The 112,239-nt window shown below is 58.7% G+C and carries 115 protein-coding genes and 2 tRNA genes (1 of these 117 cut by a window edge); 87 read left to right on the forward strand and 30 right to left on the reverse strand.

What is annotated here, in order from left to right; genetic code table 11:
* The first annotated feature begins 78 nt into the window (after window positions 1-78).
* A tRNA-Arg gene (locus FHW75_RS14305) sits at window positions 79-155 on the forward strand.
* Window positions 156-552: 397 nt separating this feature from the next.
* Entirely contained in the window at window positions 553-1,995 is a 1,443-nt protein-coding gene (gene mgtE, locus FHW75_RS14310; RefSeq protein WP_016711838.1) for a magnesium transporter, read from the forward strand.
* A gap of 133 nt (window positions 1,996-2,128) precedes the next feature.
* Here mgtE and FHW75_RS14315 read toward each other — a convergent pair whose 3' ends face one another.
* Window positions 2,129-2,455, reverse strand: a complete 327-nt coding sequence (locus FHW75_RS14315) for an Arc family DNA-binding protein (RefSeq protein WP_003254499.1) — start codon at window positions 2,453-2,455, stop codon at window positions 2,129-2,131.
* 345 nt (window positions 2,456-2,800) lie between these two features.
* Here FHW75_RS14315 and phnN point away from each other — a divergent pair, with 345 nt between their 5' ends.
* Window positions 2,801-3,394, forward strand: a complete 594-nt coding sequence (phnN, locus tag FHW75_RS14320) for a phosphonate metabolism protein/1,5-bisphosphokinase (PRPP-forming) PhnN (protein ID WP_019099590.1) — start codon at window positions 2,801-2,803, stop codon at window positions 3,392-3,394.
* Window positions 3,395-3,798: 404 nt separating this feature from the next.
* Window positions 3,799-3,870, forward strand: a tRNA-Arg gene (locus tag FHW75_RS14325).
* A 271-nt stretch (window positions 3,871-4,141) separates the two neighbouring features.
* Here FHW75_RS14325 and FHW75_RS14330 read toward each other — a convergent pair.
* Window positions 4,142-4,831: a helix-turn-helix domain-containing protein gene (locus FHW75_RS14330; RefSeq protein ID WP_183673911.1), complete on the reverse strand. Its 690-nt coding sequence runs from the start codon at window positions 4,829-4,831 to the stop codon at window positions 4,142-4,144.
* 308 nt (window positions 4,832-5,139) lie between these two features.
* Here FHW75_RS14330 and FHW75_RS14335 point away from each other — a divergent pair, with 308 nt between their 5' ends.
* From FHW75_RS14335 to FHW75_RS14345, 3 genes are read left to right on the forward strand one after another with little or no spacing between them, the layout of a single operon-like run.
* Window positions 5,140-5,784 (forward strand): hypothetical protein, encoded by a 645-nt coding sequence (locus FHW75_RS14335; RefSeq protein ID WP_260308776.1) that lies wholly within the window; start codon window positions 5,140-5,142, stop codon window positions 5,782-5,784.
* The gene (locus tag FHW75_RS14340) at window positions 5,777-6,643 is read left to right on the forward strand and encodes an ImmA/IrrE family metallo-endopeptidase (protein WP_183673915.1); all 867 of its coding nucleotides are present in this window, start codon (window positions 5,777-5,779) and stop codon (window positions 6,641-6,643) included. Before FHW75_RS14335 ends, FHW75_RS14340 begins: the two co-directional genes overlap by 8 nt.
* Window positions 6,636-7,712, forward strand: coding sequence for a beta family protein (locus FHW75_RS14345; protein ID WP_183673917.1), 1,077 nt, complete (start codon window positions 6,636-6,638; stop codon window positions 7,710-7,712). Before FHW75_RS14340 ends, FHW75_RS14345 begins: the two co-directional genes overlap by 8 nt.
* On the opposite strand, the gene FHW75_RS14350 is transcribed toward FHW75_RS14345, so the two are convergent.
* The gene (locus FHW75_RS14350; protein WP_183673919.1) at window positions 7,671-8,258 is read right to left on the reverse strand and encodes a sce7726 family protein; all 588 of its coding nucleotides are present in this window, start codon (window positions 8,256-8,258) and stop codon (window positions 7,671-7,673) included. The two genes, FHW75_RS14345 and FHW75_RS14350, sit on opposite strands and share 42 nt — an antisense overlap.
* A gap of 193 nt (window positions 8,259-8,451) precedes the next feature.
* On the opposite strand from FHW75_RS14350, the gene FHW75_RS14355 reads away from it, so the two are divergent.
* Window positions 8,452-8,664 (forward strand): hypothetical protein, encoded by a 213-nt coding sequence (locus FHW75_RS14355; protein ID WP_183673921.1) that lies wholly within the window; start codon window positions 8,452-8,454, stop codon window positions 8,662-8,664.
* Between the two features lie 60 nt (window positions 8,665-8,724).
* Here the strand turns inward: FHW75_RS14355 and FHW75_RS14360 are convergent, their stop codons facing one another.
* Window positions 8,725-9,186, reverse strand: coding sequence for a helix-turn-helix domain-containing protein (locus FHW75_RS14360; protein ID WP_183673922.1), 462 nt, complete (start codon window positions 9,184-9,186; stop codon window positions 8,725-8,727).
* Between the two features lie 145 nt (window positions 9,187-9,331).
* Here FHW75_RS14360 and FHW75_RS26830 point away from each other — a divergent pair, with 145 nt between their 5' ends.
* From FHW75_RS26830 to FHW75_RS14380, 5 genes are all read left to right on the forward strand, one after another.
* A complete protein-coding gene (locus FHW75_RS26830) occupies window positions 9,332-9,730 on the forward strand; it encodes a DUF6957 family protein (RefSeq protein ID WP_311649795.1) in 399 nt (132 codons plus the stop codon).
* Window positions 9,731-9,772: 42 nt separating this feature from the next.
* Window positions 9,773-10,243, forward strand: a complete 471-nt coding sequence (locus FHW75_RS14365; protein WP_183673924.1) for a hypothetical protein — start codon at window positions 9,773-9,775, stop codon at window positions 10,241-10,243.
* 2 nt (window positions 10,244-10,245) lie between these two features.
* Window positions 10,246-10,629 carry a hypothetical protein gene (locus tag FHW75_RS14370; protein WP_183673926.1) on the forward strand — a complete coding sequence of 128 codons (384 nt, stop codon included), beginning with the start codon at window positions 10,246-10,248 and terminating at the stop codon, window positions 10,627-10,629.
* Between the two features lie 80 nt (window positions 10,630-10,709).
* On the forward strand, window positions 10,710-11,276 hold the full coding sequence (locus tag FHW75_RS14375; RefSeq protein WP_183673928.1) for a hypothetical protein: 567 nt from the start codon (window positions 10,710-10,712) through the stop codon (window positions 11,274-11,276).
* A gap of 343 nt (window positions 11,277-11,619) precedes the next feature.
* Complete coding sequence (locus tag FHW75_RS14380; protein ID WP_003256619.1) at window positions 11,620-11,985, forward strand: histone-like nucleoid-structuring protein, MvaT/MvaU family; 366 nt, start codon at window positions 11,620-11,622, stop codon at window positions 11,983-11,985.
* A 169-nt stretch (window positions 11,986-12,154) separates the two neighbouring features.
* On the opposite strand, the gene FHW75_RS14385 is transcribed toward FHW75_RS14380, so the two are convergent.
* Window positions 12,155-13,159: a DMT family transporter gene (locus tag FHW75_RS14385; protein ID WP_311649799.1), complete on the reverse strand. Its 1,005-nt coding sequence runs from the start codon at window positions 13,157-13,159 to the stop codon at window positions 12,155-12,157.
* A gap of 1 nt (window position 13,160) precedes the next feature.
* Here FHW75_RS14385 and FHW75_RS14390 point away from each other — a divergent pair, with 1 nt between their 5' ends.
* On the forward strand, window positions 13,161-14,060 hold the full coding sequence (locus FHW75_RS14390) for a LysR substrate-binding domain-containing protein (protein ID WP_017516869.1): 900 nt from the start codon (window positions 13,161-13,163) through the stop codon (window positions 14,058-14,060).
* 325 nt (window positions 14,061-14,385) lie between these two features.
* Here FHW75_RS14390 and FHW75_RS14395 read toward each other — a convergent pair whose 3' ends face one another.
* Window positions 14,386-15,609: a multidrug effflux MFS transporter gene (locus tag FHW75_RS14395; protein WP_221212526.1), complete on the reverse strand. Its 1,224-nt coding sequence runs from the start codon at window positions 15,607-15,609 to the stop codon at window positions 14,386-14,388.
* Window positions 15,610-15,827: 218 nt separating this feature from the next.
* On the opposite strand from FHW75_RS14395, the gene FHW75_RS14400 reads away from it, so the two are divergent.
* From FHW75_RS14400 to FHW75_RS14420, 5 genes are all read left to right on the forward strand, one after another.
* Entirely contained in the window at window positions 15,828-16,385 is a 558-nt protein-coding gene (locus FHW75_RS14400) for a PaaI family thioesterase (protein WP_260308778.1), read from the forward strand.
* Between the two features lie 166 nt (window positions 16,386-16,551).
* Complete coding sequence (locus tag FHW75_RS14405; protein WP_003256624.1) at window positions 16,552-17,538, forward strand: aldo/keto reductase; 987 nt, start codon at window positions 16,552-16,554, stop codon at window positions 17,536-17,538.
* Between the two features lie 104 nt (window positions 17,539-17,642).
* Window positions 17,643-18,104, forward strand: a complete 462-nt coding sequence (locus tag FHW75_RS14410) for a MarR family winged helix-turn-helix transcriptional regulator (RefSeq protein WP_183673930.1) — start codon at window positions 17,643-17,645, stop codon at window positions 18,102-18,104.
* Between the two features lie 66 nt (window positions 18,105-18,170).
* Window positions 18,171-18,479: a hypothetical protein gene (locus FHW75_RS14415; RefSeq protein WP_183673932.1), complete on the forward strand. Its 309-nt coding sequence runs from the start codon at window positions 18,171-18,173 to the stop codon at window positions 18,477-18,479.
* The gene (locus tag FHW75_RS14420) at window positions 18,443-18,724 is read left to right on the forward strand and encodes an aryl-sulfate sulfotransferase (RefSeq protein ID WP_260308779.1); all 282 of its coding nucleotides are present in this window, start codon (window positions 18,443-18,445) and stop codon (window positions 18,722-18,724) included. The genes FHW75_RS14415 and FHW75_RS14420 overlap by 37 nt, the downstream gene beginning before the upstream one ends.
* 52 nt (window positions 18,725-18,776) lie before the next feature.
* Here the strand turns inward: FHW75_RS14420 and FHW75_RS14425 are convergent, their stop codons facing one another.
* Window positions 18,777-19,394 (reverse strand): histidine phosphatase family protein, encoded by a 618-nt coding sequence (locus FHW75_RS14425; protein ID WP_183673934.1) that lies wholly within the window; start codon window positions 19,392-19,394, stop codon window positions 18,777-18,779.
* 87 nt (window positions 19,395-19,481) lie between these two features.
* Between FHW75_RS14425 and FHW75_RS14430 the strand changes: the two genes are divergently transcribed.
* On the forward strand, window positions 19,482-19,691 hold the full coding sequence (locus FHW75_RS14430) for a hypothetical protein (RefSeq protein WP_183673936.1): 210 nt from the start codon (window positions 19,482-19,484) through the stop codon (window positions 19,689-19,691).
* 26 nt (window positions 19,692-19,717) lie between these two features.
* Here the strand turns inward: FHW75_RS14430 and FHW75_RS14435 are convergent, their stop codons facing one another.
* Window positions 19,718-20,185, reverse strand: a complete 468-nt coding sequence (locus FHW75_RS14435) for a GNAT family N-acetyltransferase (RefSeq protein WP_183673938.1) — start codon at window positions 20,183-20,185, stop codon at window positions 19,718-19,720.
* A gap of 139 nt (window positions 20,186-20,324) precedes the next feature.
* On the opposite strand from FHW75_RS14435, the gene FHW75_RS14440 reads away from it, so the two are divergent.
* The gene (locus FHW75_RS14440; RefSeq protein WP_183673940.1) at window positions 20,325-20,627 is read left to right on the forward strand and encodes a nucleotidyltransferase family protein; all 303 of its coding nucleotides are present in this window, start codon (window positions 20,325-20,327) and stop codon (window positions 20,625-20,627) included.
* Here the strand turns inward: FHW75_RS14440 and FHW75_RS14445 are convergent.
* The 4 genes from FHW75_RS14445 to FHW75_RS14460 all read right to left on the reverse strand — a co-directional run bounded on the left by FHW75_RS14445 (window position 20,617) and on the right by FHW75_RS14460 (window position 22,996).
* Window positions 20,617-21,066 (reverse strand): 3'-5' exoribonuclease, encoded by a 450-nt coding sequence (locus FHW75_RS14445; protein ID WP_183673942.1) that lies wholly within the window; start codon window positions 21,064-21,066, stop codon window positions 20,617-20,619. The two genes, FHW75_RS14440 and FHW75_RS14445, sit on opposite strands and share 11 nt — an antisense overlap.
* A gap of 174 nt (window positions 21,067-21,240) precedes the next feature.
* Window positions 21,241-22,038 (reverse strand): carboxymuconolactone decarboxylase family protein, encoded by a 798-nt coding sequence (locus tag FHW75_RS14450; RefSeq protein ID WP_183673944.1) that lies wholly within the window; start codon window positions 22,036-22,038, stop codon window positions 21,241-21,243.
* Window positions 22,007-22,519 carry a cupin domain-containing protein gene (locus FHW75_RS14455; protein ID WP_183673946.1) on the reverse strand — a complete coding sequence of 171 codons (513 nt, stop codon included), beginning with the start codon at window positions 22,517-22,519 and terminating at the stop codon, window positions 22,007-22,009. Before FHW75_RS14455 ends, FHW75_RS14450 begins: the two co-directional genes overlap by 32 nt.
* 33 nt (window positions 22,520-22,552) lie before the next feature.
* Window positions 22,553-22,996, reverse strand: a complete 444-nt coding sequence (locus FHW75_RS14460; protein ID WP_016501708.1) for a cupin domain-containing protein — start codon at window positions 22,994-22,996, stop codon at window positions 22,553-22,555.
* 103 nt (window positions 22,997-23,099) lie between these two features.
* On the opposite strand from FHW75_RS14460, the gene FHW75_RS14465 reads away from it, so the two are divergent.
* The gene (locus tag FHW75_RS14465; protein WP_183674054.1) at window positions 23,100-23,990 is read left to right on the forward strand and encodes a LysR family transcriptional regulator; all 891 of its coding nucleotides are present in this window, start codon (window positions 23,100-23,102) and stop codon (window positions 23,988-23,990) included.
* Between the two features lie 33 nt (window positions 23,991-24,023).
* Here the strand turns inward: FHW75_RS14465 and FHW75_RS14470 are convergent, their stop codons facing one another.
* Entirely contained in the window at window positions 24,024-24,365 is a 342-nt protein-coding gene (locus FHW75_RS14470) for a cyclophilin-like fold protein (protein WP_183673948.1), read from the reverse strand.
* 245 nt (window positions 24,366-24,610) lie between these two features.
* Window positions 24,611-25,558 carry an AraC family transcriptional regulator gene (locus FHW75_RS14475; protein WP_033694625.1) on the reverse strand — a complete coding sequence of 316 codons (948 nt, stop codon included), beginning with the start codon at window positions 25,556-25,558 and terminating at the stop codon, window positions 24,611-24,613.
* A 223-nt stretch (window positions 25,559-25,781) separates the two neighbouring features.
* Between FHW75_RS14475 and FHW75_RS14480 the strand changes: the two genes are divergently transcribed.
* The 3 genes from FHW75_RS14480 (at window position 25,782) to FHW75_RS14490 (ending at window position 28,388) form a co-directional block, all read left to right on the forward strand.
* Window positions 25,782-26,810, forward strand: a complete 1,029-nt coding sequence (locus FHW75_RS14480; RefSeq protein WP_183673950.1) for an alpha/beta hydrolase — start codon at window positions 25,782-25,784, stop codon at window positions 26,808-26,810.
* 82 nt (window positions 26,811-26,892) lie between these two features.
* Complete coding sequence (locus FHW75_RS14485) at window positions 26,893-28,068, forward strand: MFS transporter (protein ID WP_183673952.1); 1,176 nt, start codon at window positions 26,893-26,895, stop codon at window positions 28,066-28,068.
* 110 nt (window positions 28,069-28,178) lie between these two features.
* Window positions 28,179-28,388, forward strand: coding sequence for a hypothetical protein (locus tag FHW75_RS14490; RefSeq protein WP_183673936.1), 210 nt, complete (start codon window positions 28,179-28,181; stop codon window positions 28,386-28,388).
* 26 nt (window positions 28,389-28,414) lie between these two features.
* Here the strand turns inward: FHW75_RS14490 and FHW75_RS14495 are convergent, their stop codons facing one another.
* Window positions 28,415-28,882 carry a GNAT family N-acetyltransferase gene (locus FHW75_RS14495; protein ID WP_183673954.1) on the reverse strand — a complete coding sequence of 156 codons (468 nt, stop codon included), beginning with the start codon at window positions 28,880-28,882 and terminating at the stop codon, window positions 28,415-28,417.
* Between the two features lie 465 nt (window positions 28,883-29,347).
* Here FHW75_RS14495 and FHW75_RS14500 point away from each other — a divergent pair, with 465 nt between their 5' ends.
* The 4 genes from FHW75_RS14500 (at window position 29,348) to FHW75_RS14515 (ending at window position 32,106) form a co-directional block, all read left to right on the forward strand.
* Window positions 29,348-29,926, forward strand: a complete 579-nt coding sequence (locus tag FHW75_RS14500) for a TetR family transcriptional regulator (protein WP_183674056.1) — start codon at window positions 29,348-29,350, stop codon at window positions 29,924-29,926.
* A gap of 54 nt (window positions 29,927-29,980) precedes the next feature.
* Entirely contained in the window at window positions 29,981-30,457 is a 477-nt protein-coding gene (locus FHW75_RS14505; protein WP_183673956.1) for a nuclear transport factor 2 family protein, read from the forward strand.
* 196 nt (window positions 30,458-30,653) lie between these two features.
* Complete coding sequence (locus tag FHW75_RS14510) at window positions 30,654-31,130, forward strand: nuclear transport factor 2 family protein (protein WP_183673958.1); 477 nt, start codon at window positions 30,654-30,656, stop codon at window positions 31,128-31,130.
* A 256-nt stretch (window positions 31,131-31,386) separates the two neighbouring features.
* On the forward strand, window positions 31,387-32,106 hold the full coding sequence (locus tag FHW75_RS14515) for a type 1 glutamine amidotransferase (protein WP_183673960.1): 720 nt from the start codon (window positions 31,387-31,389) through the stop codon (window positions 32,104-32,106).
* Window positions 32,107-32,509: 403 nt separating this feature from the next.
* On the opposite strand, the gene cynR is transcribed toward FHW75_RS14515, so the two are convergent.
* Window positions 32,510-33,397, reverse strand: a complete 888-nt coding sequence (cynR, locus tag FHW75_RS14520; protein ID WP_183673962.1) for a transcriptional regulator CynR — start codon at window positions 33,395-33,397, stop codon at window positions 32,510-32,512.
* Between the two features lie 109 nt (window positions 33,398-33,506).
* Between cynR and FHW75_RS14525 the strand changes: the two genes are divergently transcribed.
* From FHW75_RS14525 to FHW75_RS14545, 5 genes are all read left to right on the forward strand, one after another.
* Window positions 33,507-34,166 carry a carbonic anhydrase gene (locus tag FHW75_RS14525; protein WP_183673964.1) on the forward strand — a complete coding sequence of 220 codons (660 nt, stop codon included), beginning with the start codon at window positions 33,507-33,509 and terminating at the stop codon, window positions 34,164-34,166.
* Between the two features lie 39 nt (window positions 34,167-34,205).
* Window positions 34,206-34,676, forward strand: coding sequence for a cyanase (gene cynS, locus FHW75_RS14530; RefSeq protein ID WP_183673966.1), 471 nt, complete (start codon window positions 34,206-34,208; stop codon window positions 34,674-34,676).
* A 112-nt stretch (window positions 34,677-34,788) separates the two neighbouring features.
* Window positions 34,789-35,046 (forward strand): DUF2790 domain-containing protein, encoded by a 258-nt coding sequence (locus tag FHW75_RS14535; RefSeq protein WP_183673968.1) that lies wholly within the window; start codon window positions 34,789-34,791, stop codon window positions 35,044-35,046.
* A 45-nt stretch (window positions 35,047-35,091) separates the two neighbouring features.
* Window positions 35,092-36,108 (forward strand): alpha/beta hydrolase, encoded by a 1,017-nt coding sequence (locus FHW75_RS14540; RefSeq protein WP_183673971.1) that lies wholly within the window; start codon window positions 35,092-35,094, stop codon window positions 36,106-36,108.
* A 65-nt stretch (window positions 36,109-36,173) separates the two neighbouring features.
* A complete protein-coding gene (locus FHW75_RS14545) occupies window positions 36,174-36,371 on the forward strand; it encodes a nucleotidyltransferase family protein (protein ID WP_260308780.1) in 198 nt (65 codons plus the stop codon).
* Between the two features lie 95 nt (window positions 36,372-36,466).
* Here FHW75_RS14545 and FHW75_RS14550 read toward each other — a convergent pair whose 3' ends face one another.
* Window positions 36,467-36,916 carry a 3'-5' exoribonuclease gene (locus tag FHW75_RS14550; protein ID WP_183673973.1) on the reverse strand — a complete coding sequence of 150 codons (450 nt, stop codon included), beginning with the start codon at window positions 36,914-36,916 and terminating at the stop codon, window positions 36,467-36,469.
* Between the two features lie 17 nt (window positions 36,917-36,933).
* Between FHW75_RS14550 and FHW75_RS14555 the strand changes: the two genes are divergently transcribed.
* From FHW75_RS14555 to FHW75_RS14565, 3 genes are read left to right on the forward strand one after another with little or no spacing between them, the layout of a single operon-like run.
* The gene (locus tag FHW75_RS14555; RefSeq protein ID WP_183673974.1) at window positions 36,934-37,299 is read left to right on the forward strand and encodes a hypothetical protein; all 366 of its coding nucleotides are present in this window, start codon (window positions 36,934-36,936) and stop codon (window positions 37,297-37,299) included.
* 27 nt (window positions 37,300-37,326) lie between these two features.
* Complete coding sequence (locus FHW75_RS14560) at window positions 37,327-37,728, forward strand: hypothetical protein (protein WP_183673976.1); 402 nt, start codon at window positions 37,327-37,329, stop codon at window positions 37,726-37,728.
* Window positions 37,725-37,934 (forward strand): hypothetical protein, encoded by a 210-nt coding sequence (locus FHW75_RS14565; RefSeq protein WP_009681400.1) that lies wholly within the window; start codon window positions 37,725-37,727, stop codon window positions 37,932-37,934. The genes FHW75_RS14560 and FHW75_RS14565 overlap by 4 nt, the downstream gene beginning before the upstream one ends.
* Window positions 37,935-38,206: 272 nt before the next feature.
* Here the strand turns inward: FHW75_RS14565 and FHW75_RS14570 are convergent, their stop codons facing one another.
* Entirely contained in the window at window positions 38,207-38,341 is a 135-nt protein-coding gene (locus FHW75_RS14570) for a type II toxin-antitoxin system prevent-host-death family antitoxin (protein ID WP_183673978.1), read from the reverse strand.
* A 699-nt stretch (window positions 38,342-39,040) separates the two neighbouring features.
* Between FHW75_RS14570 and FHW75_RS14575 the strand changes: the two genes are divergently transcribed.
* Genes FHW75_RS14575 through FHW75_RS14585 form a run of 3 tightly spaced genes read left to right on the forward strand, consistent with a single transcriptional unit; the run spans window position 39,041 to window position 44,258 of the window.
* A complete protein-coding gene (locus FHW75_RS14575; RefSeq protein ID WP_183673980.1) occupies window positions 39,041-40,366 on the forward strand; it encodes a site-specific integrase in 1,326 nt (441 codons plus the stop codon).
* Complete coding sequence (locus FHW75_RS14580) at window positions 40,363-43,605, forward strand: hypothetical protein (RefSeq protein ID WP_183673982.1); 3,243 nt, start codon at window positions 40,363-40,365, stop codon at window positions 43,603-43,605. The genes FHW75_RS14575 and FHW75_RS14580 overlap by 4 nt, the downstream gene beginning before the upstream one ends.
* A complete protein-coding gene (locus tag FHW75_RS14585; protein ID WP_183673984.1) occupies window positions 43,602-44,258 on the forward strand; it encodes a hypothetical protein in 657 nt (218 codons plus the stop codon). Before FHW75_RS14580 ends, FHW75_RS14585 begins: the two co-directional genes overlap by 4 nt.
* Window positions 44,259-44,839: 581 nt before the next feature.
* On the opposite strand, the gene FHW75_RS14590 is transcribed toward FHW75_RS14585, so the two are convergent.
* The 3 genes from FHW75_RS14590 to FHW75_RS14600 all read right to left on the reverse strand — a co-directional run bounded on the left by FHW75_RS14590 (window position 44,840) and on the right by FHW75_RS14600 (window position 47,491).
* Entirely contained in the window at window positions 44,840-46,228 is a 1,389-nt protein-coding gene (locus FHW75_RS14590; RefSeq protein WP_025753865.1) for an amino acid permease, read from the reverse strand.
* Window positions 46,229-46,433: 205 nt separating this feature from the next.
* The gene (locus FHW75_RS14595; RefSeq protein ID WP_016711836.1) at window positions 46,434-46,760 is read right to left on the reverse strand and encodes an AzlD domain-containing protein; all 327 of its coding nucleotides are present in this window, start codon (window positions 46,758-46,760) and stop codon (window positions 46,434-46,436) included.
* Window positions 46,757-47,491: an AzlC family ABC transporter permease gene (locus FHW75_RS14600; RefSeq protein ID WP_159266546.1), complete on the reverse strand. Its 735-nt coding sequence runs from the start codon at window positions 47,489-47,491 to the stop codon at window positions 46,757-46,759. The genes FHW75_RS14595 and FHW75_RS14600 overlap by 4 nt, the downstream gene beginning before the upstream one ends.
* A gap of 118 nt (window positions 47,492-47,609) precedes the next feature.
* Here FHW75_RS14600 and FHW75_RS14605 point away from each other — a divergent pair, with 118 nt between their 5' ends.
* Window positions 47,610-48,488, forward strand: a complete 879-nt coding sequence (locus FHW75_RS14605) for a LysR family transcriptional regulator (protein WP_016711834.1) — start codon at window positions 47,610-47,612, stop codon at window positions 48,486-48,488.
* A gap of 52 nt (window positions 48,489-48,540) precedes the next feature.
* Here FHW75_RS14605 and FHW75_RS14610 read toward each other — a convergent pair whose 3' ends face one another.
* Window positions 48,541-49,068 (reverse strand): hypothetical protein, encoded by a 528-nt coding sequence (locus FHW75_RS14610; protein WP_183673986.1) that lies wholly within the window; start codon window positions 49,066-49,068, stop codon window positions 48,541-48,543.
* Between the two features lie 215 nt (window positions 49,069-49,283).
* On the opposite strand from FHW75_RS14610, the gene FHW75_RS14615 reads away from it, so the two are divergent.
* Window positions 49,284-50,282 (forward strand): sensor domain-containing diguanylate cyclase, encoded by a 999-nt coding sequence (locus tag FHW75_RS14615; protein ID WP_183673988.1) that lies wholly within the window; start codon window positions 49,284-49,286, stop codon window positions 50,280-50,282.
* Between the two features lie 82 nt (window positions 50,283-50,364).
* On the opposite strand, the gene lpdA is transcribed toward FHW75_RS14615, so the two are convergent.
* From lpdA to FHW75_RS14635, 4 genes are read right to left on the reverse strand one after another with little or no spacing between them, the layout of a single operon-like run.
* Window positions 50,365-51,744, reverse strand: a complete 1,380-nt coding sequence (gene lpdA, locus FHW75_RS14620; RefSeq protein ID WP_027609417.1) for a dihydrolipoyl dehydrogenase — start codon at window positions 51,742-51,744, stop codon at window positions 50,365-50,367.
* A 2-nt stretch (window positions 51,745-51,746) separates the two neighbouring features.
* On the reverse strand, window positions 51,747-53,018 hold the full coding sequence (locus tag FHW75_RS14625) for a dihydrolipoamide acetyltransferase family protein (RefSeq protein ID WP_027615311.1): 1,272 nt from the start codon (window positions 53,016-53,018) through the stop codon (window positions 51,747-51,749).
* Complete coding sequence (locus tag FHW75_RS14630) at window positions 53,019-54,077, reverse strand: alpha-ketoacid dehydrogenase subunit beta (protein WP_012273542.1); 1,059 nt, start codon at window positions 54,075-54,077, stop codon at window positions 53,019-53,021.
* Between the two features lies 1 nt (window position 54,078).
* Complete coding sequence (locus FHW75_RS14635; RefSeq protein ID WP_019099583.1) at window positions 54,079-55,311, reverse strand: 3-methyl-2-oxobutanoate dehydrogenase (2-methylpropanoyl-transferring) subunit alpha; 1,233 nt, start codon at window positions 55,309-55,311, stop codon at window positions 54,079-54,081.
* A 198-nt stretch (window positions 55,312-55,509) separates the two neighbouring features.
* Here FHW75_RS14635 and bkdR point away from each other — a divergent pair, with 198 nt between their 5' ends.
* The 3 genes from bkdR to FHW75_RS14650 all read left to right on the forward strand — a co-directional run bounded on the left by bkdR (window position 55,510) and on the right by FHW75_RS14650 (window position 58,877).
* A complete protein-coding gene (gene bkdR / locus FHW75_RS14640) occupies window positions 55,510-55,995 on the forward strand; it encodes a Bkd operon transcriptional regulator BkdR (RefSeq protein WP_012273540.1) in 486 nt (161 codons plus the stop codon).
* A 171-nt stretch (window positions 55,996-56,166) separates the two neighbouring features.
* Entirely contained in the window at window positions 56,167-57,408 is a 1,242-nt protein-coding gene (locus FHW75_RS14645) for a glutamine synthetase family protein (protein WP_176431006.1), read from the forward strand.
* Between the two features lie 128 nt (window positions 57,409-57,536).
* Window positions 57,537-58,877 carry an MFS transporter gene (locus tag FHW75_RS14650; protein WP_025753858.1) on the forward strand — a complete coding sequence of 447 codons (1,341 nt, stop codon included), beginning with the start codon at window positions 57,537-57,539 and terminating at the stop codon, window positions 58,875-58,877.
* Window positions 58,878-58,967: 90 nt separating this feature from the next.
* Here the strand turns inward: FHW75_RS14650 and FHW75_RS14655 are convergent, their stop codons facing one another.
* The 4 genes from FHW75_RS14655 to flgA form a co-directional block, all read right to left on the reverse strand.
* A complete protein-coding gene (locus tag FHW75_RS14655; RefSeq protein WP_025753857.1) occupies window positions 58,968-59,711 on the reverse strand; it encodes a flagellar brake protein in 744 nt (247 codons plus the stop codon).
* Between the two features lie 80 nt (window positions 59,712-59,791).
* The gene (locus FHW75_RS14660; protein WP_183673990.1) at window positions 59,792-60,259 is read right to left on the reverse strand and encodes a flagella synthesis protein FlgN; all 468 of its coding nucleotides are present in this window, start codon (window positions 60,257-60,259) and stop codon (window positions 59,792-59,794) included.
* Between the two features lie 49 nt (window positions 60,260-60,308).
* Window positions 60,309-60,623, reverse strand: coding sequence for a flagellar biosynthesis anti-sigma factor FlgM (gene flgM, locus FHW75_RS14665; RefSeq protein ID WP_027609419.1), 315 nt, complete (start codon window positions 60,621-60,623; stop codon window positions 60,309-60,311).
* A 164-nt stretch (window positions 60,624-60,787) separates the two neighbouring features.
* The gene (flgA, locus tag FHW75_RS14670; RefSeq protein ID WP_019099579.1) at window positions 60,788-61,540 is read right to left on the reverse strand and encodes a flagellar basal body P-ring formation chaperone FlgA; all 753 of its coding nucleotides are present in this window, start codon (window positions 61,538-61,540) and stop codon (window positions 60,788-60,790) included.
* Window positions 61,541-61,617: 77 nt separating this feature from the next.
* Between flgA and FHW75_RS14675 the strand changes: the two genes are divergently transcribed.
* From FHW75_RS14675 to FHW75_RS14880, 42 genes are all read left to right on the forward strand, one after another.
* Window positions 61,618-62,547, forward strand: coding sequence for a chemotaxis protein CheV (locus FHW75_RS14675; RefSeq protein WP_010955104.1), 930 nt, complete (start codon window positions 61,618-61,620; stop codon window positions 62,545-62,547).
* Between the two features lie 51 nt (window positions 62,548-62,598).
* Window positions 62,599-63,426 carry a protein-glutamate O-methyltransferase CheR gene (gene cheR / locus FHW75_RS14680; protein WP_004575768.1) on the forward strand — a complete coding sequence of 276 codons (828 nt, stop codon included), beginning with the start codon at window positions 62,599-62,601 and terminating at the stop codon, window positions 63,424-63,426.
* Window positions 63,427-63,731: 305 nt separating this feature from the next.
* Window positions 63,732-64,142, forward strand: a complete 411-nt coding sequence (flgB, locus tag FHW75_RS14685; protein ID WP_016711821.1) for a flagellar basal body rod protein FlgB — start codon at window positions 63,732-63,734, stop codon at window positions 64,140-64,142.
* A gap of 2 nt (window positions 64,143-64,144) precedes the next feature.
* Window positions 64,145-64,588, forward strand: a complete 444-nt coding sequence (flgC, locus tag FHW75_RS14690) for a flagellar basal body rod protein FlgC (protein WP_027609421.1) — start codon at window positions 64,145-64,147, stop codon at window positions 64,586-64,588.
* A 15-nt stretch (window positions 64,589-64,603) separates the two neighbouring features.
* A complete protein-coding gene (flgD, locus tag FHW75_RS14695) occupies window positions 64,604-65,308 on the forward strand; it encodes a flagellar hook assembly protein FlgD (RefSeq protein WP_016711819.1) in 705 nt (234 codons plus the stop codon).
* A 31-nt stretch (window positions 65,309-65,339) separates the two neighbouring features.
* Entirely contained in the window at window positions 65,340-67,094 is a 1,755-nt protein-coding gene (locus tag FHW75_RS14700; RefSeq protein ID WP_027609422.1) for a flagellar hook-basal body complex protein, read from the forward strand.
* Window positions 67,095-67,166: 72 nt separating this feature from the next.
* A complete protein-coding gene (locus FHW75_RS14705) occupies window positions 67,167-67,355 on the forward strand; it encodes a hypothetical protein (protein WP_016711817.1) in 189 nt (62 codons plus the stop codon).
* Window positions 67,356-67,560: 205 nt separating this feature from the next.
* Entirely contained in the window at window positions 67,561-68,301 is a 741-nt protein-coding gene (locus FHW75_RS14710) for a flagellar basal body rod protein FlgF (RefSeq protein ID WP_027609423.1), read from the forward strand.
* A 48-nt stretch (window positions 68,302-68,349) separates the two neighbouring features.
* Window positions 68,350-69,135 (forward strand): flagellar basal-body rod protein FlgG, encoded by a 786-nt coding sequence (gene flgG / locus FHW75_RS14715; protein ID WP_012051601.1) that lies wholly within the window; start codon window positions 68,350-68,352, stop codon window positions 69,133-69,135.
* Window positions 69,136-69,171: 36 nt separating this feature from the next.
* On the forward strand, window positions 69,172-69,867 hold the full coding sequence (gene flgH / locus FHW75_RS14720) for a flagellar basal body L-ring protein FlgH (protein ID WP_016711815.1): 696 nt from the start codon (window positions 69,172-69,174) through the stop codon (window positions 69,865-69,867).
* Between the two features lie 12 nt (window positions 69,868-69,879).
* A complete protein-coding gene (locus FHW75_RS14725; protein ID WP_027609424.1) occupies window positions 69,880-70,989 on the forward strand; it encodes a flagellar basal body P-ring protein FlgI in 1,110 nt (369 codons plus the stop codon).
* An 11-nt stretch (window positions 70,990-71,000) separates the two neighbouring features.
* Window positions 71,001-72,155 (forward strand): flagellar assembly peptidoglycan hydrolase FlgJ, encoded by a 1,155-nt coding sequence (gene flgJ, locus FHW75_RS14730; RefSeq protein ID WP_027615310.1) that lies wholly within the window; start codon window positions 71,001-71,003, stop codon window positions 72,153-72,155.
* A gap of 12 nt (window positions 72,156-72,167) precedes the next feature.
* A complete protein-coding gene (gene flgK / locus FHW75_RS14735) occupies window positions 72,168-74,198 on the forward strand; it encodes a flagellar hook-associated protein FlgK (protein ID WP_027615309.1) in 2,031 nt (676 codons plus the stop codon).
* Between the two features lie 12 nt (window positions 74,199-74,210).
* Window positions 74,211-75,776, forward strand: a complete 1,566-nt coding sequence (locus FHW75_RS14740; RefSeq protein WP_027615308.1) for a flagellar hook-associated protein 3 — start codon at window positions 74,211-74,213, stop codon at window positions 75,774-75,776.
* 139 nt (window positions 75,777-75,915) lie between these two features.
* The gene (locus FHW75_RS14745; RefSeq protein ID WP_183673992.1) at window positions 75,916-79,494 is read left to right on the forward strand and encodes a glycosyltransferase; all 3,579 of its coding nucleotides are present in this window, start codon (window positions 75,916-75,918) and stop codon (window positions 79,492-79,494) included.
* Between the two features lie 52 nt (window positions 79,495-79,546).
* A complete protein-coding gene (locus tag FHW75_RS14750) occupies window positions 79,547-82,264 on the forward strand; it encodes a glycosyltransferase (protein ID WP_183673994.1) in 2,718 nt (905 codons plus the stop codon).
* 247 nt (window positions 82,265-82,511) lie between these two features.
* Window positions 82,512-83,282: a glucose-1-phosphate cytidylyltransferase gene (gene rfbF, locus FHW75_RS14755; protein ID WP_016711808.1), complete on the forward strand. Its 771-nt coding sequence runs from the start codon at window positions 82,512-82,514 to the stop codon at window positions 83,280-83,282.
* Window positions 83,264-84,340 carry a CDP-glucose 4,6-dehydratase gene (rfbG, locus tag FHW75_RS14760; RefSeq protein WP_197739513.1) on the forward strand — a complete coding sequence of 359 codons (1,077 nt, stop codon included), beginning with the start codon at window positions 83,264-83,266 and terminating at the stop codon, window positions 84,338-84,340. The genes rfbF and rfbG overlap by 19 nt, the downstream gene beginning before the upstream one ends.
* On the forward strand, window positions 84,333-85,655 hold the full coding sequence (gene rfbH, locus FHW75_RS14765) for a lipopolysaccharide biosynthesis protein RfbH (RefSeq protein ID WP_027615304.1): 1,323 nt from the start codon (window positions 84,333-84,335) through the stop codon (window positions 85,653-85,655). Before rfbG ends, rfbH begins: the two co-directional genes overlap by 8 nt.
* A 91-nt stretch (window positions 85,656-85,746) precedes the next feature.
* A complete protein-coding gene (locus FHW75_RS14770; RefSeq protein ID WP_027615303.1) occupies window positions 85,747-89,235 on the forward strand; it encodes a glycosyltransferase in 3,489 nt (1,162 codons plus the stop codon).
* A gap of 151 nt (window positions 89,236-89,386) precedes the next feature.
* A complete protein-coding gene (locus FHW75_RS14775) occupies window positions 89,387-90,496 on the forward strand; it encodes an N-acetylneuraminate synthase family protein (RefSeq protein ID WP_012051613.1) in 1,110 nt (369 codons plus the stop codon).
* Between the two features lie 2 nt (window positions 90,497-90,498).
* On the forward strand, window positions 90,499-92,328 hold the full coding sequence (locus FHW75_RS14780; RefSeq protein WP_232238337.1) for a thiamine pyrophosphate-binding protein: 1,830 nt from the start codon (window positions 90,499-90,501) through the stop codon (window positions 92,326-92,328).
* Complete coding sequence (locus FHW75_RS14785; RefSeq protein WP_016711803.1) at window positions 92,328-93,458, forward strand: FkbM family methyltransferase; 1,131 nt, start codon at window positions 92,328-92,330, stop codon at window positions 93,456-93,458. The genes FHW75_RS14780 and FHW75_RS14785 overlap by 1 nt, the downstream gene beginning before the upstream one ends.
* Before the next feature lie 11 nt (window positions 93,459-93,469).
* Window positions 93,470-94,411, forward strand: a complete 942-nt coding sequence (locus tag FHW75_RS14790; protein WP_232238336.1) for an NAD(P)-dependent oxidoreductase — start codon at window positions 93,470-93,472, stop codon at window positions 94,409-94,411.
* A gap of 70 nt (window positions 94,412-94,481) precedes the next feature.
* Window positions 94,482-95,387 (forward strand): class I SAM-dependent methyltransferase, encoded by a 906-nt coding sequence (locus FHW75_RS14795; RefSeq protein WP_027615300.1) that lies wholly within the window; start codon window positions 94,482-94,484, stop codon window positions 95,385-95,387.
* A gap of 221 nt (window positions 95,388-95,608) precedes the next feature.
* Window positions 95,609-96,544: a ketoacyl-ACP synthase III gene (locus FHW75_RS14800; protein WP_016711800.1), complete on the forward strand. Its 936-nt coding sequence runs from the start codon at window positions 95,609-95,611 to the stop codon at window positions 96,542-96,544.
* A 252-nt stretch (window positions 96,545-96,796) separates the two neighbouring features.
* Window positions 96,797-97,648 (forward strand): flagellin domain-containing protein, encoded by an 852-nt coding sequence (locus FHW75_RS14805; protein ID WP_027615299.1) that lies wholly within the window; start codon window positions 96,797-96,799, stop codon window positions 97,646-97,648.
* A gap of 71 nt (window positions 97,649-97,719) precedes the next feature.
* Window positions 97,720-98,097 (forward strand): flagellar protein FlaG, encoded by a 378-nt coding sequence (locus FHW75_RS14810; protein ID WP_027615298.1) that lies wholly within the window; start codon window positions 97,720-97,722, stop codon window positions 98,095-98,097.
* Window positions 98,098-98,178: 81 nt separating this feature from the next.
* Window positions 98,179-99,591: a flagellar filament capping protein FliD gene (gene fliD / locus FHW75_RS14815; RefSeq protein WP_027615297.1), complete on the forward strand. Its 1,413-nt coding sequence runs from the start codon at window positions 98,179-98,181 to the stop codon at window positions 99,589-99,591.
* A gap of 137 nt (window positions 99,592-99,728) precedes the next feature.
* A complete protein-coding gene (gene fliS / locus FHW75_RS14820; RefSeq protein WP_016711797.1) occupies window positions 99,729-100,124 on the forward strand; it encodes a flagellar export chaperone FliS in 396 nt (131 codons plus the stop codon).
* A 14-nt stretch (window positions 100,125-100,138) separates the two neighbouring features.
* On the forward strand, window positions 100,139-100,435 hold the full coding sequence (locus tag FHW75_RS14825) for a hypothetical protein (RefSeq protein ID WP_016711796.1): 297 nt from the start codon (window positions 100,139-100,141) through the stop codon (window positions 100,433-100,435).
* A 167-nt stretch (window positions 100,436-100,602) separates the two neighbouring features.
* Window positions 100,603-102,078, forward strand: a complete 1,476-nt coding sequence (gene fleQ, locus FHW75_RS14830) for a transcriptional regulator FleQ (RefSeq protein WP_027609437.1) — start codon at window positions 100,603-100,605, stop codon at window positions 102,076-102,078.
* Window positions 102,079-102,219: 141 nt separating this feature from the next.
* A complete protein-coding gene (locus FHW75_RS14835; RefSeq protein ID WP_027615296.1) occupies window positions 102,220-103,437 on the forward strand; it encodes a PAS domain-containing sensor histidine kinase in 1,218 nt (405 codons plus the stop codon).
* Entirely contained in the window at window positions 103,437-104,792 is a 1,356-nt protein-coding gene (locus FHW75_RS14840) for a sigma-54 dependent transcriptional regulator (RefSeq protein ID WP_025753840.1), read from the forward strand. Before FHW75_RS14835 ends, FHW75_RS14840 begins: the two co-directional genes overlap by 1 nt.
* Before the next feature lie 132 nt (window positions 104,793-104,924).
* On the forward strand, window positions 104,925-105,257 hold the full coding sequence (fliE, locus tag FHW75_RS14845; RefSeq protein ID WP_019099657.1) for a flagellar hook-basal body complex protein FliE: 333 nt from the start codon (window positions 104,925-104,927) through the stop codon (window positions 105,255-105,257).
* Window positions 105,258-105,272: 15 nt separating this feature from the next.
* Window positions 105,273-107,051, forward strand: coding sequence for a flagellar basal-body MS-ring/collar protein FliF (gene fliF / locus FHW75_RS14850; RefSeq protein WP_019099658.1), 1,779 nt, complete (start codon window positions 105,273-105,275; stop codon window positions 107,049-107,051).
* Complete coding sequence (gene fliG, locus FHW75_RS14855) at window positions 107,044-108,063, forward strand: flagellar motor switch protein FliG (protein WP_003254434.1); 1,020 nt, start codon at window positions 107,044-107,046, stop codon at window positions 108,061-108,063. The genes fliF and fliG overlap by 8 nt, the downstream gene beginning before the upstream one ends.
* A gap of 161 nt (window positions 108,064-108,224) precedes the next feature.
* Window positions 108,225-109,004: a flagellar assembly protein FliH gene (gene fliH, locus FHW75_RS14860; protein WP_183673996.1), complete on the forward strand. Its 780-nt coding sequence runs from the start codon at window positions 108,225-108,227 to the stop codon at window positions 109,002-109,004.
* Complete coding sequence (fliI, locus tag FHW75_RS14865) at window positions 108,994-110,349, forward strand: flagellar protein export ATPase FliI (RefSeq protein WP_016711789.1); 1,356 nt, start codon at window positions 108,994-108,996, stop codon at window positions 110,347-110,349. The genes fliH and fliI overlap by 11 nt, the downstream gene beginning before the upstream one ends.
* Before the next feature lie 6 nt (window positions 110,350-110,355).
* A complete protein-coding gene (fliJ, locus tag FHW75_RS14870) occupies window positions 110,356-110,805 on the forward strand; it encodes a flagellar export protein FliJ (protein WP_019099661.1) in 450 nt (149 codons plus the stop codon).
* A 121-nt stretch (window positions 110,806-110,926) separates the two neighbouring features.
* Window positions 110,927-111,232 (forward strand): STAS domain-containing protein, encoded by a 306-nt coding sequence (locus tag FHW75_RS14875; RefSeq protein ID WP_016711787.1) that lies wholly within the window; start codon window positions 110,927-110,929, stop codon window positions 111,230-111,232.
* Window positions 111,233-111,240: 8 nt separating this feature from the next.
* A protein-coding gene (locus tag FHW75_RS14880) for a fused response regulator/phosphatase (protein WP_019099662.1) crosses the window boundary here: on the forward strand, window positions 111,241-112,239 show its 5' portion. It continues 693 nt past the right edge of the window; only the first 999 of its 1,692 coding nucleotides appear in the window; its start codon is at window positions 111,241-111,243; the stop codon falls past the right edge of the window.

Raw genomic sequence — 112,239 nt, forward strand, 5'->3', positions numbered from 1 at the left:
CGCCACTTTCTTGAAGTGGCTCTGCTTGCAAAGCTGTTTCAGTCAACCAGTGGTAACCTGGTCTAAAACTACCACCACGGACTCATAGCTCAGCTGGATAGAGTACTCGGCTACGAACCGAGCGGTCGCAGGTTCGAATCCTGCTGAGTCCGCCATACCCCATCAAGAAGCCCGCTCATTTGAGCGGGCTTTTTGTTTTTCTGCGCCAATGAATTGTTGGTGATGTCGATCTACGCTCTTCTGTAATGATTGTGGTGTAGCTTGGCGCCGCCGTGCGGCAACCAAAACAAATGTGCTTTCCCATCCACAACAACCGTCGCACTGATAGCTTCGAGCGTTGTCCCAGCTTTATCACGCAAACGATTGTTCTGGCCAAAAATTTAAGCGATCTGACAGCTTTAGCAGTGTATGATTGCGCCCGTCAGCCCCGCCGGGGCTTGTGGAAAACCACCATGGACTTACCCAGTAGTTACTCGCTAACACGATTCATACAGAAAGATCTGACCGATTGATTCTCCCGGCGTGCTCCGCTGCTGGGAGTGGAGTTCGCCTATGACTGAAGTAGAAGTAAAAAAAGCGCAAGAGAGCCTGCAGGATCGCCTGGCCCAGGTGGTCGAACTGCTGCAGCGCCAGCGTGTGGTCGAAGACCTGACTCACCGCCAGGAGGGCGCGCACAACGACCTGGTGGAAAACCTCGTCCACCGCCAGAACCTCGTCGAGCTGCAGCGTAAGCTCGATGACCTGCACCCCGCCGACATCGCCTATATCCTCGAAGCCTTGCCCCTGGAAGACCGCCTGACGGTCTGGCAGCTGGTGCGCTCGGACCGCGATGGCGACATCCTGCTGGAAGTATCCGACTCGGTTCGTCAATCGCTGATCGCTGACATGGACGATCACGAGCTGCTGGCCGCCGCCAAGGAAATGGACGCCGACGAGCTGGCCGACCTGGCCCCAGAGCTACCGCGCGACGTTATCCATGAGCTGATGGAAACCCTCGATGCCCAGCAACGCGAACGTGTGCGTTCGGCGCTGAGCTACGACGAGGAGCAGGTCGGTGCGCTGATGGACTTCGAGATGGTCACCATCCGCGAAGACGTCAGCCTAGAAGTGGTGCTGCGCTACCTGCGCCGCCTGAAAGAGCTGCCCAACCACACCGACAAACTGTTCGTGGTCGATTACGACGGCATCCTCAAGGGTGTGTTGCCCATCAAGCGCCTGCTGGTCAACGACCCGGAGAAGAAGGTGGCGGAGGTCATGGCGACCGACCCGGTATCCTTCCAGCCCGAGGAAGATGCCTATGATGCGGCGCAGGCTTTCGAGCGTTACGACCTGGTATCGGCACCTGTCGTAGACAAGGGCGAGCGCCTGATCGGCCGTTTGACCATTGACGAGATGGTCGACCTGATCCGTGAAGAGAGCGAGAGCGAAGTCCTCAACATGGCGGGTCTGCGTGAAGAGGAAGACATCTTCGCCTCGGTCTGGCGCTCGTTCCGCAACCGCTGGGCGTGGTTGGCGATCAATTTGATTACTGCGTTTCTCGCTTCGCGAGTGATCGGGGTGTTCGAGGGGTCGATCGAAAAGCTGGTGGCCCTGGCTGCGTTGATGCCCATCGTTGCGGGTATTGGTGGCAACTCGGGCAACCAGACCATCACCATGATTGTCCGCGCCATGGCACTGGACCAGGTATCGCCGGGCAATACCAGCCGCCTGATGCGCAAGGAACTGGCGGTGTCGCTGATCAACGGCCTGGTGTGGGGCGGAGTCATTGGTGCCGTGGCTTTCTGGTTGTACGGTAGCTGGTCGCTGGGCGTGGTGATGACTGCAGCGATGACCTTGAACCTGTTACTGGCGGCGCTGATGGGTGTGCTCATCCCGATGACATTGGCCCGCTTGGGGCGCGACCCGGCGATGGGCGCGAGTGTGATGATCACTGCCGTGACCGACAGTGGCGGCTTCTTCATCTTCCTTGGCCTGGCCACGTTGTTCCTTCTCTAAGCCCAAACACAATCCTTTGCAGGAGCGGCCTTGTGCCGCGAAAGGCCGCTCCTGCAGAGGGCTGCGTTTGCTTCAGATAGCCCCCATAAAAAAAGCCAGCTTACGCTGGCTTTTTTGTGCTCGCTTGCAGGCCTCAGGAGGCGTCGGCGGCCATTTCCACATCGTGAGCGATGAGGGCGACCAAGGCATTCTGCTGGCGGTGGGACAGTTGGCGGAAGCGCTGCAGCAACTCGCGCTCATGCAGGGACAGCTCAGGGCTGTCCAGGCGCATGCTCAGCTCGTCACCCAAAGCACCTTCCTGGATAAGGCTCTGCTCCAGGCGCGCGATGATTTCGGAGTTCATGCTGCGGTGATGGTTGCGCGCTACCTCGGCAATGCGCTCACGCATCCCGTCTGGCAGGCGGACGACGAACTTGTCAGCGGTGCGGCTCGAATAAATAGCCTGTTTCATTGGGCGCATATAAATTGACCGGAGTTTGGTTCAGGGGAAGCGGTTCTCAAATTGGCCGCACGGGGTGGAAATACGACCGTGGCGACGACAAAATGTTCAACCGTCAGTGAAAAATGGATGCTCATCTTGCCTCATGGTCGCCGTTTCCTTGGCGTCAATTCTGTGACAAATAGTGGGCCGGATAAAGGCTTTATGCCAGTACCAATTATCAGAAATGAGCACTGGTTTGAAAAGTTTTACATGCTCCGGCTTGCCTGACTGTCAGTCTTTTGCCGTCAAAAACTGGTAAAACACAGCAAAAGGACAGGAAAACCCCTAGAATGCGCCGGTTTCCCTCCATAGAGCATAGTGGCTATGCAACATGACGCAAGCGACCGCCGATCAGGGACAGGCCGGCTGATATTTCTGGTAGGACCGTCCGGTTCGGGAAAAGATTCCCTGATCGACGCTTCGCGTGAGCGGCTGGCAGCCGCCGGGGTAGAGGTTGCCCGTCGGGTCATTACCCGCTCGGCCGAAGCCAAGGGCGAAGCTGCCCAAGGGGTCACGGCGGAACAGTTTGAAACCTTGTGTGCGCAGGGGGCATTTGCCATGTGCTGGCGGGCCAATGGCCTGGGGTATGGCATTCCTCGGCAGGTGGATGAGTGGTTGGCGGCGGGCAAGGCGGTGCTGGTGAATGGCTCGCGGGCTTACCTGCCCGAAGCGCGTCAGCGTTACCCGGACATGTTGGCAGTGCTGGTCGAGGTCAGGCCGGAGGTGCTGCGCCAGCGCTTGCTGGCCCGGGGCCGCGAAAGCGTTGAGGAGGTTGAACAGCGGTTGGCGCGTAGTGCTCGTTTGCAGGTGTTGTCCGATCCTTCGGTGCATGTGCTGGACAACTCGACAAGCCTGGAGGCAGCGGTCGCGGCCCTGTTCGGGTTGCTTCGCGATGAAGGTGTGCTGCCGCCGGTGTAGCAGTGCCAGAAAAGGATTACGCGAAAAAGCCAGGTAGAGGCATGACAAACGCCAGCATGCTGGTTAACATGCTGGCCGTCCCGCTGTGCAGCGCTCGCTGCCGGTGCTTGCGTCTCAGTAGCTCAATTGGATAGAGCATCCCCCTCCTAAGGGGAAGGTTGCAGGTTCTTATCAGGACAATGTTTTACTGCACAAAGGGAATGGCCTGGATTGCAGGGGAGTCCGCTACGGACTCTAGGGCTGACAGCGTCGGAGCGCTCATGGCTCCACTGCAGAAGTAAAGGTCAAGCTAGCAGCCCTGCCTCTTTGGATTAGAGGATTGAAAAGGTGGGCAGCGAAGGGAGGGTGGAGTGATGGGTACCTTTCCTAAGTCCTTGGTTTTACGTAAGATAGCAATGCTTGGTGTCTCCTTAGTTTAACGGATAGAACAAGCCCCTCCTAAGGGCTAGATGCTGGTTCGATTCCAGCAGGGGACGCATCATCTCAAGCACTGAGCGCCCTGACTCATGCTTGTAGCTGAACGCTTGGTGCAGCCAAGCACCATTTTTGAATTCGCCGCGAGGCATAGCATGAAAGCCACCATAGGGTGGCTTTTTTGTTGATGGGTTTTTAATCAGGTTGTTCCACGCTGGCGGTGATCGGTGTGGATCGCCAGTGGGCCATTCCTATCCGGCAAAATAACGAAAGTTGCCCTGGCAACCCTTAACTGTTTAAACAGGCATCGTTGCAGGTGGCTGAAATTAGGCGTTACCAGAAGCTGATTTTTCTTGGCAGGGCGATCTCATCTGGCGCTTCCCCTTCACTGAACCCCACTATGTAAAGCACCTGCCCCATAAGCTGCAGTTCTTGTTGAGGTTGAGAGGTTTTCTGTAGGACTTGCAGAGTCGCATAACGGAGCGTGACGCCTTGATCGCCCAGGCGCGTCAGAAGATTCTGAAGTTCCTCAAAGACCTGTAGGAGTGACGTGCTTGTGTAGAGCTCCGCGCAGTCGCGGTACTCACGTACATAGTCCGTCAATTCTGCGAAAATTACGACCTGCTCTCGGGAAAGCTCAAACGCCGGCTCGATGTAGTCGCCTACACTCTCGGCGGCAAGCTTCGCCAAGAACCTGCCAGACTCGACCTTCAGAGCTTTGCTCGTGATGTACTTCTTCTCGAACTGTTCACGGGCCGCCTGCAGTTGCTCGTCTGTAGGGATGGCCATAGGCTTGGTGAAGGCGTCGATGTCCTTGAAATCGAACGCCACAGCCAAGGCCCGCAGGGTATGCAGGCTTGCTCCAGAGCCTGCCTCAATGCGCTGGATGGTTCGCTCGGTAGTGTGAGCAAGCTGTGCCAGGGTGCCCTGAGACCATTGGCGAAGCTCGCGGATATGCTTGATCACTAGACCCAGTTCGCTCTTGCTCAATACGCGTTTTTCAGCTGTGTCGAAGATGCTCATACCGTGTCTCCTGCCGCTTGGCTGATGTGATGAGCCGAGTATGAAGAAGCGCGGATTGAGGCGACACGACACGCACCCGACAGTGTGCTTTCCGACAGAACCAGCCCAGCCGAAAAAGGCAATATGCGGCAGGCCAATTTGCCCCCAAATATAGCGTCTAGAATGGTGCCCAATGGAATCTTGACGCCATGAGGCGAGCGTTGAGGCCAGTGATCATTGGTGGCATTATCTGGCCATCAGTACGGAGAGGGATTTCCACATGACATTCGGACTAGCCGAGTGCTGCGCCTTGAGCGATGGGCGCGGTGATGAGTGAGCCAACGCTGAAGTGCCGTCACACGGGGCAGGACGTGCCGTACCAGATCCACCAGGGTCTGGCACCCATGTACGTGTTCCAGCTGAACGAACAGTGGGATGCCGAGAAGCGCCAGATTCTGAGGCAGCTGATGGCGGATGTCCCTGCTGCCGCTAATGACCCCAACGTGCTTTTCGATCAATTGCCGGCGTATGGCCTGACGGATTTCCATTGGAGCTGGCTCGATAAGGCGTTCGCCTTCCGTAGCGATGACTACCACTGGTTCTTCCTGAGTGCCCAAAGGCGGATCCAGGCGACCTGCGTCATCTACCATCCCAAGGAAAGCCGCCTGGATGGGGAGCGCATTTTCTACATCGACTACGTCGCGTCCGCCTACTGGAACCGGGATCGACCGAAATATGTGAAGCAGTTCGGCAACGTTAGTCGGATCCTGATCGCCCATGCCTCCCACTTCGCCATCAACCAGCTGGGCTACCGTCCAGGCTTCTGCTTGCACTCGCTACCGACAGCGGAAGGGTATTACCGCTACCTCGGCATGATTGAGTACGACGCTGATGCCGACAAAGAGAACCTGCGCTACTTCGAAGCGCCTCCTGATATAGCGGGTAAGCTGGCAGGGGAGGCTCAGCATGTCTGACTCTCCAGAAGGGCTACCAGGCGACTTCGAGGTTTATCCGTCCTCGCGGGATGCTGCGGTTGAGTTTACGGCGGCGCTGTCCAGCTTGAAGAAAGCGCTGAAGCCGGCAGATGCCAAGGCGCATGCGCGGCCTGGTGAGGCGTATGACGACTTCATCATTCGGCTCGCCCTCAACGCGACCAACAACAAGGCCGTGCTCTATCGCAAGAATGACTCGGCGGAAGAGACCAAGATCCAGGCCTGGTTGTCCCTGATCAACGAGAAGTCCAAGTTCGCCGTGCTGAGCCGGAGGATGCCTGATTTCCAGGGGCTGAGCGCTCAACACCTCCGGCAGATCGCGCTCCTGAGCCTCAAGCCTGAAAACATCACCACCCTGGTGGATGTTCTGGCTGAGTCCTATGGCGTGCTTCTGGTGGTGGAGCCGGGTTTCAAGTCGATGAAAATGGATGGGTGTACCTTCAAGTTGTCGCAGGGGACGCCCGTTGTTGGCATAGCGCTTCGATACAACCGCTACGATAACTTCTGGTTCACGCTTATGCATGAGCTTGCCCATATCCACATGCATTACGACTATCTCGATAATCCGATCCTGGATGACCTTGAGGAAGACAACGACTCTGATCGCGAAGTCGAGGCGAACATCATTGCCAAAGATAGCCTGGTCTCTCGGCAATACTGGCGGACGGCTTGGAATGTCAGGGCCAACAAGAAACAACTTTTGGATATTTGCGCTAAGGCTGAAGTGCATCCGTCCATCATGGCGGGGATGATTCGTCACCAAGCCAAGAACTACAAGCTTTACCCTGAATTGCATCACTCTATGGACGTTAAAAGCGCTTTCGGGTTTGCCAATGATTAAATATGTTCCTTTTCTGAAGCTTAAGCAGAATGAGATCCAAAGCGTAGGAGTGTTGGACGGAGGCATTCGCGATCAAATCGCTCCGATGTACGACATTCCCCGAACGCAGAAAGTGATGGATGAAGCTGAGGTCATTGACCGCTTGAGGATTGCAGATAAAGAACTAGGCAATGCTCGTGGGAAGGACATAGATTACAAGTTTTTCGTCGACAATTTCGACGTCGATGACAGTGTTGATCTGGGGGGTGTCCCGCAGTACCGGGCTGTGCTGACAATGCTGTCGGATTATCGAGTTATGCCCGTTCTGGCCTTTGATCGGCACCCGGATCATAACGTTGCGGCGCTTGATTTCGTGAAGTCGCGACCTGGCACTGATGTCGGCATCCGCCTCCAGATGATCGACATCGAAAGCTACAACCTCACGAAGAGCAATCTTCAGGCGCTTTGGGCGGACTTGGCGGTCGCCAAACCTGACAATGTCATCCTTCTGATCGACCTGCGTATCATCGAAGACCCAGCCGATTCCAAGAAGAAAGTGGAAAGGTTTGTAGCCAGCTTCCAGGGTGACTTCCCAGGTGCCAAGGTGGTTGTCTCGGGGTCAGTAGTGCCTGCATCTATCGCAGGGCTAGTCGCGACAAACTCCAAAGCCCATATCCCTCGGGAGGAGTACAGGCTGTGGCGTGCTCTGAACGCTACCCCTGCCTTCAAGGGAGTCTTGTTTGGAGACTATGGAGTGGTCAGCCCAGAGTATTCGGACTTCGAGATGGAGCCCGAGTATATTAGTAGTCGAGCAGCGCCGAAGGTTTTCTACACCTATGGCGATAGCTTCTTCATTGCACGTGGGCGACGTTTCAAAACTCACAAGTTCACACAGTATTTCGATATTTCTGATGTGCTTGTGGATGAGCCATTCTTTAGACTAATTACGCCGCACTATTCATTTGGCGAGCAGTACATTCATGATCGAAGCTATAAGGCTCCGGTACGGTCGAAAAAGACAGGTAACCCAGGAACTTGGATTAAAAGCTCAACCGCCGCTCACATCACTTTCGTGGTTAACAACATTTGAGCGCCTTTCGATGAGGGCGCCTTGGATTCCTGCCAGGGCGTCGTCACGGCTCAACTGATAGCTGATTTGCTCAGCAATATCGTCACGATTGAAAGACTTTTTGAAGATCACTTCAGGGTGTGCGGTCGCAATGGCCGTCAACTCTGCTTTCCAAAGCATGAGAAGGGCATCTTTCTTGGAGAACATTGGATTGGTGCCGGCCTTGCGGACGTAACGCAACATTGTCCGATGTTTACCTGGTGTGGCGAGCATGATGCCCCAGTAGGAAGGGATCTTTTCCATTGCCCAACGCACATGATTCTCAGTGGTCACCAAGGTCAGTTTCGGGAATGATCTGGAGTAGAACTCCGACTGCGACAGAATCCTTCGAACATTATCTGTTTCGCCTTTGATTTCGTAGCAATGCATCTCTCGGTAGCAGGCAACTACGTCGGCAATGGCGTTGCCATTATCGATGGTGAGCTCTTCGAGCACGCGAGCAGGTTTAGGCGACCGCCTCATTAAGTGGTCAACTAAAGCGGTTCGGATTTCTTTATCTCTGAGCACTCAGAGCTCCAGGCGGGCGCAAACGCAATATTTTAGCCTATGACGCTCCCCGTTGTGGAGTGCGCTCGCCTCTTCCTGGGCACGTCCCGACCTATAGCGCTATGGTGCCAGGGAATGTCGATTCTGGTTTGGAGCGTTCGGGTGGTAGGCTAGCCGCGCATCTTCGCTACCACCTGCATCACCGGAGCAGCACATGATCATCCTCGACCGCCTTGTCGCCTGGCTGTTCCCCGACCGCCGCCCTGAGTGGGAAAAGCAACGTGAGCGTGAGTTCATCGAAGCGGTGAACAGCCTCAAGACTCTCAAGGTGACGCCAGAGGGCCGCATGTCCATCGACCCTGAAGAGATACGTGAGCAGGTGTTGGAGGCGCGGGAGAGGTTGAAGCATTTTGTCCGCAAACCCTAGGCCTATGCAGTCGACGCCGAAGTGCGTCAGTGCACGGGATGTGTTGAAGAGGGCTGAGGGTTAGCTACCAGGCTCCCGCTCCCAAAGCCGCCACACAGTGCCCTTTGAGTACCCCAACGCACGAGACACCTCAGCCTGCGTGAGGCCGTCTTTTTTTAGCGCCTGCACTGCCCTCCACTTCTCTCTAGCAGCCGTCACTCGCGGATGCTCAATCTCCCGAGGCTGCCGTTCCATAATCTCGTTGGCTCTCCCCAATGCCTCTGCCTCCACGATTGCATCGATCAGCACCTGGTGAGTCGTCTGTTGGTTTTCAGCTGCGATGACCATGGCGAACAAGGTAGCTGGGCTGATGTTCAACGAAATGGCCAGATCCTTCACGGTATCGATGGTGGCCGTGAAGCGAGCCGCTTCCAGTTCGCTGATCGTTTGTTGGCGAAGAAGGCCAGAGATCTCCTGTTGAGACAGGCCTTGCTGCGTTCGCAGCGACTGGAGCACGGCGGCGAGAGAGTGGCGTAGCGGCATTTCTGCCTCCGCAAAAGGAGACGGTATGCCTCGTTTGCCTAGACTCGCTCAAACAGATATATTGGTTTGAGTGAGTCGAATGGCGATCTGCCGCTACGTTCCCCGTTCGCACATCACCTCGTCGTTCTGAATACCGAGGTAATTGGTGACTGATAGCTCCGTAGAGCACGAGCTGCTCCAGGAAGGGCACGTCTCTTCCGCTGGGACGTCGCTGTCCCAACTCGAAATTGAGGCAATACTTGCCGAACGCTTTCCTCGCAGGCCGTATTGCCTGGTTGAGGACTGGCTCATCTTCCACGTTGATGAGCCACAGGAGTCGCTGGACAGAGTTCGGTCTGTAGGCCTGCAGCCGATGTTCCTGTACTCCCATTGCGTCAACTACGACAGCGAGGGGCGATTCCCGCCAGGGGGATGGGTGCGCTCGACGCTGTGCAAGACCTATGACGGTGTGTGCATGTTCGAAACGCGCAACACCGTGTACGTCCTGGTTGGCCCTGGTCGTGAGCAGACCGCCTCGCTGAAGACAATATTTAGCTTATGTTGACCCGCAGGCCCCATAGGTGGGCTTGCCCAGATGAGATCCACGATGTTCCGCATTAGCACGCAAGACCAGGCTGGCCCTGTCGGTATGTTTGGGGACGGCCTTGCTCACTTTCATGCAGTCACCCGGTCTCTGGCCACTCACTGGTATCACGTCAGCCTCAAGCGCCGGCATGAGGATCGGTTCGTTGCCTACGAAGAGATGCTCAACGATGAGATGCGTCTCGTCGAGCTGCTGGTTGCTCAGGATGAAGATCTCGTTGTGCATGAAGTCCAAGCCGTTACCCCGAGCTGGATGAACAAGGATGCCGGTTGGAAGATGGAGAAGCTCATGTCGCTCTCCATGGGACACAACCAAGCTGGTGTGGCCGTCTGTGTTCTGGAAGTAGAAGGTGGTGCTGTGTACGTCGATACGCATGAGGCTGGTTTCGGTGCCGACTCCCTGAACGACGTCAAAGAGCTGTATCGACGGGGTATGGCTCAGGCCAGTGCTGCATCAGAGCCCCGGAGGGCGTAGGCATGACAGAGGACAACACGGTAGCGGTCGACTTCCACGTTAAGCGCTACAGCGATTTCGATCTGCTGCGGATCGCTCGGGCTGTAGGCCAGCGGTATGAGGGCGAGATCACCGCGTTTCTGGTGAATGTCCACATTCATCGACTGAGTGCCGTTGGCGTGGTTTTTGGGCACGTTCGGCAAGGGCCTCATGGTCGGTTTGCTGATGGGCATCTGATCCAGACATCCGACATCGTGGCTATTAAGAAAGAAGGTAGGTTCTGGGTGATCACGACCATGAACTCCAAGTACGTCGTGGCTACTTTTCGCCGTGATGGTGGGCGCCGGAGCCTGAGGGATTTTTGCCGCCTTGTTGGAGACCGTTTCCCCAATACACAGCTGCACTGATTTAGATCGAGCCTGAGCACGCCAAGGTGTGCCCAAGGCCTCCCCCTGCCTGAAATTTGGGCCCGAGCAAGGAGCTGTAAGTGTTTATAAAGTTTGAATACCTGAAATTTGCTGGCTGCCTAGAGGATATTCGAGTTTTCGAGCATCTCACGGGTTTCGTGCAGGTCATCATGAAAGTTGATGGGATATTAATTCCCAATGTCAAAGTTCCGATTCAGATCTATGAAGATCTGGAAAAAGGGTCTCATGTTGAGTTCTATGCTCTCGTGCAGAACTCAAAAAATAAGGTTAAAAATACCGCAATTGTTCTTGCAGCCAAGACTGCCAGCGGAAGGCTCCTGCGCGTGCCGAGCATGCGTTATAAAGTGCAGCTGCATTTCTGGGTAATTGCTGCGATCTGGGCTGCTGTGGCATTTGTTTTGAGTTGGATTGCCCTGGTCTTCGGAGCAGATTTTTTGATGGGCAGCCGCTCGATGTCGCTGCAGTGGTCTTTTATCAACTCGGGCGCCTCAGTCGTAGGACTGCTGACAGGGGGATTCTTTGTGGGTTGCGGTATTTACCTATTTCACAAAACCTCAGTTCTCGATACGTGGAAGTCGATTGCACCCGCCCTATTAGTAGAGCGTTTCAGCAAGCTGCACCGCTGACTTCAGGGCGTGCCGCATTCGCGGTCGGCTGTCGTGAACCAGGCCCCACATTCGTGTGGCCTTGCCCTGCGGGCTTCCATCCTCACACCTTCAGCCATCCGTGGCCTGCGCGCTCCGCTTGCAGTTTGGTCGAAAACCCTCTTTGTGGGGCTTGTAACGTGGTTTTGGGAATGTAACCTTGGCGCTGTTACATTCCAGGAAATGCGTTACATCGCTAGTTTTTAGAAGGCGAGTCAGCTTCACTGAGCTACAAACTCTCTGGCAAGCTCGACCTGAGATGACTAAGACTTTCCTCGGCGATTTCTGTAATCTGACCCGATCATAGCGCCCAAGGAACACTCCCATGTCTCGTCTTGCAGATTTCCGCCGCCTTGAACGCCAGCTTGCTCAGCAGCTCGCAGAATTGGAAGCGATGAAAAATGACGGTGCCATTCAGGCTGAAATGGAGTTTGAGAACAAACTCCGTGCCCTGCTTGGTGAGTACGGTTTCAGCCTCCGCGAGGTGATCAGCATTCTTGACCCTCAAGCTCGCGGTCGTGCTGCTGCTCCAGCCTCTCAGGAGAAAGCGACTCGTAAGCCACGTGAAGTGAAGACTTACAAGAACCCGCATAACGGCGAACTGATTCAGACCAAGGGTGGCAACCACGCCATCCTCAAGGCCTGGAAAGCCGAGCATGGCGCCGAGGCCGTGGAGTCGTGGCGTCAGTAATCGCCGCACCTTTGGCGGAGTGGCTGCGATTCGCAGCCTTAGTGTCCGGCGACATAACCTCTCTGAGGAAAAGACCTCTTTAACGACAGCCTAAATCCCGTCGTGGAGAATCATAACCCGGTGGACTCGACCCGCAGCTCACTGCAGATCGAGAGCTGCGGGTAGGATCTCAAGGCTTTATTTCACGCACTGGCGGTGCCGCTGTTTTCCCTTTTTGCAGAACGTAGACCCCGACGATGATGCAAGCCAGTGCCAGCAGATCCGAGGCGTGGATAGGCTCATTCACAAGAATGGTGCCAATTGCCAACGCCACTACCGGTGGGACGTAAGTCACCCCTGCAGCCTTGAGCGCCCCGAGCTGCTGGACTAAAAAATAGTACAGAACGTAAGCAACCCCAGTGCCCATGACGCCTAGACCCAAGACTAGGCCAGTCAAGGCGACAGGTTCGCTTGTGATCCGCTCCATACCATCGAAGCTGGTAGTCACCAGGAGTAACAGCAGCGCAAAACCTATTTGATAAGTCGAGAGCGCGAGAGGGGACAGATTCTTATCTACCAGAAACTTTCTCGCATACACAAACGAGCAGCCAAGGCTTAGAGACCCACCGATCATGAATAGCACGCCACTGAACGAGATACCGTCAGCAGAGGCGTTCCAGGGCCGGGCTATCAGCATCACACCGAAGAAGCCAATGACCAGCCCTGTGATGGTCATCCGAGTGATGGGCTCTTGGCGCAAAAAGAGAAATGCTGTCAGAAATGTGAATAGAGGTATGGCACCACTGAGCATTCCTGCGATGCCTGATGGTAACAGCGCAGTGCCTTTGGCGAAGGCGAGGTAGTAAAGCGCCGTAGCTAGAAGTGCCATGACGATGAAGTGATGCGATTGCCGTAGATCTGACCAGCTCAAGGCCCTACGTGATATAGCCAGGAGAAGTATGGGGAGGAAGCCGAACAGAACGCGGAGTAGAACGATTTGGATGGGTGAAATCAGCACGGCAGCCCATTTCATGAAGATAAAATTAGTTCCCCAAATCAGTCCTAAAAGGCCAAAGGCGGGGTAGACCAGCTTGTTCATTGAGCAATCCCAAAGCAGCGTGAGCTCGTTATTTAAAACAGCTTCCTGGGGTGAGACAATCGACTTTCTGAAGGCCATGATATAGAAAAACTTCACTATGAATCGGTTCCCTCCCTTCAAAGCGCTCGTGGCATTCGACGCCTCCATGAGACACAACAGCTTCAGTGAGGCGGCACGAGAGCTTCATGTCACCCCTGGCGCCATAGGGCAGCAGATTCAGAAGCTCGAGGCATGGTTGGGCACTGCATTGTTCGTGCGTTCAGTAAGGCAAATACAGCCAACAATTGCGGCTATCCGCTATTGGGAAGATATCCAGGCTTCGCTGATGCGAATTCAGAGGGCCAGTGATGAGTTGCGTATGGATCAGGCAAACGAGGTGTGGTTGTCCATGCCACCAACCCTAGCCGCAAAATGGTTCGCCTCACGAATGGGAGACTTTCTCAGCTTCAGACCGGATATCTCGTTGCACCTGAGTGCATCGACAACCTTGATAGACTTTGAGCGTGATCGAGTTGATCTTGCTATCCGCTATTTTGACGGCAATGACCCCAGCTTAGACTCGACACTGCTTTACGCTGACGAGGCTCGACTTTACTGCGCACCTGCTTATGCTCGGAAGCATTCACTGAACAACCCCGAGGATCTGGTGCGAGTTACACTCCTTCAAACCACCTTACTGCCTCATTGGCCTCAGTGGTTGGAAATGCACACTCGATTGTCTAAAGCCCAAATTTCTGCAATTCCAAGCCAGCACTTCGATCAATCCATATTGGCTATAGAGACTGCCCGTCACGGCCAAGGGGTAGTTTTGAGTAGCTCAATTCTTACCCAGCTAGAGGTTCAAGACGGTTCCCTCATAGAGCCTTTTGAGCTGACCCTACCAGTCAGTAAGGGTTATTTCCTGGTGCACCTGCGGGGCACACAGTTGCGTCCGGCAGCAGCCATCCTCAAACAGTGGTTGATCAAGCGGGCCGAAGAGGAGCGTCTGCTCGCGTGATCCCTGGTGGGCTCGCAAGCGTTGGCGGCGCTCTCGCCGTGGTGTATTAGCCTGGCATTCTTCATCGACTATCCCTGATCAAGTTGCTCAACCGCATAATGCCGTCGCTAGCTTATCTGGCGCAGGGGCGAGCGAAAGGCAAGGTTGTTGTCCAGATGAAGTGAGTGGAGCGGCCAGGTGCCCTCAGGGTGGCGTCAGCTCAAGTCGGAAGCGGATTGCACCCTTCCTTAGGACTCGGTGAAACACAAAGGGGAGCGAAAGCTCCCCTTTTTTGTGGCTGCAGTTTAGTCCCGGTGCGACTTGTTCAGCCGTTCTGCCTTGGTCGTTATTCGGCAGTCAAGAAGCACACGAACGCAGTAGCCATCGCGCCCACGAGCACGACCCCAAGCATCGTATACGGGGGCAGGGCGAGCAGGGTGCCGCAGGTGATGGCCAACGCGGCACACCCCATCTGCATGAAGCCCAGCAGCGCTGAAGCAGCACCGGCCTGCTTGCCGAATGGATGCAGCGCGATAGCGGTGCCGAGTGGGTTAAACAGACCCATACCCAAGAGGAAAATGCTCAGTGCGATACAGAAGAATTTGAAGTCGGTTGGGCCCCACAGCAGAACCAGGCTGCCGGCCAGGGCGACCACCAGGCCGATGCGTGCCGCTGTCATTTGCCCCCAGCGATTGGCCACGCGTGGTGCTATCAGGCCGGCGGTGAACACGAGCACGACTGTCATTGCGAAGAAAAGCCCGAACTGCAGCGACGACAACTTGAAGCCAGTGAGTAGGATCGCCGGTGCCATGGAAAAGAATGCGTAGAGCGCGCCTATCACCAAGCTAACAGACAGGCCTGGGGACATCAGCCTACGGTCGCGGATCAGCGCGGCATAGCTTCGAGAGACCGCCTCTACCGACAGCGGCGAGCGCCTGTCCGGTGAATGTGTCTCACCCAGGCGCATTCTGTAAATCAGCGCTAGTGCCAACGCCACCATCGCGATGATGATGAACAAAGCTCTCCACCCTATCGCGTCACTCAAAATGCCGCCGATCAATGGAGAGAATCCTGGAGCAGCTGCCATAGCGACCATGGTTAGGGATAAGGCTCGTGCCAGCTCTTCACCGTCATACAAGTCACGAGCAATGGCACGTGATAACACTGCTGTAGCGCACACGCCCAACGCCTGAATGCTCCGCCCTGCAATGAGTGCGGGTAGAGAATCTGCCAATGCGCACACGACACTTCCGAGCATGAAAATGGCCAAGCCGGACAGCACCAGGCGTTGCCGGCCAAAGCGATCCGATAGCGGGCCCACTACCAACTGTCCCAGTCCGAACACCAGGAAAAAGCTACTCAGCGTTCCACTCAGCTGGCTGATTGAGGCTCCCAGGTCGCGTGCCATTGAAGGGAATGCCGGCAGGATTATGTTCGTTGCCAGTGCCCCCATAGCTGCCAGTGCTGCGAGGAGCAGCACAGCACCTGTGTGCAGCGTCGTGATATTCGAAGCAGGGTTCGAGCTATCGGTTCGGATAGCAGCTACCTGCGGCATTTGGTCGTCGCTCATGCGCTGTTCATCTCTAGCAAATGAATTCTGTACCTCGTCTTGAAGGCGGCCTTGAAAAGCTTCAGGGCTGTCTAAGAGCGAGGTTTTCGTGCAGTTACGAATGCCGCGATTCCTGGCGGCGCGAGCAGCTCTGCTCGTTTCTTGACTGGAGCGGCTCGGGCCAAACAGGGGCTTGCTGAGGCGCTCATGCTGGATTATTGTATCTACAACATTTGTATATGCAACTGTTTGCTGAGGGGGAGCCGATGGGAGGATTCGACGAGAGTGTTCGCTGGCTTGCTGAGGAGGAGAGGGTTCGAGCTCGCCTCAGATCTCCTGGCGTGGCATCCGCCGAAGAGGTCGCCAGTCGTTCCGGTATGGAGATGTTCAACGCGATTTTCGATGGTGAGCTCCCACAACCACCGATGGGAGACACCCTCAGCTTCATACCGATACAGATGAGCCCAGGTGAGGCTATTTTTCAGGGCCGCCCGCAGGTGCGGCACTACAACCCCATGGGAACGGTTCATGGCGGCTGGTACGCAACGATCCTCGATTCAGCGGTTGGGTGTGCGATCCACACTACGCTGCCTGCCGGGAAGGCTTACACGACCCTGGAGCTCAAGGTGAATATGGTGCGGGCCCTGACTGCTGATGTCGCGGTGGTGCGTGCAGAAGGGAAGGTCATCCAGGCAGGGCGACAGGTCGCGATAGCGGAGGGCCGCATTATTGGCCCAGACTGCAAGCTTTATGCGCACGCTACTACCACGTGTTTGATATTCGATTATCGCGCCTGAGTTTCGGCGGGCTGAGTTCACCCGCTTTCACGTATGTAGTTAAAGGAAGAACCTCAACTGCTTGGAGCTTGGCTTTGAGCGGAGCGTTTTTCTGCACCTTTTTAACTGCCTCAAAGTTAACTGCTCTGAGGCGTTGGATATAGTTAGTTCTGATCGGAGTTTGAATATGAAGTACGTTGCATTTGGAAATACTGGGTTGCGGGTATCCCAGGTATCCCTTGGAACCGGTAATTTCGGCACGGGCTGGGGGCATGGAGCTGATCCAGAAGTCAGCAAGAGCCTCTTTAACGCTTATGCAGAGGCGGGCGGCAATTTCATTGATACTGCTGACATCTACCAGTTCGGCGAGTCTGAAGAGCTTGTGGGCGAGCTGCTGAAAGGTCGCCGCGAAGATTTTGTGTTGGCCACAAAGTACACAAACGGTGCTAACCCCAATGCCAACCGCCTCGTTACCGGCAATAGCCGGAAGGCGATGGTTGCGTCGGTCGAGGCAAGCCTCAAGCGCCTGGGGACGGATCGAATCGACATGTATTGGGTGCATCATCCGGACGGTGTGACACCTTTGGAAGAGATCCTGCGTGGCCTCGATGATCTCGCCCGAGCCGGCAAGATTCTGTACGCCGGGTTGTCGAATTTCTCTGCATGGCAGCTTTCGAGGGCTGTGACGATTGCTGAGCTGACCCGCTCCCTGCCGATTGCTGCGGTTCAGTTCGAGCACAGCCTGGTACGACGCGAGCCCGAGGCCGATATTTTCCCTGCATCTCAAGCCTTCAACCTCGGCATGGTGACGTGGTCGCCTCTGGGCGGAGGGTTGCTGACCGGGAAGTACCGCAAAGGCGAAGCGGGGCGTGCGGAAGCGCTTGGCGGGAAAGTGTTCCAGCCTGAAAACTCGGCTCAGAGAACTGAGGTGCTGGACACCGTTATCAAGATCGCCGAGGAGCTGGGCACCACCCCAGGCCAAGTTGCGCTCGCCTGGGCAGGTACTCACGGCTCTGTCCCAATCCTCGGGCCACGTTCGCTGCCTCACCTTGTGGATAACCTTGCCGCCCTGAACTTGCAAATGACACCGGAGCAGATTGATCGCTTGGATGTCGTGAGCAGTTTGAATCCAGCCGCTCCAGCAAGAACGCCAATCATCTGGGGTGGGAAGTAAGCTTTCAGGTGTTGCGAGGGGCTTGTCAGCCGTATGCTGCTTGTTGGCTAAGGCACTTTGGGATATGGTTGCATATACAACTGTTGTAGGTGCAAGTCTGTCTCATGGAAAACATCCGCAAGCCTCAAGGCTGTACCAACCTGAAGCTCAGGCAACTGACGCGAATGGTGACTCGGCATTACGATAGCTACGTCGCTGCGACCGGTTTGAAAAATACCCAGTACGCATTGTTGTCCTATGTCGTAAGGCTTGGCCCAATCCGTCCAGGTGATCTTGCTAAACGCATGCAAATGGACGCGTCGACGCTGACCCGCAACACCCAGCCATTAGTGGCGCATGGGTGGATTGAAATTCAGCCGGGAAGGGACGCCCGGAGTCGCGTTGTGGTAGCCACTGAGGCAGGCCGAGCTAAGCAGGCCGAGGGCCGGAGGGCTTGGAAGCAAGCTCAAGATGCCCTCAATGACAAACTCGGATTAGAGACCGTCGCTACCTTGCACGACATCTTGGACGCCGGCATTCAATGCCTGGATGACGGGATTGATAATGCGAGTGAGCAAAGTCTCTGAGTAATCATTAACGTTACATTTGGATTCGTATTATTGCCTTTATCACTTTAGATGTGAGGTATTGCTATGCGTATGCAATTTGTACGAGACACGCAGGCACCAGGGCGTTTCTTTCCGGAAGGCGCTCAGGTAGAAGTTCAGTATAAGGAAGGTGCTTACACACTAATGCCTGATTCGGCAGCCTATACCACTGAGTGTGAGCTCCCTGCGGAAAATCTTGTTCCGCTCTTGAAATTTGATGTTGTGTTGTTCAGTAACGAGGTCGGTATTCACGAGCAGGAAGTCTGGGGCGTGGACGAAAATACTGTGCGGGCGAGTATTTTAGAACGTGCCCCAGATTGCACCATTGTTCAGTTGGTAAGCATGCTGGATTAGTCGAGCCTTGGCAGATTTGGGAGTATGGCAAGGAGCGTGGCGATGATTGGTACAGCCCCATCACGTCGGTGGTTGACTACCGGCCAGACACCAACACCCATCTGATCTATTCGGCCTCGGTTAATTACCTGACTCGAGAAAAGCTGACACGGCCTGTACTCACTGAGGTTCGCTACGGAACCCAAGAGGTTCTCAGTGAGTTCCGCGTGCGTAGGGATAGCTCGAGTCTCGGGCATCGCATGTGAAAAGCGCGTGAAGATAAGGTCAGCAAAATGCTGACGCTCGTAGTTGAGGTTTTCAGCGACCGAGAGCCCAGTTCCTTCCGTCCCTATGCCTGCTGAGCGAGAACCCCTGACAATTGGGGATATGGTTCGCTATCTCGTACTTACGCCAGTCCAGCATTGCATCACCGTCGATCTCCTGTGGCTTTTTCTCGAGGAGCCAGCGCACGGTGTTGAGGTACTGGCCATGCGAAAACACCACGATCTCATTGGCCGAGTGTTCTGTGATTCGGTTAAGAAAATGCAGAGCCCTGGCCACGAGATCACGGAAGGACTCCGCTCCCTCACCGTCAGAAAAAGCAGGGTCTGATCTGTGCCAATAGGCATCGACCCAGCCCCGCCGCTGTGCGAGCGTCGTATCCACACAGCGTGCCGGCGCCAGGTAGGTGAATTCGTGAACCGGCCAAGTCTCGAAAGCTGCATTTGGATAGATGGCCGTGGTGGCCAGCGCGGTCGCTTGGGCGCGCAGGAACGGCGAGGCGACGATTAGGCCAGGAGCGCTCGCATGGGAATGAGCGACGATTTGGGCTTGCTCCAAGCCTTTTGCCGTCAAAGGAATGCTTGCGTGATCCCTGGTGGGCTCGCCAGCGTTGGCGGCGCTCTCACCATGGCGTATCAGCCTGACGTTCTTCATGGACTATCCTTCCCTGGCTCACGTTGCTTGGATTGCGCAATGCTGGCATGGCATCGAGTGGGATATCCATGGCGAAAGGGAGAGATCGTGAAAAGAGATCTGAGCCAGGTGCTCATGCCCGACCACCACCTGTACACCGAGGCTGTGGAAGCGCTGAAGGTTTACCATCAGGCCCAGGCTGATGGAGTCGTGGGGATTGAGCTGGAGCGTCTGCGGTTGATGGCTGAGCATCGTTTTCAAGCCGTCACTGATTATCAGCTTCGAGCCCTTGGCGGGCCGGCAGAGAAAGGCCATTGAACCTCTGGCTGACCACGGCCTGCCTATCAGCTATTCAAGGCTTTCTGTACGTCGTCGACCGCACCGATCCAGTGACGGCCATTGTCCCGAGGGCTGAATCCCAGCCTTTCGGCGAACGCTGATGCGTTGGCATTGGCAGACTCGATGGCCAAGTAGCGATAGCCGAATTGGGGAGCCAACTCCACCAGGCGCTGCACCAGCGCTCGACCATGCCCAACACGTTCCTTCATGAAGCCGATCCGAGCCAGGACGAGGCACTCCCTTGGCCAGTAGTCATTCGGTTTCACAAACATACGGATGTAGATGTCGAACTGCAGGCTCAGGGCCGACACGGTCGCGAAGGTTCGCCAGACCCGCTGCTGGACATACCTGGGCTTGTACGTGAACCTTTCCAGGATGAACTCTGCCACATGAGGCTTGAGCTCCTCACAGCGTTCTTCGGCAAAGGCGCGCCATTCTTCGTCACTGGCCTCAAGCGGGGGAGGGGTGGGCATCGTTTTGACCTCGGTCGCTGGCTGGAAAAACGAGTGTAGATACCTTTAGGAGCTGGCTGCAGCGACCATCGACAAGCGCCTGACTAGGTGACTCGCTCTGTACACTCAACCAGCGAGGCCGTGGTTCAAGGAGGAAGGTATGAAGCCCACTGACGCGATACGAGGCAAGGAAGGGGACATCCGGCGCCTAATCGAGGCCTATGGCTTCATTAAGCCCAAGCTCTTCGGCTCTGCCGCTCGAGGCGATGATCACGAAGGGAGTGATCTCGATCTGCTCGCCTTCATCCCTCCAGCAATGGTCGGCAGGATTTCCTTGTTCGACATCGCCGAGCTCGAAGACGAGCTTCAGGCTTTGGTGGGCGTCACGGTCGACTTCCATGTCCACAACAACATGCCTGAGCACCTCAGACAATCCATCGAGCTGGAGATGGTTACGCTCTAGCTGTGAACATGCTCGAGATGATCCTGGCGTCGAGCAGGGCGGGATGAGGCAGTTCTTCCCCATCGTTCGTCGTAGTCAGGGTCGTAGCATCAGTCGGGAAGTTTCTGACGTTCTTGGGCCATTTCCCATTGTCATAGGCGAGCTCGCAAAACAGCTCCCAGTCATAGGCAGGTGCGTCAGTGACAATCTCGAGCTCTTCATCGTAGGTTGCCAGGAACCGCAGGAGCGCCGCTCTGGCCTCAATGATTGGCATGGCGTACTCACCATCCCAGAGCTGTGGCAGTACGATCTCCTTCACGAAATCACTGCAGTCCTCTTCTCGCCACGCGTCGACCACTTCCACGTAGAATTCCTGTCCATCCTCGGCGACTAACGCCAGGGAGATGAGCTTGGCCTGCTGGCTGAGCTCGGTGAATTCGCAGTCCAGAAAGAGTTTCATGCAGTCTAATATCCTCTATGCCTAGCAAACGCCTATCCCTCGGTCAGGAGCGCCTGCTTTGGGAGATTGCCCTCGAACACTTTGGCTCTGAGCTACTGCTCCAGATCGTCGTGGAGCTGTGGGGCACTTTTGATACCTGGAGCACGCCACGGTTGATCATCCGTCCACGGCTAATCATCCCTTGTCAGTGCTTGCCACGTGTTTTTCTAGAGCATTTGCGGCTCGATCACCGGGCTGAGTGTCCACACGGTCACTCAAGGTTTGACAGAGATGGCGTAGCTGCGAAATCGTGACTCCTGTATTTGTGCTGATTCGCATGTGCGCCTGAAGCTGTGGCTCGACTCCCGCAAGCGCGGAAAGCATTCCCACTGTGGCCAGCTCACGCGTCTTCCAATCCAAGGTATCTCGTTCGAATATGTCACCAAACAGGTGAGTGCGGAGGTATTGGTTAGCTATCGGGGCAAAATCGAACAGGGCCCCCTCAACCGGTGAACCCGATAACTTCGTCTGGTTAGCGGTTCCAGCGGCCAGCAGTGCGTCACCTTGAGGTATTGGACGGATAGGTTCGCGACCTGGATCGTCAAAGATGCCGCGCTGTTTACGTGAGTCCAAGACTTGCATCAGCTCCGTCAGCGCGTTCAGAGATCGGGGGAAGCCGGCATAGGCGTAGAGTTGTACGAGCACCTCACGCAGTTCGCTGACCGTGAGTTTCAAATCCAACGCCTGATCCAGAGCAGTTTTCAAACGGGGCGCGTCACCAACAGCAGCAAGCGCGGCTACGACGACAACCGCTTGTTGTGCTTCGTTCAGCACCTTGGAATTGGATTTGGATGAAATGGGGGGGCTCATAACATTGCGCTTTCCGATTGGATCAGACAAGGCCATCTCCGTAGCGCCTAGTCCAATCATGAATGTGGCTGCTATTCCGGCATTGATCCACTTACTGAGCACGCGGCCCGCTGTATTGTTCATCGGTCACTTTCTCCATCCAATGGACATTATTACCTTCAGCTGTCGCTGTAACAGCCAGGTGCGTCATGCTCGTTGTGGGGGCAGCTCCATGCCAATGCTTAATGCCTGACGGGCACCACACGACATCCCCAGGACGAAGTTCCTGGATAAGGCCGCCCCATCGTTGAGTCAGGCCAAACCCCGAAGTGACCACCAGCCGCTGGCCGGCAGGATGGGTATGCCATGCGGAACGTGCCCCCGGCTCGAATGTCACGAAGCTACCCGAGGCGCTAATACCCGAGTTCGCAGGCCACACCGGATCAATTCTCACGGCACCGGTGAGGAATTGAGAGGGGCCAACCATAGAGGCCTGTTTACCCGCTCTGGTTATTTCCTGTTGGCGGGGTGAGGGGGTTTCAGCTGCTTCGCTCGATGCGAGTTGCAAAGCAGAGATGAATAGCGCAGCTGTAATGTGGTGAGCATTCACGTTGAATACCCTCATGGTCAGAGATCTTGGGAAACACGAGACCTCAGCTCAGCCTTTTTCCACCGAGCCACTCAGGAAGACAACGTCAGTCACTGGCTCCAGCCAATCTACGGCCTTGCCATCCATATATTCATTGATCGCGACATGCTGCATAGCCGTAGTATCGGTCGCGCCATGCCAGTGTCGGCGTCCGCAGTTGCACCAGATCAGATCGCCTACGCGGATCTCGGTCTTCGGGCCATCTTCACATTGCGTCCAGCCCACCCCCTCGGTAACCAGCAAGGCTTGGCCCAAAGGATGAGTGTGCCAGTGGGTACGAGCACCTGGCTCGAAGTTAACCACTGCAACGCCAACTCGAGCGGGGGCAGGCGCTGTGAAGACGCGGTCGATGCGTACTTGCCCCGTGAACCATTCAGCAGGCCCTTGGATCGCATTGGCCGAGCCTGCACGGTGGACTTGCATGGCCGCGCTGGAAAGGTTGTTGTCCGCCATATTGTTTCAGCCTCCCAAAAATGTGATTGAGACAACTGTAGCGACCGCGCTTTAATTCGAGTATTAGCAAAATCAAGAAATCGGTTTGAAGCTGAGCTTAACAATGAAATCAGGCAATCTGAGCGATCTGGTGGTCTTTGTGACCGTAGCCAGGGAGAGTAATTTCACCCGGGCAGCGGCACGATTGGGTGTGTCACCTTCAGCCGTTAGCCAGACAGTAAGGGGGCTCGAGGAACGTCTCGGTGTTCGCCTCCTCACCCGCACCACTAGGAGTGTTACGCGAACGGAGGCAGGGGAGAAACTGCTTCAAGATATCGCGCCGCTATTGGATCAGATCGATGGTCACCTGAATGGCCTGACCGAGTTCGGGCAATACCCCTCAGGGACGGTGCGGATCACAGCCGATGAGTTCGCCGCCCGCCATGTTCTATGGCCGAAACTACAGCTGGTGATCGAGTCCTACCCGGATGTCACGATTGAATTGATGACCGATTACGGCCTGACTGACATCGTTGCCGAGCGATTCGATGCGGGTGTACGTTTGGGCGGCATCATCGATGCAGATATGGTGGCTGTGCCCATTGGGCCTCCCATGCGGATGGTTACCGTAGCCTCACCCGCCTACTTGAAGCGGTATGGAGTACCCCGCCGCCCCGAGGAGTTGATGGCCCACAGGTGCATCAACCTGCGGTTGCCTACGCACGGCGGCCTTTATCCTTGGGAGTTCACACACGATGGCAGCGAGTTTCGCGTCCGGGTGCAAGGGCCCCTGATCATGAACAGTTCGTTGCAAATACTGGATGCCTGTCTGGCAGGGGTGGGTTTGGCCCAGGTGACCGATGTACACGCTCAGGAGCATATCGGCAGCGGTGCCCTCGAAGAGGTATTGGCTGAGTGGTCGGAGCTCTTCCCTGGTTATCACCTTTACTACCCCACGCGCCGGCAGCAAACCGCTGCTTTCAGGGTTGTTCTTGAAGCACTCCGAAGCGAGTAAGAGGTTGCGTGATGTCAGATGTCCAGCCGGCTTTCAGTGCTGGGAAAATTCGACTCGGATATCGTCACTGCCAAGCATCTGCATCAGGCCGTCGGAGTTTTCAATGTTTCCGATACGGGTGTAAGAGTAGGACGTTTTGAATGTCTTGTAGAAGACCACCAGGGTTTTTGATCCATACAGCATGACGTCCCCTGCCTTGATCGTTCCTGGAACGCTCGCATCCTTGGGGAGTGATACCGCGAGATCGACATACTTTTCGTTACTGTTGAGATCGGCCATTTCAAGCGTCAGGGGTATCAACGCGGAGAAGGCACGAGCTGCCTCAGTGTCAGCCAACCTGATTTTGTAATGCCGCTCGCCTACTGACATCTGCATGTAGGGTATCTCCTGTTGAGCTTTCGCTTCGCCAGATTTCGCCGTTTGGAAATCAGATGCACTGGCCGGAAATGTGTGAGCTAAAACAAGTGTCAGTAGTCCACTTACCCTACCAAGGTGCTGCAAAACAGGCCATCGATAGACAGCGGCCTTTTCGGTTATAGGACATAAAGCCCTGTGGGGTGTGTGCCTTCTCATTGCATCTCCTTGTATCCTGGGTTGGGCGACGTCTTATAGGCTGAGGATCAGGGTACGATGGGGAGGGAGGAAGCTGACCTTTCCGCACCTAAACGCAGTTCCGCAATATCGCGTTTTGGAGGCATGCCGAACTGGCGCCCGTACTCGCGGCTGAACTGCGATGGACTTTCGTAGCCAACCTTGAATGCGGCAGTCGCTGCATCGAGGTGTTCGTTGAGCATCAAGCGTTTTGCCTCGTTCAACCTCAACCATTTCTGGTACTGCAGTGGACTCATTGCGGTGAGCTGCCGGAAGTGCTGATGGAATGTGGAGAGGCCCATCTGTACTTTAGAGGCGAGCTCGTCCACCCGCAGAGGCTCGGCGTAGTTGAGCTTCATCCAGTCGATGGCCTTTGCGATTCGATGACCCTTGCTGCCAACGGAGGCGATATAGCGCAGGAGAGGGGCTTGGTCACTTAGCAGCAACCGATAATGTATCTCTCGCTGAATCAAGGGCCAGAGCACCGGGATCGCATCGGGCTCCTCCAACAGCTCAATCAGCCGGGTGAAGCTCTCCAATAGCTTCTGGCCCAGTCCACCAACTCCAGCGCTGGTGTAAAAGGACTGACCGCTCGCAGGAGGGCGACCATCTTGCGCGATCAATTCGGCCAGTGTGCGCAAATCGAGCTTGAACACCAAGCCAAGACAGGGGGCTTCCTCGCTGGCCACAGTCACCGCAGAGTTGGCGGGAATGTTTAGCGATGTGACCAGAAAACGAGTCGTGTCGTATGGGAATACGTCACCGCCGATAACCATTTCCTTTGCCCCTTGCGCAACCAAAACGATGCTTGGTTCGACAATGCACGTAATCGGTGGGGCTGGTGCGTTGCGTCGATAGACGCTTAGGCCTGCAATGCTTGTCGCGAAATCTCCAGCGGTGGGCGCGTGGGCACCGATGATCCTACACAGTGTGGCCCTTGGGTTCGTGCATGAAGGCGGCAGTGCGGTTGCGGGCATGGTGAGCGTTCCGATCAGCGTATAGCGAAACACTACTCGCGCGTCGCTTTAAGTGTCCATGCCCAGTCAGCTAGCTCTGGACAATTAGGCAAGAAAACTACCGGTTTGCTCTACTGGTGTGCTGGTGCACGCGGGGAACATGGGTGGCAGGTGAGAAGACCCTAGCGTCCGTGAGCGATGTCCTCTCACATCCCTTCCATTTCGAGCAGACAGGAAGATGTGCATGAAGTCTTTGTTCGTTACGTTTGCCTTGATGGCCAGTTCACTCACTGCGGGAGCCGCCAATATGTCCCATGGGGCCAACAATTTCTATCAGAGTGAGCAGGTTTCACTCGAGCGCGTCACCTTCAAGAACCAGTTCCAGATGACCACTGTCGGGAATCTGTATCTGCCAAAAAAACAGAGCGTGAATGCTAAGCATCCCGCAATCATCGTTGGACACCCGATGGGGGCGGTAAAGGAGCAAAGCTCGAACCTTTATGCCCAAAAGCTGGCAGAGCAGGGCTTCGTGACCCTGGCCATCGATCTGTCGTTCTGGGGTGAAAGTGGCGGGCGTCCGCGCAATCTGGTGTCGCCGGACATCTATGCCGAAGACTTCAGTGCGGCGGTCGACTATCTCGGTGCTCAAGGTTTCGTTGATCGGAACCGTATTGGCGTGCTGGGTATCTGTGGAAGCGGCAGCTTCGCCATCAGTGCTGCGAAAATTGATCCACGCATGAAAGCGATTGCCACGGTCAGCATGTACGACATGGGTGCCGCCAACCGCAATGGACTCAAGCATGGCGTCTCGGTCGAACAGCGCAAAAAGGCTATCGCCGAAGCAGTAGCCCAGCGTGATGTCGAGTTTGCCGGAGGCGAAACCAAGTACACCAGTGGCACGGTGGATCAGCTAACAGAGAGCTCTAATGCTATTGAGCGGGAGTTTTACGACTTTTACCGCACACCTCGTGGTGAGTTCACCCCCAAAGGAATGTCGCCGCTTCTGACGACGCACCCCACGCTGACCAGCAATGTCAGGTTCATGAACTTCTATCCGTTCAATGACATCGAGACGATCTCGCCTCGTCCGATGTTGTTTATCGCAGGAGAGGAGGCTCATTCCCGTGAGTTCAGTGAAGAGGCGTATCGCCTTGCCGGTGAACCCAAGGAACTGGTGATCGTCCCAGGTGCTGGCCATGTGGATCTGTACGACCGCGTCGAGCTGATCCCCTTCAGCAAGCTGACGACTTTCTTCCGCGAAAACCTCAAGTAACTGATGTCGTTTATCAGGCTCAGCTGACGCACGCTGGGCTTGGGCATCCGCGTCTTTTGAAATTGGTACAACGAGAACCACCATGAGCAGCCCGGCAATATCCCTTCAACACTCAAGTCGTCAGGTCTGGAGCGCTGTTCTGGCGATGTCACTCTGCGCATTCGCATTGGTGGCATCTGAATTCTTGCCGGTGAGTCTGCTCACGCCGATTGCATCCGAATTGTCATTGACTGAGGGGCAGGCCGGCCAGGCTATTTCCATCTCCGGCTTCCTTGCTGTCATCACAAGCTTGTTGCTCTCCAGCTTAACCCAGGGGATCGACCGCAAGCCTGTCCTGCTGGCCACAACGGCGCTCATGCTGGTTTCGGGTGGGATGGTGGCCTTTGCTCCGAACTATCTCACCTTGATGGTAGGGCGCGCCGTGCTTGGGATTGCCATTGGTGGTTATTGGTCGATGTCCACTGCAGTAATGATGCGCATCGCACCTGAAGCGCTCGTTCCGAAGGCCATTGCCGTTATGCAGGGCGGTACAGCGTTGGCCACGGCAATCGCAGCGCCAGTTGGAAGCTACCTAGGCGGCATGATTGGCTGGAGAGGGGCATTTTTTTGCGTCGTGCCATTGGCCGCATTGGCGTTGATCTGGCAAGCATTCACACTGCCGGCCATGCCGAGTGAGCGGACTCAAGTATCGGCCACCGGCTCCTTGCGTTTGCTGGGAGACAGCAAAGTAGCTCTCGGCATGGCTGCAGTAGCGTTTCTCTTCATGGGGCAGTTCACACTATTCACATATCTGCGACCCTTCCTGGAAACGGTCACGCATGTCGATGTGCCCACGCTCTCGCTCCTGCTCTTGATCATCGGTGTGGCAGGATTGGTGGGCACCATGTTGGTCGGCTCCTTCGTTAGCCGAAACCTGAATAGGATTTTGATAGGCATACCGTTGATCATGACTGCCACCGCATTTGCCGTGATCGCGGTTGGTAGCTGGGTGGTTCCGGTCGCCGCATTGTTGGGGCTGTGGGGGCTGGTTGCGACCTCTGCGCCTGTTGGGTGGTTCACTTGGTTGGCCAAAGCGCTGCCGCACAATGCAGAAGCCGGTGGTGGCTTGATGGTCGCGGTTATTCAGTTGGCGATCACTGCTGGTGCAACTGCAGGCGGGGTGCTGTACGACGGGATGGGTTATCAGGCTACCTTCATTGCCAGTAGCGCGTTCTTGTTCATCGCAACCACGCTGAGTGTTATCACAAATCGCAGGTGAAATACGGCACCGCAATTGTGGGGCAGCTATCCTTCCTTGGCTCACGTTGCTTGGTTTGCGCCATGCTGGCATGACAGCGAGTGGGCTAGCCATGGCGAAAGGAAGAGATCGTGAAAAGAGATCTGAGCCAGGTGCTCATGCCCGACCACCACCTGTACACCGAGGCTGTGGAAGCGCTGAAGGTTTACCATCAGGCCCAGGCTGATGGAGTCGTGGGGATTGAGCTGGAGCGTCTGCGGTTGATGGCTGAGCATCGTTTTCAAGCCGTCACTGATTATCAGCTTCGAGCCCTTGGCGGGCCGGCAGAGAAAGGCCATTGAACCTCTGGCTGACCACGGCCTGCCTATCAGCTATTCAAGGCTTTCTGTACGTCGTCGACCGCACCGATCCAGTGACGGCCATTGTCCCGAGGGCTGAATCCCAGCCTTTCGGCGAACGCTGATGCGTTGGCATTGGCAGACTCGATGGCCAAGTAGCGATAGCCGAATTGGGGAGCCAACTCCACCAGGCGCTGCACCAGCGCTCGACCATGCCCAACACGTTCCTTCATGAAGCCGATCCGAGCCAGGACGAGGCACTCCCTTGGCCAGTAGTCATTCGGTTTCACAAACATACGGATGTAGATGTCGAACTGCAGGCTCAGGGCCGAGACGGTCGCGAAGGTTCGCCACACCCGCTGCTGGACGTACCTGGGCTTGTACGTGAACCTTTCCAGGATGAACTCCGCCACATGAGGCTTGAGCTCCTCACAGCGCTCTTCGGCAAAGGCGCGCCATTCTTCGTCACTGGCCTCAATCGGAGGAAGTGTGGGCATTGTTTTGACCTCGGTCGCTGGCTGGAAAAACGAGTGTAGATGCCTTTTAGGAGCTAGCTGCAGCGATTATCGACAAGCGCCTGCCAAGGTGAATCCGTCTGTACACTCAACCAGCGAGGCCGTGGTTCAAGGAGAAAACTATGAAGCCCACTGACGCGATACGAGGCAAGGAATGGTACATCCGGCGCCTGATCGAGACCTATACAGCCCCCCCTGCCACAATGGCCGTACCCCGATGGGAGGTTGAGCGCGGCGCTAGCTGAAGCCGTCGCCTGGCACTCGGCAGTTATGGTGATAGTGCAGCTAAGCCTAGGTAGAGCCTGTGAGGCTGCCCAGTCGTGAGGGTAGCGCTGGGCACTGAGCGGGAAATCGAGCGCAGGATCGATGACTCCCCTCTGCCGCGAACGATCAATAAAAACACAAGAGATGCTTGACCAGGGAGAACGATCGTTCTACTCTGATTACATGGATAAGCCAATGACCGACACACGCGAAAAAATTCTGGCTACCGCCGAGAAGCTGATTTACGAAAATGGGATTCAGGCCACTGGCATGGATCTCCTGGTAAAAACCTCGGGCGTAGCACGTAAAAGTATCTATCGCTATTTTGCGACTAAAGACGATGTAGCTGCAGCGGCACTGAATGCACGCGATGTCCGCTGGATGCAGTGGTTCAGGAGTGAGTGCGAAAAGGCACCAACTCCACAAGAACGAATCCTAAGCATTTTTGATGTGCTCAGGAGTTGGTTTGAGTCTGATGGTTTTCGGGGCTGTGCTTTTATTAACACAGCCGGGGAGGTAGGTGACGCAGACAACCCAATCCGACAGATCGCAAAACTACATAAACAAAAGCTACTGGACTACACGCTGGAACTTACTAACGCTTTAGGCGTCAAGGATCCGATTGTTTTGGCCAAGCAGCTTTTTGTGCTCATAGAGGGCACGATAACCGTCGCTCGCGTGATGGGTGACCATACCGCTCTTGATAGTGCAAAAGAAATCGCTAACGTTTTGCTCAGAGAAGTACAGCGCACAAGCTCTTAACGTTCCAGAAACGCTGATTCCCACTGAACTATCCAAATGATTGGAGGTACCCTCATGTCCAGCCAACAAGCTCGTCCGCCACTTCCTCCTTTTACTCGCGAATCGGCGATTGAAAAAGTCCGACTCGCTGAGGATGGTTGGAATACCCGCGAACCCGAAAAAATCGCACTCGCCTACACGCTCGACACCAAATGGCGTAACCGCGCCGAATTTGCCACTAATCGCGAAGAGGCCCAAGGCTTCCTCACTCGCAAGTGGAAGAAAGAGCTGGACTACCGCCTGATCAAAGAGCTCTGGGCCTTCACCGACAACCGTATCGCTGTCCGATACGCCTACGAGTGGCACGACGATTCGGGCAACTGGTTCCGCTCCTATGGCAACGAAAACTGGGAGTTTGAAGCAGATGGCCTGATGCACCGCCGCTTCGCCTGCATCAACGATATGCCTATCAAGGAAAGCGAGCGCAAGTTCCACTGGCCACTGGGGCGCAGGCCAGATGATCACCCTGGTTTGAGTGAACTGGGCCTGTAAAAGCCACACTAGCTCCAAAATTGTAATAATCCGTTAGTGCGAGAGTGTTATTTCTGCCGCTAAGGATAGTTCCGGCTGTGCTCTTTCAGTCATGGCTTTCGGTGTTTGATTGTTGTTTCAACTAGGTCTAGCTGTGTTGGCCTGATATAACTAACTGAAAAATCTTTGTTTATCCACCTTATTTGGAGGCATCATCATGCCTAACGCACAAGTTCGCCCGCCACTTCCTCCTTTTACTCGCGAGTCGGCGATTGAAAAAGTCCGACTTGCTGAAGATGGCTGGAACACTCGCGAGCCTGAAAAAATTGCGCTCGCCTATACTCTTGATACCAAATGGCGTAACCGAGCAGAATTCGCAACCAATCGCGAAGAGGCTCAAGGCTTTCTCACTCGCAAGTGGAAGAAAGAGCTGGACTACCGCCTGATCAAAGAGCTCTGGGCCTTCACCGACAACCGTATCGCTGTCCGATACGCCTACGAGTGGCACGACGATTCGGGCAATTGGTTCCGCTCCTATGGCAACGAAAACTGGGAGTTTGAAGCAGATGGCCTGATGCACCGCCGCTTCGCCTGCATCAACGATATGCCTATCAAGGAAAGCGAGCGCAAGTTCCACTGGCCACTGGGTCGCCGTCCCGATGATCACCCAGGTCTGACTGAACTGGGACTCTGAGCCGTGCTAAACCTGATCCCATCAAGGGATCAGGTTCTTTTTTAGCAAAAGCTCATCATACCCATCGTTGCATTCCAGTCGCCCGCATGGCTGAGAGGCGAAAGCAGTCATTCACGATTGATCGCTTACGACCCATCGCTGCCGGTGGTAAACACGAACCCTGATAATGACGCGTAGTGTCATTAGGGTTGCCTTGTGTCCCGGCGACGGATGCAAACAATTCTTCCACCCTGTTACCCCCGTCGAGAGCCCTCTCATGAAAGTCCATTTCATCGTTCACGAATCGTTTGAAGCCCCTGGAGCGTATGAAGTCTGGGTGCAGGCGCGCGGCTACGATGCCAGCTATTCACGCGTCTACGTCAATGAGATGTTGCCAGAGAGTGCGGACGACATTGATCTGCTGGTCGTGCTGGGCGGGCCGCAGGATCCAGCCACAACCCTCGAGCAATGCCCTCATTTCAATGCGGTAGCTGAATGTCGCCTGATCGGCAAGGCCATCAATGCTGGCAAAGCGGTTGTGGGCGTCTGTCTTGGGGCCCAGCTCATTGGCGAAGCGCTGGGGGCGAAGTTTGGTCACAGCCCGGAAAAGGAAATCGGAAAGTACCCGATCAACCTTACGGCAGAAGGGAAAGCCAACAACAAGGTCGCACACTTTGGCGATGTCCTCGAAGTCGGCCATTGGCACAACGACATGCCAGGCCTTACTGTCCACGCCAAGATTCTCGCGGAGAGTGAAGGATGCCCCCGTCAGATCGTCGAGTACGGTAATTTGGTCTACGGATTCCAATGCCACATGGAGTTCACCCACGAAGTCATCGAGCGGCTGATCGCGGCTTCCGAACCTGAACTGCTTACGCTCACCGACCGTCGCTTCGTGCAGCAGCCAGCCGCGCTACGTGCCAACAACTGGGATGAGATGAACCAAAAACTGTTTACTTTCCTCGACAAGCTGATCGCCGAGTACCAGGCAACGTAAGACCCGACTTGCCCTGCGAACAGCTCGGCCCTGGAAACGAATCTGCCTTGCACGGCCTATGTTCGTGTTTGCAGGGTAGCCCGCCCCACATAGATAGCGTCTCGCCTGAGCGTGGCGCTGGCTGAGGCCGTCGCCAGGCACAGTGCTTCGGCTGTATGGTGATAGTGCAACTAAGCCGGGGTAGAGCCGTGTGAGGCCGCTTAGCTGCGAGGGTAGCGCTAGGCAGAATCAAATCTCCCCTCGGCGCCTTAAAGGCACCCACGCCCAGACCGCCCGTAAACGAAGCCTCAATCCCCCAGCTCCGAGCGGCGCTGCCAGCTTTTAGGCCTGGTATCCATAACCATGACCTCGAAGATGACCAGATTGTTTAAATTGGCGAGCACCCCTCTGCGAGTGATCACTCTCACTCTTCAAGGTCGCTGGATACTTCTTTAGCCAGGTCAATGAACACCTTCACCGCTGCGCTCAGAAAGGCATCTTTTCGTCGCATAAGGACGGCCCTTCGCTGCAAGCGCTCTGGCTCGAGTGTAATGGCCACCAGATCATCATGGGCCAACGCAATTTTGGCAGGCAATAACGTCGAGAGACTCGTCCGTCGAACGATTTCGATCACTGCGCCTAAAGCATTGGCCTCCATCTGAACCTTAGGGCGAATCCCATATTTGCGGCAGTAGCGGTCGATTTGCTCGCGAGTGGCAAACTCTGTGCTGAGCAAGACCAAAGACTCAGAACTCAGTCCGTGCGACGTAATGGAGCGTTCCTCGGCTAGGCGGTGTCTGCGGCTCACAACCAAAGCGAGTGTTTCGTTCAGTAAGGGGATGGCTTCGATGTCTGGTGCATGTATTTCATCGAATGCGATCCCTACGTCCAGCTCGCCCGCCAACAGCAACTCCTCGATACGCTCTTGGGAGATCTCTCTCAGGTTGACGGTGATTTTGGGATGCCTGGAATGAAATGCCTCGATCAGTGGCCCCACCAGATAGGTTGTGAACGTCGGCGTTACGGCAACACGTAATGAGCCACGGCTGAGGTCGCTGACATCATGTATAGCCCTTTTGGCTTCCTGCAATTCCTGATACGCACGTCGCGCATAGAGAAGATAGACATCCCCAGCGTCAGTCAAACGCGTCGTGCGGCCTGATCGGTCAAACAACTGAGCTCCTAGGCTCTCTTCCAACTGCCTTACTTGCTGAGACAGAGCTGGCTGAGAGACATGCAGCGCCGCCGCAGCCTTCGTGAAACTGAGATGTTCCGCAACCGCAAGAAAATACTGGATGTGTCTAGCGAGCATGAGTTAACCGATAAGATTATCTGATCTGAATCATAATAAATGAAACTTTTACCTTATGTCATGCGTTGCTTAATCTCTCTTTCACACCAGAGACATTGAGACAGCAACCATGAAAGCGATCATCGACGGTTTTCTGAAATTCCAGCAGAACGCCTTTCCTGAGCGGGTCAAACTGTTCAAGGACTTGGCCAACCAGCAGAGCCCAAAGGCGCTGTTCATCTCTTGCTCTGACAGCCGACTGGTGCCTGAACTGGTCACTCAGCGCGAGCCAGGCGATCTGTTCGTCATCCGCAACGCCGGCAACATCGTACCGTCGTATGGCCCGGAGCCTGGGGGGGTTTCGGCTTCGGTCGAATACGCGGTGGCCGGGCTCAAGGTCGCCGACATCGTGATCTGCGGCCACTCGGACTGCGGCGCGATGAACGCTATTGCAACCTGCAAGTGCTTGGATCACATGCCTGCCGTAGCCGGTTGGTTGCGCTACGCCGACTCGGCCAAGGTGGTCAACGAAGCCCGTCAGCACCCGGATATGCCCAGCAAAGTCGCTTCCATGGTGCGCGAAAACGTCATCGCGCAACTGGCCAACATCCAGACCCATCCATCCGTTCGCCTGGCTCTCGAAGAAGGCCGCGTCACCCTGCATGGTTGGATCTATGACATCGAAACCGGACGTATCGACGCCTTTGATGGCAGCACCGGGGCCTTCGTGTCGCTTGCAGAAAACCCTGAAGTCCACGCCGTTTCCCAACAAGCCAGGCACGTTGCCTGAAACCTGTACCTACGCCTTTACTTACCCAGGAGATTTACCATGATCCAGACTCAAGCCACCCGCACCGCTCGCCAGGAACTGACCGAAAACATCATTCTGGCCAAGGCCCGCAAGGATCTCTCCTTCGCCGAGATCGTCGACGGCACCGGCCTGTCCGAAGCCTTCGTCACTGCAGCCCTGCTTGGCCAGCACCCGCTGCCTGAAAGCGCCGCCAAAGTAGTAGGCGCAAAGCTCGACCTCAATGCTGATCAAGTCGCTCTGCTGCAATCGATGCCAATTCGCGGCAGCTTCTTCGACGGCGTGCCGAGCGACCCGACCATCTACCGCTTCTACGAGATGATTTCGGTCTACGGCACCACCCTCAAAGCACTGGTTCACGAGAAGTTCGGTGACGGCATCATCAGTGCGATTAACTTCAAGCTGGATATCAAAAAGGTCGAAGATCCGGACGGTGGCCACCGTGCTGTGATCACCCTGGACGGCAAGTACCTGCCTACCAAGCCTTTCTGATGCCACTCAGCCCGGCGTCAGAACTGCGCCGGGCTTACCCCCAACCCTCTACTCCGACCGAGCGCCGTATGAGTGCGCTGGTCTTCTTACGCCCCCAATACAGGTGATTGCTATGAAGCTGTTACTCGTTTTGTTCCTCGGCTGCCTTGGTTCTGTCGCTATGGCAGATGACCAGGTTACTCAGACTGCGCAGATTACGGTGGAGCCTTATCGCTACGAGCAGCACCTCGATATCGCGCACGTTGTGGCTGTTACCCCGGTAGCTAATGTCTGCGATGTGGTGCCAATGCAGCTGACTTACGACGATTCCAAAGGCGACCGTCACATCATGGAGTACCGCGTTATAGGGAATGGTTGTTCCAACAACTAACCCACGACCCAACGACTACGGGCCCATCGCCAAGGAACTTGAATCATGAAATTGTCACGCACACTCACCGCCGGCCTTCTTGCCATTGCCGTTAACAGTGCATTCGCTGCGGGTGGCCCTGGTGTCGAAACCACCACCCAGGCGTTCCTTCAAGCCCTCGAAGCAGGCGGTGGTAAGCCGCTGGAAACCCTCTCGCCGAAAAACGCCCGCGCCGTGTTGAGCGGTGCCCAGGCCAGCGTGAAGGTAGATCTCGCGGGTATACAGGTCGAACGCCGGAGCATCGAGGTAGAGGGCAGCTCCTTGGATATTCGTGTGATACGCCCAGAAGGGGCCAATGGCGACTTGCCTGTGTTCATGTTCTTCCATGGCGGGGGTTGGGTGCTTGGTGATTATCCCACTCATGAACGCCTGATCCACGACCTGGTAGTAGGGTCTGGTGCGGCGGCGGTTTATGTCGACTACACGCCGTCGCCAGAAGCTAAGTTCCCCACAGCGATCAATCAAGCTTACGGCGCCACACGCTGGGTTGCCGAACACGGGAAGCAGATTGATGTTGATGGAAGCCGTCTCGCGGTTGTGGGAAATAGCGTCGGCGGGAACATGGCCGCTGTGGTTGCGATCAAGGCTAAAGAGGCCGGCACCCCCAAACTGCGTTTCCAGGCGCTATTGTGGCCGGTGACGGATGCAGACTTCAGCAACGACTCTTACAACCGCTTCGCCAATGGTTACTTCCTTACTCGCGGCATGATGAAATGGTTCTGGGACAACTACACCACCGATCCTAAGCAGCGTAGCGACATCCACGCTTCACCACTCCGAGCAAGCCTGGAGCAGCTGAAAGGCCTGCCTCCAGCTCTAGTACAGACTGCCGAAATGGACGTACTTCGTGATGAAGGTGAAGCCTACGCCCGCAAACTCAATGCGGCAGGTGTGCCGGTTACTGCCGTCCGCTTCAACGGTATGATCCACGACTACGGCCTACTCAATGTACTCGCCGAAGTTCCCAGTGTCCGTGATGCGATGACTCAAGCCGCTCTGGCGATCAAGCAGCATCTGCAGTAGTCCAATCTAATCACGGTAAGGGCGGCAAAGTCGTATACGAAAGGCTGTAGTTCAAGGAGAAAGATATGAGGCCCACTGACGCGATACGAGGGAAAGAAGCGGACATCCGGCGCCTGATCGAGACCTATGGCTTCATTGAGCCCAAACTCTTCGGCTCCGCCGCTCGAGGCGATGACCACGATGGGAGTGACCTCGATCTGCTCACCACCATCCCTCCAGAAATGGCTGGCAAGATTTTCCTTGTTCGACATCGCCGAGCTTGAAGACGAGCTTCAGGCTTTGGTGGGCGTATCAGTTGACTTCCACGTCCACAACAAGATGCCTGGACACCTCAGGAAATTCATCGAGCTGGAGATGGTTACCCTCTAGCTGTGAACATGCTTGCGATGATCCTGGCGTCGAGCAGGGCATGGTGAGGCAGTTCTTCCCCATCGTTCGTCGCGGTCAGGGTCGTGGCATCAGTAGGGAAGTTTTTGACGTTCTTGGGCCATTCCCCACCGACATAAGCGAGCTCGCAGAACAGTTCCCAGTCGTAGGCAGGTGCGTCAGTGACAATCTCGAGCTCTTCGTCGTAGGTTGCCAGGAACCGCAGGAGCGCCGCTCTGGCCTTGATGATTGGCATGGCATACTCACCACCCGACAACTGCGGCAGTACGATCTCTTTCACGAAATCACTGCAGTCCTCTTCTCGCCACGCGTCGCTCACTTCCACGTAGAATTCCTGGCGATCCTCGGCGACCAACGCGAGGGAGATCAGCTTTGCCTGCGCGGTGAGCTGAGTGAACTCACAATCGAGAAAGAGCCTCATCTGTTGGAACCTCTGCAATGACTAGGGCCCGCCTGAAGTTGTCCCTGGAAGGCTGTCTGTGGGAAATCGCCTTGGCGTATTTCGGCCCTGAAAAGCTGTTGGAAACGATTGTAGATCTGTGGGAGGGTGCGAGCCCTCCCACAAGGCCGACCGTCGAGCACCTGTCGACCGACACGCTACCTACAGATGTCGTGAATATACTGAAAATTGCCCAGGTGCGAGTCGGGGCCCTCGTTCCAGGTCGCGTGCCTGTACCAAGTGTTGTCACGTTGTACGCACGGCGTGCCAGTGACCTCGCCGATGAGATCCTGGCAAAACTGCCGAGAGGCGAGCTCACCCGTACCTTGTGGGGATCGCAGTTAGAAGTCGAAGTTGGCCTGTGACGTCCACCTGCGGCAGGGAGAAGTGATGTGACGATTGATCATCGACTGCGGAGCCTGGAGATCGCGAGGCGCAGAGCGCTGTGGGCACTTGCCAATCTACAGCCTGGAGACGCTCGCGCTGAAAAGGTGCTGGCTGAACTCGACGAGGTTGACCAGGGCCTGCCGGACATCGAGAGTGGTGATCAGCTCTCCGCCCAGAAGCTCGTCGATCTCGTCACCACGAAGCTCCACAACGGCGTTCAGCTGGTTGTCGAGGAGAGTATCCCTGAGCCGTGGCTGCAGCGCTTCCAAGCGGCAAGTGTTGGCTCTACCCGCCTGGCAGAGGGGCCCTATCTGCGCGATTTTGAGAAGTTCGTGGCCGTGTGGCACCAGGAGCTTGAGCACTTGAAAGCCCATCGGGCCCACAGATCCAGCACGAGGTCGCAGTGAAAAGAACGATCCTGGGTATGACAGAAGCCGGCGAGCCGCTCTTGCAGCAGGCTCTTCAAGCCATCCGAGCCCATCAGCAGGCGGTGGATGAAGGGCGACCAGCAGAGGAGATCGAAAGGCTACGTCTCGAGGCTGATCACCTGTATCAAACCGTCATCGACTATCAGTTGCACAAGGCCGGCACGCTCGGGCAGTCAGTCCATTGATGGATCGCAATGGTCTTTGCGTTTGTTGGCAAATTTGCAAGCGGAGCGCGCCGGCCCGAAGGGCCAGAGGCCCGAGGATGGAAGCCCGTAGGGCAAAAACCGGGCGGAGCCGGGGTTTGGTGCACGACAGCTGTCCTCGGAGGGGCGAGCCAGCAAATTTGCGGATTCAGGAAATCCCTGGAGCCTTCGCCACGCCTGACTTACAGCGCCTAAGCCTCCCATTTTCTTCGGATTTCTTTGCGGATTTCATTAGGCCACCAACCGCGCACGCGTCACGGCGCTTCAGGCGGCTCAAGCTTGCAGACCGGCTTTCCATGCCTAGTGATCACGAATGAATGGCCTTCCTGCAGGAGCCTCATGAGTCGCCTGAAGCGCCTTCTCGCCTGCGTTAAGCTGATCACCTGCATCTCGACGTCTTCCTGTTCATGCGCCAGTTCAGCGACGTCTTGTTCTCGAATGGTCGCTCACGTAGTGCGATCTCACATTCACCGGCCCGTTACGCGTGTATCGCACGTGACCGCTCCGATAATGGCCGCTGATATGTTGAAGCGACAACCATTCAGGGAGGAATGACATCGCTTGGGTGTGGCACCGATACACCTTGGGCATGTGCTGTTGCAGGTACACCGCAAGCGAGTCTACTTTCACCTCGAAATTGTAGCCACACCAGTAGGCCTCGATAAGATCCCTGTCCCGGTGAAGGTAGTAGCGCTACAGCCAATCAGAATTCGGCGTCTCGTACCGGGGTTTTGCCAAATCTGGTGCCTCATACAGCCATGCATCAAACCCCTCTGCAGGGCCTCCCCAATGATAACCAGGAAGGTCGAATTTTTGAGAAAAGACTAGGCGCTCACCACGGAAAATTATTCAAATTTTGAAGATGCTCTAAGTCATCCCTTCTTATTAAATGGTTCGAATTCTTTAGTGCTGTTGGTGAGCTGATGAGATGTTGATGTTTTTTTGGCAATGAAATATCAAGATTTTGAAGTCTGGCAATATAGTGGGAAAAGATATTTGACTTATTGACAATATGATCGTTTTTCGGTGCATCGCAAGCTTTGACAAGCGACTTTTTTTCGTAGTAGCTTGTGAAAAAAAGGGGCGTTATGAAGAATTTTTTACTAGCACGATGTGTTGTTGCGGGTGTCAATTGCTTTGCTATTGAGACAAAGGTTGGTCGAGTTAAAGTAAATGGCGTAGAGCAAACAAATCGCACTATGATCTCTGGTGGGTTGGCTGAGTTAACGGTAAAGACATATATCTCGGCGCTTGCTAAGTATTTGGATTTTGTAGTTGAGTACATTTCATGTCTTTTGCTTTTTGGCAGTAGTAGTGCTGGTGTTGATTTTGAGTATATTTTGGATAAATTCTTCGAGTCTTTGAGTGTTGGAGGATATTCGGAGGATCAGGTTTTGGCGGAGACATGCCGCCGGTTAAATAAAAGGCCAGTGAAGCGTAGAACTATAAATGTCTATAGGTCAGCGCTGCTTATGGTGTTTCAGGTGGCTGATAAGTATGAGGATGCTGAAGTATCCCTGTTTGGGCTGGATTCTGGGTTCGAGCCTTTTAAGTTTACAAGGCGGGTGAAGCTTAAGGGCTACGAAATCAGTAGGCTTGAAAGTGAGTCTTTTCTAGCAGGTTGCATACGTGGAAGTGTCTCAAGCAGGTTGGTAAATCAGCTTCCTAAGTATTATCGAGGGAGTGCTAAACACTTTGTTGGAGAACTCAGGCTCAAGCGAGAAGACGTACTAAGAGCGATCCCATTGATTAAAAATCTTAGAGATCGTTGTGTCATAACTTTGCTGGCTGCAGGTGGTATGAGAATTTCAGAATGCTTGCAGCTGCTTCAACGTGATATTGATACAAAAAAACTCAAAGTTTTCTTACGGGATCCACGCGACCGCCTGGCTGTCTACTACGAAATGGGTCTCTCAGTTACACAAGTAAACTCTTTGAGATGGAAGGGTAGGTCAAGACCGGAAGTGTTTATGGTTGAACCATTTGCAACCATGTTTTGGCGCTACTATGCAGAATATCTCGTTTCTAAAGACTACCCGATATTTGATGCCAATGGTTTGTGGATTGCTCATGAGTTTGTATTCTGTTTGCAAAAGGGGCGAACGAAAGGGCTGCCGCTCTGTTTCGGTGATGAGGGGCTCATCAGGAAGTCCTTCAAAAGGCTATTCGAGAAGGTAGGGGTAGAGTGCGTGGCCCCACACGATCTTAGACACTGCTACGTATCATTTGTTGCGAATGAACTTGAAACTCCACAGGGTAAAGGGGAAGGGGTCGAAAAGACGTCGAAAATTGTTGGGCATGTAAATCCAGCAAGCACAGCCGTATATGATCACTTTAATCAGGATGAACTTACCGGACGTGCTGAAGAGGCTTATAGGAATATCGGGTATCACCCGGAGATGTTGAGCGAATGATCAATTTGACTAATGCTCCTGCATGGCTTGATAGTTATAATTACTCGGTGGAGATTGCTTGTGCGATAAGTGAGGCTTCGGAGTACCTTGTTCGTCGCTATCCTCCATCGAGAACGCTGACTTTCGAAAGTATAACTTCCACGCACGGCGGCGATGCAACGGAATTGTTCTTTTTGAAGCTCTTTAAGTATGCCCCTGGGTGTAATAATCGTCAATTTGACGAGAGTTGGATCGTTAATGCTTTCGAATTTGTCGTGGCGGCCAAGCAGGATTTGTCATCTGTTGATCTATCAGGCTTGTTTGATGTATCTCGAGAGCATTACAGGCGTTCAGCTTATACTGCTGTTCGGAAAGGTATTTGGCTAACCCTAGTGCTGCTGTATGGGAAGGGTTGTATTTCTTTGCCCGCAAGTTTTAAAGCTCTTTCTGTGATTGATGAATCCCTGCCCGGGGCTCAGCGAACAGATTTTGCATTTGAGTGCTATCCCGAGCTTATGAATTTCGTAGTTTCGGGCCGCTATAAGCTGTGTGAAAGTGAGTATTGGGCAGGTGTTGACTCCAAAGTTCGAGAGCGGGTAGCACAGTATGGAACAAGGCTTTTTTGGGTTCTTGGTGCTACAAAGCCAGAGCAGATTAATCTGGATGATGTAATCAAAGTTCATCTTCATTATATTGGGTCTAATGATAAGCTTGCTGCAGAGATTCCGACTCGTACTATAATGGGCTTTGTATGTCATCGTTTTGGAAGTCGGGTTGGATTTACTTATGAAGAATTCTGTAGAGAACTTGATGGTAAGATTTTAGGGGCTAGGAAGAATTCTCAAGGGCTTTCAGATGTAAGCGGTGAGCTGTCTTCGTTAGATGAACTGTATGCAGAAATGCAGGCACTGGTGAAGCGGGATTATGCACCGTCAAGGCTAGGTAATTTTACCCCGAATGATTTTGGTGTTGAGGGTGTAACAGCCTCTTTCGAATACTGGATGGTAAGTCAGAGAAGATTTATCGAGCGAAGAAATTATGAGCGTGAATTCGGAAATGTGGGTGGAATAAGTGCATTTAACATGTATATGTTTGAGTTTTTGCCAAGGTGGTATGCATCGTTTGAATACGAGGCCGGTTATTCATATCCTTCGTCACCTGCAAAATTGTCGAGCATCTTCATTGCCCCGGCTGAGGCGGTAAATGGAGCTCCACCATCATTTTTGACTTTTTTAGATAGGCTTTTTAAACAGCCTGTGGTCAGCGCAGATACTGTCCACCTCCAACAGTTGTCTTATTATTTCAATTGGGTGGAAAGGAAGTATCAAGAGCATGAAGGGTATACAGGGTTTCGAAACCCTATTACAGCACTTGATAAGCGTAAAGTCGCACCGTCTAGTGAGAGCAACGCTCGGCCCTTCACTCGCTGGCAGTATTCCATGGCTTTGAATTATCTTGGCTGTATATTTTGTGCTATCAAGCTGATAAATCAAGCTATTCTTGATGGGGACTTGATGTTATCGGATATTCAGTCATTCGAGCAAGTAGCACTTGCCCTTGGCTGGAATCCTAAGTTTTATTGTGGTGGGAGAGAATATACGGTATCCAGAATTCCCCGGGTCTTTTTGGAGAGATGGACAATTCCTGGAGACGGAGCGGTCTTGACCGTCATCTCTACTCACTACTTGGTGCATATTCTGACTGCGGTCGATAGTGGTTTGCGCCATCAAAGTGTCCGGTGGCTGTGCATTAATTTTGACCGTTATTTGGGCGAAGATTATGCTGATAATTCGGCCCATAAGATTTACGTGTCTACTGATAAAGTTTCGCAGAGCCCAATTGAGAGCCATGTTAGTACCCTAACTATCGAGGCGTTGAGGTTTCACAGGGATTTACGTGATTTGATTGATTTGCCTGTTTTTAAGCAGGAGATCTACTATAGGGGGAACGAGGAAACAAGAAAAGGAAAATTTATCCCGCTTTTTTCAAGGAATGTTGCTACTGGTCACCCTTTTAACGAAGTCTCATATGGTGAGGCGTATGTAAAATTTCTGATTGAGTTTCAGGTTTTTTTGAATGATTTTGGCGCGGACTGTAAATTGTTTGAGCTGAAGCCTGACGGGTACCACTACGGTGATAAAATAGAAGGAGATATTAGGGTTTCTACGCATTACGGTGTGTTGTATTGCCCGATTAGGCCTGTTACTGATATGACGCCGCACCATACCAGGTCAAGTACGGTAAGGGCTTGGAGGCGGTTTATGTCTGCTGAAGATGTTGGTAGATATAAAACTGGGCATAAGTCAGTTGCAGTAGTTAATTATTACGATAAAGTCTTGGAAGAAGACAGGGTTGAGTTGTCACAAAGGTTGAATAGAGATATTGACAACGTATGGGCCGGGGAGTCGATTAATGCGAGCTCGCCTATGTCAAACTTTAGAAAGTCAATACAGTTAAATCCTGCTAAAGCGATGGTGGATTTCGGATGTATAACATCTGCGCCAGTAAGTGGGAGTGAGGAAGTCGATGGTGTTGCTTTGATAACACGACAGCACCATTCCGGATTAGCTCATTTCTCTACACATATCTGTACAAGAAATGGTGTTTGCACTGAGGAGATGAAGCTAGAGGGTCTCGAGGATAGGTGTGGTATGTGTATTTATGCCGTAAAAGGTGTTGATAATCTACCCGCTATCGATGTGAAAATTAATTGCTTGACAGTTGAGGTCAGGGATCTTCATGACTATGCTGATTCTCTGTGTGAGAAAAATCAATATGAGTTGGCCAAGGTAGATGAGCGCCTGGAGGTTGTAGTTGCAGAATTGCTTGGCTGGATATGGTCTCGAGATCATCTGGTGGTTACAGCCAAGAATATGAAGGATTACGATGACAAGTTCTTTTCATTTAGGCCTGAAATTTTAGAGAGGAGTATGCGTCAGTTTAATTGTGATGAACGCTCTGTCGAGTACGTGCTTTCTCGGCTGTACCTTGATAGCCAGTTTCCATACTTGATTTCTGATGTTGTTAGGGCCAAATATCGGGCCCTGCAAGTTGCTCTAATGGGGAATCAATCTGGTGTGTTTGATATTTTTAATCGTGCAGTAGATTCGACTTCGGAATTTGTTGGGCAGATAAAGTCAATGCTCGATTTTCAAGGCATGAAAGTATCGGAGTTGGCTCGAGAATTAGAAGCTAAGCTTCAATGCTCGCAAGGGTATATTAATACCATTGGCACAGTATTGGTTGAGGATGAAGAGTGACTAATTTTAGGCAGAAGCCGTTGGGTATATGGCAAGAGGCTAAAGTTAGCCAGAAACAGAAAAGGATCAACGATATTTTACTTCAGATGAAGAAGTATCGTTATAAGCCCGGGCGTGTTACGGAGCTAGCTAGGGTTGTCGCGGATAGGCTTAATGAGTCTACTGCTGTTGGAGAATCGGCGGTGGCTGAGAAAATTTGTAGCTCAAGCTTGTTGAGAACTCGGGGGCCATATAGGAGGTATTTGGACGCATTTATGTTTGAGTATGGCGGCGCAACTGTAAAGGGTGGTTGCTCATACGGTGATGCGGTAGAAAAGCGTTACATTGCGTCTCTTGAGTTGCAGTTGGAGAACTCAAAGTTGCTGCAAGGTAGACTCCAAGAGGAAGTTTCCAGGTTGAAATCTAGGCAAACTCCTAATAATGAATATAGTCGAGATCAACTTGCCAGCGAGGCTGCGGTTAAGGTTGCGCAAATGGGGAAGGCTTGCACTGTTATTTTTGATCTTTTGCTGAGTACGGGTTATGTCAAGTATGATGAGTCTACAGGTGACTTGTTAGCAGTGGGGCGCTCGAGGAAAGTGGTTGTTTGTGCTAGGGATATTGCAGCTTACTTGAATTGGAGATTTAAGCTGAGTGGTAAGTCTATTGAGTAAATGCGGTGCGGTAATATTGTGATTTTTAGTGTGAGGGATGACGTGAAAACTGGGTGATTTCGTGACTTTTTGTGGGTTGCTATAGTTTGGCTTGATGTATTTTATGTCGTTTTTCGTTTAAAGTCTTGCGGGTTGTCTTTGATATTCAAGTATTTGTTTTTGCTTCCTGGTCTCATGCTTGCGTATGTTTGAATTGATTAACTGTATTTAAATAAAGGTAGTGTCATGGGTAAGTTATTCCTTTTAACTACGGGAATCACTAGGAGATACCTAAGCCGCATCATTCTACTCACATGACTACATCTCACCAGCACTGGAGTCCAGGCTGCTGATTCGCGAGATACCACTGCGAACGGCTCGTTTTCCATCACTCTGATGAAGCCCCATGTAGGCCTATTGAGGGGTTCCCCGTGCATTGGCAGAACTTGTGAACATTTTCCGCTAGCTTTATGCAGTAGCTGCACAAAGTAGCCACTCGGTTTTACGGGGGTTCCAGCCAACGACGATGGATTTTTGGCCCGATAAAGGTTCAATTCCTGCCTGGGACGCCATTTCCTGTTTCCCCACATGCCCGCCATCCATCATTGCAACGCGCGATGGTGTTGTTCGTCTGCCTTGCTACCGGCCAGGCGCTGACGCATCACGAAGTACCCCACCACCACCAGTACCACTGTCAGCACTGTGAACCAGAACTGGAAGCGTGACGCCGGTTCGAATGCCTGGGTGCCGATCACCGCCAGCAAGGCGAACAACGCGACGATGTTGGCATACGGGAACAGCCAGGCCCGGAAGGCCGCCGGGTCGATCGCTTCATGGCGGGTTTTCCAGCGCATGGCCATGTGGGCGATGATGATGAAGATCCATACGACCATCACCAGGCTGCCGGTGCTCTTGGCCAAGGTCATGAACAGGTCGCCGCCGCTGACGAAGTGCACGGTCAGGATCATCGTGCAGATCGACAGGCTAAGCAGCAATGCATTGATCGGCACACCTTTGGCGCTCGTGCGCGAGAACAGCTTGGGTGCGTGCCCGCGCTGGCTCAGGGAGAACAGCATGCGCGAGTTGGAGAACATGAACGAATTCATCACCGACATGAACGAGACGAACAGCACCAGTTTCATGGCCACCGCAGCACCACCGAACCCGGCCAGGCTGAACAGCGAAACGTAGGGCGAGGCCAGGTTGGCCTTGTCGGTCCACGGCAGGCAAAGGATCAGGATCGACACCGAGCCTACATAGAACAGCATCACCCGCAGGATCACGCTCTTGATTGCGCGAATCACGTTCTGTCGCGGGTTTTCCGACTCACCTGCAGCCACGGCGGCAATTTCGCTGCCGCCCAGCGAGAAGATCACCACGATCACGCCAGCCATCACCGGTGACAGGCCGTTGGGCATGAAGCCGTCATGGGCGGTGAGGTTGACCAGCCCGGGGGAGGGGATGTTGCTGTGCAGGCCAAGCAGGATCGAAATGCCCAGTAGCATGAAAATGAGAATGGTGGCGACCTTCATCGCGGCCAGCCAGTATTCCACTTCGGCAAAGGAGCGTACCGAGTAGGCGTTGCTGGCCATCAACGTCACCAGCATCAGGAAAGCGCCTGCCCAGATCGGCAACCAAGGTAGAAAGTCATGCAGGATCGCGCCCAACAGCACTGCTTCGAGGGTGATGGTCATCATCGACTTGAACCAGTACAGCCAGCCGACAGCAAAACCGGCCCAGTCACCGAGGTAGGTGTTGGCGTAGGTCGAGAACGAACCGGCATCCGGGTTGCGGCAGGCCATTTCGCCGAGCATGAACATGACCAGGGTGACCACCAACCCCCCGATGAAGTACGACAGGATGGCCGCAGGGCCCGCCGATGCGATTAACGCGCCAGACCCCATGAACAGCCCGGCACCGATTACCCCGCCCAGGGCAATCATGGTGATGTGCCGCTGCTTCAGGCTTTGTTTCAAACTGTTGGATTGCATTTCCTTGTCCTCTCTTATTATTGGGGGCCGACAACGTTCCCCTACGCAGGCACTGTCGTGCGCCTGCGTCCACGCGTGGCAAATAGCTACCAGGCTGCCACCATGGACAATAAGGCCAAGGACCTCAAACGAATTCTATGCACAACATCCTGCTGATTTTTCCTAAGGACAGTTGCGCTTCATGTCGCACGGCGGACACTTTCTCCTAAAGCCCCCAGTGCTTCAACGCCCACAACACCCCCATGCCCACAACCAGCGTCAGCATCGTGCTGCGTGTGCGCCAGGCTACCAACGCAGCCAGGACCGCCGCGGGTATCTGCGGGTTCGTCCAGTCGAACCCGGCATGCCGGTCAGGGAAGACCACGGCCGGCAACACCAGCGCAGCCAGTACACTGGCCGGCACATAGGCCAATGCGCGGCGAAACAGAGGCGGGATGCGCAACACCGTGTGCAGTTCGATGAACGACAGCCGGATGGCGAAGGTGCCCAGGCCAATCAGCACGAAGGTTATCCACTGGGTCGTTTCGCTCATGATGCGTTCTGCTCTGTATGGGCTTCAGGTACGGCGTGTCGTTTTTGCCGACTCTCGATGGCCAGCCCGGCGATGATTCCGCCGACGGCACCGGTCAGCAGGCCAAGGTTGTAGGGCAGGTCAACGGCCAGCACCGCAAGCACGCCACCGGTCAGCGCGGCGCCGAGCATGGCGGTATTGCGAATGCCGGGTATCAGCAAGGCCAGAAAAGACAACGGTATGGCAAAACCCAGTGACCAGTCTTCCGGAATGCCTGCGCCCAGGTACATGCCCGCCAGTACCGAGAGGTTCCAGCCGAACCACATGGTGATCGCCGTGCCGGCGTAATAGGGGTAGGCATGCTGGCCTAGTCCGCCTGTGCCCATTTTCAGTGTGCACAGGGCGAAGGACTGATCCGACAGCATGAACGCCATTGGCCATTTGTGACGGCGCGGGAGGTGGCCCAGGTGTGGGGCCAGGCTGGCGCTGTACATCAGAAAACGCAGGTTGATCACCAGTGCGGTGACCACCATCGTCACTGGCAGGGCGGCGTTTTGCATCAATTGCATCACCACCATTTGCGCAGAGCCGGAGTAGAACAGCAAGGTCATGCCAATGGCGTCGGCGGGTGACAGGCCCATGCCGATTGCCGTAACCCCGGTGATCAGGCCAAAAGGCACAATGCCGGAGGTCAACGGCATAACGCTTTGTGCGCCCTGCTTGAATGCTTGGGTCGCGCTTGGGTACTGCATGGGAGTTCCTTGAAGCTGTTCGGAGGGTGCATGGACACCCTCACGTTAATGCGCCTGACAGTTGGCCACAACGTCAGATTTCTGAAATAGTAGGCCTAAAAAATATAGGCCTCATACCGTGTATCTCGACAGCCCCACCCGGCACTCGCTCCAGCTCAATGCCTTGCGTGCCTTCGAGGCGTCTGCGCGCCTGGGCGGTTTCGCGCGTGCCGCCCTCGAACTCAAGGTCACCCCAGGGGCCATCGCCGCCTTGGTCAAGACGCTGGAAAACGAATACGGCGCTGCGTTGTTCGAGCGCCATGCCAAGGGCGTACGCCTGACGCCCCTCGGTGAGAGCGTGAAAAGCCAGTTCACCGAGGCGTTCGATGCAGTGGAAGCCGCCGCGCGCACGTTACGGCGGCTGGCTGCGCCGCAGCGTGTGCACATTGTAACGTCGCCGGCCCTGGCGCAGTTGTGGATAGGGCCACGTCTGCCGGAACTGACCCGCCTGCTGGCGCCCATCGAGATTTCGGTTACGGCGGTGGATGAGCCGCCCAACCTCAAACGCAGCCCATTCGACCTGTGCCTGTTCTACACCGAAAAACCCGAACGCTGGCAGCGCAGGATCGCCACGGAAGAAGTGTTGCCCGTATGCGTACCCGCCTTGGCAGAGAGCATCATCACCCCTGCGGACCTTGCCAATGCCCGTTGCATTGCTGACGTAGGCTGGAATGACTGGGCGGTGTGGGCCGGCGCAGCCATGCCGGGGCACAATTTCGTGGCCCGTGGGCCGGGTTTTTCCCTGTACTCGATTGCATTGCAGCAGGCGTTGCTGGCTGCCGGTGTGCTGATCGGGCGCAGAAGCCTGGTGCAACGCTATCTGGACAGCGGCGAACTGGTGGCGCCCATCGACTGCGCGGTGCCTTTGGGCATGACCATTGCCGCGTGGCGATTACCGGGTGCCAAGGGCAACCAGGTGGTGGCTGCGGTGGAGGAGGCGCTGCTGCAGTTGGCTTGAGCCTTGGCGCTGCCTGTCGGGTGGCGCCCCCGATAGGCCTCGTCGCCAATCCTCACACGTGGCTTATCGCGTCTTCATTGCCATCTGATGTGCCGTCTGCCTGGGAGAGCTGTTCTTGTGCTTTCTCCTGGACCCGGTTCTCGATCTCCTCTTGCAAGCGCTGAGCGATCAACTCGCCGACCTTGGCCTTCACCTCTGGCGGCAGGGCTTCGTACTGCGCTTCGGTCAGGCCAATTTCGCTCAGCAGTTTTTCCTTGATCATCTCGCTGTGCGATTTGGACATCAGGTCCTGAAACGCTTGCCGGGCAGTGCTGGTGGTCAGTTGCTCCGTGCTGTTCTGCCCGGTTACGCCAGAGCCAAGGTTTTGCAGCATCACCTTGAATTTGGCGAAAGCCTCCTCCCGGGCATCCTCAGCGTTCTGCTGCGCCGTGTTGCCTTGGTTTTGCTGCTGGGCTGTCGTGCTGGCGGTGGTGATTGCCGTGCGCAAATCCGTAGCCTGCGCCGCAGCCTGTTCATCGTTGGCGCGCTGTGGTTGATGGAGCGTGGGCTGCCAGCTGACGCCGTTGTGGGCGATTATCATGTTTCCTCCTTGGAAATCGTGTTGGCAGGCGTTACGCGCAAAAGCCATGCCAGCGCTATGGCAGCTGGAAACCGGGCGTTGGGGCTATTCCGGTTGCACGCTGGCGGGCATATGCTTGCCCGTCACAGGCATCATCTTGCCGCCTGCGGCAATTACCACCACTGTCGGCAGCCCCTTGACCGGAGCGCAGTTGCTGGGCATCAGGGAGAGCGTCCATGAATCAGGAAACCAGGCCGGCCCCCGCTGGCTTCAGTGAACAGCAGTTGCACACATTGTTCGAGTTGATCAGCGATGGCATCTGGGACTGGAATGCCAACACCGGCTACGTCTATCGCAACCCGGGCTGGTACGCGATGCTCGGCTACGCCAGCCACTCCATGGCCAACTCGGTACTGACCTGGGAAAGCGTGATCCACCCGGAAGACTACCCACGGGTAATGGCGCATTTCGAGGCGTACATCCGTCAGCATAACGAGCGCTACCTCATCGAATACCGCTGCCGTTGCCACGATGGCAGCTACCTGTGGATCGAAGACAGCGGCTACATCATCGACCGTAACGAAGACGGTTCGGTGGCGCGCATGCTCGGTGCTCACCGCAATATCGACGCCGGCAAACGCCTGGTCGAGCAGCTGGAGCAGAAGAACCAGTCGCTGGAAGGGCAAGTGGCCGAGCGCACCCGTGAGTTGTCCTGGGTGAACCAGCAGTTGCAGCGGCAACTGGACGAGAACCGTGAGTTGGCTGAGCGCGATGCGTTAACCCGCATTGCCAACCGCTATCGGTTGGAAAAGGCCTTGCAGCGGGAGTGCGAGCGGGCGCAGCGCTTTCGCCAGCCGTTGTCGCTGATCGCCATGGACCTGGATGATTTCAAACCGATCAACGACCGCTACGGGCACGCCCGGGGCGATGCAGCGCTGGTGCGGGTGGTCGACAGCCTGCGGACCTGCCTGCGCGAACTGGACCTGTTGGCGCGCTGGGGCGGGGACGAGTTCGTTATCGTACTGCCGCAGAGCACGCTGGGCGAGGCGCTGGATGTCGCCGGGCGCTTGCGCCAGGTGATGGCGCAACTGGAACCGGTGGGGGAGTGCCGTCTGACCATGAGTTATGGCGTGGTGCAGTGGCAGGAAGGGGAGGACCAGCATGCGCTGCTGGCGCGGGCTGATATGGCAATGTACCGGGCCAAAGGGGCCGGCAAGAATGCCATCGCCGAGTGAATTGGTTTGCCGGTACAGGTATAAAAAAGACCCGCAGCGCCTCTCGGCGCGGCGGGCCAAATCGGCCTCGGCCGCTTCAGTGTCAGATATGCAGGGCGTGGCCCAGGGCACGCAGTGCCGCTTCCTGTACCGCTTCACCCAGGGTCGGGTGGGCATGGATGGTACCGGCCACATCCTCCAGGCAGGCACCCATCTCCAGCGACTGGGCAAACGCCGTGGACAGCTCGGAAACCGCCACGCCAACCGCTTGCCAGCCCAGGATCAGGTGGTTGTCACGCCGCGCGACCACGCGCACGAAACCGCTTTTCGACTCCAGGCTCATGGCCCGGCCGTTGGCGGCGAACGGGAACTGCGCGACGATGCAGTCCAGGCCTTGCTGACTGGCCTGTTCCGGCGTCTTGCCGACCACGACCACTTCCGGGTCGGTGAAGCACACGGCGGCTATCGCAGCGGGTTCGAAGCGGCGTGCCTTGCCGGCGATGATCTCGGCCACCATCTCGCCCTGGGCCATGGCCCGGTGCGCCAGCATCGGTTCGCCGGCCACGTCGCCGATGGCCCAGACGTTGTGCATGCTGGTCTGGCAGCGCTCGTCGATGGCAATCGCGGCACCATTCATCTTCAGGTCCAGGCATTCCAGGTTGAAGCCCTTGGTGCGTGGGCGGCGGCCCACGGCTACCAGCACCCGGTCGGCTTCCAGGCGCAGTTGTCCGCCCTTGCCATCGTTGGCCAGCAGGCAGCCATTTTCGTAACCTTCGACGCTGTGGCCAAGGTGCAGGGCGATACCCAGCTTTTTCAGCGACTCGGCCACCGGGGCGGTCAGTTCGCTGTCGTAAGTCGGCAGGATGCGCTCGCGCGCTTCCACCACGCTGACCTGCGCGCCAAGCTTGCGGTAGGCGATACCCAGCTCCAGGCCGATGTAGCCACCGCCCACCACCACCAGGTGTTGCGGCAGGGCTTTCGGTGCCAGGGCCTCGGTCGAGGAAATCACCGGCCCACCCAACGGCAGCATCGGCAGTTCGACACTGCTGGAGCCCGTGGCCAGCAACAGGTGCTCGCACTGGATGCGCTGGCCATCCACCTCGACCTGCTTGCCATCAAGCACCTTGGCCCAGCCGTGCACCACCTTCACCCCGTGCTTTTTCAGCAGGGCGGCGACACCAGTGGTCAGGCGATCGACGATGCCGTCTTTCCAGGCCACGCTCTGGCCGATGTCCAGGCGTGGCGAAGCCACGCTGATGCCCAGCGGCGAGGGTTCGGTAAAGCGCGAGGCCTGGTGGAACTGCTCGGCCACATGGATCAGCGCCTTGGACGGAATGCAGCCGATGTTCAGGCAGGTACCGCCCAGCGCCTGGCCTTCCACCAACACGGTAGGGATGCCCAGTTGCCCGGCGCGGATGGCCGCCACATAGCCGCCAGGGCCGCCGCCGATGATCAACAGGGTTGTCTGGATAGTCTGTTGCATGCTCACTCCACGAACAGGCAGGCGGGTTGTTCGAGCAGGCCACGCATGGCCTGGATGAACAGGGCGGCGTCCATGCCATCGACCACGCGGTGGTCGAACGAGCTGGACAGGTTCATCATCTTGCGCACGACGATCTGGCCGTCGATCACCACGGGCCGCTCAACCATGCGGTTGACACCGACGATCGCCACTTCCGGGGTGTTGACCACCGGCGTGCTGACGATGCCGCCCAGGGCGCCGAGGCTGGTCAGGGTAATGGTCGAACCGGACAGCTCTTCGCGGCTGGCCTTGTTGTTGCGCGCAGCGTTGGCCAGGCGTGAAATCTCACCGGCATTGGCCCACAGGCTGCCCGCTTCGGCGTGGCGCAGCACGGGTACCATCAGGCCGTTGTCACCTTGGGTGGCGATGCCCACATGCACCGCGCCATGGCGGGTGATGATCTGCGCTTCGTCATCGTAGGTGGCGTTTATCTGCGGGAAGTCACGCAGTGCCACGACCAGGGCGCGCACCAGGAACGGCAGCAGTGTCAGCTTGCCGCGGCTGTCGCCGTGCTTGCTGTTGAGCTGCTGGCGCAGGGCTTCCAGGGCGGTGACGTCGATTTCTTCCACATAGCTGAAGTGCGCGACCCGGCGCTTGGCGTCCTGCATGCGCTGGGCGATCTTGCGGCGCAGGCCGATCACCGGCACCTGCTCGCTGTCGGTGCGCCTGGCATAGCCATTGGGGGTTTGCCCGGCAGCGCTTTGCGGTTTGCTCATGAACGCGTCGAGGTCTTCGTGCAGGATGCGCCCGGCCGGGCCGCTGCCGTGCACATAACGCAATTCGATGCCGGCATCGAGGGCACGTTTGCGCACCGCCGGCGAGGCCAGCGGCTTGTCGCCCGGCTGGCGCGGCACGATGGGCGCTGCCTCGTGGCTGGCTGACGCCTGGTATGCCGCCGGTTTAACGTCTTTCTGTGGTTCAGGTTTAGCGGCTACCGGTGCCGCAGGCACTTCGGCCGGCTTGGCTTGCGGCACATCCACATGGTTGCCGCTGCCTTCCACTTCGATGCGGATCAGCTCACTGCCGACCGCCATCACTTCACCTGGCTGGCCACCTAAGGCCAGCACCTTGCCGCTGACCGGCGACGGGATTTCCACGGTGGCCTTGTCGGTCATGACGTCGGCTACTACCTGGTCCTCGGCGATGATGTCGCCCACCTTGACGAACCATTCCACCAATTCGACCTGCGCGATGCCTTCGCCAATGTCCGGCATCTTGATGACGTGCGTGCCCATTCAGACCTCCATGACCTTTTTCAATGCCGCACCTACCCGCGAAGGCCCTGGGAAGTAAGCCCATTCCTGCGCGTGAGGGTAGGGGGTGTCCCAACCGGTGACGCGCTCGATCGGCGCCTCCAGGTGGTGGAAGCAGTGCTCCTGCACCAGCGACACCAGTTCTGCGCCAAAGCCACAGGTACGGGTGGCCTCGTGTACTACCACGCAACGGCCGGTCTTTTTCACCGACTCCACGATGGTGTCCAGGTCTAGCGGCCACAGGCTGCGCAGGTCGATCACTTCGGCATCCACGCCACTTTCTTCGGCGGCCACCTGGGCCACGTACACGGTGGTGCCATAGGTGAGCACGGTCACGTCATTGCCGGGGCGGGTGATGGCGGCCTTGTCCAGTGGCACGGTGTAGTAGCCATCGGGCACGGCGCTGTGCGGGTGTTTCGACCACGGCGTAACCGGGCGGTCATGGTGGCCGTCGAACGGGCCGTTGTACAGGCGCTTGGGCTCCAGGAAGATCACCGGGTCGTCGCATTCGATCGAGGCAATCAGCAGGCCTTTGGCGTCGTACGGGTTGGATGGCATTACGGTGCGCAGGCCGCACACCTGAGTGAACATCGCTTCCGGGCTCTGGCTGTGTGTCTGGCCGCCATAGATACCGCCACCGCAGGGCATACGCAGGGTCAGCGGGGCGATGAACTCGCCGGCCGAACGGTAGCGCAGGCGGGCCATTTCAGAAACGATCTGGTCGGAGGCCGGGTAGAAGTAGTCAGCGAACTGGATTTCCACCACCGGGCGCAGGCCGTAGGCACCCATGCCCACGGCGGTGCCGACGATGCCGCTTTCAGAGATGGGCGCGTCGAACACGCGGGACTTGCCGTACTTGGTCTGCAGGCCTTCGGTGCAGCGGAACACGCCGCCGAAGTAGCCGACGTCCTGGCCGTACACCACCACATTGTCGTCGCGCTCAAGCATGACATCCATGGCCGAGCGCAGGGCCTGGATCATGGTCATGGTAGTGGTGGCCATGGCGGTTTCCGGGTTGATGCTGTTGTTGTGGTCGTTCATCTCAAACCCCCAGTTCCTGGCGTTGGCGGCGCAGGTGGTCGGGCATCTCCTTGTACACGTCCTCGAACATCGAGGCGGCGCTCGGGATGTGACCGTTGGCCAGGGTGCCGTACTGCTCGGCTTCTTTTTGCGCAGCAATCACGGCCGCTTCGAACTCGGCCGTGGTGGCCTGGTGTTCTTCTTCGGACCAGTGGCCGATCTTGATCAGGTGCTGCTTCAGGCGGGCGATCGGGTCACCCAGCGGGAAGTGGCTCCAGTCATCGGCAGGGCGGTACTTGGACGGGTCGTCCGAGGTCGAGTGCGGGCCGGCACGGTAGGTGACCCACTCGATCAGGCTCGGGCCCAAACCACGGCGGGCACGTTCGGCAGCCCAGCGCGAAGCGGCGTAAACGGCGACGAAGTCGTTGCCGTCCACCCGCAGGGAAGCGATGCCGCAGCCCACGCCACGGCCGGCGAAGGTGGTCGACTCGCCACCGGCGATGGCCTGGAAGGTTGAGATGGCCCACTGGTTGTTGACCACGTTGAGGATCACCGGGGCGCGGTAAACGTGGGCAAAGGTGAGGGCGGTGTGGAAGTCCGATTCGGCAGTGGCGCCGTCGCCGATCCAGGCCGAGGCAATCTTGGTATCGCCCTTGATCGCCGAGGCCATGGCCCAGCCGACCGCCTGCACGAACTGGGTCGCCAGGTTGCCGCTGATGGTGAAGAAGCCGGCCTCGCGTACCGAGTACATGATCGGCAGCTGGCGGCCCTTGAGGGGGTCGCGTTCGTTGGACAGCAACTGGCAGATCATCTCCACCAGCGACACGTCGCGGGCCATCAGGATGCTTTGCTGACGGTAGGTGGGGAAGCACATGTCGGTGCGGTTAAGCGCCAGCGCCTGGCCGCTGCCGATGGCTTCTTCGCCCAGGCTCTGCATGTAGAAGGACATCTTCTTCTGGCGCTGGGCAACCACCATGCGGCTGTCGAAGATCCGCGTCTTGAGCATGGCGCGCATGCCTTGGCGCAGGATCTGCGGGTCGATGTCTTCAGCCCACGGGCCTTGGGCGTCGCCTTGCTCGTCGAGCACGCGGACCAGGCTGTAGGACAGGTCGGCGGTGTCGGCAGCGTCGACATCGACAGGGGGTTTACGGGCTTGACCTGCATCGTTCAGGCGCAGGTAGGAAAAATCGGTCTGGCAGCCTGGCCGGCCGGTGGGCTCGGGCACATGCAAACGCAGGGGGGCGTACTCGTTCATGCTTTTTACGCTCGCTCGGGTATTTGTTTTTGTGAGCTCTGAAGCGGCCGCCGCTGAGTACCGGCTTGTGACTGGTAAGTCAGCGTCCCCTACATCTTAGTGGTCCGGCAGGAGAATTTTTCTCTCAAGTTGATTGCCTTTGCCGAGCGGGGCAGATAAACATTCCGCATAAACACAAAAAACCGGTGATTTTGTCTCATGCGCAAACTCGATCGTACCGATATCGGCATTCTCAACAGCCTGCAGGAAAACGCCCGCATCACCAACGCCGAGCTGGCACGCTCGGTCAACCTGTCGCCCACGCCCTGTTTCAACCGGGTGCGGGCCATGGAAGAGCTGGGGGTGATCCGCCAGCAGGTGACCTTGTTGTCGCCCGAGGCGTTGGGGCTGGATGTGAATGTGTTCATCCATGTCAGCCTGGAAAAACAGGTAGAGCAGTCGCTGCACCGCTTCGAGGAAGAAATTGCCGAACGGCCCGAGGTGATGGAGTGCTACCTGATGACGGGCGACCCGGACTACCTGTTGCGGGTACTGCTGCCGAGTATCCAGGCGCTGGAGCGGTTTCTCGATTACCTCACGCGGTTGCCGGGTGTGGCGAATATCCGCTCGAGTTTTGCCTTGAAACAGGTGCGCTACAAGACAGCCTTGCCGTTGCCGGCCAATGGCATGACCTTGCGCGAATAGAAGAGGCCCCAGGCGTTCGAGAGGCTGCTTGATATTTTAAACACCCCCAGCCTATGTTGTTGTCAGCCTACAACAACAAGGACAAGCGTCATGAGCATCGCTCAGCTCCAGGGCATCGATGAAATCGAATGCGTCACCCCCGACCTCAACGGCGTCCCACGCGGCAAGGTGATGACCGCCGAAGGCTTTCTCGAAGGCCGCCGCCTACAGATGGCCCGTGGGGTGCTGCTGCAATGCATCATGGGCGGCTACCCGCCGGCGAAGTTCTACGGCAGCGACGACGGCGACCTGGCGTTGGTAGCGGAACCCAGCCAGGTTCATCGCTTGCCCTGGAGCGATGACGGTCGCGCCCTGGCCATCTGCGATGCCAATGAACTGGATGGCCGGCCCTCGGCACTGTCCACCCGGGGCCAGCTGAAGGCCGTGATCGCCCGCTACGCAGCGTTGGGTCTGGCACCGGTAGTGGCGACCGAGCTTGAGTTCTTCGTGTTTGCCCCCAACAGTGACCCGCAGCAGCCGTTCCAGCCACCGCTGGGCACCGACGGCCGCCGCGAGCTGGGCCATTCGGCGTTCAGTGTCAGTTCCAACAACGGCCTGCGCCCGTTCTTCAATGAGGTGTACCAGTGCATGGCCGCGCTCGGCCTGCCGCGCGACACCTTCATGCACGAAATGGGCGTCAGCCAGTTCGAGATCAACTTGCTACATGGCGACCCGCTGCTGCTGGCCGACCAGACCTTCCTGTTCAAACACCTGCTCAAGGAAGTGGCACTCAAGCACGGGCTGACCGTGGTGTGCATGGCCAAACCGCTGGCGCGCACGCCTGGCAGTTCCATGCATATTCACCAGAGCCTGGTCGATACCGGCAGCGGGCGTAACGTGTTCAGCGATGAGCAGGGCCAGCCTACCGATACCTTCCACCATTTCATCGGCGGCCTGCAGGCATGCATGGCCGACTTCACTGCGCTGTTTGCGCCCAACGTCAACTCGTACCAGCGGCTGTGCCACCCCTATGCGTCGCCGAACAACGCCTGCTGGTCCGAGGACAACCGTGCAGCAGGCTTGCGCATCCCGGCCAGTGCAGCGGTAGCGCGGCGGGTGGAAAACCGCTTGCCCGGCGCTGACGCCAACCCCTACCTGGCCATCGCCGCCTCCCTGGCCGCGGGGTTGCACGGCATCGAGCAGCGCCTGCAACCTTCGCCGGCGATCCAGGGCGAGTTCGAAGTGCCGGAGCACTTGAGCTTGCCATGCACCCTCCATGCGGCGCTGGAGCGGCTCAAGCGCAGCGCGCTGGCGCGGGAACTGTTCGGCAGTGAGTTCATCGAAGGCTACATCGCCAGCAAGACCTTGGAGCTGACCGATTTCTTCGACGAAATCACCCCGTGGGAGCGCCGGGTTCTGGCGGCACAGGCCTGATCGCGACACGACCTGCACCGGACACGCCCCGGCTGCACCATTTTGCAGTCGGGGGCCTGCAAGGACCGGCGTTTGCCCTTATGCTGCTAGCACCTACCGCCACCTGACCAGGGAGCATTGCGGGACGTATGCGAAATGTATGGAAGCCGTTTCAGTCGTTGTATTTCGCCGCGCTGATGATGTTGATCGGCTCGGGTCTGCTCAGTACCTACCTGGCGTTGCGCCTGGCGGCCGACCACGTCGACAGCCTGTGGGTGGGCGCGTTGATGGCGGCCAACTATTTTGGCCTGGCGGTGGGCGGCAAGGTCGGCCACCGGCTGATCGGCCGGGTAGGGCACATTCGCGCCTACGCCACCTGCGCCGGCATCGTCGGTGCGGCGGTGCTCGGCCATGGCCTGACCAGCTGGCTGCCGGCCTGGGTCGGGCTGCGCATGATCGTGGGCCTGGGCATGATGTGCCAATACATGGTCATCGAGAGCTGGCTCAACGAGCAGGCTGATGTGAAGCACCGTGGCGCGGTGTTCAGCGGCTACATGATCGCATCGTACCTGGGGCTGGTGCTTGGCCAGCTGATCTTGGTGGTGCACCCCGCGCTCGGCCCGGAGCTGCTGATGCTTGTGGCGATGTGCTTTGCCTTGTGCCTGGTGCCGGTGGCGATGACCCGGCGCATTCACCCGGCGCCCTTGCGCCCGGCGCCGATGGAGCCGAAGTTCTTCATCAAGCGTGTGCCGCAATCGCTCAGTACGGTATTGGGCTCGGGATTGATCGTCGGCTCGTTCTACGGCCTGGCGCCCTTGTATGCCTCCAGCCAGGGGATGACGACCGAGCAGGTCGGCCTGTTCATGGGTAGCTGCATTTTTGCTGGCCTTTTGGTGCAGTGGCCACTGGGCTGGTTGTCTGATCGTTACGACCGGGCGGTGCTGATTCGCAGCGTGGCAATAGGCCTGGCGTTGGCCGCTGCGCCCTTGGCGATACTGCCCAGTGTGCCGCTGGAGTTGCTGTTCGGTATCGGCTTTTTGATTTCGTTGCTGCAGTTCTGCCTGTACCCGCTGGCGGTGGCGTTTTCCAACGACCACGTGGAAAGCGAGCGGCGGGTGTCGCTGACCGCCATGCTGCTGGTGACCTACGGTGTGGGTGCGTGCATCGGGCCCCTGGCGGCGGGCGTGCTGATGAAGGTGCTGGGCGCACAGATGCTGTACGCGTTCTTTGTGTTCTTCGCCTTGGTGCTGGTGTGGCGCATTCGGCCGAAAGCGGTTACCGGGCTGCACCAGGTTCAGGATGCGCCGCTGGGCCACGTGGCGATGCCGGCGGCCGGTTCGCCGTTGTCGGCAGCGCTGGACCCACGGGTGGATGAGCAGACCGTGCAGGACATGATGCAGGCGCCGGTAGCGGCTGAAGATACCGAGGATGAAGACAAAGGGGCTGAGCAACAGGCAGCTGAACCGGAGGCGGTCAGCAAGTCGGTGTAAGCCAGTACCGGCCTCTTCGCGGGGCAGGAAGAGCACAAATGAAAACGCCACCTCAGCAGGTGGCGTTTTTGCTTAACAGCTAGCCGACGATCAGTAGTCGTCCTTGTCGAATCGCCGCGCCTCACGCTGCAGCTGGTATACAAAGCTCTCGATCTTGCGCTGTGCCTGCCCGCTCAGGTTATGGAAGCGTACGCCGGCAAAGGTGGTGTTGATGCGCTCTTCATAGTGCAGGTGGCGCAGTTCGACCATGGTGTCCACCAGGCCCAGCGGGTTGCCCGCCTTGAAACGCTCGTACACCTGGCCCAGTTGCAGGCGGTCTTCGACATTGCCTTCAAAGCGCAGTTTGCAGCCGGTAGCCGAGATATCCAGCAGTTTGCCGCGCAGGGCCCCGTTGCCCTTCAGGTGGGCGCCGTCGAGGATGATATCGACCAGTTGCGACAACTTCAGCGCGGCGCGGAAGGCATTGCGGCGCTGGTGGTAGGTCATCTCTTCTGGCATGGGGCCGCTGTAGCAGCGGTGGCCGTCGACTTCGGTAATCTTCAGCGTGTGGTTGCATTCCCAGGCGATGCGCACGCCATCGTGGAAACCTTCGATGCGGAAGTGCTCGCCGTTCTCGATGAACTTCTCACCATCGCGGGGGATCATTTCGTCCAGGGCCAGGGTGTTGCTTTCACGGTCCACGTGCACCACATAGCTCTGAAAGCGCTGGCTACGGTCGTGGAAGGTGATGATGAGGGGGTCGTGGCTTTCCTGCAGCTGCCGTAAGTTGGCCGCAATCTCCAAGGGGGTGCTCAGCACCTTTGGCGGTTGCGGGGCATCGGATTCATTGAACACGGCTTATCGTTCTCCAGGCAAAAGCGACACACGCAATTAACGGCATTTTGCCAGTATGTTCCGTGCCTTGATAGAAAAAATCACACTTGGCTGAGGGCCCGTGGCTTGGCCAGCGGCGAGGTGCTGCCGCGGCTGTCGTACAGCGACGGCGAATCGCCGCCCATGAGGATCCGGATCTGGTTGCTGGTGACGTGTTGCTGCACCTGGATGATCCGGCCATTGGTCTCGTTAAGCTGTTGGCAGGCTTGCATCAACTGGCTGATCACGTCGAGTTGTTGCAGGATCAATTCACCGTTGAGCGATTGTGCCGCCACAGCCTCCACACCGGCGCGGTCTGCGCTCAGGCCGAGGCTGGTAAGCAGGTTGTTGCGCCGCAGGCCTTGCTGCTCGAGCAACACGATCAATGACTGCTTGCGGGCCAGAATATTTTCCAGCGGGGCCATATCGCGGCCATGCAGGGCTACAGACTCCTTTTGCAGGAGGTCGAGCAGTTCCTGCATCGGGGCAATGTCGTCTTCGATCAATTGCAGCAAGGTGATGTCGTGCATGGCTAACTCTTGGCTTTTCTAGCGTCCGTGAAGTCAGCGCGCCGTACGGTCAGCGCTGGGCTTCGAAATCGAGCAGTTTGCTGGCGACCCGGCCGGCATCGACCTGGTAGCTGCCGTCGGCGATCGCCTGTTTCAACTGGGCCACGCGGGCGCTGTTGACCACGGGCTCGTCGCGCAGCTTGTCGCTGATCTTCTGCAACTGCTGGGCCTCTTGGCTGAGGTGCACCGCTTCTCCGCTGACGCTGGTGGCGCTGGCCGCTTCCTGGCTGACTGCCGGTTTTTCGGCGCTGCCCGACGCGGAGTTGCCGCGCACACCGCCCGTGACGGACGGCGAGTTATTCAAACGACTGAAGTCGATGACCATGATCAGAAACCTCTGGGTATTTGGACGCTTGCCTTGTTTTCGGCCAACCCGATAGAAACTTTAGGCACAAATGCATCGCCGCCTGTCAGCAAGCTCGCGAACCCGTGTTCTGACACAGTTTAGGAAAAGCGGTTCCTCACTGCCAGCCTAATCTGGTGGCCGGCCTACATACTGACCTCGACTTGGCCGGGGCCGGTCACCCTGGCCTTCACCACTCGCTTGGAGTTGAGGTTGCGTACCCGTATCTGCTCGCTCAGGCCGCCCTTGCTCAGGGCCTCGCCCGGCATGCGCACGCTCAGGCTGCCGCTGCGGGCAATGATTACCACCTGGTCACCCTTGCGGACCACCTCGGCCTGTTCCAGATGCTGCGGGGTCAGCACCTGGTCGATCACCGTGGGGCGCAGCATCTTCATGCCCACTGCCTGGTCCAGTTCAGTCAGAAAGCCCTGGCCAAGGGTGCCGACATCGCGCTCGCGCAGGGCCACGTCGCCTTCGCCAACCGTGTTGTCGCGCTTGAGCGGGCGGGTTACCACCACCACGTCGCGGAACAGCCGCACGGTAGCCGGTACGAACACTGTCCACGGGGCTGCGCTGTCGCAGCGGACCCGTACCGTTACCCGGCCTAGCGGCAGGGCGGGGCTTTCCAGCGAGGCGTCCAGCGGCTGGCTGCACAATGGCATGCGCAGGCGCGGGTCCAGCGGGTTGACCTGTATCTCATAGCGACCAGGGGTCTGGGTGGTGGCCAGGTAATCTTCTACCGTGAATTCAAGAAACCCTTGGGTGACACCGATAAGTTGTTCAGGCAAGGTGAACGCGTCCGCTAACGTACGAACGCCGGGCGCCAGCAGGCACAGCGTGGCCAGCAAGCCGGTCAGCAGGCGCGTCAATCGTCGGAAAAATGTCGTTTTCGTGTGCATGACGCTCAAAAAAGCAAAGCCCGTGCCGACTCGCTACCTGAGTTGCAACGAAAGGCTGAAAGATTAAGGAGTCTGGCATGGCGGGTGTTATGGATTCGGTCAACCAGCGCACACAGCTGGTGGGGCAGAATCGCCTGGAATTGCTGCTGTTTCGCCTCAATGGCGAGCAGCTTTACGGCATCAACGTGTTCAAGGTCAGGGAAGTGCTGCAGTGCCCTGCGCTGACCCTGCTGCCCAAGGCGCACCCGGTGGTGCGTGGCGTTGCCAACATTCGCGGGGCGACCATCCCGATTCTCGACCTGTCGATGGCCACCGGGTTGCGGCCGCTGCAGGAAGACACGCGCAACAGCTTCGTGATCATCACCGAGTACAACACCAAGACCCAGGGCTTCCTGGTGCACTCGGTGGAGCGCATCGTCAACATGAACTGGGAAGAGATCCATCCGCCACCCAAGGGAACTGGCCGTGACCACTACCTGACGGCGGTCACCCGGGTAGACAACCGGATGGTCGAGATCATCGATGTGGAGAAGGTGCTGGCCGAAGTGTCGCCATCGTCGGAATCGGTATCGGCCGGGGTGATCGACGCCGAAGTGCAGGACAAGGCCGTGCTGATGCGGGTGCTGACCGTCGACGATTCGTCGGTGGCGCGCAAGCAGGTCAGCCGCTGCCTGCAGACCGTAGGGGTCGAGGTGGTTGCGCTCAACGATGGCCGTCAGGCTCTGAACTACCTGCGTCAGTTGGTGGATGAGGGCAAAAAGCCGGAAGAAGAGTTCCTGATGATGATCTCCGACATTGAAATGCCGGAAATGGACGGCTATACGCTAACGGCGGAGATCCGCAGCGACCCGCGCATGCAAAAATTGCACATCTGCCTGCATACTTCGCTCTCCGGGGTGTTCAACCAGGCAATGGTCAAGAAGGTCGGCGCCGATGACTTCCTGGCCAAGTTCAAGCCGGACGACCTGGCCCAGCGGGTGGTCGACCGGATCAAGGCAGCGCATTGAAGCAGCCGGGGGCAGGCCCCCGGCACCAGTGATTGAAAAGAGGCGGCAGTAGTGTCTACGGGTAATTTGGATTTCGAACAGTTCCGGGTATTCCTGGAGAAAGCCTGTGGCATCCTGCTGGGCGAGAATAAGCAGTACCTGGTTTCCAGCCGTCTCAACAAGCTGATGGAACAACAGGGCATCAAGAGCCTGGGCGAGCTGGTACAGCGTATCCAGGCCCAGCCGCGCGGCGGTTTGCGCGAGCAGGTGGTGGATGCCATGACCACCAACGAGACCCTGTGGTTTCGCGATACCTACCCGTTCGAAGTGCTGAAGAACAAGGTGATTCCCGAGTTCATCCGCAACAACCCAGGCCAGCGCCTGCGCATGTGGTCGGCGGCCTGTTCGTCGGGGCAGGAGCCATATTCCATCTCGATGGCCATCGACGAGTTCGAGCGCAGCAACCTGGGCCAGCTGAAGATGGGGGCGCAGATTGTGGCCACCGACCTGTCAGGCACCATGCTCACCAACTGCAAGACCGGTGAGTACGACAGCCTGGCCATTGCCCGTGGCCTGTCGCAGGAGCGCCTGCAGCGCTACTTCGACCCCAAGGGGCCAGGGCGCTGGGCGGTGAAGCCGGCCATTCGCAGCCGCGTCGAGTTCCGCTCGTTCAACCTGCTCGACAGCTATGCTAGCCTGGGCAAGTTCGACATCGTGTTCTGTCGCAACGTGCTGATCTACTTCTCGGCGCAGGTGAAGAAGGACATCCTGCTGCGCATTCACAGCACCCTGAAGCCGGGTGGCTACCTGTTCCTCGGCGCCTCGGAAGCCCTGAACGGGTTGCCGGATCATTACCAGATGGTGCAGTGCAGCCCGGGGATCATCTACCAGGCCAAGTAAGCACGAAGGCCGGCAGCGAAAGTTGCCGGCCTTTTTGTTGGCCTGTACCGGCCTCTTCGTGGGCGCGCCCGCGAAGAGGCCGGTACAGGGGAAAGACTGACGTCAAATTTTTGATTTGCCGCTTTTGCCACCCGGCAATTGCCGCTTTCGCCGCCCAAGGCGGAAGGCCTTTGCCGCTTTTCTGGCATCACCCTGACACCACCGTACCTCGAAAGCCTGTGTTTTCGGGCTTTTCACGCGTTGGCACAGCCCTTGCTATACCTTGCTCAACGACATTCCGGTCAACCTCTGAAGGTTTCCCCGACATGAGCATCAGCTTCGACAAGGCGCTTGGCATTCACGAAAAGGCACTGGGCTTCCGCGCCCAGCGCGCTGAAGTGCTGGCCAACAACATCGCCAACGCCGACACGCCCAACTACAAGGCGCGTGACATGGACTTTTCTTCGGTGCTCGCCGCCGAAACCAGCAAGCAGCAAAGCGGCCGCTTCGCCATGGACCGTACCAACAGCCGGCACATCGAAGCCGAAGGCCTCGCCATTGCCGCTGACGATACCCTCAAGTACCGCACACCGCTGCAGCCGTCGATCGACCAGAACACCGTGGACGCGCAGATCGAGCAATCGAACTACACCGAAAACGCCATTGGCTTCCAGGCCAGTTTCACCTTGCTCAACAGTAAATTCAAAGGGCTGGTTTCCGCCCTGCGGGGAGAATGACCATGTCCCTTTCCAGTGTTTTCAACATTGCCGGTAGCGGTATGAGCGCGCAGAACACGCGCCTGAATACCGTTGCGTCCAACATTGCCAACGCCGAGACCGTGTCTTCGAGCATCGACCAGACCTACCGCGCCCGCCATCCGGTGTTCGCTACCACCTTCCAGGACGCACAGGCCGGCAGCAGCCAGTCGCTGTTCGAAGACCAGGGTGAAGCAGGGCAGGGCGTGCAGGTAAAAGGCATCGTCGAAGACCAGAGCACCCTCGAGGCACGTTACGAGCCAAACCACCCGGCGGCGAACAAGGACGGCTACGTCTACTACCCGAACGTCAACGTGGTCGAGGAGATGGCTGACATGATCTCTGCCAGCCGCGCGTTCCAGACCAATGCCGAACTGATGAACACGGCCAAGACCATGATGCAGAAAGTGCTGACCCTGGGGCAGTGATAAGGAATTCGGACCATGGCAATCGATACTAACGGTGTGAACCTCAATGACGTGCTGTCGGCGTCGGGCGTGGGCACCAGCACCAAAAAGACCACGGACACTGCATCCAAGACTGGCACCGATTCGCTCGGCAAAGATGCTTTCCTGCAGTTGCTTGTCACCCAGATGCAGCACCAGAACCCGCTGGACCCGCAGGATAACGGCGAGTTCGTTGCCCAGCTGGCGCAGTTCAGCAGCCTGGAAGGTATTACCTCGCTGAACGACTCGGTCAGCGCCATCACCAGTGCCATGGCTTCGTCCCAGGCGCTTCAGGCATCGTCGCTGGTAGGGCGGTCGGTGGTGGTTCAGAACGACAAGGCCGTGGTTGACACCGCTGAAAGCTTCAATGCCCAGTTCGTTGTACCCCAGGCCATCAGTGAAGCGAAGATCACCATCAAGGATAAGGACGGCAACACGGTCAAGACCATCGAGTTGGGTGAGCAGAAAGCCGGTTACGCCGACTTCATCTGGGACGGTACCAACAACAGTGGCGAGAAAGTGGACCCGGGCACTTATACCTTCACTGCAAGCACCACAGTCGATGGCAAGGCGGTGCAAATGAGCACGCTGTTGCCGGCCAAGGTCACCAGTGTCAGCTTCAGTGCCTCGGGCGAAATGGTGCTCAACCTTGCCGGTGTAGGCAAGGTCTCCCTCTCCGACGTGCAAACCATCGGTATCTAAGGCCCGCTAGAGCGGCAAAAGGAGCGAATTCATGTCTTTCAATATCGGCCTTAGCGGTCTGTACGCAGCCAACAAGCAGCTGGATGTCACCGGCAACAACATCGCCAACGTCAATACCACGGGCTTCAAGTCCTCGCGCGCCGAGTTCGCGGATGTGTATGCAGGCGCCAACCGCCTGGGTGTGGGCAAGAATCAGGTGGGCAATGGTGTGCGGCTGGCGGCCATTTCTCAGCAGTTCACCCAAGGTGATGTAAACACCACGGGCAACGTGCTGGACATGGGCATCCAGGGGCAGGGCTTCTTCGTGCTGTCTGACAACGGCTCGAAGGTATACACCCGGGCGGGCTCCTTCCAGCCAAGCAAGGACAACTTCGTCGAAACCTCCGATGGCCTGCGCCTGCAAGGTTACATGGCGGATGCCACCGGCAAGATCCAGAAAGGCGTCCTGACCGACCTGAAGATCGATACGTCGGCATTGCAGCCCAAGCCGACCTCGTTGATCGACCAGGGCATCAACCTGAACTCCTCGGCGGCCTCGATTCCTTTCCTGGTGTATGACAACACCAAGCCGCCGTCCATGGCTGCATTCGACCCGGCGGACCCAAGCACTTATCAGCGCTCCAGCACCAGTACCGTGCTGGATGCTAACGGTGTTCAGCACGAAGTGCAGCAGTACTACCGCAAGACCGACACCAACGAATGGACCATGTACACGCTGGTCGACGGTCGCAACCCGTTCGACCCGGCCAGTACCACCCCGCTGGCCGGCACCATCAACTACAACAGTGATGGCACCATCAGCTCCATGGTGGCTGACACCACGGGCGTGCCAAGTGGTGCTTCGTTCACGGTCAGCAATGGCGCGTTTGCCATGACCGGCTGGGTGCCGGCCACTCAGGATGCCAATGGTGACTGGGTTGCCAGTGGTGCGGCAGGTACCGACCAGTCGCTGGGTGTCACCTCGCCTGCCTTGGTGGCGAACAAGCCGTTCGACCCTTCCGACGATACGACCTATACCCGCTCGTTCCCGACCAAGGTGTATGACAGCCAGGGCAACGAACACACCATGGAGCAGTTCTATCGCAAGACCGGTACCAACGAGTGGACCATGTACACCCTCGTTGACGGGCGCAACCCTTTCAATCCGGGCAGCACAGAGCCGCTGGTGGGCACGATCGCATTCAACAGCGATGGCTCGGTCAACTCGATGACAGCCGACAACACCGGGCACCCAGCGGGCACCTCGTTCACGGTCGTCAACAATACCTTCAGCATGATTGGCTGGGTGCCAGCAGCCGAAGATGCTTCGGGTAACTGGAGTGCCAACGGTGCGGTGGGCGATGCTGCCGGCATGAAAATGTCGATGGCCAGCACCACCTCCTACAACACTGAAACGGCGCGTATGTCTCAGTCCCAAGACGGTTATGCCACGGGCATCCTGTCCAACCTGAGCATCGACGCGACGGGTGTATTGTTCGCCTCCTTCAGCAATGGCCAGTCGCGCGCCATTGGTCAGGTAGCGCTGGCGAGTTTCGCCAACGAGCAGGGGCTGCAGCAAATCGGCAGTACCCGTTGGACCGAGACCTACAACTCGGGCATTCCGGGTATCGACTCGCCGAAAACCGGTACCTTGGGCGCGATCGAGTCCAACTCGCTGGAAGGCTCCAACGTCAACCTGACGCAGGAGCTGGTTGATCTGATCAAGGCGCAGAGCTACTACCAGGCGAACGCCAAGACCATTTCGACCGAAAGTACCGTCATGCAGACCATCATTCAGATGACTTGATCGTGATTGTTTGAGTGCGTACAGGCGAACCCCTTTCTCGTGAAGGGGTTCGTCGTTTTTGCAGGAGGGGTGATGAAAAGGCTGTTTGTCGCAATGCTGGTTGCCTGCTGTCTTGGTCAGCTGCAGGCGGCGCCAGCGCCTTACTGGCGATGGGAAAGCCTGGTGGATGGGCGTCTGGTGTGTTCGCAGTGGTCGCCAGGTGAGGGCTGGAGGCGCTTTGCCGGGCCTTACAACAATGCGCGTTGCCGTGACCTGCCGTAGGCACGGGGTTGCCTGTAGATGAACCCGTTTTGCCGCCAGCGGCAAAGCAGCGCCGGATAACCGGCGGCTGTCGCCGCCTGGGCTTGCCCAATTGCCCGTATTCACGGGCTTTTTCGTGCTTTTGGCAAGTTGGTTCGGAACTTGCTTTAGCCCCTGTAGAGCAACGGCGAACGGCAAACGGCCGCCAGTGCAACGGAGGATGATTGTGGACAAGATGCTTTATGTGGCCATGACCGGGGCCAGCCAGAACGCGCTGGCGCAGAAGGCGCATGCCAACAACCTGGCCAACATTTCTACCAATGGTTTTCAGCGTGACCTGGAGCAGGCGCGTTCGATGCCGGTGTTCGGTGACAGCTTTCCGGCGCGTGCCTTTGCCATGACCGAGCGCCCGGGCACCGATTTCAGTGAAGGCCCGATGGTGGAAACCGGCCGCGACCTGGATGTGACCGTGAGCGGTAATGGTTTCATCGCCGTGCAAGCGCCAGATGGCAGTGAAGCGTATGTGCGTACCGGTAGCCTGAACATCGACGCCCTCGGGGTGTTGCGTGCTGGCAACGGCATGCCTGTGCTCGGCAACGGCGGCCCTATTGCCATCCCGCCTGAGCAAAAGGTCGAAGTCGGCTCCGATGGCACCATCAGCATCCGCTCCATGGGTGAAGACCCACGCGTGATGGCAGAGGTCGACCGCATCAAGCTGGTCAACCCCGACACCAAAGGCCTGACCAAAGGCCAGGACGGGCTGATTCACACCACGTCTGGCCAACCCGCCGATGCCGACATCAACGTGCGGGTGGTATCGGGCTTTTTGCAAGGCAGCAACGTCAACGCTGTCGAGGAAATGACTTCTGTACTGGCGCTGTCCCGTCAGTTCGAACTGCACGTCAAGATGATGAACGCGGCCAAGGAAGGCGATGAAGCCATGGCGCGTGTTTTGCAACTCGGCTAACCACATTTGAACGGGTGCCGTAAATCAGGCGCACGAGGAGAACACTAAATGCTTCCGGCTCTCTGGGTCGCTAAAACCGGCCTGTCCGCACAGGACACCAACCTGACGGTCATCTCCAACAACCTGGCCAACGTCTCGACCACCGGCTTCAAGCGTGATCGTGCCGAATTCCAGGACCTGCTGTACCAGATCAAGCGTCAGCCAGGTGCGCAGTCTACCCAGGACAGCGAGCTGCCGTCGGGCCTGCAGGTCGGTACCGGTGTGCGCATTGTCGGCACGCAGAAAAACTTCCAGACCGGCAGCTTGCAGACCACGGAAAACCCGTTGGACATGGCCGTCAATGGCCGTGGCTTCTTCCAGATCCTGCAACCTGACGGCACCGTCTCCTACACCCGCGACGGTACGTTCCACCTGAACTCCGACGGCCAGATCGTCAACGCCGATGGCCTGGCGCTGGAGCCTGCCATCGTGGTCCCGAACGACGCCCAGACCTTCACGGTCGGCCAGGACGGCACCGTGTCGATCACCACCGCCGGCAACCCGGCTGCGCAGGTTATCGGCAACATTCAGACCGCCGACTTCATCAACCCGGCTGGCCTGCAGGCAATGGGTAACAACCTGTTCCTGGAAACCGCTGCCAGTGGTGCGCCGCAGGTCGGCACCCCAGGCCTCAACGGCTTCGGCACTACCCTGCAGCAGACGCTGGAAAACTCCAACGTCAGCACGGTGGAAGAGTTGGTGAACATGATCACCACCCAGCGTGCCTACGAGATGAACTCCAAGGTCATCTCCACCGCCGACCAGATGCTGTCGTTCGTGACCCAACAGCTCTAAGCCCTGTCGCTTCGTTACACCCGTGAGGTATGCATCATGAATCGTCTGTTGTCCGTGTTCGCCCTGGGGGGGGCGGTGTTGCTGGCAGGTTGCGTCGGCCCGACGCCCAAGCCCAACGACCCGTACTATGCGCCGGTCCTGCCGCGCACCCCGTTGCCGGCAGCGGCCAACAACGGTTCGATCTACCAGGCCGGTTTCGAGCAGAACCTGTATAGCGATCGCAAGGCGTTCCGGGTGGGTGACATCATCACCATCACGCTGAACGAGCGCACGTCCGCCAGCAAGAACGCCGGTTCGCAGATCCAGAAAAACAGCAACGCCAATATCGGCCTGACTTCGCTGTTCGGCACTACGCCAAACACCAACAACCCGTTTGGCGGCGGTGATCTGTCACTGGAGGCCGGCTACAACGGCGAGCGCACCACCAAGGGAGATAGCAAGGCTACCCAGGGCAACACCCTGACCGGCTCCATCACCGTCACTGTGGCCGAAGTGCTGCCCAACGGCATCATCGCCGTGCGTGGCGAGAAGTGGCTGACCCTGAACACAGGCGAAGAGCTGGTGCGTATTGCCGGCATGATCCGCGCTGACGATATCGCCACTGACAACACCGTGCCGTCCACCCGTGTGGCCGACGCGCGCATCACCTATTCCGGTACCGGCTCGTTCGCCGATGCCAGCCAGCCCGGGTGGCTGGACCGCTTCTTCATCAGCCCGCTTTGGCCTTTCTGAGTACGGATGACCATGTTCAACGTGAGGCAGCTGATTGCCACAACTCTGCTCTTGTCCTGTGCGTTCGCTGCCCAGGCCGAGCGCCTGAAGGATATCGCCAGCATCTCTGGCGTGCGTTCCAACCAGTTGATCGGTTACGGCTTGGTGGTGGGGCTGAACGGCACGGGTGACCAGACCACCCAGACGCCATTCACCCTGCAAACCTTCAACAACATGCTGTCGCAGTTCGGCATCAAGGTGCCGGCCGGCTCCGGCAACGTGCAGCTGAAAAACGTTGCGGCGGTGTCGGTGCATGCCGACCTGCCGGCGTTCGCCAAGCCTGGCCAGGTGGTGGACATTACCGTTTCCTCGATCGGTAACTCGAAGAGCCTGCGCGGCGGCAGCCTGCTGATGACCCCGCTCAAGGGTATCGATGGCAACGTCTACGCCATTGCCCAAGGCAACCTGGTCGTCGGCGGCTTTGATGCAGAAGGCCGTGACGGCTCGAAGATCACCGTCAACGTTCCGTCGGCCGGCCGTATTCCGGGTGGTGCCAGTGTCGAGCGTGCGGTGCCGAGCGGCTTCAACCAGGGTAATACCCTGACCCTGAACCTCAATCGCCCCGACTTCACCACCGCCAAGCGTATCGTCGACAAGGTCAACGACCTGCTCGGCCCTGGTGTGGCACAGGCCGTGGACGGTGGTTCGGTGCGCGTCAGTGCCCCGATGGACCCAAGCCAGCGCGTGGATTACCTGTCGATCCTGGAAAACCTCGAAATCGACCCGGGCCAGGCCGTGGCCAAGGTAATCATCAACTCGCGCACCGGCACCATCGTCATCGGCCAGAACGTCAAGGTGTCGCCAGCGGCGGTCACCCACGGCAGCCTGACCGTGACCATTACCGAAGACCCGATCGTCAGCCAGCCCGGGCCGTTCTCCAACGGCCAGACCGCCGTGGTGCCGCGTTCGCGGGTCAATGCCGAGCAGGAAGCCAAGCCCATGTTCAAGTTCGGGCCGGGCACCACGCTGGATGAAATCGTCCGTGCGGTGAACCAGGTGGGCGCAGCGCCTGGCGACCTGATGGCGATCCTCGAAGCCCTGAAACAGGCCGGCGCCTTGCAGGCCGACCTGATTGTGATCTGAGGACGGCGCGGATGAACAGCAAAAGCCTGGTTTCCGGCAGCGCCGACAGCGGTGCCTACACCGACCTCAATCGCCTGAGCTCGCTCAAGCATGGCGACCGCGACAGCGATGCCAACGTGCGCAAGGTCGCCCAGGAGTTCGAGTCGCTGTTCATCAGCGAAATGCTCAAGGCCTCGCGCAAGGCCAGCGACGTGCTGGCCGACGACAACCCGATGAACACCGAAACGGTGAAGCAGTACCGTGACATGTATGACCAGCAACTGGCTGTGAGCATGTCGCGCGAAGGTGGCGGTATCGGGCTGCAGGATGTGCTGGTGCGTCAGCTGTCGAAGAACAAGGCCAGCCCGGCCAGCACCAGCCCGTTTCCACGTACCGAGGGCAATGCCCCGGCGTTGTGGGGCAACAAGGTGGCCGAGCCGGTGCATGCCGCCCAGTCGACCGCGACCCGCAACGACGTCGCAGCACTCAATTCACGGCGCCTGGCACTGCCGAGCAAACTCACCGACCGCTTGCTGGCCGGCATCGTGCCGTCGGCGGCCACTGCCAACACCGCCACTGTGCCTGCCCGTGACGGCCAGCAAGTGGCCAAGGCCTTCGCCGTGCCGGACAACGGCCTGCGCATCGTCGGCCGCGCCGTGGCCCAGCCGCCGCTGGCGCCGAACAAAGCCTTTGGCGACAGCGATGAATTCGTCGCCACCATGCTGCCGATGGCCGAACAGGCGGCCAAGCGCATTGGTATCGACCCACGCTACCTGGTGGCCCAGGCCGCACTGGAAACCGGGTGGGGCAAGTCGGTCATGCGCAACACCGACGGCAGCAGCAGCCACAACCTTTTCGGTATCAAGGCCACTGGCAACTGGGACGGCGGCGAGGCGAGGGCGATTACCAGCGAGTACCGTGATGGCCAGTTCGTCAAGGAGACGGCGGCGTTCCGTTCGTACGATTCCTATCAGGACAGCTTCCACGACCTGGTCAGCCTGCTGCAGAACAATTCACGCTATCAAGATGCGGTGAAGGCCGCCGATAAACCAGAACAGTTCGTGCAAGAGTTGCAAAAGGCCGGGTATGCCACCGACCCGAATTACGCCAGCAAGATCTCGCAGATCGCAAGACAGATGAAGTCGTACGAGCACTACGCAATGCTCGGTACCGCAACAAAACTTTAAGGGTATGGAACCATGGCGAGTCTGATCAACATTGGTATGTCGGGGCTGGGTGCCGCGCAGTCGGGGATGTACACCCTCGGTAACAACATCGCCAACGCCGATGTCGAAAGCTACTCGCGCCAACAGAACGTGCAAAAGACCAAGGGCGGGCAACAAGTCGGCCAGGTGTTCATTGGCACGGGCACTACGTTGGCGGACGTGCGCCGGGTGTACAACGCGTTCATCGAGAACCAGCTGCGTACCACCACCTCGCTGAGCAGTGAGGCGTCCTCGTACCTGGATCAGATCACGCCGCTGGATACTTCGCTGTCCAGTAGCGATACCGGTATTACGGCTGCGCTGCAGAGCTTTTTCACCTCCATGCAGGATGCGGCGTCCAAGCCAACCGAAGACGCGTCGCGTCAGCTATTGCTGACCAGCGCCCAGTCGCTGGCCAAGCGTTTCAATACCTTGTCGTCGCAGTTGAATCAGCAACTGAGCAATATCAACAGCAACATGACGGCGATTACCGACCAGATCAACAACCTGACCAAGACCATCGCCGGGTTGAACGAGCAAATCGCCCGGGTGGGCGCTGTTTCCGGTCAGCCCAACGACTTGCTGGACCAGCGTGATGGTGCGGTGCGTGAGTTGAATAAGCTGATCGGCACGGATGTGGTCGAGCGTGACGGCACCTACGATGTCTATCTCAAGAACGGCCAGGCGCTGGTGCTGGGCAACACCACCCAGACGGTGGGTGTGGAGCCTACGGCGAGCGACCCGGGCCGTTTGAGCCTGGTGCTCAACCGCGGCTCGACCAAGATGGACATCACCAGCAGTGCCACCGGAGGCGAGCTGGGTGGGTTGATCCGCTACCGCAGTGAAACCCTCGACCCTGCGCTTAACGAGCTGGGGCGCGTGGCCCTGGTGTTGGCAGACCAGATCAATAGCCAGTTGGCCCAGGGTATCGACAAGGATGGCAACTTTGGCGCCACCCTGTTCGGTGACATCAACAGCGCCAAGGCCATGAGTGAGCGCAGCGTGGCCAAACTCGGCAACAGCATCGGGTCCGGCAACCTGGATGTCAGCATCAAGGACACCGGCAAACTGACTACCAGCGATTACCAGGTGACCTTCACCAGCGCCACAGGCTACAGCGTGCGCAAGCTGCCGGAAGGCACCGAAATGGGCAGCTACGACCTTAACGACACGCCACCGCCGGTCATTGATGGCTTTACCTTGTCGCTCAACGGCGGCGGTTTGAGCGCTGGCGACAGCTTCAAGATCACACCCACTCGCAACGCGGCCGCCAATATCGAGACGGTCCTCACCGACCCCAAACGCCTGGCCCTGGCGTCACCCCTGACCGCCACCAACGGTGCCGGCAACAAGGGCACCGGGGTGATCACCCAGCCGACCTTGACCTCGCAGCTGGATATCTACGATGCCACGCAGCGTTCGCAGTTGCAGGCAGGCCTGAAGAATTCCACCCCGGTCAAGCTGGTGTTCGGTGACGAAACCACTTCGCCCCAGGCTTACAAGCTGTACGACGCCAAGGGTACCGAAATCGGCAGCGGCACCATCGTGCCGGGCCAGGAGAACAAGCTGAAGCTGTCGGTGCCGATGGTCGATGGCAGCGGCAATGCGACCGGTAGCAGCTTCACCTTCGAAATGAGCGTTTCCGGCGCGCCACAGAACGGCGACAGCTACACCGTGTCGTTGACGGGGGCTGGCTCGGCCGACAACCGCAACGCCCAGTCGGTGATCGACCTCCAGACCAAATCCACGGTCGAAGTCGGGGCCAACGGTAAGGGCATCAGCTTTACCGATGCCTATGCCAAGCTGGTTTCAAACGTTGGCGGAAAAGCTGGCCAGGCGGAAATGGACAGTGATGCCACCAATGCGCTGCACAGCTCTGCGCTGGACAGCCGCAACAGCCTTTCCGGCGTGTCGGTCGATGAAGAGGTCGGCAACCTGGTCAAGTTCCAGCAGTACTACACCGCGTCGTCGCAGATTATCAAGGCGGCACAGGAAACCTTCACCACCTTGATCAATGCTCTTTAAGGAGGCGTAGACATGCGCATTTCCACTTCGCAGTTCTACAGCAGCAACAGCGCCAATTACCAGCGCAGCTTCTCCAACCTCGACAAGACTCGGCAAGAGGCCTCTGACGGCATTCGGGTACGTCGCGGGGCTGACGATCCGGTAGGTGCGGCACGTCTGCTGCAACTGCAGCAGCAACAGAACATGCTCGACCAGTACACCCGCAACGTCACCAATGTGCGCAACGCCCTGGGCACCGCAGAAAGCACGCTGAATGCGATTGGCACCATCTTGCAGCGCGTCAACGAGCTGGCCGTCAGCTCGGGTAACGCCGGTTTCACCGATGCAGACCGCAAGGCCAATGCCACCGAGCTGGCGTCGCTGGAGGACCAGCTGTTCTCGTTGATGAACAGCAAGGATGAAAGCGGTGCGTACCTGTTCTCGGGGTCCAAAGGCGATACACCGCCTTATGTGCGCAACGCTGATGGCACTTATACCTACCAGGGCGACCAAGGCAAACTGAACCTGCAAGTGGGTGACATGCTCACCCTGGCGGCCAACGAAACTGGCTACGATGCCTTCGAGCAAGCGCTCAATACCAGCCGCAGCGAAACCAGCCTTGTGTCGCCGGCCACCGACGATGGCCGGATCAACTTGTCCAATGGCCAGGTGAGCGGCAGCGCAACGTACAACGACCGCTTCCGCAGCGGCGAGCCGTACACCATTGAGTTCACCAGCAGCACCCAGTTCAAGATCACCGATGCGGACGGCAAGGACGTGACGCTGGAAGCCAGCCAGGGGGGCACCTTCGACCCCAATGGCAAGAACACCACGGTCAATTTCCGTGGTGTTGACCTGCGTCTGGACATCACCTTCAAGGACGGCGACGCCGCCGACCCCGACGCGGCCATTGCCGGCCATGTCTTCAGCCTGAGCTCCAAGGCGGATGAAATCTCCGGCACCCGCAGTGCGGGCAACAGCTCGTCTGCCCAGGTGACCGGCGCTACCATCACCGATGCTGAGAAATACAAGTCTGCGTTCCCTGAGGGGGCGGTACTCAAGTTCACCAGTGCTACCGAATTCGAGCTTTATGCCTCCCCCGTGAGCGCCGACAGCAAACCGATTTCCAAGGGCACGCTCAGTGGCAACACAGCGACCGCCATGGGGGTCGAGTTCACGCTTTCGGACACGCCCAGCGCAGGCGACAGCTTTGGTATCAAGGTCGACACGCACCAGACCCAGAACGTCCTCGATACCATCAGCCAGTTGCGCGCGGCGCTGGCCACCCCGGTCGACAACGACCCCGTGGCCAGGCAGAACTTCCTGGCATCGCTGGACTCGGCGATTGGCAACATCGCCAGCGCCACCAATCAGGTCAGTTCCTCCATTTCGTCGATCGGCGGCCGCGGTCAGGCAATCGATGTGCAAGTGGAAACCAATGAGGCCCTGAGTGGCGAAAACGCCAAGACCCAGAGCTCGATTCGTGAGAGCGATCCGGCTGAGGTGATGATTCGCCTTCAGATGCAATCCAACATGTTGCAGGCCTCGTTGCAGGCCTACGCCAAGATTGCCGGTCTCTCGCTGGTCAATTACATCTGATCCTCGCGGGCGTTTGCCCGTCATGACGCACGGGCACGCCGGCCTGGGTTGATAACGACCGGCCGGCTTGCCCTTGTGTCGCCCAGGTTGAACGCCCGCCTATTCCCAAGCGCACCGCCTCTCCAGCAAGGTCGTCATCGTGTCAGAGCAGCCACTCGTCAGTATCGCCATTCCTGCCTTCAATGCCGATTTTTTTCAAGCAACCTTGGTCAGTGCGCTTGGCCAGGACTACCCCAACCTGGAAGTCGTCATTTGCGATGACAGCGCCGGCGCCGAGATCGAGGCTATCTGCCAGGCGCTGGGCAACGGTGCTGCGGTGCCCTTGCGCTATACGCGCAACCCTGTCCGCTTGGGGTTTGCACGTAACCTGCAAGCGTGCTTGGAGCAGGCCAACGGGGAGTTGGTGAAGTTCCTGTGTGATGACGACCTGTTGCTCGACAGTTGCATCAGCCGGCAAGCGCAGGTTTTGACGCAATGGCCTCAGCTCAGCATGGTGATCGGTCAGCGTCTGCTCTGGTCGGCTGATGACATCCTCTTGCCTTCCCGTGCGCTCAACAGTGTGATCGCCCCGCAAAGTGCCGTGCTTGTCGGTACGGACTTGCTGGCCAGCATCGCCGAGAACGTCCCTAACCTGTTTGGTGGCATCAGCCATGTGCTGTTCCGTCGTGCTCAGGTGCTGGAATACTTGCCGCAACTGGTACAGGGTGGTCAAGGGTTCGCCGCACGGTTGGACCTGGCCTTGTACGCCTGCCTGCTGCGCCGCGGGCACCTGGCGAGCCTGGAGCGCATACTGAGTGTGGAGCGCATTCACCCAGGCCGGCTCAGTCATCACTCGAGCATGACCGAGGCCTACAAGCGTGAAACCGAGTGGCTGCAGCAGATGCTGGCGGCGCGCACCGGCGAGTCGGCGCCGGCCAATGGCTGGGTGCGTTACCTGCCGCTGGAGGCTTACGACCCAGGGGCCGACTCAGCCTGGGAGGAGTTGGACATCCGCCGCTTCCATGCCGGCCAGGTCGCCAATTTCTCGCAGCAGGTAGGCAGCAACGCCCTCAGCTTTACCGAGCTCTATGCCGAATGGCTGGCTTGCCGCAACCTGTCTGACGGGCAGTTGCGGTTGCTGCCAAAGCGGGTCGAGCAGTGGCCGGTACAGCCCGCCATCGTCCCGATCGTAACCTGTCGCGAGGGCGATGAAAGCGCACTGCGCGCCACCCTGGATTGCCTGGCTGCACAATCCTATGCCGCCAGCCAGGTATTGGTGCTGGTGCCGGATGGCTTCGACAGGTTTGACGCGCCAGGCGTGCAATACCTGGCCTTGAGCGGCAGTGGCTACGCTCAACTCAATCAGTGGCTGGCAGGCACACACGTCGCCGACTGGGTGCTGCTGTTGCGTGCCGGTGATCGCCTGCGGCCGCATGCGCTGGTGGTCATGGCCGAGCGCATGGCACTGCGCGACGAGAGCACGTGCCTGTACACCGATGAAGACACCTTTGGTGCCCTGGCGCCCGGCAACCCGGTTTTCAAGCCGGACTTCAACCTCGACCTGATGCGCAGCGTGCCCTATGTGGGCCGTACCCTGGCATTCAAGCGTACAGCACTGCTGGCGCTGGAAGGGTTCGATACCCGGTTCGAGAGCCTGGCGCCACAGGATCTGCTGTGGCGAATGGTCGAGGCTCATGGCTTGCATGTGATAGAGCACGTCGCGCAGATGCTGGTGCATTGCCAGTCGGGGTACGCAGACTGGATGAGCGAGCCGGCAGGGCAGGCGGAGGCGGCGCGTGTGGTCGAGGCACACCTGCGTCGTATAGGCGTCGATGCCTTGGTGGAGGGCACTGCTGGCAGCTTGGTCACGCGTGTGACCTATCTGCATGAGCAGCAGGCAAGTGTATCGGTACTGATCCCCGCAGGGGCCAACCTGAACGCGCTCAGGCGTTGCGTCGAGTCGCTGTTCCAGTACACCGAATACAGCCCGTTCGAAGCGCTGGTCATCGCCAATGGCGACGAGCCGGGGGCTGTCACCGAGTGGTTGGCGGCGATGCGTGGCCTGGGCAGTGACCAGTTGCGCGTCATCGATGTGCAGGCGCAGGGCAGGGCGGCGATGCTCGACCAGGCCAGTCGCCATGCGCAGGGAGAGTATTTGCTATTGCTCGCACCGGAGTGTGCGCTTTTCGAACCGCGTTGGCTCAGTACCTTGATGAGCCAGGCGCAGCGTCCCGAGGTCGGCCTGGTGGGGCCGGCGCTGTGTGGCAGCAACGGCGAGCTGGTGTCTTCCGGCCTGGTGCTCGGCCTTGGCGGCGGTACAGCGGGTAGCCCGTTCCCGGGCAGAATCCTGTCAGCCGAAGGTTACATGGGGCGCCAGCAACTGGTACAGAACTGGAGCGCACTGAGCCTGGACTGCCTGCTCATTCGCCGGGCGCTGTTCGAGGAGCTTGAGGGGCTGGATACCTCGGCCTTCCGGGTCGCCTTGTTTGACGTTGACCTCTGCCTGCGTGCGCGTGAAAAAGGTTTCCTGTCGGTCGGGACACCGTTTGCTCGTGTCATGAGGCTCCCGGGTGGTGAAGCTGCCGAGCTGGCTGACGAGCTTGCCAGGGCCGACCGGGACGTTGCTTACGACCGTTGGCTGAGCCGCATTGCGCGGGACCCAGCCTACAACGACAACCTGAGCCTCAAGTTCGCCAATTTCAACCTGGAGCCAGGCCTGCGCAGTGGCTGGGACCCTTTCATTGCCCGTGCCATGCCGTCCGTGCTGGCGTTGCCGGTCAATACCACGGCAGTGGGGCACTACCGGGTCATCCAGCCGTTCACCGAGCTTGAGCGGGCGGGCTGGATCCAGGGGCGGGTCAACCACGTCTCCCCGGGTATTATCGAGCTCGAGCGCGAAAAGCCCGATGTGATGATCCTGCAGTGTCGTTACATGCCGGGCAACATCCGGGAAATGGCGCAGTTCAAACGCTTTTCGAAGGCGCGGATGATCTACGAGCTGGACGACTACATCATCGATCCGCCGAAAAAGAACGACCATGCCCGCAACCTGCCTAGCAACCTTGCCGAGTTGGTGGCCCAAGGCATCGGGCAGTGTGATCGGCTGGTGTGTTCGACCGAGCCACTGGCCGATGCGCTATCCAGCATGCACAAGGACATCCGCGTCGTGCCCAACATGTTGTCTGCCGCGCTCTGGGCTGGGCTTTCCAGCCAGCGTCAGACCAGTATCCGGCCGCGCGTCGGGTGGGCGGGTGGCACGAGCCATCGTGGTGATCTGGAGCTGTTGCAAGACGTTGTGAAGGCGCTTGCCAACGAGGTTGACTGGGTCTTCTTCGGTATGTGTCCGGACCCCTTGCGCCCCTATGTGAAAGAGTTTCACAAGGCGGTTCAACTGGCTGATTACCCGCGCAAGCTCGCCAGCCTCAACCTCGACCTGGCGCTGGCGCCGTTGGAGCAGAACCTGTTCAACGACTGCAAGAGCAACCTGCGCTTGCTGGAGTACGGGGCGTGTGGTTTTCCGGTGGTCTGTAGCGACACCAAGGCCTACGCCGGCTACCTGCCATGTACCCGGGTCAAGGACAACACCGCCGAGCAATGGCTGGATGCGATTCGCATGCACCTGGCTGACCCGCAGGCCAGCTACCGCCAAGGCGATGCCCTGCGCGCGGAAGTGCTGCGTGACTACATGCTGATGCCGCACCATTTGCAGCATTGGGCCAACGCCTGGTTGGCAGACTGAACGTTGGCGTGGGGCGATGCCCGCGCCTGATTGACAATTGGACAGGTGCTATATGATCGATACCGCAATCGGCTCGCGCAATGATGTGACCGTTGTTTTGCTGGGCGAGCATCAGGCGCACAGCCGCGCCCGCGCGCAGCACTACTACCAGCAGGCTTGCGTCCCCTGTGTGGCGTTTGACTTGCCGGCTGGGTCGAGCTCGGCCGGGTTCGCTCAGGCCCTCGCAGAATGCCTGGAAGGGCTTGCCACGGCTTATGTGGTGCTGGCGCTGGATACCGACTTCGTGCTGGCCCCGGCTCTGGATACTGCGGCGGCGTGCCTGCACGCGCAACCTGGGGTGGTGGCTGCGCAAGGCCAGTTGTTGGGCTACAGGCCGGGGAGTGGCAAGGTCGAGTACTACCGCGTAGGCTCGGCATTTGCATCTGCCATTGCCGAAACCGCTACAGCCAGGCTGTTGCAGTACGCTCAGGCGGGGCAGCAGGCCTGGCGTGCCGTCATGCGTGTGTCGACTTTGCAAGCCGTGCTGGCGGCGTTGCCAGACAGCCTGGATGCGCCTGCCGTGCGTGTGGCAATGTCCCTTGCCGTGTTGGCGCAAGGGCCGGTTGCACACCTGGCCCAGACCGATGTGGTGAGTGAGCATGAGCCCGCCGGCTACAGCCCGGTGGAGCGTGAAGAGCGCCTGACGCAGCTGGTACGCGGCTTGCGCCAGTGGGATGCCGGGCTGTATCGGCTATGGGGTGACGAACAAGGCTTCACGGCCCTCAACCGGCTTGTGCGCAACACCTACGATCTGGGTGCGGCGTCGTTGATCTTCACATCCAGCTGGCGCAGTGTGATCGATGACCCCGAGCGGTTGTTCGAGCCGCATCAGGACGTACAGCTGCCCTATTACAACGGTGCACTGTTTGCGCGGTTGACCGAGCTTGAGTTTCTTTGCCACGCATGGCCGACCAGCCCGCAGCAGCAACGTGCGCTGGAAGGGATCTGGGTGCAGCAGCGTGACTTGTTGCAGGAGCAGCCCAACGATACCGCAGAAAGCTTGAGCCACCGCTACTGGCAGGCCTTGGCGTTGAGCCTGTTCAATCGCGAAGTCTGCCATCGGCTGTTGTCCACGCTGGACAGGGCAGAAGAAGCTGCGCATGTCCGTGAGCTGACGGATTGGCTTGCACGCCTCGAACAGGTCCCGGGTATTGATGAACAGTGCCGTTTGCAGGGCACCCCGTCGGGTCAGGTGATCGAGGCCATCTCGGCTGCTACACCGGATGAGGCTGGACGCCAGCGCGTTCTCCGCTACCTGGGCAAGCACCCGGCCGAGCAGATCGCCTTTGTGGTTCTCGACCTGGAAAACGACGATCAAGCGCTTCAGGCCACGTTCGACAGCCTGCTGGCCAGCGGCATACGCAACTTCAAGCTGCTGGTGCTCAAGGCTGGCAAGCCACCGGCCATCACCACGCCGCGCGACACGCTGCATTTCATACAGGTCAGTGACAGCAATTGGGTGACACACCTGAACCAGGCGGTGCGTCAGTTGCCAAGCGCCTGGCTGATGCTGCTGAGTGCCGGCGATGTGCTGCTTGCCGGAGGCCTGTTGCGCCTGTCGGTGGAGCTTGTCGATGCACCTGCCTGCCAGGCCATCGCCGCCAATGAAGTACAGCGCGACGGTGAAGGGCGTTTGCACAGGGTCGAACGCCCAGGTGCAGACCTCGATCTGTTGCGCAGCCAGCCTGGGTTGATGTCTCGGCATTGGCTGGTGCGCCGCCAGGCGGTGCTGGATCTGGGTGGGTACAGTGAAACCTGCCGTGAAGCGCTGGAGCTCGACCTGCTGCTGCGTCTGGTAGAGGCCCAAGGCTTGAGCAGCCTGGCGCACATGGCCGAATACCTGTTAATCGGTGAGCAGGGCGGCAGTGCACTGGATGAGGAAGCTGCCAAGGTGGTTGGCCGACACCTGACGCAACTGGGTTATCGCGCACAGGTGAAGATACAGGCGAATGATGGATTGTCCATCGACTACCGGCATTCCTCCACGCCGTTGGTAAGCGTGCTTGTGGCAAGTGAAGGCGATGCCGCGCAGCTGCAGGATTGCCTGCGTAGCGTGCTGCAGCGTACCCGTTACCCGCGCTACGAAGTGGTGGTGGTGTGTGCCGAGCACGAGGTTGCGGCGTTGCAGCCGTTCGCCGGCAAGGTGCATGTGCTGGTCGGCCAGCCAGGCGAGTCGCGCAGCAGTTGGCTGAACCTGGCGGCTAGCCAGGCACGAGGGGCCTACCTGGTGCTGGTGTCTGCGCGCAGCCAGGTCATTACCCCGGCCTGGATCGAGGCGCTGCTCAATGAGGCTCAGCGTCCGGAAGTGGGTGTGGTCGGAGCCTGCCTCGAGGGGGGCGATACTGCGCTTCTGCATGCGGGTTACGCCTTGCTGCTGGGGCCGCAGGTGGCTTCGCCCTGGCTGGGCCTGAAGCCGCAAGCGTGTGCTGAAGCCCGGTGGCCATTGGCAGTGCGCGGTTGTCAGGCGGTCAGTGCCGACTGCCTGATGGTGAGCAAGGAGGTGTTCGAGCATTGCGCGGGCTTGCAGGTTGTCCACGGTGCCGATATCGACCTGTGCCGGGCCGTTGTCGAGGCCGGGCAACTGGTGGTCTGGACGCCGCAGGCCAGGCTGTTGCTCAGCGCCCAGCCTGAAGCGGATCATGCGTTGGCGCAGGTGCTGTTCGAACGCTGGCCCTCGGCCTTCAGCGAGCAGGCAGTGACGCCATTAGCTTGGCTGGAACAGGTCAAGTAGGCCGAGGCGGATTATTGACAGGGCTGCAAGCTGACGTCGCAGCCCTGTCCTGCCTGTTTCGACAATACCCGCGAGCCCGGCCGATCAAGGCCGGCTCCACACTTGAGCGGTATCTCCCGCTGCACGCGCATTTACCTTGCCCGGTCAGGCTGATTGGCAATCTTTTTGCTAGATAACGGCAACTTACTGAATTGGTCAGTATTTTGTCAGCCCGCTATGGGCGTCAGCCTGTCAAGGTGTGTCGACAATGAAAGCAGTCATCCTGGCCGGAGGCCTGGGTACCCGTATCAGTGAAGAGTCGCATCTGCGCCCGAAACCGATGATCGAAATTGGTGGCAAGCCCATCATTTGGCACATCATGAAAATCTACTCCCATTACGGGATCAACGATTTCGTGATTTGCCTCGGTTACAAGGGCTATGTGATCAAGGAATACTTCGCGAACTATTTCCTGCACATGTCAGATGTCACCTTCGACATGTCGGAAAACCAGATGCATATCCATAACCGGCATGCCGAGCCTTGGCGGGTCACGCTGGTGGACACTGGCGAGAATACGGCAACTGGCGGGCGCCTCAAGCGGGTACGCGATTACGTTGGCGACGAAACCTTCTGCCTGACTTACGGCGACGGCGTTGCCGATGTGGACCTGCCAGCCTTGATCGATTTCCACAACCGCCATGGCAAACTGGCCACGGTCACTGCCGTTCAGCCCCCCGGGCGTTACGGCGCGCTGGATGTGCGGGGCGAGCAGGTGCATGGCTTCCAGGAAAAACCACTGGGTGATGGTGGCTGGATCAATGGCGGCTTCTTCGTGCTTGAGCCCGGGGTCTTCGACTACATCGAGGGCGACGTCACCACATGGGAATACGAGCCCATGCGTGCCCTGGCGCAGGATGGCCAGCTGATGACCCATGTGCACCGTGGCTTCTGGCAGGCCATGGACACGCTGCGTGATCGCAGTTACCTGGAAGAGCGCTGGAAGGCCGATGAAGCACAATGGCGCATTTGGTCATGAGCCGTAGCTTCTGGTCGGGGCGTCGGGTTTTCCTGACGGGGCACAGCGGCTTCAAAGGCGGCTGGCTAGCCCTTTGCCTGCGCGAGATGGGCGCCGAAGTGTATGGCTACTCCCTGGCCCCCGATACCGCGCCCTCGCTTTATGACAGCGCCCGGCTAGCCGAGTGCGTGTCTGGCGAGTTTGCCGATATTCGTGATGCTGACCGGTTGCTGCGCAGTGTGGCGGCATTTCGCCCGGAGGTTGTCTTGCACCTGGCCGCGCAGCCGCTGGTGCGCGAATCCTATCGCAGCCCGGCGCAAACGTACGCCACCAACGTTACCGGCACGCTCAACCTGCTTGAAGCCGTGCGGCAGTGCGACACGGTGCGTGCCGTGCTGGTGGTCACCAGCGACAAATGCTACGAGAACCGCGAGTGGCAATGGCCATACCGTGAGCAGGATGCCTTGGGGGGGCATGACCCCTATAGCAGCAGCAAGGCGTGCGTCGAGCTGCTTTGCGCCTCGTGGCGCGAGTCGTTCCTGCGCGAGCGCGGTGTGGCGCTTGCGACCGCGCGTGCGGGCAACGTGATCGGTGGCGGTGACTGGTCAGCAGACCGGTTGCTGCCCGATATCCTGCGTGCCTGGGAAGCCGGGGAATCGGTGATCTTGCGCTATCCCGATGCCGTGCGCCCGTGGCAACACGTACTCGATCCGCTTCACGGCTACCTGCTATTGGCCCAGGCGTTGATCGAGCGTGGCCAGGATGTGGCAGAGGCCTGGAATTTCGGCCCTGACAGTAGCGGGACGGCAACCGTGGGTGAGTTGGTACATGCCATGGCGCAGTTGTGGCCAGGCGAGGCGGGCTGGTCTGTCGAGGCGCGCGTGCAGCCCCATGAAGCAGGCTTGTTGACCCTCGACTCCTCCAGGGCTCGTCAATCGTTGGGCTGGCGGCCCAAATGGGGCCTGAAGCAATCGTTGCGTCACACCCTTGAATGGCATCACGCCTGGCGCGATGGCCAAGACATGCAGCAATACTGCCGCACGCAAATAGCGGCACACGAAGGTGAGTTCAATGACTGATCAAACGGCGCAGCAGTTGCGCCAGCAAATTACCGAGCTCGTTGGCCGTTACGCCGAGCTGGAACTGGCCGCGCCCGGTTTTGTACCTGGCCAGCATGCGGTTCCGCCCTCTGGCAAAGTCATTGGTGCACCCGAACTACAGGCCATGACGGAAGCGGTACTTGACGGCTGGTTGACCACCGGGCGCTTCAACCAGGCATTCGAAAAACGCCTGGCACGTTACCTGGGGCGGCGTGGCGTGCTCACCGCCAACTCCGGCTCTTCGGCGAACCTGTTGGCGTTTTCCGCCTTGACGTCGCCGCGCCTGGGGGATCGTGCCATTCGCAAGGGGGACGAGGTCATTGGCGTGGCAGCGGGCTTCCCTACCACCGTCAACCCGATCCTGCAGTTCGGTGCCGTGCCGGTCTTCGTCGATATCGAGATGGGTACGTATAACGTCGACCCGGCCTTGATCGAGGCGGCGATCAGCCCGCGGACCAAGGCGATCATGTTGGCCCACACGCTGGGTAACCCGTTCAACCTGGCCGTGGTGCGAGAACTGTGCGACCGCTACGGCTTGTGGCTGATCGAGGACTGCTGCGATGCGCTGGGTGCCACCTATGATGGCCGCCAGGTGGGCAGCTTCGGCGACCTGGGTACGCTCAGTTTCTATCCGGCCCACCATATCACCATGGGCGAGGGCGGGGCGGTTTTCACCGATTCTCCGCTGCTCAAGCGTATCGTCGAATCGTTCCGTGACTGGGGACGTGACTGCTATTGCGGGCCAGGTGAAGACAATACCTGCAGCAAGCGTTTCTGCTGGCAGCTGGGCGACCTGCCGCAAGGTTACGACCACAAGTACACCTATTCCCACTTGGGCTACAACCTGAAGATCACCGACATGCAGGCTGCCTGCGCGTTGGCACAGATGGACCGGGTGGATGATTTCATCGCTGCACGCAAGCGCAACTTTGCCTGGCTCAGCGAGCGCTTGTCCGGGTGTGTAGACCAACTGATCCTGCCGCACGCCACGCCCAACAGTGACCCGTCCTGGTTTGGTTTTCCGCTGACATTGCGTGATGGTTGTGGTGTCGAGCGGCTGGACCTTTTGCGTCATCTCGATGCGCAGAAGGTGGGTACTCGCCTGCTGTTCGCCGGCAACCTTACCCGACAGCCCTACATGAAAGACCAGCAATACCGGGTAGCCAGTGACCTGACGGTGACCGACAAGATCATGAAGGACACCTTCTGGGTCGGCCTGTGGCCCGGGCTTGGCGAAGACCACCTCGAGCATGTGGCCGGCAGCATCGAAGCCTATGTGCGGAGGCTGCGCTGATGAGCGCCTTTGCGTGTGAACGAATTGCCGGGCGCTGCCGCAGGTTGTTCGCCCGAGCCAGCGGCGCACGCCCGTCCATGCCACATCCAGGATGCAACTCGTGAGCACTCAGCACTATCCACCATTGCACGTTGCGTCGCCGCGCCCGTATTACATCGTTGCGCCCGCCTATCGGCATAACTCAGCCGGTATCCGGGTGATGCACATGTTGTGTCACTTGCTGAACCGGTGCGGCCAGGACGCCTACCTGTACAGCTCCACGACCAACCCGATGTGGCACACGCCGCTGCTCACCAATGAACTGAGGCAACAGCATGAGCAGGCGGGTCGCCAGCCTATCGTGGTGTACCCGGAAGTGGTGTCAGGCAACCCGACCAAGGCAAGGTCGGTCGTGCGTTACCTGCTCAACGTACCGGGGTTGATCGCAGGGGATACGGAGTTTGCCGACTCGGAGATGATCTTTGCCTATGGAGAGCATCTGTTGCCCAAGGGCGCTGGGGCTGAGCGTATATTGTTCCTGCCACCGATCGATACATCGCTGTTCAACAACCTTGACAACGCCTATGACAGCCATCGCAAAGGTTGGCTGATCTACCCTGGGCGCCATACCCTTGCGCTTCAGGAACATCCCGAGCTGGCGGCGCGGTGCACGCTCATTACCAACAAATGGCCAGCCACCCCTCGGGAAATGGCCGAGCTGTTCCGGCGTAGTGAAGGTATTTATTGCTTTTCTTCCACTGCAACTGCGCTGGAAGCCATGTTGTGTGGTTGCCCGGCCGTGGTACTCAAGTCGCCCTTCTTTGATGGCACACCGCTTGGGATTGGCGAATTCGGCACAGATGGCCTGGCCTTCGAAGACGCGCCCGAGGCTATCGAGCATGCCAGATCGAGCTTGCCCATCGTCCAGCAAAAGTATGCTGACTTGCAGGGCCGGTTCTGGGACCAGTTGGCCAGTTTCATCGAGCAGACCCAGGCCATGCCTTGCACCGACCTGCAACCAGACGCCATGCAGGGGGCAGCAGGTGGGCCAGATGCACAGGTTGCCCAGTGGCTGCGCTCCCGTCGCCCTACTGACGCACAGGCGGCGTTGATCGCCCAGCGTCTGGAAGACAGGCGCATGGACTTGCCCACGTTCGATTTCGTCATCCTCCCAGACGGCCCGCCAGCTGCGGTCGAGGCCACGCGCCAAAGCCTGCAAGGGCAGATGTACCAGCAGCTCGCCGTCCATGTGCCTGCCGATTGCGAGCTTGCCACGCTTAACCAACTGGTCTTGCAACAAGGCACCGGGCAGTGGCTCTGCTTTGTGCGTGCAGGCACCACGTTCACACCGTTCGGGTTGTTGATACTCGCGCTGGAGTTGCTTGAGGGCGACCAGGTGCGTGCGGTGTATGCCGATGAGCTGGTGACCACGCCACAGGGTACCCGGCAGGCGCTGCTGCGCCCCGACTTCAATCTCGACATGCTGCTGGCCAGCCCGGCCCAACTGGCGCGGAATTGGTTCTATCGCCGCGAGGTATTCCTCGAGGCGGGCGGTTTCGACCTGGCCTGCGCGGGGGCGGCCGAGCTCGCGTTGCTGTTGCACCTGATCGAAGATGCCGATGGCCTCGACGGGCTGGCTCATGTCAGCGAACCCGTGTGCATATCACCCAGCGAAGCGCCTATCCACAGCCCTCAGGAACAGGCGGTGCTGCTGCGCCATTTGCAGCGGCGCGGCTATACCCAGGCGCAGGTGTGCATGCATCGGCCAGGCATTCATCGCATTGATTATGGGCACGCCGAGCAGCCATTGGTTTCGTTGGTCGTGCCGTGCAATGGGCGTCTCGATCACGTACAGCGCTGCGTGCATGCGTTGATTGAAAAAACCCGTTACCCCCACTTCGAGATTCTGCTGGTTAACGATGGCAGCAGCCCGGCTACCCGTGCCTGGCTGGATGGCCTTGTGGCGCGGGAGCAAAACCGGCTCAGCGTACTGAGTGATGCGTCGGTACGTGACCATGCCACTGCCTGTAATCTGGCGGCCAGGCATGCGCAGGGCGAGTACCTGGTGCTGCTGCACGAGGATACCGTGATCGTGCACGATGACTGGCTGGACGCGTTGCTCAATCACGGGCAACGCCCGGAAGTAGGCATCGTCGGCGCGCGGTTGATGCACCCCAATGGCATGGTCGAACAGGCTGTGCAGGTGCTGGGCTTGAATGGCCCTGGCAACTCGGCGTTTTCCGGGCTGCCGCACGATGAGGGGTACATGCGCCGGCTTGAGCTGGACCAGAACGTGAGTGCCGTGTCTGGCGCTTGTCTGCTGATTCGCCGGGCGCTTTACCTGGAGGTGGGTGGAATGGACGAAGGCCTGGCGCAGCGCACCGGTGCCAGTCTCGATCTTTGCCTCAAGGCGCGCCAGGCCGGTTATCTCACGGTGTGGACGCCGCATGCTGTGCTGGTGTGCGAAGGGCAGGGCGAGCTCGTGCCTGCCGAAGCGGTCGAAGCCGAACAGGACGCGTTGTATGGCAAATGGCTGCCTGTCATCGCCCGCGATCCGGCCTACAACCGCAACCTGTCTTTGCAGGGTGCTGGTTTTGAGCTTGAGACTGACCCGGGCCTGTCGTGGAACCCCTTGAGCTGGCGCCCGTTGCCTGTGCTGCTGAGTATGCCGGGCGAACTTGCCGGCACTGCGCGCAGTCGGGTTGTCGACCCGGCGTTGTCCATGAGTATCGCCGGCCTGGCGGATGTCCGGCTGGCTTTGCGGCCGTATCTGCCTGCTGAGCTGGAGCGGTTGCAGCCCGACAGCTGGGTGATGCGGCGGCCGGCCAGCGAGGCCCAGATTGACGCGTTGCGTAGCAATGCCCGGTTCAGCCGCGCGTTCAAGGTGGGCGAAGTGAATGCCGACTCGCCTGGCCTGGCTGACGACGATCTTGCAGGTGCGCTGCGGTGGTCTGCCGGCGTTGTAGACCGGCTGGTGGTGCCAACCCCTGCCTTGGCCGAAGCACTGCAAGGCTTCTGTGCCGATATTCGTGTCATGCCGGATCGTCTGCACCCGGCGCGTTGGGGGGCGTTGGCCACTCAACGGCAGCCGGGTAGCCGCCCACGTATCGGGTGGGTGGGTGATCAGTTCGGCACCAGCGTTCAACGCCTGATGCTGGAGATTGTTCAGGCCTTGCACGCGGATGTGGATTGGGTCTGCCTGGGTGAATGCCCGCCCCCGCTACGGCCCTACTTGCGCGAGATACATGGCCCGGTGCCTTACGATGACTACCCGCAGAAACTCATGTCGCTGGGGCTCGATCTGGCGTTGGCCCCGCTTGGCGATGGCTGGCTCGACGCGTGTCGCAGCAATGTGCGGCTTCTGGAATATGCCGCCTGCGGTTATCCGGTGGTGTGCAGTGACGTATTGCCCTATCAAGGGTTGCCCGTGACCAGGGTCAGGAACACGGCCGGGGACTGGGTCAGTGCTATCCAGGCGCACCTTGCCGAGCCTGCAGCCAGTGTGAAGGGCGCGCAAGCGTTGCGCGAGCAGGTGCTGGCACGGCACATGCTGGATGAAGGCTATGCACGCCAATGGCTTGACGCCTGGCTGCCAGGTTGAGGGCAGACCAGACACCGATAGAGAGTCAACTATTCCAATAGCCGCCAGGTACGTCCCAAGGCGGCGTGCAATGCCGGCATCAGCCATACACAGAACACAGCATGCCTTGGCGCCACATCGACCTGGCCCACGGCAACCAGGGGAGTATCCGGTGAAAACCATTAGTCAGCGTGACAAAGATCTGTTTGAAAACCTGTTCGTACTGGAGCTCGCCAACAATCATTGGGGCAAGCTGGAGCGCGGCCTGAAAATTGTCCGCGACCACGGCACGATTGCGCGTTACAACAACGTCAAGGCTGCCATCAAGCTGCAGTTCCGCGATGTCGACGAGTTCATCCATCCTGACTTCAAAGGGACTGCAGACCTTCGCTATGTGAAGAAGACCGAGGACACCCGCCTGACCAAGGCGGAGTTTGCCCGCATGGTGGAAGAAGTCCGCAACCTGAGCTGCATTCCCATGGCGACGCCGTTCGACGAAGCCTCGGTTGACCTGTGCGTCGAATTCGACATGCCGATCATCAAGATCGCCAGTTCCGACATGAACGACTGGCCGCTTATCGAGAAAATCGCGTCTACCCGCCGGCCAACCATCATTTCCACAGGTGGTGCATCGGAAAAAGACCTGGACGATATCGTCCGCTACTTCGAAAAGCGTGATATCCCGCTGGCCATTAACCATTGCGTTTCGCTGTACCCCAGCGAGGACGACGAACTGCAGCTCGACCAGATCGACTACCTGCGCAACCGTTACCCTGGGCATGTCATTGGCTTGTCGACCCATGAGTACCACGACTGGCACTCTTCCATGCTCATTTCCTACGGCAAAGGTGTACGTACCTGGGAACGGCACATTGATATCCAGTACCAAGGGGTGCCGGTTTCCAACTACTGCTCGCTCCCTGAACAGTGCGATACCTGGTACAAGGCGTTCCACAAGGCCAAGGAAATGTGCGGGGGTGTCAGCGGCACTCGACGCATCATTTCGCGCAAGGAAACCGAGTACCTCAACGCACTCGTGCGCGGTGCCTATGCACGTCGGGACCTGTCGCCAGGCTACGTGCTGAACCGGGACGAGTTTGAAAAGGACTTCTACCTTGCCATCCCGCTGCACAAAGGGCAGCTGTCCTGCCGGGAAGTGATGAACGGTGAAACGCTGCTGCAGCCGATCAAGGCAAACGAACGCCTGACCATCGACCACATTGACGGGCCTTACAGTGAAACTCCGGCACTGAAAGAACTGATCCTGGGCCGAGGGCTGTGATGATGGCGACTGTATCTCAGCAAATTGCGCAATGGCTGGTTCAGCAAGGGGTTGAACAGGTTTTCACCGTCACCGGCGGCGGTGCCATGTTCCTCAACCAGGCCTTGGGTGGCCATGAGCAACTGCGCTGCACGTTCATGCACCATGAGCAGGCTTGTGCCATGGCCGCCGAGGGTTATGCGCGCATCACCGGCAAGCCGGCCGTGGTGATGTTGACGACCGGCCCGGGCTCTATCAACGCGCTCAACGGGGTGCATGGGGCGTTCACCGACTCCATTCCCATGATCGTGCTGTCCGGCCAGATCAAGCGCGAGACCTGTGTGTCTTTCCAGGATGTGCCTGGCCTGCGCCAACTGGGTGACCAGGAGGGGCCGACCATCGCCATGGCCAGCCCGGTGTGCAAGTACGCGCAGATCGTGCGTTCGGAGCAGGATGTGGAGGTCATGCTGCCCAAGGCATTCGCCGAAGCCGTGGGCGGTCGCCCCGGGCCTGTCTGGCTCGATATTCCACTGGATATCCAGCAATCCCAAGTGCCACTCGATATCCCGGCGCCATCGTTGATCCAGCCGCCGCGTGCCGAGGATTTGCGCGCCGCCTGCCGTGATATCGTCGGCAAGCTGTTGCAATCGCACCGCCCAGTTGTGCTGGGCGGCACCGGCGTACGCCTTTCACGTACCGAGCAACGGCTACTGGCGCTGGTGGAGCGCTACGGCATCCCCCTGGCGACCGCCTGGACCCATGATCTGATCGCGTCCGACCACCCGCTGTTCGCCGGTCGCCCTGGCACTATCGGGACCCGTGCCGGCAATTTCTGCTTGCAGGCGGCTGATTTTGTGCTGGTGCTGGGGTCGCGCCTGAATGTGCGACAAACCAGTTATAACTGGCAGGCATTCGCCAAGCACGCTTGGGTGGCTCAGGTCGATATCGACGCCGCCGAACTGAACAAGCCCACCGTGCGCCCGGACTTCGGCGTTACCGCCGACCTGGCAGACTTCCTCGATGTTTTCGAGCAAGAGCTGGCAAAGGCCACCCTGCAGAGTTTTGCGCCGTGGGTGCAATGGTGCCAGCACATAGGGCGTACCTATCCGGCATCGGCGGAGCACACGCAAAAAGCCGATGGGCCTTTGAACCCGTACCTGATGGTGCAGCGCATTTTTGCGCAGATGCGTGCGGATGACATCGTGGTATGTGGCAATGCGTCAGCCTGCATCCTGCCATTCCAGATCGGCGCCTTGCAAAAGGGCCAGCGCCTGTTCAGCAACTCGGGCTCCGCGTCGATGGGCTATGACCTGCCTGCGGCCATTGGTGCGGCGACGGCAGCCAAAGCGGAAGGTGCACGCCGCGTGATCTGCTTTGCGGGCGACGGCAGCCTGCAGATGAACATTCAGGAACTGCAAACGCTCAAGACCATCGGCGTCAATGTGATCGTAATCGTGCTCAACAATCGCGGTTACCTCTCGATCTGGCAAACACACGAAAACTTCTTTGGCCGGGTGATCGGCGCCACGCCCGAATCGGGCGTGGATTTCCCCGACTTCACTGCCGTGGCCAGCGCTTATGGCCTGCGCGCCGAGAGCATCGCTACGCAGGGCGACCTGGCGCGTCTCGATGCACTTCTGGAAAGTGATGGCCCGATGCTGATCGACCTGCACGTCGACCCTCGGCAGGAGTTCGTGCCGCGTATCAAGTCGCGGGTCGATGCCAACGGTGCTTTCGTCACCCCGGAGCTCGATGACATGCACCCGTTCCTGGAGCCGGAAACCATGGCGCAGATTCGTGCAGAAGCTGCAGCGCTGCGTGCCGTCCCCAACACCGATAAAAGGGGTATGTAATGGCTGAGAAGATAGATCGCTTCCAAGACTTCATTGCACTGCGTGACCGGGCAGCTGACGTGGTACCGGCGCGCATTGATCCACAGCGGCCGTTGTGGATCTTCGGCGCCGGGAACTTCGGTCGTAGCCTGGCCACCGCCGCACAGCAGCAAGGTATTGCGGTTGCCGGCTTTGTAGAGACATCGCCACGCATCGATACGGCCCAGGGGTTGCCCGTATTGAACTGGCAGGCGCTGGCCCGCCAGGCGCCCGAAGCGCAACTTGCACTCGGTATTTTCAACCGCGATGCGCCTTACGATGAGTTGTTGTCGATCGTTGCCGAGGCAGGCTTCGCCAAGCCATTGATGCCTTGGGAGTTGTACGAACAGTTCGCTGCGGCCTTGGGGTGGCGGTTCTGGCTGAGTAGCCGTAATTACCTGCTGGACGCCATGGAACGTATCGGGCGCGTGGCAGACAAGCTGGCTGATAACGAAAGCAAGCAGGTTCTTTATCGGATGTGCGCATTCCGGCTCGGGGTTGACCTTGAGTACGCCAGCTTTCTGTCGGAGGAGGAGCGTTACATCAACGCGCTGACGTTGCCGGCCTTGCAGGGGCGCGATATCACCTACGTGGACTGTGGTGCCTATGACGGTGACAGCTATGAAGAATTGATTGCCTGGCCCGAAATCTCCTGCAGCCGAGCGTTTCTGCTTGAGCCTGACCCTGAAAATTTCACCCGCTTGGTGCAACGCATTGGGGCTGAAGATACCCGCGCAATTTGTTTGCCATTGGCGGCCGCTGAGCATTACAGCATTCTTACGTTCAATGCTGGCCAAGGTGAGGCTTGCTCTATCAGCCAGCAAGGTGGGGGCGTATCGATTGCAGCCGTTGCGCTGGACCAGATGCTGCCAAGTGCGCCGGTCGACCTGATCAAGCTGGATGTCGAGGGCGCTGAGGCCCAGGTGTTGCGTGGTGCTGAACAGATCATTCGGCGTTGCCGCCCGGTACTGATTGTGTCCCTGTACCACAACCCTCAGGATTTGTGGGAGCTGCCGGAGTTGCTGTTCGAGTTTTGCTCCGATTACCGGTTCCATATCCGGCAACACTGCCCGAACACGTTCGAGTCGGTCTTGTACGCAGTGCCGAACTGATGAACCTGCTATTGACCGGCGGTACCGGCTTTTTTGGCAAGGCGCTGCTACGCCACTGGCTGGGCATCGCCAATGCAGGTTTGCAGGTGCCGTTGGTCACGGTATTGAGCCGAGCGCCAGAGGCCTTTCTGGCCAGGCATCCTGAGTTTTCCGGCCTGGCGTGGCTGCGGCTGCAGCAGGGCGACATTCTGCAGCCTGCGTCGTTTCCTGAAACGGGCGGCTTCACGCATGTGTTGCATGCGGCAGCCGACTCGACAGCCGGGGCTCAGCTCAGCCCATTGCAGCGGTATACCCAGATCGTCGAGGGGACCCGTCATGTGCTGGATTATTCTGTCAGGCAGCGTATCCCGCGCTTGTTGATGACCAGTTCCGGCGGTGTGTACGGCCCCCAGCCGCAGGGGCTGGAGCAGATCCCCGAGGATTACCATGGGTTGCCCGACCCGCTGGAGCCTGCCCATGCCTACAGCGTTGCCAAACGCTGCGCCGAGCATCTGTGCATCCTGTACCAGCACCAGTTTGGTCTGGAGGTGATCATCGCCCGCTGTTTCGCGTTTGTCGGCAGGGACCTGCCGCGCGATGTGCACTTCGCGATAGGCAACTTCATCCGCGATGCCCTTGAGTCGCCCGCCATTTGCGTCAGCGGGGATGGAACGCCTGTGCGGTCCTACATGGATCAGCGTGATCTGGCTCACTGGCTGGATGTGATGCTGCGCCAAGGGCGCGCGGGCACTGCTTACAACGTCGGCTCGGACGAGGCGGTGACAATCGCTGAGCTCGCTCACCAGGTGCGTGACGTGCTGTCCCCCCAAAAAACGGTGCACATTGCAGCTGCTCAGGCTACCCCGGGAAGTTTCCGGAACCGGTATGTACCCTGCATCGACAAGGCGCGCTCGGAACTCGGGTTGCAACTGCGCCATGGTTTGCAGCAGTCGATCAGGGATGCGGCAATTTAGAGGGCTGCCCGGTTGAGCTGGCCGAGGCGCAATAATCCCATTTTTACCTGGACGTGCTAGGTCTGACTTCATGATCAACGATGTGTTTCCCGCCTGTGCACGCGAACGCGTTGCCACCCGATGCGTTTGCTGTGGATCAGCGCAGTTGTCTCAGTCCCCGGCAGTGCTGATGCCGTTTGTGTCGCATCGGGCACTGGGCTGGGCGCCTGCAGTCATCGATGCCAGCTGGGGGTTGAACAGTATCCCTCAGGGCACGGCCTACTGCGTGTGCAATACCCTGCATTGCGCGGAGTGTGAATTCCTGTTTCTGGATATCCGGTTTTCGGACCGGGAAATGCAGCGCCTCTATGATGGTTACTACGGCAAGGCTTATGAAGATTTGCGAGAACACTATGAGCCGGGCTTCAGGGAGCGCAACAAAGCGCTGAGCGCGCCCAGCGAGCTGCTTGGCCTGACCCGTTCTTACATTCTTCGGCATATTGCGCCCACGCAGGTCCTGGACTGGGGCGGAGGTGATGGCTCCAATACACCGTTCAAAGGGCAGGGCTACTCGACCGATATCTACGATATCGACAAAAAAACCACCGTGCCCGGTACCCGCAGCGTGACCAGGGACGAAGTGCGAGGACGCACTTACGACCTGATCGTGTGCCGGCATGTGCTGGAGCATGTTCCTTATCCAACGGACACACTTGCGCAGATACGCGACTGCATGCACGACGATACGCTGCTGTACGTGGAGTTACCCCACGAGGCGGTGATGGTTGGCAACGATCAGGTTTGCGCTGAGCAAAAGCGGCACTGGCATGAGCATATCAACTTCTTCTCGGTGGCGGCGCTTACCAATCTGTTCGCGCTTGGCGGTTTCACCGTCGTGGATATTCAGTCAACCGCGTTTACCAGCAATGCCAAGCTGGGTTCGGCAGTACACTTGCTGCAGGCGATTGTGAAAAAGGCACCTTTCGAGGGCGCGTGACCGTAGGGTTGTGTGGGTATGAGGTCGTCCGGCTGCGTGAGCGCCACGCGAAAGCAGCCCCGGCATTGCGGCATTCGCAGCTTTGGTCGTATAACCGTGACTTGGCAGTCGAAACGTGCATCTTTAATCTATCAAGTCAGCGGGCAGCCACGTCGATGGCCTGACGAGGCCAATTTCAGGCCCGATCCCGCACTATCCGCCATGTCAACCGGGAAGCCACAATGATTGGCATTAAAAGCATCGCCAGTTACGTACCTGTGAATGGTGTAGACAACTACGCCCAAGGTGCGAAATTCGGCAAGGATCAAGAGTTCATTTTCGGCAAGATCGGTTCCACCTTCTTGCCGCGCAAGGATGCCAACCAGGAAACATCCGATCTTTGTGTCGAGGCAGCCCAAGCATTGTTTGCCGCCAACCCGTCGCTGGATCCTGCTGCCATCGATGCCGTGATCGTGGTCACCCAGAACGGCGATGCCGAAGGGCTGCCGCACACTGCGGCGATCGTTCAGCACAAGCTCGGGCTGTCCACAGCCGTCGCGGCCTTTGACATTTCCCTGGGCTGCTCGGGCTATGTGTATGGCTTGTATGCCATGAAAGGTTTCATGGAGGCCGCAGGCCTTAAGAATGGCCTGCTGATCACTGCAGACCCTTACTCGAAGATTGTCGACCCGGAAGATCGCAATACCACCATGCTGTTCGGTGACGCCGCTACCGCCACCTGGATGGGCGAGGACGCTGCCTGGCAATTGGGCAAATCGTTGTTCGGCAGCGATGGCGCGGGGGCCGAGCATCTGCGTACCACCGATGGCAAGTTCTTCATGAATGGTCGCCAGGTCTACAACTTTGCCTTGGTCAAGGTGCCGGCGCACTTGCAGCAGCTGCTTGAAGCCAGCGCACTCCAGGCCGAGGATATCGACCTGTATTGCCTGCACCAGGGCAGCGCGGCGATCGTCGATGCCGTATCGTCGCGCTTCGATGAAGGCGAGCACAAGCAGAAGTTCGTCAAGGATATGGTCGAGACGGGCAATACCGTGTCGTCCAGCATACCGCTGCTGCTGGAAAAGCACGTACTTGGCTCCAGCTGCAAGCGCGTGGCGCTGAGTGGCTTCGGGGTGGGCTTGTCGTGGGGCTCGGCCATAATCGAACGCTGTGACTGACCGTTCGTCGCCTCCAATAACGCCGTCATCATCTGACGGCGTTTTACTTTCTATCCTGCATTACTGTGACGCCTGTAAATTGGCGTCAACTCCTTGATTTCATTGGACTGGCACGATGCCAGCAATTTTTTTTGAAATTCCGCTAAAGCAAGCCGCCCTGACGACGATAACTATTACGAAGGTTCTCTGTGCCACCTCCGGCGAATTGCCAAGGCCGGAAGCCGTAGTACCCAATCCAACGAGGAATTCGTCATGGCTTTGACTGTAAACACCAACACCACCTCCCTGGGCGTTCAGAAGAACCTGAACCGGGCTTCCGATGCACTGGGCACCTCGATGACCCGTCTGTCCTCCGGCCTGAAAATCAACAGCGCCAAAGACGACGCTGCCGGCCTGCAGATCGCTACCCGCATGACTTCGCAGATCCGTGGCCAGACCATGGCGATCAAGAACGCCAACGACGCCATCTCCATCGCCCAGACTGCTGAAGGCGCGATGCAAGAGCAGACCAACATCCTGCAGCGTATGCGTGAACTGGCTGTTCAGTCGCGAAACGACAACAACAGCGAAGCAGACCGCGACGCACTGGATAAAGAATTCCAGTCGATGCTCAAAGAGATCGACCGTATCGCCGGTTCGACCCAGCTGAACGGCAAGAACCTGCTGGACGGTACCGCCAGCGACATGACCTTCCAGGTTGGCTCCAACACCGGTAGCGACAACCAGATCACCATCAGCCTGAGCGATGCCATGAACACCACTGGCGCGCTGAGCGGCCTGAGTGGCATGAGCATCACCGGTGCCGACAGCGCCGCTGCCGAAGCCACCTTCACCGCCGCCCTGAGCGCCATCGACGACGCACTGAACGCGATCAACAGCACCCGTGCCGACCTGGGTGCCGTTCAGAACCGTCTGACCAGCACCATCAACAACCTGCAGAACATCAACGAAAACGCCGAAGCCGCCCGTGGCCGTGTACAGGACACCGACTTCGCCGCTGAAACTGCCCAGCTGACCAAGCAGCAGACCCTGCAGCAAGCTTCCACTTCGATTCTGGCCCAGGCCAACCAACTGCCATCCGCCGTACTGAAGCTGCTTCAGTAATCGCTGATGGTGATCGGCGGGGGAGCGCAGTTTAAGGCGCTTCCCCGCCTTTTCGTTATGAGGTGGTAGACATGGACATGAGCGTCAAGCTGAATCTGTCCTATCCGGCATCCCGCCCCGCTGAACAGGCTGGCGAAAAACCGGTTGAGCGCACCGAGCAAGCGTCGCGTAGCGGCAGTGACACGCTGGTACCCAATGCCATCAGTGCTGCCGAGCACAGCAATGATGCCGAAAAAGTGAAAAACGCTGTTTCGGAAATCGAAAAGTTTCTCAGCTCCACCCGACGCAACCTGGAATTCTCCACGGACGAAGAATCCGGAAAGATCGTCGTCAAGGTCATCGCCAGTGAAACCGGCGAGCTGATCCGCCAATTGCCTTCTGAAGAGGCTTTGCGGATTGCGCATAACCTGAGCGATGTAAACAGTATTTTGTTCGACGCCAAGGTCTGATCGGCGGAGAATGTGCTAAGGCAGGAATCACGTCGGGCTTGCAGGAGCAGGTGCTGACGGTCAACAAAGAGGGATAACTGTATGGCGGGCACCCTGGTTTCCAGTATCGGTCAAGGTACGGGGCTGAATATCACCGAAATGGTCGCGGCGTTGGTCAATGCCGACACTGCAGCCAAGAAGGCGCAGATCACTCGGCAGACCAGCAACAATACCGCGATGATTTCCGGTGTGGGCTCGCTTCGCAGTGCCCTGACGGCGTTTCAGGACGCCATGGCGAAGTTGAACAGCTCCACCAGCCCTGCGTTCAATGCATACGCCGCCAAGTCGGCCAATGAGTCAGTGGTCAAGGTGACCGCTGGCAACACGGCGGTGGCAGGCAGCTACGACATTGTGGTCAACAAGCTGGCGACCGGCTCGAAAGTGGCCAGTGCCCCGATTGCCGGCGGTGCGGCTGCAACGGTGACGGGCGGTACGCTGACCATTGAGCAGAATGGCAACATCTATGAGCTTGAAGTTGAAGATGGCGCGTCGTTGCAGTCCGTGCGCGACCAGATCAACAAAGAGCTGGGTGTCCAGGGTATCTCTGCCAACATCGTGAACGGCAAGGACGGTGCGCGGCTGGTGTTCAGCTCCACCACCACCGGTGCCAATACCGACCTGATGGTCAGTGGTGTCCCTGAGCTTGAGATCGACGGTACTCAGCAGATGTCGGATACCGGCGCCGGGTTCATTACCGCCAAGGCGCAGGATGCCGAGCTGACCATCGACGGCCTGGTGGTCACCAGCAAGAAGAACACCATCACCGATGCCATCAGTGGCATCACGCTGGAGCTGACGGGCGTCAGCGCCAGGTCGGGCACCGACGGCGTGCCAACCAACGTCTCGGTGTCGCAGGACAATGATGGCCTGAAGAAGTCGATTCAGTCGTTCGTCGATGCCTACAACACGTTGCAGAAAACCATTACTGCGCTGACAACCTCCACGCGTGACGAAGATGACAACCTGTCGCTCGGCCCGTTGAGCAACGACCCGACTACCCGTTCGCTGGTCAACGATATTCGCAAGGTGCTGTCCGAGGTGGGGGCGGGCGACCAGTTGACGACCCTGAGCCAGCTGGGTATCAACACCACGAAAGATGGTACCCTCGAATTCAACTCGACCAAGTTCACCGCGGCGATGAACGACAAGAAGCTGGGCTCCGAAGTTCAGGAGTTGTTCACTGGCTCCAATGGGTTGATCGAGCGCATGAACAAGGCCATCGATCCGTACAACTCCACGGACGGCAGCCTGGCCACGCGCAAAAGCAACCTGGATAAGGTGGCGAAGAACCTGGCAGACCAGCAGACCGCGCTGGATCGCCGGACCGAGGCTTTGACCGAGTCGCTGACCAAGAAGTGGGTGGCAATGGACACCGCTGTGGCCAAGCTCAATGCCCAGGCCGACCAGATCAAATCGGTTTTCGACGCTATCAACGCGCAGGCCAAGAACTCCTGATCGTTCTCGCGTTTTGCCACGCACAAGCCCGGCAGCGCCTCGTGTCGCTCCGGGCTTTTTGCGTTGACACTAAAGTTTTTTGACGCTCAGGCGATACAGAGGTACAAGCAACCTTTTCGCTGCAACGAGGTAGATCCATGAACCCGATGTTGGCCCTTCGTCAATACCAGAAAGTCAACGGCGTGGCGCAGACGTCCGAAGCCAGTCCGCACCGGCTGGTACAGATGCTCATGCAGGGCGGTCTTGATCGTATGGCCCAGGCCAAAGGTGCCATCGCGCGTAATGACATCGCGCAGCGCGGTATTCTGCTCGGCAAGGCCATCGACATCATCGGTGGGCTGCGTGAAGGGCTGGACCTGGAAAACCATGCTGACAACCTGGCTGAGCTGGATAGCCTGTATGTCTACATGAGCCGCCGCCTGACCGAAGCCAATCTCAAGGGTGACCCGGCCATCATCGACGAGGTCGCGCGCCTGCTGATCACTGTGAAGGAAGGTTGGGACGCAATCGGCGATCAGTCGTCGGCTTCCTGATAAAGGAGCATGACATGAGCGAAGTAATCGCCCGCATCGAACAAACCCGGGACATGCTGCTGGCGGCGCTGGCCGAACGCAACTGGGAAGCGGTGGGGGAGTTGGACCTGGAATGCCGCCTGCGCATTGGTGACATGGTGTCCGAAGCCAAAGGCAACGAGGCGGATGTCAGTGCCAGCCTCGAGCAATTGCTGGCCGTGTACCGCCAACTAATCGAGGTTGCAAGTGGCGAGCGTCAATCCTTGGTCGATGAAATGACGAAAATCCGTCAGGCGAAGAACGCGGCAAAGGTATACCATTTGTTCACCTGACCACCGATGTTGCAAAAAGCCGAGCGCCATTAATTTGACTGATCGGTGTTTTTTGACTTTACTAGTGGCTGTTTTCGAATTTCAGACGTCCGAACACTGACCATTCAGTCGGAATGATGTCGAGCACGCCCGCAGGGCGCCGATATGACTAGGGAAGTTGCTATTGCATGTGGCGTGAAACCAAGATTCTGCTGATCGACGACGACAGCGCACGCCGCCGTGACCTGGCGGTGGTGCTCAATTTTCTCGGCGAAGAAAACCTCGCTTGCTCAAGCCTGGACTGGCAGCAAGTCGTCGAGCCGTTGTCTTCAAGTCGCGAAGTGTTGTGTGTGCTTGTCGGCACCGTGAACGCCTCGGGCAATCTCCTTGGGCTACTTAAGACAGTGGCTGCCTGGGATGAGTTCCTTCCGGTTCTGCTTTTAGGTGAAATTTCTTCTGCCGAGCTGCCAGAAGACCTTCGCCGTCGCGTGCTTTCCAACCTGGAAATGCCGCCAAGCTACAGCCAGCTGCTGGATTCGCTGCACCGTGCCCAGGTCTACCGTGAAATGTACGACCAGGCGCGTGAGCGTGGCCGCCAGCGCGAACCCAACCTGTTCCGCAGCCTGGTCGGCACCAGTCGTGCCATCCAGCATGTGCGGCAGATGATGCAGCAAGTGGCTGACACCGATGCCAGTGTGTTGATCCTGGGTGAGTCGGGCACGGGCAAGGAGGTGGTGGCGCGCAACCTGCACTACCACTCCAAGCGCCGCGAAGCGCCGTTCGTGCCGGTCAACTGTGGCGCGATCCCGGCCGAGTTGCTGGAAAGCGAGCTGTTCGGCCACGAGAAGGGGGCCTTTACCGGTGCGATCACCAGCCGTGCCGGGCGTTTCGAGCTGGCCAACGGCGGTACCCTGTTCCTTGACGAAATCGGCGACATGCCGCTGCCGATGCAGGTCAAGCTGCTACGTGTGCTGCAGGAGCGTACGTTCGAGCGTGTAGGTAGCAACAAGACCCAGAGCATCGATGTGCGCATCATCGCCGCGACGCACAAGAACCTCGAGACCATGATCGAGGACGGCACCTTCCGTGAAGACCTGTATTACCGCCTGAACGTGTTCCCCATCGAAATGGCGCCGCTGCGTGAGCGGGTGGAAGATATCCCGCTGCTGATGAACGAGCTGATCTCGCGCATGGAGCACGAGAAGCGCGGTTCCATCCGCTTCAACTCTGCCTCGATCATGTCGCTGTGCCGTCACGGCTGGCCGGGTAACGTGCGTGAGCTGGCCAACCTGGTCGAGCGCATGGCGATCATGCACCCGTACGGGGTGATTGGCGTGTCCGAGTTGCCGAAGAAGTTCCGCTACGTCGACGATGAAGACGAGCAGATGGTCGACAGCCTGCGCAGCGACCTGGAAGAGCGCGTGGCGATCAATGGCCATACGCCGAACTTCAGCAACCATGCCATGCTGCCGCCCGAAGGGCTCGACCTGAAAGACTACCTCGGTAGCCTGGAGCAGGGCCTGATCCAACAGGCGCTGGACGATGCCAACGGTATCGTTGCGCGCGCGGCTGAGCGTTTGCGCATTCGCCGGACCACCCTGGTCGAGAAGATGCGCAAGTACGGCATGAGCCGCCAGGGCGGCGAGGATCAGGCAGAGGACTGACGTCGCCTGGTCCGGCCTCTTCGCGGGTAAACCAGCGAAGAGGCCTCCACAGTCAACCTAATTCCCCATCCCCGGCACGGCTATTGCTACAACGCTGGCACCATACCGTTTTTATGACGGTCAGCCACGCGAGAGAGCACGATGCCCCAGGCCGCCCACGTATCCCTAGCCCCCGACCAGAAGGGGCAAACCCCGGTGGAGCAGGAAAGCCGCCAGGGTGTCGAGCAAGCCTTCGCCTTGTTCAATCAGGTGTCCAGCCAGCTGAGCCAGTCCTACAGCCTGCTCGAAGCCCGGGTCAGTGAGCTCAAGGGCGAGCTGGCGGTGGTCAGTGCCCAGCGCATCGAAGAACTCAGCGAAAAGGAACGTCTGGCCAACCGCCTGCAAAACCTGCTGGACCTGCTGCCCGGCGGGGTGATCGTGATCGACGGCCAGGGCCTGGTGCGTGAAGCCAACCCGGCTGCCTGCGAGTTGCTTGGTGAGCCGTTGATCGGCCAGCTGTGGCGCCAGGTGATTGCCCGCAGCTTTGCACCGCGCAAGGACGATGGCCACGAAGTCTCGTTGCGCGACGGCCGTCGCCTGTCGATCGCGACCCGTTCGCTGGACGCCGAGCCCGGCCAACTGGTGCTGCTCAATGACCTGACTGAAACCCGTCGCCTGCAAGACCAGTTGGCGCGCCATGAGCGGTTGTCGTCGTTGGGGCGCATGGTTGCTTCGCTGGCGCATCAAATCCGTACGCCGCTGTCGGCAGCCATGCTGTACGCCAGTCATCTGGCCGATAGCGAGCAACAGCTGAGCGCAGAAACCCGCCAGCGCTTTGCCGGCACCCTGAAGGAACGCTTGCACGAACTGGAGCACCAGGTGCGCGACATGCTGGTGTTTGCCCGTGGCGAGCTGCCGCTGCTTGATCGGGTAACCCCGAAAGCCTTGTTCCAGGCACTGCAGCAGGCGGCCCAGGTGCATGTGCAGGGGCATGCCGTGCGCTGGCAGTGTGACAGCCACCTGGGTGAGCTGCTGTGCAACCGCGACACCCTGGTGGGGGCCATGCTCAACTTGGTCGAGAATGCCCTGCAGGCCGGCGACGGGCAGGCACGGCTGAAGGTGCACCTGTACCGCCGTGAACGTACCTTGCACCTGTGCGTCAGCGATGCTGGCAGCGGTATCGAGGCCGATTTGCTCGGCCGCCTGGGTGAGCCGTTCCTGACCACCAAGGCCACCGGTACCGGTTTGGGCCTGGCCGTGGTCAAGGCCGTGGTGCGCGCACACCAGGGCAGGATCAGCCTGCGCTCGAAAGTGGGCCGTGGTACTTGCGTGCGGGTAGAGCTGCCCTTGATCGACGGGCAGTTGGCGGAGGGGGTGTGATGGCAATCAAGGTGCTGCTGGTCGAGGACGATCGCGTATTGCGCCAGGCGCTGGGCGATACCCTGGAAATCGGCGGTTTCGCTTACCAGGCGGTGGGCAGTGCCGAAGAAGCGCTGGAGGCTGTGCTGGAAGACGCTTTCAGCCTGGTGGTCAGTGACGTGAACATGCCCGGCATGGACGGGCACCAGTTGCTCAGCCAGCTGCGCCGCCAGCAACCGCAGTTGCCGGTGTTGCTGATGACTGCACACGCCGCCGTCGAGCGTGCGGTCGAGGCGATGCGCCAGGGCGCTGCCGACTACCTGGTCAAGCCCTTCGAGCCCAAGGCGTTGCTCAGCCTGGTCGAGCGGCATGCCGCCGGGCGCGTGAGCGGCGAAGAAGGCCCGGTCGCCTGCGAGCCGGCCAGCCGCCAGTTGCTGGAGTTGGCCGCCCGGGTGGCGCGCAGTGACTCGACCGTGCTGATTTCCGGCGAGTCCGGTACTGGCAAGGAAGTGCTGGCGCGCTACATTCACCAGCAGTCGCCCCGTGCCGCGCAGCCCTTCGTCGCGATCAACTGCGCGGCGATTCCCGACAATATGCTCGAGGCTACTCTGTTTGGTCACGAGAAGGGCGCCTTCACCGGCGCTATCGCTGCCCAGGCAGGCAAGTTCGAACAGGCCGAAGGCGGCACCTTGTTGCTCGACGAAATCTCGGAAATGCCCATGGCTTTACAGGCCAAGCTGCTGCGTGTGCTGCAGGAGCGCGAGGTGGAGCGGGTAGGCGGGCGCAAGCCGATCAGCCTCGACATTCGTGTGCTGGCCACCACCAACCGTGACCTGGCAGGCGAGGTGGCGGCCGGGCGCTTCCGCGAAGACCTGTATTACCGCTTGTCGGTGTTCCCGCTGGCCTGGCGCCCGCTGCGTGAACGCCCGGGCGACATCCTGCAGCTGGCCGAGCGCCTGTTGGCGCGGCATGTGGCCAAGATGAAGCATGCTCCGGTACGCCTCTCGCCTGCGGCCCGGGCTTGCCTGCAGGCGCACGCCTGGCCAGGTAACGTGCGCGAATTGGACAACGCCCTGCAGCGGGCGCTGATCCTGCAGCAGGGTGGGGTGATCGAGGCGGCGGATTTTTGTCTGGAAGGCGCCATTCCATTGTCGGCCGGCACCGTGCCCTCGCCTGAAGTGGTTGTTGAGGCCGGCGGGCTGGGTGATGACATGCGCCGCCACGAGTACCAGATGATCATCGACACCTTGCGCGCCGAGCGCGGCCGGCGCAAAGAGGCGGCCGAACGCCTTGGGATCAGCCCTCGCACCCTGCGCTACAAGCTGGCACAGATGCGTGATGCCGGGTTCGATGTAGAGGCCAGCCTGTTCGGGTGACGGGCCGCCTCCACGGCGACCCTGTCAAAAACCAGAAGGGCTGGGTTGCCAAGGCTGGCACCTTTGTTGCTTTACGTAGGCTATTCGCCGCATGAGCGTCAAAAAAATGCGGCCGCAGGAGAGAGAAGGGTCATGAGCCAAGGTGTTGAATTCAATCGTCTGATGCTGGACATGCGGGCCATGCAGGCCGATGCCATGTCGTTGCCGAAGGTCACTGCTGCCCCGGAGCTGGCGCCGGGGCAAAGTACCTTTGCCGACATGCTCGGCCAGGCCATCGGCAAGGTGCATGAGACGCAGCAGGCCTCGACCCAGCTGGCCAATGCCTTCGAAATCGGCAAGAGCGGCGTCGACCTGACGGACGTGATGATCGCGTCGCAAAAGGCCAGCGTTTCGATGCAGGCCCTGACCCAGGTGCGCAACAAGTTGGTCCAGGCGTACCAGGACATCATGCAGATGCCGGTTTGAGGACGGATGTAAACCATGGCTGAAGCAGTCGTCGACAACCCCCCTGCCAAGACTGGCGCACCAGCGGCCAAGCGTCCGCTGCCCGGTATGTCGTTCCTGGAAAACATCGCACAGATGCCCATGCTGCGGCAGATCGGCCTCATGGTCGGCCTGGCGGCCAGCGTGGCGATCGGCTTTGCCGTGGTGCTGTGGTCGCAACAACCCGATTATCGTCCGTTGTACGGCAGCCTGTCGGGCATGGACACCAAGCAGGTCATGGACACCCTGGCCGCTGCTGACATCCCTTACAACGTGGAGCCCAACTCGGGTGCTCTGCTGGTCAAAGCCGACGATCTCTCCCGTGCGCGCCTGAAGCTGGCCGCCGCCGGGGTGGCGCCGAGCGACGGCAACGTGGGTTTCGAGCTGCTCGACAAGGAGCAGGGCCTGGGTACCAGCCAGTTCATGGAGGCCACCCGCTACCGCCGCAGCCTGGAAGGTGAGCTGGCGCGTACCGTTTCCAGCCTGAACAATGTCAAGGGTGCGCGCGTGCACCTGGCTATCCCGAAAAGTTCGGTGTTCGTGCGTGACGAGCGCAAGCCCAGTGCCTCGGTACTGGTCGAGCTGTACCCGGGCCGTGCCCTGGAAGCCGGGCAGGTGATGGCCATCGTCAACCTGGTCGCCACCAGCGTGCCAGAGCTGGACAAGTCGCAGGTCACCGTGGTCGACCAGAAGGGCAACCTGCTGTCCGAACAGATCCAGGACTCCGCGCTCACCCAGGCCGGCAAGCAGTTCGACTACAGCCGCCGGGTGGAAAGCATGCTCACCCAGCGTGTGCACAACATCCTGCAGCCAGTGCTGGGCAACGACCGCTACAAGGCCGAAGTGTCGGCGGACCTGGACTTCAGTGCGGTGGAGTCCACCTCCGAGCAGTTCAACCCAGACCAGCCAGCGCTGCGCAGCGAGCAATCCGTCGACGAGCAGCGCGCCAGCAGCCAAGGCCCGCAAGGTGTGCCCGGTGCACTGAGCAACCAGCCACCTGGCGCGGCCTCGGCCCCGCAAACCACCGGTGGCGCTGCCACCCCGGCTGCGGCCATCCAGCCTGGCCAGCCGCTGGTGGATGCCAACGGCCAGCAGATCATGGACCCGGCCACCGGTCAGCCGATGCTCGCGCCGTACCCGTCGGACAAACGCCAGCAAAGCACCAAGAACTTCGAACTGGACCGTTCCATCAGCCACACCCGCCAGCAGCAGGGGCGCATGACCCGCCTGTCGGTGGCCGTGGTGGTAGACGATCAGGTCAAGATCGACCCGGCCACTGGCGACAGCACGCGCGCGCCGTGGGGTGCCGAGGACCTGGCGCGCTTTACCCGCCTGGTGCAGGATGCGGTCGGCTTCGATGCCAGCCGTGGCGACAGCGTGACGGTGATCAACGTACCGTTCGCCGCCGACCGTGGCGAAGAAATTGCCGATATCGCCTTCTATCAGCAGCCGTGGTTCTGGGACATCGTCAAGCAGGTGTTGGGCGTAGTGTTCATCCTGGTGCTGGTGTTCGGTGTGCTGCGGCCTGTGTTGAACAACATTACAGGGGGCGGCAAGCAGGCTGCCCCGGACAGCGACATGGAGCTGGGCGGCATGATGGGTCTGGATGGCGAACTGGCCAACGACCGCGTCAGTCTGGGTGGCCCGACAAGCATTCTGCTGCCTAGCCCGAGCGAGGGTTACGAGGCACAGCTCAACGCAATCAAAGGCCTGGTGGCCGAAGATCCGGGCCGCGTTGCCCAGGTCGTGAAAGAGTGGATCAACGCCGATGAGTGATAACCGAGCCGTTACCGCCAAGCTGAGCCGCGTCGACAAGGCGGCGATCCTTCTGCTCTCGCTGGGCGAGACCGATGCGGCCCAGGTGCTGCGGCACATGGGGCCCAAGGAGGTGCAGCGGGTGGGTGTGGCCATGGCGCAGATGGGCAATGTGCACCGTGACCAGGTGGAGCAGGTGATGAGCGAGTTCGTCGACATCGTCGGCGACCAGACCAGTCTGGGCGTGGGTTCCGATGCCTACATCCGCAAGATGCTCAACCAGGCATTGGGCGAGGACAAGGCCAATGGCCTGGTCGACCGCATCCTGCTCGGTGGCAACACCAGCGGCCTGGACAGCCTGAAGTGGATGGAGCCGCGTGCTGTCGCGGACGTGATCCGCTACGAGCACCCGCAGATCCAGGCCATCGTGGTGGCCTACCTCGATCCGGACCAGGCCGGTGAAGTGCTGAGCAACTTCGACCACAAGGTGCGCCTGGACATCGTCCTGCGCGTGTCGTCGCTGAACACCGTGCAGCCTGCGGCGTTGAAGGAGCTGAACCAGATCCTCGAGAAGCAGTTCTCGGGCAACTCCAACGCAGCACGCACCACCCTGGGCGGCATCAAGCGTGCTGCCGACATCATGAACTTCCTCGACAGCTCGGTGGAAGGTGCACTGATGGACGCGATCCGCGAAATCGACAGCGACCTGTCGGAGCAGATCGAGGACTTGATGTTCGTCTTCAACAACCTGGCCGACGTCGACGATCGCGGTATCCAGGCGCTGTTGCGTGAAGTGTCGTCCGACGTGCTGGTGGTGTCGCTCAAGGGCGCCGACGAGCGGGTCAAGGACAAGATCTTCAAGAACATGTCCAAACGTGCTTCGGAGCTGCTGCGCGACGACCTGGAGGCCAAGGGGCCGGTACGGGTCAGCGACGTGGAAACGGCACAGAAGGAAATCCTTACTATTGCCCGGCGTATGGCCGAGGCTGGCGAGATCGTGCTCGGCGGCAAAGGCGCCGAGGAAATGATCTAAGTCGCTTGCGGGCCTTGAGGGGCCTTGTGGGAGCGGGCTTGCCCCGCGAACACCGGCAACGCCGGTGCCATACACCGCGGCGCCTGCTTCGCGGGACAAGCCCGCTCCCACAGGGGTCAAACCCGTCTCCCTATTGAATAGGGTTTTGAGTACCTGAAAACATGTCCACCAAAGAACATCACCCCAGCGACCTGATCCGCGCCCGCGACCTTGAGGGCGTGGACGTGTGGGCGCTGCCCAGCTTCGACCCGGAACCGGAGCCCGAACCGGAGCCTGAGCCTGAACCCGAGGTCATCGAGGAAGTCGAGGAAGTGCCGCTGGAAGAAGTCCAGCCGCTGACCCTGGAAGAACTCGAAGCGATCCGGCAAGAGGCCTACAACGAGGGTTTTGCCACCGGTGAGCGTGAAGGTTTTCACAGCACCCAGCTCAAAGTCCGCCAGGAGGCCGAAGAGGCCTTGAAGACCAAGCTGGACAGCCTTGAGCGGCTGATGGCCAACCTGATGGAGCCGATCGCCGAGCAGGACACGCAGATCGAGAAAACACTGGTGCATCTGGTGGCCCACATGACTCGCCAGGTGATCGGCCGCGAGCTGCGCAGCGATTCCAGTCAGATCACCCAAGTGTTGCGCGAAGCGCTCAAGCTGCTGCCCATGGGGGCGGACAATATCCGCATCCACCTCAACCCGCAGGATTTCGAGCTGGCCAAGGCCTTGCGCGAACGCCATGAGGAAAGCTGGCGGCTGCTGGAAGACAGTGCACTGCTGCCAGGTGGTTGCCGTATCGAGACGCTTCACAGCCGTATCGATGCAACCATGGAAACACGCATCGAAAAAGCCGTGGCACAACTGTTCGACCAGTTGCACGACCATGCACTGCACCCGGCAGCGCCAGATATGGCGGTAGATCCGGCCAGCCCGGTGGATACCCCTGATGCGCCTTGAACGCACCAGCTTCGGCAAGCGCCTGGGCAGTTATGCCGAGGCCATCGCGCTGCCGGCCCAGCCCGTCGTCGAAGGCCGCCTGCTGCGCATGGTCGGGCTCACCCTGGAGGCCGAAGGCCTGCGTGCCGCGGTGGGCAGCCGCTGCCTGGTGATCAACGACGACAGTTACCACCCGGTGCAGGTCGAGGCCGAAGTCATGGGCTTTGCCGGGCCCAAGGTGTTCCTTATGCCGGTGGGCAGCATCGTCGGTATTGCGCCGGGGGCGCGGGTGGTGCCGCTGGACGACGGCGGACGTCTGCCCATGGGCATGAGCATGCTCGGCCGCGTGCTCGACGGTGCCGGTCGCGCGCTGGATGGCAAGGGCGGGATGAAGGCCGAGGACTGGGTGCCGATGGACGGCCCGGTGATCAACCCGCTCAACCGCGACCCGATCAGCAAGCCGCTGGACGTGGGTATTCGCAGTATCAATGGTCTGCTTACCGTTGGCCGTGGCCAGCGGCTGGGCCTGTTTGCCGGTACCGGCGTGGGTAAATCGGTGTTGCTGGGCATGATGACCCGCTTCACCGAAGCCGAAATCATCGTGGTCGGGCTGATCGGTGAGCGGGGCCGCGAAGTGAAGGAGTTCATCGAGCATATCCTCGGTGAAGAGGGCCTCAAGCGCTCGGTGGTGGTGGCGTCGCCGGCAGACGATGCGCCGCTGATGCGTCTGCGCGCGGCCATGTACTGCACGCGCATCGCCGAGTACTTCCGCGACAAGGGCAAGAATGTGCTGTTGTTGATGGACTCCTTGACCCGTTTCGCCCAGGCCCAGCGGGAAATCGCCCTGGCCATCGGCGAACCGCCGGCCACTCGCGGTTACCCGCCATCGGTGTTCGCCAAGCTGCCCAAGCTGGTGGAGCGGGCGGGCAATGGCGAGCCGGGCGGTGGATCGATCACGGCGTTCTATACCGTGCTGTCAGAGGGCGACGACCAGCAGGACCCGATCGCCGACTCGGCCCGGGGCGTGCTCGACGGTCACTTTGTGCTGTCGCGCCGGTTGGCCGAGGAAGGCCATTACCCGGCCATCGACATCGAAGCGTCCATCAGCCGGGTGATGCCCCAGGTTGTCGATGCCGACCACTTGCGCCAGGCGCAGAAGTTCAAGCAGCTGTGGTCGCGCCTGTCGCAAAGCCGCGACCTGATTAGCGTGGGTGCCTATGTGGCCGGCGGCGATCCGGAAACCGACCTGGCCATTGCCTTGCAATCAAAGCTGGTGGAATTCTTGCGCCAAGGGCTGAGTGAAAACGTGGGCATGGCACAGAGCCGCGAACAGCTGGGGGCGATTTTCACGCCCCCGGCAGGCTGATAGGCCATGGCGCTGCCCGGACGCGCAGCGCGCTTGGCGCCAGTGGTGGACATGGCCGAGGAGGCCGAGCGCAAGGCCGCTCAGCGCGTTGGGCACTTTCAGCAGCAGGTGGCCACGGCTCAGGCCAAGTTGGCCGAGCTGGAGCGTTTTCGCGAGGACTACCAGCTGCAGTGGATCAACCGTGGCGGGCAAGGCGTGAATGGCAGCTGGCTGGTCAACTACCAGCGTTTTCTGGGGCAGCTGGAAACGGCCATGACCCAGCAGCGTCAGAGCCTGGTGTGGCACCAGAACAACCTCAACAACGCCCGTGGTACCTGGCAGCAGGCCTATGCCCGGGTGGAGGGATTGCGCAAGCTGGTGCAGCGCTACAGGGATGAGGCCCGGCGAGCCGAAGACAAGCGTGAGCAGCGGTTGCTGGATGAGCTGTCGCAGCGTTTGCCCCGACAAAACCTTTAGCCAAAGCCTTGCGCTGCCCCCTGTAGGAGCGGCCTTGTGGAAACAGCATTCTTGCCACCCCTGGCATCGCCTGCTAAACCTTAATGGAGTTGCATCCGCCATCATCGAAGGAATCGCTAGCATGGCAGTCGAGACTGATTTTTCGCAGGATGGGAAAAAGCTGACGATCAAGATCAAGGGGCGCTTCGATTTCGGCAAGCATCAGGAATTTCGAGACGCCTACGAACGCCAGCCCGATCGCCCCGATTCGGTGATCGTCGACCTGAAAGACACCACCTACCTCGACAGCTCCGCGCTCGGCATGCTGCTGTTGCTGCGCGACCATGCGGGTGGCGATGAGTCGGATGTGCGGGTGGTGCATGCCAGCTCCGACGTGCGCAAGATACTCGCCATCTCTAATTTCGAAAAACTCTTCGATATCAGTTGAGCGCCGACATGCCGGCCGAACAGCCGTTGACCGTGCTGGTCGCCGAGGACGGTGCCGCCGACCGCCTGCTGCTGGCGCAGATTGTCCGTCGCCAGGGCCACCAGGTATTCACCGCGGAAAACGGCGAGCAGGCAGTGGCGCTGTTTCAGGAGCGCAGCCCACAGCTGGTGTTGCTGGACGCGCTGATGCCGGTAATGGACGGCTTCGAGGCGGCGCGGCAGATCAAGGCCCTGGCCGGCGAGGCGCTGGTGCCGATCATTTTCCTGACGTCGCTGAACGAAGAGGAAGGCTTGGTGCGCTGCCTGGAGGCGGGTGGCGATGACTTCATGGCCAAGCCCTACAGCGCGGTGATCCTCGCTGCCAAGATCCGCGCCATGGACCGGTTGCGCCGGTTGCAAGCCACTGTGCTTGAGCAGCGTGACCAGATCACCCGGCACCATCATCACCTGCTCAACGAGCAGCGGGTGGCCAAGGCTGTTTTCGACAAGGTGGCCCACTCCGGTTGCCTTTCTGCGCCCAACATCCGCTACCTGCAGTCGCCGTATGCGCTGTTCAACGGTGACCTGATGCTGGCTGCGTTCACCCCGGGCGGTGACATGCGCGTGCTGCTGGGCGACTTTACCGGCCATGGCCTGCCAGCGGCGGTTGGCGCCATGCCGCTGGCCGAGGTGTTCTACGGCATGACCGCCAAGGGTTACGGCATGGCGCCGATCCTGCGCGAGATGAACGCCAAGCTCAAACGCATCCTGCCGGTGGACATGTTCTGTTGCGCGATGCTGCTCAACCTCAATGTGCAGCGCGGCTCGGTGGAGGTGTGGAATGGCGGTATGCCCGATGGCTATCGGCTGTCGGTGGATGGCCAGGTGCTGTCAGCGCTGAGCTCGCGGCATCTGCCGCTGGGTATTCTGGCTGCCGAGCGTTTTGATGACAGCACCGAGGTGCTTCCCTTGGCGCCGGGTGAGCGCCTGTTGCTGCTGTCGGACGGCGTGCTCGACACGGCGGACGAT

Source organism: Pseudomonas sp. OG7 (assembly GCF_014192825.1).
Lineage (GTDB): Bacteria > Pseudomonadota > Gammaproteobacteria > Pseudomonadales > Pseudomonadaceae > Aquipseudomonas > Aquipseudomonas monteilii.

Coding starts and splice junctions, on each gene's coding strand:
- mgtE (WP_016711838.1), top strand. CDS start 553: ATGACTGAAGTAGAAGTAAAAAAAGCGCAAGAGAGCCTGCAGGATCGC.
- FHW75_RS14315 (WP_003254499.1), bottom strand. CDS start 2,455: ATGCGCCCAATGAAACAGGCTATTTATTCGAGCCGCACCGCTGACAAG.
- phnN (WP_019099590.1), top strand. CDS start 2,801: ATGCAACATGACGCAAGCGACCGCCGATCAGGGACAGGCCGGCTGATA.
- FHW75_RS14330 (WP_183673911.1), bottom strand. CDS start 4,831: ATGAGCATCTTCGACACAGCTGAAAAACGCGTATTGAGCAAGAGCGAA.
- FHW75_RS14335 (WP_260308776.1), top strand. CDS start 5,140: ATGAGTGAGCCAACGCTGAAGTGCCGTCACACGGGGCAGGACGTGCCG.
- FHW75_RS14340 (WP_183673915.1), top strand. CDS start 5,777: ATGTCTGACTCTCCAGAAGGGCTACCAGGCGACTTCGAGGTTTATCCG.
- FHW75_RS14345 (WP_183673917.1), top strand. CDS start 6,636: ATGATTAAATATGTTCCTTTTCTGAAGCTTAAGCAGAATGAGATCCAA.
- FHW75_RS14355 (WP_183673921.1), top strand. CDS start 8,452: ATGATCATCCTCGACCGCCTTGTCGCCTGGCTGTTCCCCGACCGCCGC.
- FHW75_RS14360 (WP_183673922.1), bottom strand. CDS start 9,186: ATGCCGCTACGCCACTCTCTCGCCGCCGTGCTCCAGTCGCTGCGAACG.
- FHW75_RS14365 (WP_183673924.1), top strand. CDS start 9,773: ATGTTCCGCATTAGCACGCAAGACCAGGCTGGCCCTGTCGGTATGTTT.
- FHW75_RS14370 (WP_183673926.1), top strand. CDS start 10,246: ATGACAGAGGACAACACGGTAGCGGTCGACTTCCACGTTAAGCGCTAC.
- FHW75_RS14380 (WP_003256619.1), top strand. CDS start 11,620: ATGTCTCGTCTTGCAGATTTCCGCCGCCTTGAACGCCAGCTTGCTCAG.
- FHW75_RS14390 (WP_017516869.1), top strand. CDS start 13,161: ATGAATCGGTTCCCTCCCTTCAAAGCGCTCGTGGCATTCGACGCCTCC.
- FHW75_RS14395 (WP_221212526.1), bottom strand. CDS start 15,609: ATGAGCGACGACCAAATGCCGCAGGTAGCTGCTATCCGAACCGATAGC.
- FHW75_RS14400 (WP_260308778.1), top strand. CDS start 15,828: ATGCAACTGTTTGCTGAGGGGGAGCCGATGGGAGGATTCGACGAGAGT.
- FHW75_RS14405 (WP_003256624.1), top strand. CDS start 16,552: ATGAAGTACGTTGCATTTGGAAATACTGGGTTGCGGGTATCCCAGGTA.
- FHW75_RS14410 (WP_183673930.1), top strand. CDS start 17,643: ATGGAAAACATCCGCAAGCCTCAAGGCTGTACCAACCTGAAGCTCAGG.
- FHW75_RS14415 (WP_183673932.1), top strand. CDS start 18,171: ATGCGTATGCAATTTGTACGAGACACGCAGGCACCAGGGCGTTTCTTT.
- FHW75_RS14425 (WP_183673934.1), bottom strand. CDS start 19,394: ATGAAGAACGTCAGGCTGATACGCCATGGTGAGAGCGCCGCCAACGCT.
- FHW75_RS14435 (WP_183673938.1), bottom strand. CDS start 20,185: ATGCCCACCCCTCCCCCGCTTGAGGCCAGTGACGAAGAATGGCGCGCC.
- FHW75_RS14440 (WP_183673940.1), top strand. CDS start 20,325: ATGAAGCCCACTGACGCGATACGAGGCAAGGAAGGGGACATCCGGCGC.
- FHW75_RS14445 (WP_183673942.1), bottom strand. CDS start 21,066: ATGAAACTCTTTCTGGACTGCGAATTCACCGAGCTCAGCCAGCAGGCC.
- FHW75_RS14450 (WP_183673944.1), bottom strand. CDS start 22,038: ATGAACAATACAGCGGGCCGCGTGCTCAGTAAGTGGATCAATGCCGGA.
- FHW75_RS14455 (WP_183673946.1), bottom strand. CDS start 22,519: ATGAGGGTATTCAACGTGAATGCTCACCACATTACAGCTGCGCTATTC.
- FHW75_RS14460 (WP_016501708.1), bottom strand. CDS start 22,996: ATGGCGGACAACAACCTTTCCAGCGCGGCCATGCAAGTCCACCGTGCA.
- FHW75_RS14465 (WP_183674054.1), top strand. CDS start 23,100: ATGAAATCAGGCAATCTGAGCGATCTGGTGGTCTTTGTGACCGTAGCC.
- FHW75_RS14470 (WP_183673948.1), bottom strand. CDS start 24,365: ATGCAGATGTCAGTAGGCGAGCGGCATTACAAAATCAGGTTGGCTGAC.
- FHW75_RS14475 (WP_033694625.1), bottom strand. CDS start 25,558: ATGCCCGCAACCGCACTGCCGCCTTCATGCACGAACCCAAGGGCCACA.
- FHW75_RS14480 (WP_183673950.1), top strand. CDS start 25,782: ATGAAGTCTTTGTTCGTTACGTTTGCCTTGATGGCCAGTTCACTCACT.
- FHW75_RS14485 (WP_183673952.1), top strand. CDS start 26,893: ATGAGCAGCCCGGCAATATCCCTTCAACACTCAAGTCGTCAGGTCTGG.
- FHW75_RS14495 (WP_183673954.1), bottom strand. CDS start 28,882: ATGCCCACACTTCCTCCGATTGAGGCCAGTGACGAAGAATGGCGCGCC.
- FHW75_RS14500 (WP_183674056.1), top strand. CDS start 29,348: ATGGATAAGCCAATGACCGACACACGCGAAAAAATTCTGGCTACCGCC.
- FHW75_RS14505 (WP_183673956.1), top strand. CDS start 29,981: ATGTCCAGCCAACAAGCTCGTCCGCCACTTCCTCCTTTTACTCGCGAA.
- FHW75_RS14510 (WP_183673958.1), top strand. CDS start 30,654: ATGCCTAACGCACAAGTTCGCCCGCCACTTCCTCCTTTTACTCGCGAG.
- FHW75_RS14515 (WP_183673960.1), top strand. CDS start 31,387: ATGAAAGTCCATTTCATCGTTCACGAATCGTTTGAAGCCCCTGGAGCG.
- cynR (WP_183673962.1), bottom strand. CDS start 33,397: ATGCTCGCTAGACACATCCAGTATTTTCTTGCGGTTGCGGAACATCTC.
- FHW75_RS14525 (WP_183673964.1), top strand. CDS start 33,507: ATGAAAGCGATCATCGACGGTTTTCTGAAATTCCAGCAGAACGCCTTT.
- cynS (WP_183673966.1), top strand. CDS start 34,206: ATGATCCAGACTCAAGCCACCCGCACCGCTCGCCAGGAACTGACCGAA.
- FHW75_RS14535 (WP_183673968.1), top strand. CDS start 34,789: ATGAAGCTGTTACTCGTTTTGTTCCTCGGCTGCCTTGGTTCTGTCGCT.
- FHW75_RS14540 (WP_183673971.1), top strand. CDS start 35,092: ATGAAATTGTCACGCACACTCACCGCCGGCCTTCTTGCCATTGCCGTT.
- FHW75_RS14545 (WP_260308780.1), top strand. CDS start 36,174: ATGAGGCCCACTGACGCGATACGAGGGAAAGAAGCGGACATCCGGCGC.
- FHW75_RS14550 (WP_183673973.1), bottom strand. CDS start 36,916: ATGAGGCTCTTTCTCGATTGTGAGTTCACTCAGCTCACCGCGCAGGCA.
- FHW75_RS14555 (WP_183673974.1), top strand. CDS start 36,934: ATGACTAGGGCCCGCCTGAAGTTGTCCCTGGAAGGCTGTCTGTGGGAA.
- FHW75_RS14570 (WP_183673978.1), bottom strand. CDS start 38,341: ATGCAGGTGATCAGCTTAACGCAGGCGAGAAGGCGCTTCAGGCGACTC.
- FHW75_RS14575 (WP_183673980.1), top strand. CDS start 39,041: ATGAAGAATTTTTTACTAGCACGATGTGTTGTTGCGGGTGTCAATTGC.
- FHW75_RS14580 (WP_183673982.1), top strand. CDS start 40,363: ATGATCAATTTGACTAATGCTCCTGCATGGCTTGATAGTTATAATTAC.
- FHW75_RS14590 (WP_025753865.1), bottom strand. CDS start 46,228: ATGCAATCCAACAGTTTGAAACAAAGCCTGAAGCAGCGGCACATCACC.
- FHW75_RS14595 (WP_016711836.1), bottom strand. CDS start 46,760: ATGAGCGAAACGACCCAGTGGATAACCTTCGTGCTGATTGGCCTGGGC.
- FHW75_RS14600 (WP_159266546.1), bottom strand. CDS start 47,491: ATGCAGTACCCAAGCGCGACCCAAGCATTCAAGCAGGGCGCACAAAGC.
- FHW75_RS14610 (WP_183673986.1), bottom strand. CDS start 49,068: ATGATAATCGCCCACAACGGCGTCAGCTGGCAGCCCACGCTCCATCAA.
- FHW75_RS14615 (WP_183673988.1), top strand. CDS start 49,284: ATGAATCAGGAAACCAGGCCGGCCCCCGCTGGCTTCAGTGAACAGCAG.
- lpdA (WP_027609417.1), bottom strand. CDS start 51,744: ATGCAACAGACTATCCAGACAACCCTGTTGATCATCGGCGGCGGCCCT.
- FHW75_RS14625 (WP_027615311.1), bottom strand. CDS start 53,018: ATGGGCACGCACGTCATCAAGATGCCGGACATTGGCGAAGGCATCGCG.
- FHW75_RS14630 (WP_012273542.1), bottom strand. CDS start 54,077: ATGAACGACCACAACAACAGCATCAACCCGGAAACCGCCATGGCCACC.
- FHW75_RS14635 (WP_019099583.1), bottom strand. CDS start 55,311: ATGAACGAGTACGCCCCCCTGCGTTTGCATGTGCCCGAGCCCACCGGC.
- bkdR (WP_012273540.1), top strand. CDS start 55,510: ATGCGCAAACTCGATCGTACCGATATCGGCATTCTCAACAGCCTGCAG.
- FHW75_RS14645 (WP_176431006.1), top strand. CDS start 56,167: ATGACCGCCGAAGGCTTTCTCGAAGGCCGCCGCCTACAGATGGCCCGT.
- FHW75_RS14650 (WP_025753858.1), top strand. CDS start 57,537: ATGCGAAATGTATGGAAGCCGTTTCAGTCGTTGTATTTCGCCGCGCTG.
- FHW75_RS14660 (WP_183673990.1), bottom strand. CDS start 60,259: ATGCACGACATCACCTTGCTGCAATTGATCGAAGACGACATTGCCCCG.
- flgM (WP_027609419.1), bottom strand. CDS start 60,623: ATGGTCATCGACTTCAGTCGTTTGAATAACTCGCCGTCCGTCACGGGC.
- flgA (WP_019099579.1), bottom strand. CDS start 61,540: ATGCACACGAAAACGACATTTTTCCGACGATTGACGCGCCTGCTGACC.
- FHW75_RS14675 (WP_010955104.1), top strand. CDS start 61,618: ATGGCGGGTGTTATGGATTCGGTCAACCAGCGCACACAGCTGGTGGGG.
- flgB (WP_016711821.1), top strand. CDS start 63,732: ATGAGCATCAGCTTCGACAAGGCGCTTGGCATTCACGAAAAGGCACTG.
- flgC (WP_027609421.1), top strand. CDS start 64,145: ATGTCCCTTTCCAGTGTTTTCAACATTGCCGGTAGCGGTATGAGCGCG.
- flgD (WP_016711819.1), top strand. CDS start 64,604: ATGGCAATCGATACTAACGGTGTGAACCTCAATGACGTGCTGTCGGCG.
- FHW75_RS14700 (WP_027609422.1), top strand. CDS start 65,340: ATGTCTTTCAATATCGGCCTTAGCGGTCTGTACGCAGCCAACAAGCAG.
- FHW75_RS14705 (WP_016711817.1), top strand. CDS start 67,167: ATGAAAAGGCTGTTTGTCGCAATGCTGGTTGCCTGCTGTCTTGGTCAG.
- flgG (WP_012051601.1), top strand. CDS start 68,350: ATGCTTCCGGCTCTCTGGGTCGCTAAAACCGGCCTGTCCGCACAGGAC.
- flgH (WP_016711815.1), top strand. CDS start 69,172: ATGAATCGTCTGTTGTCCGTGTTCGCCCTGGGGGGGGCGGTGTTGCTG.
- FHW75_RS14725 (WP_027609424.1), top strand. CDS start 69,880: ATGTTCAACGTGAGGCAGCTGATTGCCACAACTCTGCTCTTGTCCTGT.
- flgJ (WP_027615310.1), top strand. CDS start 71,001: ATGAACAGCAAAAGCCTGGTTTCCGGCAGCGCCGACAGCGGTGCCTAC.
- flgK (WP_027615309.1), top strand. CDS start 72,168: ATGGCGAGTCTGATCAACATTGGTATGTCGGGGCTGGGTGCCGCGCAG.
- FHW75_RS14740 (WP_027615308.1), top strand. CDS start 74,211: ATGCGCATTTCCACTTCGCAGTTCTACAGCAGCAACAGCGCCAATTAC.
- FHW75_RS14750 (WP_183673994.1), top strand. CDS start 79,547: ATGATCGATACCGCAATCGGCTCGCGCAATGATGTGACCGTTGTTTTG.
- rfbF (WP_016711808.1), top strand. CDS start 82,512: ATGAAAGCAGTCATCCTGGCCGGAGGCCTGGGTACCCGTATCAGTGAA.
- rfbG (WP_197739513.1), top strand. CDS start 83,264: ATGGCGCATTTGGTCATGAGCCGTAGCTTCTGGTCGGGGCGTCGGGTT.
- rfbH (WP_027615304.1), top strand. CDS start 84,333: ATGACTGATCAAACGGCGCAGCAGTTGCGCCAGCAAATTACCGAGCTC.
- FHW75_RS14770 (WP_027615303.1), top strand. CDS start 85,747: ATGCAACTCGTGAGCACTCAGCACTATCCACCATTGCACGTTGCGTCG.
- FHW75_RS14780 (WP_232238337.1), top strand. CDS start 90,499: ATGGCGACTGTATCTCAGCAAATTGCGCAATGGCTGGTTCAGCAAGGG.
- FHW75_RS14785 (WP_016711803.1), top strand. CDS start 92,328: ATGGCTGAGAAGATAGATCGCTTCCAAGACTTCATTGCACTGCGTGAC.
- FHW75_RS14795 (WP_027615300.1), top strand. CDS start 94,482: ATGATCAACGATGTGTTTCCCGCCTGTGCACGCGAACGCGTTGCCACC.
- FHW75_RS14800 (WP_016711800.1), top strand. CDS start 95,609: ATGATTGGCATTAAAAGCATCGCCAGTTACGTACCTGTGAATGGTGTA.
- FHW75_RS14805 (WP_027615299.1), top strand. CDS start 96,797: ATGGCTTTGACTGTAAACACCAACACCACCTCCCTGGGCGTTCAGAAG.
- FHW75_RS14810 (WP_027615298.1), top strand. CDS start 97,720: ATGGACATGAGCGTCAAGCTGAATCTGTCCTATCCGGCATCCCGCCCC.
- fliD (WP_027615297.1), top strand. CDS start 98,179: ATGGCGGGCACCCTGGTTTCCAGTATCGGTCAAGGTACGGGGCTGAAT.
- fliS (WP_016711797.1), top strand. CDS start 99,729: ATGAACCCGATGTTGGCCCTTCGTCAATACCAGAAAGTCAACGGCGTG.
- FHW75_RS14825 (WP_016711796.1), top strand. CDS start 100,139: ATGAGCGAAGTAATCGCCCGCATCGAACAAACCCGGGACATGCTGCTG.
- fleQ (WP_027609437.1), top strand. CDS start 100,603: ATGTGGCGTGAAACCAAGATTCTGCTGATCGACGACGACAGCGCACGC.
- FHW75_RS14835 (WP_027615296.1), top strand. CDS start 102,220: ATGCCCCAGGCCGCCCACGTATCCCTAGCCCCCGACCAGAAGGGGCAA.
- FHW75_RS14840 (WP_025753840.1), top strand. CDS start 103,437: ATGGCAATCAAGGTGCTGCTGGTCGAGGACGATCGCGTATTGCGCCAG.
- fliE (WP_019099657.1), top strand. CDS start 104,925: ATGAGCCAAGGTGTTGAATTCAATCGTCTGATGCTGGACATGCGGGCC.
- fliF (WP_019099658.1), top strand. CDS start 105,273: ATGGCTGAAGCAGTCGTCGACAACCCCCCTGCCAAGACTGGCGCACCA.
- fliG (WP_003254434.1), top strand. CDS start 107,044: ATGAGTGATAACCGAGCCGTTACCGCCAAGCTGAGCCGCGTCGACAAG.
- fliH (WP_183673996.1), top strand. CDS start 108,225: ATGTCCACCAAAGAACATCACCCCAGCGACCTGATCCGCGCCCGCGAC.
- fliI (WP_016711789.1), top strand. CDS start 108,994: ATGCGCCTTGAACGCACCAGCTTCGGCAAGCGCCTGGGCAGTTATGCC.
- fliJ (WP_019099661.1), top strand. CDS start 110,356: ATGGCGCTGCCCGGACGCGCAGCGCGCTTGGCGCCAGTGGTGGACATG.
- FHW75_RS14875 (WP_016711787.1), top strand. CDS start 110,927: ATGGCAGTCGAGACTGATTTTTCGCAGGATGGGAAAAAGCTGACGATC.